Source organism: Nocardiopsis moroccensis (assembly GCF_055763695.1).
Genome location: NZ_CP199747.1, coordinates 1,878,076 through 1,986,516, shown reverse-complemented (window position 1 = coordinate 1,986,516; position 108,441 = coordinate 1,878,076). Strand labels below are relative to the sequence as shown.

The 108,441-nt window shown below is 71.5% G+C and carries 121 protein-coding genes and 1 pseudogene (2 of these 122 cut by a window edge); 86 read left to right on the top strand and 36 right to left on the bottom strand.

Annotated features, from left to right (window positions below; translation table 11 throughout):
- Positions 1-336, bottom strand: partial view of a DUF3140 domain-containing protein gene (locus ACUKCB_RS08935; protein WP_473040053.1) — the 5' portion only. 9 nt of this gene lie to the left of the window's left edge; the window shows 336 of its 345 coding nt (coding positions 1-336); its start codon is at positions 334-336; its stop codon lies beyond the left edge, outside the window.
- A 434-nt stretch (positions 337-770) separates the two neighbouring features.
- Here ACUKCB_RS08935 and ACUKCB_RS08930 point away from each other — a divergent pair, with 434 nt between their 5' ends.
- The 3 genes from ACUKCB_RS08930 (at position 771) to ACUKCB_RS08920 (ending at position 4,184) form a co-directional block, all read left to right on the top strand.
- Positions 771-1,955 (top strand): alcohol dehydrogenase catalytic domain-containing protein, encoded by a 1,185-nt coding sequence (locus ACUKCB_RS08930; protein ID WP_473040052.1) that lies wholly within the window; start codon positions 771-773, stop codon positions 1,953-1,955.
- Positions 1,956-2,004: 49 nt separating this feature from the next.
- Positions 2,005-3,813: a thiamine pyrophosphate-requiring protein gene (locus tag ACUKCB_RS08925; protein ID WP_473040051.1), complete on the top strand. Its 1,809-nt coding sequence runs from the start codon at positions 2,005-2,007 to the stop codon at positions 3,811-3,813.
- Positions 3,814-3,878: 65 nt separating this feature from the next.
- Complete coding sequence (locus tag ACUKCB_RS08920; protein ID WP_473040954.1) at positions 3,879-4,184, top strand: hypothetical protein; 306 nt, start codon at positions 3,879-3,881, stop codon at positions 4,182-4,184.
- 100 nt (positions 4,185-4,284) lie between these two features.
- Here ACUKCB_RS08920 and ACUKCB_RS08915 read toward each other — a convergent pair whose 3' ends face one another.
- Positions 4,285-4,674 (bottom strand): DUF2267 domain-containing protein, encoded by a 390-nt coding sequence (locus ACUKCB_RS08915; RefSeq protein ID WP_473040050.1) that lies wholly within the window; start codon positions 4,672-4,674, stop codon positions 4,285-4,287.
- Positions 4,675-5,224: 550 nt separating this feature from the next.
- On the opposite strand from ACUKCB_RS08915, the gene ctaD reads away from it, so the two are divergent.
- The 4 genes from ctaD (at position 5,225) to ACUKCB_RS08895 (ending at position 9,059) form a co-directional block, all read left to right on the top strand.
- On the top strand, positions 5,225-6,892 hold the full coding sequence (ctaD, locus tag ACUKCB_RS08910; protein ID WP_473040049.1) for an aa3-type cytochrome oxidase subunit I: 1,668 nt from the start codon (positions 5,225-5,227) through the stop codon (positions 6,890-6,892).
- A 50-nt stretch (positions 6,893-6,942) separates the two neighbouring features.
- Positions 6,943-7,305, top strand: coding sequence for a hypothetical protein (locus ACUKCB_RS08905; protein WP_473040048.1), 363 nt, complete (start codon positions 6,943-6,945; stop codon positions 7,303-7,305).
- A gap of 70 nt (positions 7,306-7,375) precedes the next feature.
- On the top strand, positions 7,376-8,191 hold the full coding sequence (locus ACUKCB_RS08900; protein WP_473040047.1) for a YqjF family protein: 816 nt from the start codon (positions 7,376-7,378) through the stop codon (positions 8,189-8,191).
- Between the two features lie 10 nt (positions 8,192-8,201).
- Positions 8,202-9,059, top strand: coding sequence for a Rieske (2Fe-2S) protein (locus tag ACUKCB_RS08895; protein ID WP_473040046.1), 858 nt, complete (start codon positions 8,202-8,204; stop codon positions 9,057-9,059).
- A 55-nt stretch (positions 9,060-9,114) separates the two neighbouring features.
- On the opposite strand, the gene ACUKCB_RS08890 is transcribed toward ACUKCB_RS08895, so the two are convergent.
- Positions 9,115-10,020 carry a sigma-70 family RNA polymerase sigma factor gene (locus ACUKCB_RS08890; RefSeq protein WP_473040045.1) on the bottom strand — a complete coding sequence of 302 codons (906 nt, stop codon included), beginning with the start codon at positions 10,018-10,020 and terminating at the stop codon, positions 9,115-9,117.
- Positions 10,021-10,399: 379 nt separating this feature from the next.
- Entirely contained in the window at positions 10,400-11,413 is a 1,014-nt protein-coding gene (locus tag ACUKCB_RS08885; protein ID WP_473040044.1) for an SDR family oxidoreductase, read from the bottom strand.
- Positions 11,414-11,583: 170 nt separating this feature from the next.
- Between ACUKCB_RS08885 and ACUKCB_RS08880 the strand changes: the two genes are divergently transcribed.
- A complete protein-coding gene (locus ACUKCB_RS08880; RefSeq protein WP_473040043.1) occupies positions 11,584-13,455 on the top strand; it encodes a glycoside hydrolase family 15 protein in 1,872 nt (623 codons plus the stop codon).
- Positions 13,448-13,990 carry a DUF1360 domain-containing protein gene (locus tag ACUKCB_RS08875; RefSeq protein ID WP_473040042.1) on the top strand — a complete coding sequence of 181 codons (543 nt, stop codon included), beginning with the start codon at positions 13,448-13,450 and terminating at the stop codon, positions 13,988-13,990. Before ACUKCB_RS08880 ends, ACUKCB_RS08875 begins: the two co-directional genes overlap by 8 nt.
- A gap of 39 nt (positions 13,991-14,029) precedes the next feature.
- Here ACUKCB_RS08875 and ACUKCB_RS08870 read toward each other — a convergent pair whose 3' ends face one another.
- Positions 14,030-14,995, bottom strand: a complete 966-nt coding sequence (locus ACUKCB_RS08870) for a TIGR03557 family F420-dependent LLM class oxidoreductase (protein WP_473040041.1) — start codon at positions 14,993-14,995, stop codon at positions 14,030-14,032.
- Positions 14,996-15,043: 48 nt separating this feature from the next.
- Positions 15,044-16,204: an SDR family NAD(P)-dependent oxidoreductase gene (locus ACUKCB_RS08865; protein WP_473040040.1), complete on the bottom strand. Its 1,161-nt coding sequence runs from the start codon at positions 16,202-16,204 to the stop codon at positions 15,044-15,046.
- 212 nt (positions 16,205-16,416) lie between these two features.
- Between ACUKCB_RS08865 and ACUKCB_RS08860 the strand changes: the two genes are divergently transcribed.
- The 4 genes from ACUKCB_RS08860 to ACUKCB_RS08845 all read left to right on the top strand — a co-directional run bounded on the left by ACUKCB_RS08860 (position 16,417) and on the right by ACUKCB_RS08845 (position 21,648).
- Positions 16,417-17,730 (top strand): ATP-grasp domain-containing protein, encoded by a 1,314-nt coding sequence (locus tag ACUKCB_RS08860; RefSeq protein WP_473040039.1) that lies wholly within the window; start codon positions 16,417-16,419, stop codon positions 17,728-17,730.
- An 11-nt stretch (positions 17,731-17,741) separates the two neighbouring features.
- Positions 17,742-19,781, top strand: a complete 2,040-nt coding sequence (locus ACUKCB_RS08855; protein ID WP_473040038.1) for a CocE/NonD family hydrolase — start codon at positions 17,742-17,744, stop codon at positions 19,779-19,781.
- A 97-nt stretch (positions 19,782-19,878) separates the two neighbouring features.
- Positions 19,879-21,231 carry a cytochrome P450 gene (locus ACUKCB_RS08850; RefSeq protein ID WP_473040037.1) on the top strand — a complete coding sequence of 451 codons (1,353 nt, stop codon included), beginning with the start codon at positions 19,879-19,881 and terminating at the stop codon, positions 21,229-21,231.
- Positions 21,232-21,243: 12 nt separating this feature from the next.
- Positions 21,244-21,648 (top strand): four-helix bundle copper-binding protein, encoded by a 405-nt coding sequence (locus ACUKCB_RS08845; RefSeq protein ID WP_473040036.1) that lies wholly within the window; start codon positions 21,244-21,246, stop codon positions 21,646-21,648.
- Between the two features lie 40 nt (positions 21,649-21,688).
- Here the strand turns inward: ACUKCB_RS08845 and ACUKCB_RS08840 are convergent, their stop codons facing one another.
- Together ACUKCB_RS08840 and purB are read right to left on the bottom strand one after the other, a co-directional pair.
- The gene (locus ACUKCB_RS08840; RefSeq protein ID WP_473040035.1) at positions 21,689-21,952 is read right to left on the bottom strand and encodes a hypothetical protein; all 264 of its coding nucleotides are present in this window, start codon (positions 21,950-21,952) and stop codon (positions 21,689-21,691) included.
- A 215-nt stretch (positions 21,953-22,167) separates the two neighbouring features.
- Positions 22,168-23,598, bottom strand: coding sequence for an adenylosuccinate lyase (purB, locus tag ACUKCB_RS08835; protein WP_473040034.1), 1,431 nt, complete (start codon positions 23,596-23,598; stop codon positions 22,168-22,170).
- Positions 23,599-23,781: 183 nt separating this feature from the next.
- On the opposite strand from purB, the gene ACUKCB_RS08830 reads away from it, so the two are divergent.
- Both ACUKCB_RS08830 and ACUKCB_RS08825 read left to right on the top strand, forming a co-directional pair.
- Positions 23,782-25,167 carry a sensor histidine kinase gene (locus ACUKCB_RS08830; RefSeq protein ID WP_473040033.1) on the top strand — a complete coding sequence of 462 codons (1,386 nt, stop codon included), beginning with the start codon at positions 23,782-23,784 and terminating at the stop codon, positions 25,165-25,167.
- Positions 25,134-25,823, top strand: a complete 690-nt coding sequence (locus ACUKCB_RS08825) for a response regulator (RefSeq protein WP_191270359.1) — start codon at positions 25,134-25,136, stop codon at positions 25,821-25,823. Before ACUKCB_RS08830 ends, ACUKCB_RS08825 begins: the two co-directional genes overlap by 34 nt.
- A gap of 60 nt (positions 25,824-25,883) precedes the next feature.
- Here ACUKCB_RS08825 and ACUKCB_RS08820 read toward each other — a convergent pair whose 3' ends face one another.
- Positions 25,884-26,594 (bottom strand): nuclear transport factor 2 family protein, encoded by a 711-nt coding sequence (locus ACUKCB_RS08820; protein ID WP_473040032.1) that lies wholly within the window; start codon positions 26,592-26,594, stop codon positions 25,884-25,886.
- Positions 26,595-26,798: 204 nt separating this feature from the next.
- On the opposite strand from ACUKCB_RS08820, the gene ACUKCB_RS08815 reads away from it, so the two are divergent.
- A complete protein-coding gene (locus ACUKCB_RS08815; protein ID WP_473040031.1) occupies positions 26,799-27,782 on the top strand; it encodes an oxygenase MpaB family protein in 984 nt (327 codons plus the stop codon).
- A gap of 49 nt (positions 27,783-27,831) precedes the next feature.
- Positions 27,832-28,266 (top strand): CBS domain-containing protein, encoded by a 435-nt coding sequence (locus tag ACUKCB_RS08810; protein WP_473040030.1) that lies wholly within the window; start codon positions 27,832-27,834, stop codon positions 28,264-28,266.
- Positions 28,267-28,383: 117 nt separating this feature from the next.
- On the opposite strand, the gene ACUKCB_RS08805 is transcribed toward ACUKCB_RS08810, so the two are convergent.
- Positions 28,384-29,481 carry a pyridoxal-phosphate-dependent aminotransferase family protein gene (locus tag ACUKCB_RS08805; RefSeq protein ID WP_473040029.1) on the bottom strand — a complete coding sequence of 366 codons (1,098 nt, stop codon included), beginning with the start codon at positions 29,479-29,481 and terminating at the stop codon, positions 28,384-28,386.
- A 195-nt stretch (positions 29,482-29,676) separates the two neighbouring features.
- On the opposite strand from ACUKCB_RS08805, the gene ACUKCB_RS08800 reads away from it, so the two are divergent.
- Together ACUKCB_RS08800 and ACUKCB_RS08795 are read left to right on the top strand one after the other, a co-directional pair.
- Positions 29,677-30,213: a GNAT family N-acetyltransferase gene (locus ACUKCB_RS08800; protein ID WP_473040028.1), complete on the top strand. Its 537-nt coding sequence runs from the start codon at positions 29,677-29,679 to the stop codon at positions 30,211-30,213.
- Between the two features lie 159 nt (positions 30,214-30,372).
- Positions 30,373-31,866 carry an aminopeptidase P family protein gene (locus ACUKCB_RS08795; RefSeq protein ID WP_473040027.1) on the top strand — a complete coding sequence of 498 codons (1,494 nt, stop codon included), beginning with the start codon at positions 30,373-30,375 and terminating at the stop codon, positions 31,864-31,866.
- A 12-nt stretch (positions 31,867-31,878) separates the two neighbouring features.
- On the opposite strand, the gene ACUKCB_RS08790 is transcribed toward ACUKCB_RS08795, so the two are convergent.
- A complete protein-coding gene (locus tag ACUKCB_RS08790) occupies positions 31,879-32,304 on the bottom strand; it encodes a GNAT family N-acetyltransferase (RefSeq protein WP_473040026.1) in 426 nt (141 codons plus the stop codon).
- A 214-nt stretch (positions 32,305-32,518) separates the two neighbouring features.
- Here ACUKCB_RS08790 and ACUKCB_RS08785 point away from each other — a divergent pair, with 214 nt between their 5' ends.
- Positions 32,519-33,544, top strand: a complete 1,026-nt coding sequence (locus ACUKCB_RS08785; RefSeq protein ID WP_473040025.1) for a hypothetical protein — start codon at positions 32,519-32,521, stop codon at positions 33,542-33,544.
- Positions 33,545-33,730: 186 nt separating this feature from the next.
- On the top strand, positions 33,731-34,195 hold the full coding sequence (locus ACUKCB_RS08780) for a hypothetical protein (RefSeq protein ID WP_473040024.1): 465 nt from the start codon (positions 33,731-33,733) through the stop codon (positions 34,193-34,195).
- Between the two features lie 18 nt (positions 34,196-34,213).
- Here the strand turns inward: ACUKCB_RS08780 and ACUKCB_RS08775 are convergent, their stop codons facing one another.
- Entirely contained in the window at positions 34,214-35,392 is a 1,179-nt protein-coding gene (locus tag ACUKCB_RS08775; protein WP_473040023.1) for a saccharopine dehydrogenase family protein, read from the bottom strand.
- Positions 35,393-35,521: 129 nt separating this feature from the next.
- Here ACUKCB_RS08775 and ACUKCB_RS08770 point away from each other — a divergent pair, with 129 nt between their 5' ends.
- Positions 35,522-36,088 (top strand): TIGR03086 family metal-binding protein, encoded by a 567-nt coding sequence (locus ACUKCB_RS08770; protein ID WP_473040022.1) that lies wholly within the window; start codon positions 35,522-35,524, stop codon positions 36,086-36,088.
- A gap of 43 nt (positions 36,089-36,131) precedes the next feature.
- Here the strand turns inward: ACUKCB_RS08770 and ACUKCB_RS08765 are convergent, their stop codons facing one another.
- A complete protein-coding gene (locus ACUKCB_RS08765) occupies positions 36,132-37,547 on the bottom strand; it encodes an aminotransferase-like domain-containing protein (RefSeq protein WP_473040021.1) in 1,416 nt (471 codons plus the stop codon).
- 37 nt (positions 37,548-37,584) lie between these two features.
- On the opposite strand from ACUKCB_RS08765, the gene ACUKCB_RS08760 reads away from it, so the two are divergent.
- A complete protein-coding gene (locus ACUKCB_RS08760) occupies positions 37,585-38,538 on the top strand; it encodes a DMT family transporter (protein ID WP_473040020.1) in 954 nt (317 codons plus the stop codon).
- Here the strand turns inward: ACUKCB_RS08760 and styA are convergent.
- Entirely contained in the window at positions 38,535-39,785 is a 1,251-nt protein-coding gene (styA, locus tag ACUKCB_RS08755) for a styrene monooxygenase subunit StyA (protein ID WP_473040019.1), read from the bottom strand. The two genes, ACUKCB_RS08760 and styA, sit on opposite strands and share 4 nt — an antisense overlap.
- A gap of 274 nt (positions 39,786-40,059) precedes the next feature.
- On the opposite strand from styA, the gene ACUKCB_RS08750 reads away from it, so the two are divergent.
- From ACUKCB_RS08750 to ACUKCB_RS08740, 3 genes are all read left to right on the top strand, one after another.
- Entirely contained in the window at positions 40,060-41,412 is a 1,353-nt protein-coding gene (locus ACUKCB_RS08750; protein ID WP_473040018.1) for a carboxylesterase family protein, read from the top strand.
- A 231-nt stretch (positions 41,413-41,643) separates the two neighbouring features.
- A complete protein-coding gene (locus ACUKCB_RS08745) occupies positions 41,644-42,063 on the top strand; it encodes a CBS domain-containing protein (RefSeq protein ID WP_473040017.1) in 420 nt (139 codons plus the stop codon).
- A 144-nt stretch (positions 42,064-42,207) separates the two neighbouring features.
- A complete protein-coding gene (locus tag ACUKCB_RS08740; protein WP_473040016.1) occupies positions 42,208-42,624 on the top strand; it encodes a ChaB family protein in 417 nt (138 codons plus the stop codon).
- 117 nt (positions 42,625-42,741) lie between these two features.
- Here the strand turns inward: ACUKCB_RS08740 and ACUKCB_RS08735 are convergent, their stop codons facing one another.
- The 3 genes from ACUKCB_RS08735 to ACUKCB_RS08725 all read right to left on the bottom strand — a co-directional run bounded on the left by ACUKCB_RS08735 (position 42,742) and on the right by ACUKCB_RS08725 (position 45,406).
- Entirely contained in the window at positions 42,742-43,596 is an 855-nt protein-coding gene (locus tag ACUKCB_RS08735) for an SDR family oxidoreductase (protein WP_473040015.1), read from the bottom strand.
- Positions 43,597-43,707: 111 nt separating this feature from the next.
- Positions 43,708-44,028 carry a hypothetical protein gene (locus ACUKCB_RS08730; RefSeq protein WP_473040014.1) on the bottom strand — a complete coding sequence of 107 codons (321 nt, stop codon included), beginning with the start codon at positions 44,026-44,028 and terminating at the stop codon, positions 43,708-43,710.
- Between the two features lie 142 nt (positions 44,029-44,170).
- The gene (locus ACUKCB_RS08725; RefSeq protein WP_473040013.1) at positions 44,171-45,406 is read right to left on the bottom strand and encodes an MFS transporter; all 1,236 of its coding nucleotides are present in this window, start codon (positions 45,404-45,406) and stop codon (positions 44,171-44,173) included.
- A 382-nt stretch (positions 45,407-45,788) separates the two neighbouring features.
- Between ACUKCB_RS08725 and ACUKCB_RS08720 the strand changes: the two genes are divergently transcribed.
- From ACUKCB_RS08720 to ACUKCB_RS08705, 4 genes are read left to right on the top strand one after another with little or no spacing between them, the layout of a single operon-like run.
- The gene (locus ACUKCB_RS08720; RefSeq protein ID WP_473040012.1) at positions 45,789-46,511 is read left to right on the top strand and encodes a class I SAM-dependent methyltransferase; all 723 of its coding nucleotides are present in this window, start codon (positions 45,789-45,791) and stop codon (positions 46,509-46,511) included.
- Positions 46,508-47,284: a Rossmann-like domain-containing protein gene (locus tag ACUKCB_RS08715; protein ID WP_473040011.1), complete on the top strand. Its 777-nt coding sequence runs from the start codon at positions 46,508-46,510 to the stop codon at positions 47,282-47,284. Before ACUKCB_RS08720 ends, ACUKCB_RS08715 begins: the two co-directional genes overlap by 4 nt.
- 11 nt (positions 47,285-47,295) lie before the next feature.
- Positions 47,296-48,363 carry a GHMP family kinase ATP-binding protein gene (locus ACUKCB_RS08710; protein WP_473040010.1) on the top strand — a complete coding sequence of 356 codons (1,068 nt, stop codon included), beginning with the start codon at positions 47,296-47,298 and terminating at the stop codon, positions 48,361-48,363.
- Entirely contained in the window at positions 48,321-49,340 is a 1,020-nt protein-coding gene (locus ACUKCB_RS08705; RefSeq protein ID WP_473040009.1) for a pyridoxal-phosphate dependent enzyme, read from the top strand. The genes ACUKCB_RS08710 and ACUKCB_RS08705 overlap by 43 nt, the downstream gene beginning before the upstream one ends.
- A 57-nt stretch (positions 49,341-49,397) precedes the next feature.
- Here ACUKCB_RS08705 and ACUKCB_RS08700 read toward each other — a convergent pair whose 3' ends face one another.
- From ACUKCB_RS08700 to ACUKCB_RS08670, 7 genes are all read right to left on the bottom strand, one after another.
- Complete coding sequence (locus ACUKCB_RS08700; protein ID WP_473040008.1) at positions 49,398-50,447, bottom strand: ABC transporter substrate-binding protein; 1,050 nt, start codon at positions 50,445-50,447, stop codon at positions 49,398-49,400.
- Entirely contained in the window at positions 50,444-51,229 is a 786-nt protein-coding gene (locus tag ACUKCB_RS08695) for an ABC transporter ATP-binding protein (protein WP_473040007.1), read from the bottom strand. Before ACUKCB_RS08695 ends, ACUKCB_RS08700 begins: the two co-directional genes overlap by 4 nt.
- On the bottom strand, positions 51,229-52,386 hold the full coding sequence (locus ACUKCB_RS08690) for a FecCD family ABC transporter permease (protein WP_473040006.1): 1,158 nt from the start codon (positions 52,384-52,386) through the stop codon (positions 51,229-51,231). The genes ACUKCB_RS08695 and ACUKCB_RS08690 overlap by 1 nt, the downstream gene beginning before the upstream one ends.
- A gap of 256 nt (positions 52,387-52,642) precedes the next feature.
- Entirely contained in the window at positions 52,643-53,824 is a 1,182-nt protein-coding gene (locus ACUKCB_RS08685; RefSeq protein WP_473040005.1) for a GDSL-type esterase/lipase family protein, read from the bottom strand.
- Between the two features lie 88 nt (positions 53,825-53,912).
- Positions 53,913-54,482 (bottom strand): TetR/AcrR family transcriptional regulator, encoded by a 570-nt coding sequence (locus ACUKCB_RS08680; RefSeq protein ID WP_473040004.1) that lies wholly within the window; start codon positions 54,480-54,482, stop codon positions 53,913-53,915.
- Between the two features lie 146 nt (positions 54,483-54,628).
- Entirely contained in the window at positions 54,629-55,630 is a 1,002-nt protein-coding gene (locus tag ACUKCB_RS08675) for an iron-siderophore ABC transporter substrate-binding protein (protein WP_473040003.1), read from the bottom strand.
- Positions 55,631-55,724: 94 nt separating this feature from the next.
- Entirely contained in the window at positions 55,725-56,492 is a 768-nt protein-coding gene (locus ACUKCB_RS08670) for a siderophore-interacting protein (RefSeq protein ID WP_473040953.1), read from the bottom strand.
- A gap of 277 nt (positions 56,493-56,769) precedes the next feature.
- On the opposite strand from ACUKCB_RS08670, the gene ACUKCB_RS08665 reads away from it, so the two are divergent.
- Positions 56,770-58,500 (top strand): ABC transporter ATP-binding protein, encoded by a 1,731-nt coding sequence (locus ACUKCB_RS08665; RefSeq protein WP_473040002.1) that lies wholly within the window; start codon positions 56,770-56,772, stop codon positions 58,498-58,500.
- A complete protein-coding gene (locus ACUKCB_RS08660; RefSeq protein WP_473040001.1) occupies positions 58,497-60,329 on the top strand; it encodes an ABC transporter ATP-binding protein in 1,833 nt (610 codons plus the stop codon). Before ACUKCB_RS08665 ends, ACUKCB_RS08660 begins: the two co-directional genes overlap by 4 nt.
- 94 nt (positions 60,330-60,423) lie before the next feature.
- On the opposite strand, the gene ACUKCB_RS08655 is transcribed toward ACUKCB_RS08660, so the two are convergent.
- From ACUKCB_RS08655 to ACUKCB_RS08640, 4 genes are all read right to left on the bottom strand, one after another.
- On the bottom strand, positions 60,424-60,855 hold the full coding sequence (locus ACUKCB_RS08655; RefSeq protein WP_473040000.1) for a DUF5709 domain-containing protein: 432 nt from the start codon (positions 60,853-60,855) through the stop codon (positions 60,424-60,426).
- Between the two features lie 137 nt (positions 60,856-60,992).
- On the bottom strand, positions 60,993-62,018 hold the full coding sequence (gene pdxA, locus ACUKCB_RS08650; RefSeq protein ID WP_473039999.1) for a 4-hydroxythreonine-4-phosphate dehydrogenase PdxA: 1,026 nt from the start codon (positions 62,016-62,018) through the stop codon (positions 60,993-60,995).
- Positions 62,019-62,110: 92 nt separating this feature from the next.
- Entirely contained in the window at positions 62,111-62,590 is a 480-nt protein-coding gene (locus tag ACUKCB_RS08645) for a hypothetical protein (RefSeq protein ID WP_473039998.1), read from the bottom strand.
- 284 nt (positions 62,591-62,874) lie between these two features.
- Positions 62,875-63,273, bottom strand: coding sequence for a winged helix-turn-helix transcriptional regulator (locus tag ACUKCB_RS08640; protein WP_473039997.1), 399 nt, complete (start codon positions 63,271-63,273; stop codon positions 62,875-62,877).
- 116 nt (positions 63,274-63,389) lie between these two features.
- Here ACUKCB_RS08640 and ACUKCB_RS08635 point away from each other — a divergent pair, with 116 nt between their 5' ends.
- Entirely contained in the window at positions 63,390-64,247 is an 858-nt protein-coding gene (locus ACUKCB_RS08635) for an SDR family oxidoreductase (RefSeq protein ID WP_473039996.1), read from the top strand.
- Between the two features lie 78 nt (positions 64,248-64,325).
- Here the strand turns inward: ACUKCB_RS08635 and ACUKCB_RS08630 are convergent, their stop codons facing one another.
- Positions 64,326-64,847, bottom strand: coding sequence for a hypothetical protein (locus tag ACUKCB_RS08630; protein ID WP_473039995.1), 522 nt, complete (start codon positions 64,845-64,847; stop codon positions 64,326-64,328).
- Positions 64,848-65,139: 292 nt separating this feature from the next.
- Here ACUKCB_RS08630 and ACUKCB_RS08625 point away from each other — a divergent pair, with 292 nt between their 5' ends.
- Complete coding sequence (locus ACUKCB_RS08625) at positions 65,140-65,934, top strand: SAM-dependent methyltransferase (protein WP_473039994.1); 795 nt, start codon at positions 65,140-65,142, stop codon at positions 65,932-65,934.
- Between the two features lie 54 nt (positions 65,935-65,988).
- Here the strand turns inward: ACUKCB_RS08625 and ACUKCB_RS08620 are convergent, their stop codons facing one another.
- Positions 65,989-66,909 carry a ketopantoate reductase family protein gene (locus ACUKCB_RS08620; protein ID WP_473039993.1) on the bottom strand — a complete coding sequence of 307 codons (921 nt, stop codon included), beginning with the start codon at positions 66,907-66,909 and terminating at the stop codon, positions 65,989-65,991.
- Positions 66,910-67,026: 117 nt separating this feature from the next.
- Between ACUKCB_RS08620 and ACUKCB_RS08615 the strand changes: the two genes are divergently transcribed.
- From ACUKCB_RS08615 to ACUKCB_RS08530, 18 genes are all read left to right on the top strand, one after another.
- Positions 67,027-68,280: an RNA-guided endonuclease InsQ/TnpB family protein gene (locus ACUKCB_RS08615; protein WP_473039992.1), complete on the top strand. Its 1,254-nt coding sequence runs from the start codon at positions 67,027-67,029 to the stop codon at positions 68,278-68,280.
- Between the two features lie 426 nt (positions 68,281-68,706).
- Positions 68,707-69,015, top strand: coding sequence for a hypothetical protein (locus tag ACUKCB_RS08610; protein ID WP_473039990.1), 309 nt, complete (start codon positions 68,707-68,709; stop codon positions 69,013-69,015).
- Positions 69,016-69,264: 249 nt separating this feature from the next.
- On the top strand, positions 69,265-70,278 hold the full coding sequence (locus tag ACUKCB_RS08605; protein WP_473039988.1) for a Gfo/Idh/MocA family oxidoreductase: 1,014 nt from the start codon (positions 69,265-69,267) through the stop codon (positions 70,276-70,278).
- Positions 70,262-71,140 (top strand): sugar phosphate isomerase/epimerase family protein, encoded by an 879-nt coding sequence (locus ACUKCB_RS08600; RefSeq protein ID WP_473039986.1) that lies wholly within the window; start codon positions 70,262-70,264, stop codon positions 71,138-71,140. Before ACUKCB_RS08605 ends, ACUKCB_RS08600 begins: the two co-directional genes overlap by 17 nt.
- Positions 71,137-72,417, top strand: coding sequence for a M20/M25/M40 family metallo-hydrolase (locus ACUKCB_RS08595; protein WP_473039984.1), 1,281 nt, complete (start codon positions 71,137-71,139; stop codon positions 72,415-72,417). Before ACUKCB_RS08600 ends, ACUKCB_RS08595 begins: the two co-directional genes overlap by 4 nt.
- Complete coding sequence (locus tag ACUKCB_RS08590) at positions 72,414-73,553, top strand: Ldh family oxidoreductase (protein WP_473039982.1); 1,140 nt, start codon at positions 72,414-72,416, stop codon at positions 73,551-73,553. The genes ACUKCB_RS08595 and ACUKCB_RS08590 overlap by 4 nt, the downstream gene beginning before the upstream one ends.
- Positions 73,550-74,473: a Gfo/Idh/MocA family protein gene (locus ACUKCB_RS08585; RefSeq protein ID WP_473039981.1), complete on the top strand. Its 924-nt coding sequence runs from the start codon at positions 73,550-73,552 to the stop codon at positions 74,471-74,473. The genes ACUKCB_RS08590 and ACUKCB_RS08585 overlap by 4 nt, the downstream gene beginning before the upstream one ends.
- Positions 74,470-74,940 carry a DUF6917 domain-containing protein gene (locus ACUKCB_RS08580; RefSeq protein ID WP_473039979.1) on the top strand — a complete coding sequence of 157 codons (471 nt, stop codon included), beginning with the start codon at positions 74,470-74,472 and terminating at the stop codon, positions 74,938-74,940. Before ACUKCB_RS08585 ends, ACUKCB_RS08580 begins: the two co-directional genes overlap by 4 nt.
- Positions 74,941-75,097: 157 nt before the next feature.
- Entirely contained in the window at positions 75,098-75,625 is a 528-nt protein-coding gene (locus ACUKCB_RS08575; protein ID WP_473039977.1) for an EF-hand domain-containing protein, read from the top strand.
- 41 nt (positions 75,626-75,666) lie between these two features.
- Positions 75,667-76,926: a DegT/DnrJ/EryC1/StrS family aminotransferase gene (locus tag ACUKCB_RS08570; protein ID WP_473039975.1), complete on the top strand. Its 1,260-nt coding sequence runs from the start codon at positions 75,667-75,669 to the stop codon at positions 76,924-76,926.
- Positions 76,923-78,068 (top strand): DegT/DnrJ/EryC1/StrS family aminotransferase, encoded by a 1,146-nt coding sequence (locus tag ACUKCB_RS08565; protein ID WP_473039974.1) that lies wholly within the window; start codon positions 76,923-76,925, stop codon positions 78,066-78,068. The genes ACUKCB_RS08570 and ACUKCB_RS08565 overlap by 4 nt, the downstream gene beginning before the upstream one ends.
- Positions 78,065-79,051 (top strand): UbiA family prenyltransferase, encoded by a 987-nt coding sequence (locus ACUKCB_RS08560; RefSeq protein ID WP_473039973.1) that lies wholly within the window; start codon positions 78,065-78,067, stop codon positions 79,049-79,051. The genes ACUKCB_RS08565 and ACUKCB_RS08560 overlap by 4 nt, the downstream gene beginning before the upstream one ends.
- Positions 79,048-80,397, top strand: a complete 1,350-nt coding sequence (locus ACUKCB_RS08555; protein ID WP_473039972.1) for a protoporphyrinogen/coproporphyrinogen oxidase — start codon at positions 79,048-79,050, stop codon at positions 80,395-80,397. The genes ACUKCB_RS08560 and ACUKCB_RS08555 overlap by 4 nt, the downstream gene beginning before the upstream one ends.
- Positions 80,398-80,704: 307 nt before the next feature.
- Positions 80,705-82,117, top strand: a complete 1,413-nt coding sequence (gene iscB / locus ACUKCB_RS08550; RefSeq protein WP_473039970.1) for an RNA-guided endonuclease IscB — start codon at positions 80,705-80,707, stop codon at positions 82,115-82,117.
- A 29-nt stretch (positions 82,118-82,146) separates the two neighbouring features.
- Positions 82,147-83,754, top strand: coding sequence for a class I adenylate-forming enzyme family protein (locus ACUKCB_RS08545; protein WP_473039969.1), 1,608 nt, complete (start codon positions 82,147-82,149; stop codon positions 83,752-83,754).
- Entirely contained in the window at positions 83,751-85,406 is a 1,656-nt protein-coding gene (locus ACUKCB_RS08540; protein ID WP_473039968.1) for a CoA transferase, read from the top strand. Before ACUKCB_RS08545 ends, ACUKCB_RS08540 begins: the two co-directional genes overlap by 4 nt.
- Positions 85,406-87,019 carry a class I adenylate-forming enzyme family protein gene (locus tag ACUKCB_RS08535; RefSeq protein WP_473039967.1) on the top strand — a complete coding sequence of 538 codons (1,614 nt, stop codon included), beginning with the start codon at positions 85,406-85,408 and terminating at the stop codon, positions 87,017-87,019. The genes ACUKCB_RS08540 and ACUKCB_RS08535 overlap by 1 nt, the downstream gene beginning before the upstream one ends.
- Complete coding sequence (locus ACUKCB_RS08530; RefSeq protein ID WP_473039966.1) at positions 87,019-87,822, top strand: class I SAM-dependent methyltransferase; 804 nt, start codon at positions 87,019-87,021, stop codon at positions 87,820-87,822. Before ACUKCB_RS08535 ends, ACUKCB_RS08530 begins: the two co-directional genes overlap by 1 nt.
- Before the next feature lie 56 nt (positions 87,823-87,878).
- On the opposite strand, the gene ACUKCB_RS08525 is transcribed toward ACUKCB_RS08530, so the two are convergent.
- Complete coding sequence (locus ACUKCB_RS08525) at positions 87,879-88,325, bottom strand: carboxymuconolactone decarboxylase family protein (protein WP_473039965.1); 447 nt, start codon at positions 88,323-88,325, stop codon at positions 87,879-87,881.
- A 276-nt stretch (positions 88,326-88,601) separates the two neighbouring features.
- On the opposite strand from ACUKCB_RS08525, the pseudogene ACUKCB_RS08520 reads away from it, so the two are divergent.
- Positions 88,602-89,528 (top strand): annotated as a pseudogene (locus tag ACUKCB_RS08520) (AMP-binding protein); the annotation flags it as partial.
- 72 nt (positions 89,529-89,600) lie between these two features.
- Here ACUKCB_RS08520 and ACUKCB_RS08515 read toward each other — a convergent pair.
- From ACUKCB_RS08515 to ACUKCB_RS08505, 3 genes are all read right to left on the bottom strand, one after another.
- Entirely contained in the window at positions 89,601-91,049 is a 1,449-nt protein-coding gene (locus ACUKCB_RS08515; RefSeq protein WP_473039964.1) for a tyrosine-type recombinase/integrase, read from the bottom strand.
- A gap of 98 nt (positions 91,050-91,147) precedes the next feature.
- Positions 91,148-91,465 (bottom strand): hypothetical protein, encoded by a 318-nt coding sequence (locus ACUKCB_RS08510; RefSeq protein WP_473039963.1) that lies wholly within the window; start codon positions 91,463-91,465, stop codon positions 91,148-91,150.
- A 255-nt stretch (positions 91,466-91,720) separates the two neighbouring features.
- Positions 91,721-92,218, bottom strand: a complete 498-nt coding sequence (locus ACUKCB_RS08505; protein ID WP_473039962.1) for a hypothetical protein — start codon at positions 92,216-92,218, stop codon at positions 91,721-91,723.
- 213 nt (positions 92,219-92,431) lie between these two features.
- Here ACUKCB_RS08505 and ACUKCB_RS08500 point away from each other — a divergent pair, with 213 nt between their 5' ends.
- From ACUKCB_RS08500 to ACUKCB_RS08415, 18 genes are all read left to right on the top strand, one after another.
- Positions 92,432-92,653, top strand: a complete 222-nt coding sequence (locus ACUKCB_RS08500) for a helix-turn-helix domain-containing protein (RefSeq protein ID WP_473039961.1) — start codon at positions 92,432-92,434, stop codon at positions 92,651-92,653.
- Entirely contained in the window at positions 92,650-92,922 is a 273-nt protein-coding gene (locus ACUKCB_RS08495; RefSeq protein ID WP_473039959.1) for a helix-turn-helix domain-containing protein, read from the top strand. The genes ACUKCB_RS08500 and ACUKCB_RS08495 overlap by 4 nt, the downstream gene beginning before the upstream one ends.
- 113 nt (positions 92,923-93,035) lie before the next feature.
- Positions 93,036-93,359 (top strand): hypothetical protein, encoded by a 324-nt coding sequence (locus tag ACUKCB_RS08490; RefSeq protein ID WP_473039958.1) that lies wholly within the window; start codon positions 93,036-93,038, stop codon positions 93,357-93,359.
- Entirely contained in the window at positions 93,356-93,568 is a 213-nt protein-coding gene (locus ACUKCB_RS08485) for a hypothetical protein (protein WP_473039957.1), read from the top strand. Before ACUKCB_RS08490 ends, ACUKCB_RS08485 begins: the two co-directional genes overlap by 4 nt.
- Positions 93,558-93,788 carry a hypothetical protein gene (locus ACUKCB_RS08480; protein ID WP_473039956.1) on the top strand — a complete coding sequence of 77 codons (231 nt, stop codon included), beginning with the start codon at positions 93,558-93,560 and terminating at the stop codon, positions 93,786-93,788. Before ACUKCB_RS08485 ends, ACUKCB_RS08480 begins: the two co-directional genes overlap by 11 nt.
- Entirely contained in the window at positions 93,781-94,209 is a 429-nt protein-coding gene (locus ACUKCB_RS08475; RefSeq protein WP_473039955.1) for a hypothetical protein, read from the top strand. The genes ACUKCB_RS08480 and ACUKCB_RS08475 overlap by 8 nt, the downstream gene beginning before the upstream one ends.
- Positions 94,206-94,736: a hypothetical protein gene (locus ACUKCB_RS08470; RefSeq protein ID WP_473039954.1), complete on the top strand. Its 531-nt coding sequence runs from the start codon at positions 94,206-94,208 to the stop codon at positions 94,734-94,736. The genes ACUKCB_RS08475 and ACUKCB_RS08470 overlap by 4 nt, the downstream gene beginning before the upstream one ends.
- Positions 94,736-95,626, top strand: a complete 891-nt coding sequence (locus ACUKCB_RS08465) for a PD-(D/E)XK nuclease-like domain-containing protein (protein WP_473039953.1) — start codon at positions 94,736-94,738, stop codon at positions 95,624-95,626. The genes ACUKCB_RS08470 and ACUKCB_RS08465 overlap by 1 nt, the downstream gene beginning before the upstream one ends.
- Positions 95,623-96,396: a hypothetical protein gene (locus tag ACUKCB_RS08460; RefSeq protein ID WP_473039952.1), complete on the top strand. Its 774-nt coding sequence runs from the start codon at positions 95,623-95,625 to the stop codon at positions 96,394-96,396. The genes ACUKCB_RS08465 and ACUKCB_RS08460 overlap by 4 nt, the downstream gene beginning before the upstream one ends.
- Complete coding sequence (locus ACUKCB_RS08455) at positions 96,393-96,698, top strand: hypothetical protein (protein WP_473039951.1); 306 nt, start codon at positions 96,393-96,395, stop codon at positions 96,696-96,698. The genes ACUKCB_RS08460 and ACUKCB_RS08455 overlap by 4 nt, the downstream gene beginning before the upstream one ends.
- Positions 96,698-96,958: a hypothetical protein gene (locus ACUKCB_RS08450; RefSeq protein WP_473039950.1), complete on the top strand. Its 261-nt coding sequence runs from the start codon at positions 96,698-96,700 to the stop codon at positions 96,956-96,958. Before ACUKCB_RS08455 ends, ACUKCB_RS08450 begins: the two co-directional genes overlap by 1 nt.
- Positions 96,951-97,913, top strand: a complete 963-nt coding sequence (locus tag ACUKCB_RS08445) for a hypothetical protein (RefSeq protein ID WP_473039949.1) — start codon at positions 96,951-96,953, stop codon at positions 97,911-97,913. Before ACUKCB_RS08450 ends, ACUKCB_RS08445 begins: the two co-directional genes overlap by 8 nt.
- A 265-nt stretch (positions 97,914-98,178) precedes the next feature.
- Positions 98,179-98,715, top strand: coding sequence for a hypothetical protein (locus tag ACUKCB_RS08440; RefSeq protein ID WP_473039948.1), 537 nt, complete (start codon positions 98,179-98,181; stop codon positions 98,713-98,715).
- Positions 98,712-99,032: a WhiB family transcriptional regulator gene (locus ACUKCB_RS08435; protein ID WP_473039947.1), complete on the top strand. Its 321-nt coding sequence runs from the start codon at positions 98,712-98,714 to the stop codon at positions 99,030-99,032. Before ACUKCB_RS08440 ends, ACUKCB_RS08435 begins: the two co-directional genes overlap by 4 nt.
- Positions 99,032-99,832, top strand: coding sequence for a hypothetical protein (locus ACUKCB_RS08430; RefSeq protein ID WP_473039946.1), 801 nt, complete (start codon positions 99,032-99,034; stop codon positions 99,830-99,832). The genes ACUKCB_RS08435 and ACUKCB_RS08430 overlap by 1 nt, the downstream gene beginning before the upstream one ends.
- Before the next feature lie 64 nt (positions 99,833-99,896).
- Positions 99,897-100,172 (top strand): hypothetical protein, encoded by a 276-nt coding sequence (locus ACUKCB_RS08425; protein ID WP_473039945.1) that lies wholly within the window; start codon positions 99,897-99,899, stop codon positions 100,170-100,172.
- Positions 100,169-100,483: a hypothetical protein gene (locus tag ACUKCB_RS08420; RefSeq protein ID WP_473039944.1), complete on the top strand. Its 315-nt coding sequence runs from the start codon at positions 100,169-100,171 to the stop codon at positions 100,481-100,483. The genes ACUKCB_RS08425 and ACUKCB_RS08420 overlap by 4 nt, the downstream gene beginning before the upstream one ends.
- A complete protein-coding gene (locus ACUKCB_RS08415; protein ID WP_473039943.1) occupies positions 100,483-100,701 on the top strand; it encodes a hypothetical protein in 219 nt (72 codons plus the stop codon). Before ACUKCB_RS08420 ends, ACUKCB_RS08415 begins: the two co-directional genes overlap by 1 nt.
- 52 nt (positions 100,702-100,753) lie before the next feature.
- Here the strand turns inward: ACUKCB_RS08415 and ACUKCB_RS08410 are convergent, their stop codons facing one another.
- A complete protein-coding gene (locus tag ACUKCB_RS08410; RefSeq protein WP_473039942.1) occupies positions 100,754-100,972 on the bottom strand; it encodes a hypothetical protein in 219 nt (72 codons plus the stop codon).
- A 123-nt stretch (positions 100,973-101,095) separates the two neighbouring features.
- On the opposite strand from ACUKCB_RS08410, the gene ACUKCB_RS08405 reads away from it, so the two are divergent.
- The 11 genes from ACUKCB_RS08405 (at position 101,096) to ACUKCB_RS08355 (ending at position 105,904) form a co-directional block, all read left to right on the top strand.
- On the top strand, positions 101,096-101,806 hold the full coding sequence (locus tag ACUKCB_RS08405; RefSeq protein WP_473039941.1) for a hypothetical protein: 711 nt from the start codon (positions 101,096-101,098) through the stop codon (positions 101,804-101,806).
- A 69-nt stretch (positions 101,807-101,875) separates the two neighbouring features.
- Positions 101,876-102,088 carry a hypothetical protein gene (locus tag ACUKCB_RS08400; protein WP_473039940.1) on the top strand — a complete coding sequence of 71 codons (213 nt, stop codon included), beginning with the start codon at positions 101,876-101,878 and terminating at the stop codon, positions 102,086-102,088.
- A 40-nt stretch (positions 102,089-102,128) separates the two neighbouring features.
- Positions 102,129-102,344, top strand: a complete 216-nt coding sequence (locus ACUKCB_RS08395; RefSeq protein WP_473039938.1) for a hypothetical protein — start codon at positions 102,129-102,131, stop codon at positions 102,342-102,344.
- Positions 102,345-102,419: 75 nt separating this feature from the next.
- A complete protein-coding gene (locus tag ACUKCB_RS08390; protein WP_473039937.1) occupies positions 102,420-102,761 on the top strand; it encodes a hypothetical protein in 342 nt (113 codons plus the stop codon).
- A gap of 85 nt (positions 102,762-102,846) precedes the next feature.
- Complete coding sequence (locus ACUKCB_RS08385; RefSeq protein ID WP_473039936.1) at positions 102,847-103,230, top strand: hypothetical protein; 384 nt, start codon at positions 102,847-102,849, stop codon at positions 103,228-103,230.
- Positions 103,227-103,580 (top strand): hypothetical protein, encoded by a 354-nt coding sequence (locus ACUKCB_RS08380; protein ID WP_473039935.1) that lies wholly within the window; start codon positions 103,227-103,229, stop codon positions 103,578-103,580. The genes ACUKCB_RS08385 and ACUKCB_RS08380 overlap by 4 nt, the downstream gene beginning before the upstream one ends.
- 9 nt (positions 103,581-103,589) lie before the next feature.
- The gene (locus ACUKCB_RS08375; protein WP_473039934.1) at positions 103,590-103,769 is read left to right on the top strand and encodes a hypothetical protein; all 180 of its coding nucleotides are present in this window, start codon (positions 103,590-103,592) and stop codon (positions 103,767-103,769) included.
- Positions 103,770-103,840: 71 nt separating this feature from the next.
- Entirely contained in the window at positions 103,841-104,182 is a 342-nt protein-coding gene (locus ACUKCB_RS08370; protein WP_473039933.1) for a hypothetical protein, read from the top strand.
- A gap of 46 nt (positions 104,183-104,228) precedes the next feature.
- Positions 104,229-104,534: a hypothetical protein gene (locus tag ACUKCB_RS08365; RefSeq protein WP_473039932.1), complete on the top strand. Its 306-nt coding sequence runs from the start codon at positions 104,229-104,231 to the stop codon at positions 104,532-104,534.
- Between the two features lie 48 nt (positions 104,535-104,582).
- On the top strand, positions 104,583-105,098 hold the full coding sequence (locus ACUKCB_RS08360; protein WP_473039931.1) for a hypothetical protein: 516 nt from the start codon (positions 104,583-104,585) through the stop codon (positions 105,096-105,098).
- 26 nt (positions 105,099-105,124) lie between these two features.
- Positions 105,125-105,904: a tRNA(His) guanylyltransferase Thg1 family protein gene (locus ACUKCB_RS08355; RefSeq protein WP_473039930.1), complete on the top strand. Its 780-nt coding sequence runs from the start codon at positions 105,125-105,127 to the stop codon at positions 105,902-105,904.
- A gap of 87 nt (positions 105,905-105,991) precedes the next feature.
- Here the strand turns inward: ACUKCB_RS08355 and ACUKCB_RS08350 are convergent, their stop codons facing one another.
- Entirely contained in the window at positions 105,992-106,237 is a 246-nt protein-coding gene (locus tag ACUKCB_RS08350; RefSeq protein WP_473039929.1) for a hypothetical protein, read from the bottom strand.
- Between the two features lie 112 nt (positions 106,238-106,349).
- Between ACUKCB_RS08350 and ACUKCB_RS08345 the strand changes: the two genes are divergently transcribed.
- The 4 genes in view from ACUKCB_RS08345 to ACUKCB_RS08330 are tightly spaced (at most 26 nt apart) and all read left to right on the top strand, a layout consistent with a single transcriptional unit that may run on beyond the window.
- Positions 106,350-106,556, top strand: a complete 207-nt coding sequence (locus tag ACUKCB_RS08345) for a hypothetical protein (RefSeq protein WP_473039928.1) — start codon at positions 106,350-106,352, stop codon at positions 106,554-106,556.
- A gap of 26 nt (positions 106,557-106,582) precedes the next feature.
- Entirely contained in the window at positions 106,583-107,479 is an 897-nt protein-coding gene (locus ACUKCB_RS08340) for a helix-turn-helix domain-containing protein (protein WP_473039927.1), read from the top strand.
- On the top strand, positions 107,476-108,069 hold the full coding sequence (locus ACUKCB_RS08335; RefSeq protein WP_473039926.1) for an ATP-binding protein: 594 nt from the start codon (positions 107,476-107,478) through the stop codon (positions 108,067-108,069). The genes ACUKCB_RS08340 and ACUKCB_RS08335 overlap by 4 nt, the downstream gene beginning before the upstream one ends.
- Positions 108,066-108,441 carry the 5' end (the start) of a replicative DNA helicase gene (locus ACUKCB_RS08330; protein WP_473039925.1) on the top strand. It continues 992 nt past the right edge of the window, so the window shows 376 of its 1,368 coding nt (coding positions 1-376); the start codon lies at positions 108,066-108,068; the stop codon falls past the right edge of the window. The genes ACUKCB_RS08335 and ACUKCB_RS08330 overlap by 4 nt, the downstream gene beginning before the upstream one ends.

The following is a 108,441-nucleotide window of genomic DNA, read 5'->3' as shown; positions in this document are numbered from 1 at the left end:
GGACGGTCCGGAGTCGGGTTTCAGCGGGTCGTGGCCGACACGCATCAGCTTCCTGCGCCAGTCGTCGTCCTGGCGGCGGGGCTGTGCCAGCTCGTCCTGCACGAACCGGGTGACCCGCTCCATCAGCTCGACGTCGGAGGACGTCACGTCCGTTCGGCGCTTGTCCAGGAGCTGGACGACGTGCTCCCCCTCGGCGCTGACATCACCACCGGCGGGAAACGCCTCCTCCCCCGAAGCATCGGTGAGAAGCCAGCGACGCAGCTCCTCACCGGTCATGTTGACCGAGGCGTGGAACTCCTCCCAGAGGCGATCGGCCTCCGGATCACTCACCGCCATCGCGGCGCCCCCTCTCAGGTCGTGGACGCCGGGACGGGCCCGAGGACGGGCGGCCCCGGCGCCGCGGAGCCGACGGTGACGGTGTGCCCTCGCACACCCGTGCACCGCCCTGTCGGGGGAACGGCTACCCCGAGTACCGCGCGTTCATACGTCCGGCCCCGGGGCGGCCGGGCTCGGGGCGACGGCGGGACGGATGAGGTTTTACCGCGACGGAGGCGGGTTAGGGCGGCCCATGAGGACGACGAACACGGAGGAGGCAGTGACCATGGGCGACCTCGCGCAGGCGCTCGGGGAGCGCTCCGCGCCGGCGGACGTGAGCGCGGCGGAGCCCAACCACTGACAGACCATTCCGGAAAGAGGAGGGGCCCCGCCCGGTCTGGGGGGATCCGGGCGGGGCGCCCCTCCGTCGAGCGGCTATGTGACCAGGGGGAACCATGCGCGCCGTGCTGTGGAACGGTACACGAGACGTTCGGACCGAGACCGTCCCCGACCCCGGCATCGAACAGCCCGGTGACGCCCTCATCCGAGTGACCAGTTCCGGCCTGTGCGGTTCCGACCTGCACCTGTACGAGGTCCTCGGGCCGTTCATGACCCCCGGCGACGTCCTCGGGCACGAACCACTCGGCGTGGTCGAGGAGGTGGGCTCGGACGTCGTATCGCTGACCCCCGGCCAGCGGGTGGCCGTCCCCTTCCAGATCTCCTGCGGCCACTGTCCGATGTGTGAGACGGGGCTCCAGACCCAGTGTGACAACACCCGGGTCGAGGAACAGGGGATGGGCGCGAGCATCTACGGTTACAGCTCGCTCTACGGTTCGGTGCCGGGCGCCCAGGCCGAGTACCTACGGGTGCCGCGCGCCGAGAACAACGCCGTCCCCGTCCCCGACCAGGGTCCCGACGACCGTTACCTGTTCCTGTCCGACGTGCTGCCGACGGCCTGGCAGGCCGTGAGGTACGCGGACGTCCCTCGCGGGGGTTCCGTGGCCGTTCTGGGCCTGGGGCCGATCGGGGAGATGTGCTGCCGGGTGGCCCAACACCTGGGGGCGGGGCGCGTGTTCGGCGCGGACCCGGTGCGTGAACGGCGCATCCGCGCCGCCGCCCGGGGGATCGAGGTGTTCGACCCCGCCGAGGACACCGACGAGTTCGTCCGGGAGGTCCGCGACCGTACCGGTGGACGGGGACCGGATGCCGTGATCGACGCCGTGGGCATGGAGGCCCAGGGGCACGGATCGGCCTGGCTCGCCCAGCGCGCGGCCGCCCTGATGCCCCGGGGAGCGGCGGCCAAACTCATGGAGACCACGGGGGTGGACCGCCTGGCCGCGTTCCGGACCGCGATCGACCTGGTGCGTCGCGGCGGAACCGTCTCCCTGATCGGTGTCTACGGCGGTATGGCCGATCCGCTGCCCATGCTCACACTCTTCGACAAACAGATCCAGCTGAGGATGGGGCAGGCCAACGTCCGCCACTGGGTGCCCGAGATCCTCCCGCTCCTGGACGAGGAGGACGTCCTGGGAGTGGAGGACTTCGCAACCGACCACCTGTCCCTGGAGGACGCGCCCGACGCCTACCGGCGCTTCCAGCACAAGGAGGACGGGACCTTCAAGGTGGTCTTCAAACCCTGAACCGACCGGTGTGCGGGACGGAGCCGTACGGCCGCGGAAAGGAGCGGACATGGTGCAGAACGTCGCAGACCACCTGTTGCGTCGACTGTCGCAGTGGGGGGTCACCGAGATCTTCGGTTATCCGGGGGACAGCGTCAACGGGCTGGTCGCGCAGATGGCCGAGGTCGATGACGGGCCGCGGTTCGTGCAGAGCCGCCACGAGGAGATGTCCGCGTTCGAGGCGGTGGGATACGCCAAGTTCGGCGGCGGTCTTGGGGTGTGCATGGCCACCGGCGGGCCGGGTGCGGTCCACCTGCTCAACGGCCTGTACGACGCCAAACTCGACCACGTGCCGGTCCTGGCGCTGGTCGGCCAGGCCAGCCGTAGCGCGATGGGCGGCGCCTACCAGCAGGAGATCGACCTGCACAGCCTGTTCAAGGACGTGTCCTCGGCCTTCCTGGAGACGGTCAACGTCCCCGAACAACTGCCCAACGTCCTGGACCGGGCCGTGCGCACAGCCCTGTCCGAACGGGCTCCGACCACGGTGATCATCCCCGCCGACGTCCAGGAACTCGACTACTCACCGCCCCAGCATGCCTTCAAGCACGTGCCGTCCAGCGCGCCCGACCGCGTGGTCGGCGGTGGCACGGTGCTGCCGCCCGAGTCCGAATTGGACCGTGCCGCCGAGGTGATCGACGCGGGCGAACGAGTGGCCGTCCTGGTCGGCCAGGGCGCCCGGGGCGCGGCCGAGGAGGTACTGGAGCTGGCCGACGCGACCGGCGCCGGAATCGCCAAGGCACTCCTGGGCAAGGACGTGCTGCCCGACGCCCTGCCCCAGGTCACCGGGTCCATCGGCCTGCTGGGAACCAAGCCCTCCTGGGAGCTGATGCGCGACTGCGACACCCTGCTCATCGTGGGCTCCAACCTGCCCTACTCCCAGTTCCTGCCGCCCTTCGGCAGACGCGCCGTGGAGATCGACATCGACCCCCGCTACATCGGCATGCGTTACCCCACCGAGGTCAACCTGGTGGGTGACGCCGCGAGTACGCTGCGCGCGCTCAGCGAACGGTTGAACCCGTCCGCCGAGCGGAGCAAGGGACGTCGGGAGTGGCGGGCCACGGTCGAGGAGAACGTACGGCGCTGGTGGTCGGTCCTGGACGCCCAGGCCGAAGTGGGCGCCGACCCGGTCAACCCGATGCTGGTGATCCGTGAGCTCTCCCCGCGTCTGCCCGATGACGCCGTGGTCACCGCCGACTCCGGTTCGGTCACCAACTGGTACGCGCGCTTCCTGCGCCTGGGGGAGGGGAACAGGGCCTCCCTCTCGGGCACCCTCGCCACCATGGGGTGCGCGGTCCCCTACGCGGTCGGTGCCAAGTTCGCGGTCCCGGACCGGCCGGCGGTCGCCCTCGTCGGGGACGGGGCGATGCAGATGAACGGGCTGATGGAGATGCTCACGGCGCGCCGTTACCAGGACCTGTGGCAGGACCCGCGCCTGGTGGTGTGCGTTCTGCACAACAACGACCTCAACCAGGTCACCTGGGAGTTGCGCGCCATGACGGGATCGCCCAAGACGCCTTACTCCCAGGACCTGCCGGACATGTCCTACGCCGACTTCGCCGAGGCGATCGGGCTCACCGGCATCCGGGTGGACCGCCCGCAGGACGTGGGACCGGCCTGGGACCGGGCCCTGGCGGCGCGGGGTCCCGTGGTGCTGGACGTGCGCTGTGACGGTGACGTTCCGCCGATCCCGCCGCAGGCCGAACGGGAGCAGGTCACCGACACGCTCAGGGCGCTCCTGTCGGACGACCCCGACCGGGTGGGGGTGGCGGCTCGCGGGCTGGCCACCAAGATCCAGGAGTTTCTGCCGCACCGTCGGTAGCCGCGGCCGGCCGTCCCTCCGAGGCGGGCGGTGTGGTCCCGGGTGCCACCGGGCATGCCTGGGACGTGTCCGAGCCCGAGACCACGCCCGACGGCCGTTACCTCCTGATCCGGGGGCGGCGGTGGCGCGCCAGTGATCCCTTGCTGCCGGAGCGGGTGCGTGAGCGCCTGGTCCGGCACCTGATGTCCGCCCGCCGTGCCGTCGCGGCGGCACGGCGGGCGGGGGACCCCGAGTCCGAGCGCGGGGCGAGGCAGCGGGTCGGGTGGGCCAAACAGGGCCTTGGTGAAAGAGGTGTGCCCTGGTGGGAGATGTCCGGCGACGAGCGGCGTCGCCGTTGGGAGCAGGCCCTGCACCGGCTCGACGACCGGTGACGGCTGCCCGGACGGGCTCGTCGGGGCGACGTTGCCGGGCACCGACGGCCGGCGCGGCCCGGGAAGCCTCCTCCCCGGGCCGTGCGAGGGCCGGACGGGTTCAGGACAGTTCGGCCTTGCCGAACATCACGGCGTAGCCGGACGGCAGGTGGCTCAGGAGCTGGTTCAGCTCGCCCCCGGAGACCGCTTCGGCCACGGTCGTCAGGACCGCTCCCGTGTCCTGTTCGGCCGTCAGTGCGCGCCCGCCGAGCAGCGCCGCCACGCGGTTGTGGAACTCCTCGACCCCGAAGGACTCGGCCTCCGGCTGTTTCGCCTCCCGGAATCCCTCCCGCAGCGGTTCCGGCAGCTGTGCGGCCAGCTTCTCCGCGGTCGGGCCCGGCAGCCGGGTCGCCAGGACCGAGAGGACCGCCGACGTCACCTGTTCGGCCTCCTGCTGGTCCCGGTACTCCCCGAGCTCGCGCACCTCGGCCAGGAACTCGTCGTAGCGCATCGCACACCTCGCCTCTCGTCGAAGTTCGAGCTCCTTGTTCGGTACCGGTCACCCTGCCCGGCCACGGAAGGTCCGAATCACCGGATCGGGCGGGGCCGACCGGGGCGGGAGCGGTGGACCGGCGGTCGTGCCCCGGTCGGGGGCGAGTCCCCTTCGGTCGGCACGCGGACCCCGGGGCCTCCCGAGAAAGCAGACAATGGTGACGTGTGAATATTGTGGTGTTTTTTGTGGAAAATGGGCTGTCGTGTAAGAACGGGGCAAGTCTGTTTCGAAGAAGGCGCCCGCCGAGGCCGATGCGCTTCCCGGGTGAAAGCTTTCGGGCTTGCTAGGTTGGCTGATCGGGTGGGAGGATCTGCCACGATTCCCCGTCGAGTACGCGTGCCCTGTCGTTCCGGGGTCGGCGTCGAAGCCAAAATCATCGTAACGGTCGTTTTCGCGCGGGTCGCCCGGGGGCGGAGGGGCGAGGGGTCTCCTTCTCTCGTTCGTGTTTCGCTTCATCCGAAGGATTCCGTTCCGGGCTTTCCTGTGCATGATCCTGATAAGGAACTGTATGTCGGTTGAGACGAGTGTGCGGACCTCGGAACCGGAGGAGGTGAGGGGCAAGGGTTCGATCATTGTGAGTTGGTTGTCCTCGACCGACCACAAGGTCATCGGGTACATGTACCTGATCACCTCCTTCGCCTTCTTCCTCCTGGGCGGCGTGCTGGCGCTCATGATGCGTCTGGAGCTGTTCTCGCCGGGCACGCAGATCATGAACAACGAGCAGTTCAACCAGATGTTCACGATGCACGGCACGATCATGCTGCTGCTGTTCGCGACCCCGCTGTTCGTCGGGTTCTCGAACGTGATCATGCCGCTGCAGATCGGTTCCCCGGACGTGGCCTTCCCCAGGATGAACCTGTTCAGCTACTACCTGTTCCTGTTCGGCGGCCTCATCGCCGTCGGCGGGTTCCTGACCCCGGGCGGCGCGGCCAGCTTCGGCTGGTTCGCCTACAACCCGCTGTCCGACGCGGTCCGCTCGCCGGGCCTGGGCGGCGACCTGTGGATCCTGGGCCTGCTCGTGTCCGGTCTGGGCACCATCCTGGGCGCGGTCAACTTCATCACCACCGGCCTGTGCATGCGCGCGCCCGGTATGACGATGTTCCGGATGCCGATCTTCGTCTGGAACACCCTGCTCACCAGTGTTCTGGTGCTCATCGCGTTCCCGGTGTTGACCGCGGCCCTGATCGCCCTGGGCGCCGATCGCATGGTGGGCACCCAGATCTTCAACGCCGAACACGGCGGCGCCATCCTCTGGCAGCACCTGTTCTGGTTCTTCGGGCACCCGGAGGTCTACATCATCGCGCTGCCGTTCTTCGGTATCGTCACCGAGATCCTCCCGGTGTTCAGCCGCAAGCCGATCTTCGGCTACAAGAGCCTGGTGGCGGCCACCATCGCCATCACCGGCCTGTCCGTGACCGTGTGGGCCCACCACATGTTCCCGACCGGCGCCGTGCTGCTGCCGTTCTTCTCCTTCATGTCCTTTCTCATCGCGGTTCCCACCGGTGTGAAGTTCTTCAACTGGGTCGGGACGATGTGGCGCGGTCAGCTCACCTTCGAGACGCCGATGCTCTTCAGTATCGGATTTCTGGCGACGTTTCTCTTCGGTGGTCTGACCGGTGTGCTGCTGGCCTCTCCGCCCATCGACTTCCACGTCACCGACTCCTACTTCGTGGTGGCGCACTTCCACTACGTGGTCTTCGGCACCGTGGTGTTCGCGATGTTCGCGGGCTTCTACTTCTGGTGGCCCAAGTTCACCGGCAGGATGCTCAACGAGAAGCTGGGCAAGTTCCAGTTCTGGCTGCTGTTCCTGGGCTTCCACGGCACCTTCCTGGTGCAGCACTGGCTGGGTGCGATGGGCTTCCCGCGCCGTTACGCGGACTACCTGCCCGGTGACGGGTTCACCGAGCTGAACCAGATCTCCTCGGTGTCCTCGTTCGTGCTCGCGGCCTCCACGCTCATCTTCTTCTGGAACATCTTCATCACCGCGAAGAGGGCGCCGCTGGTCACCGTGGACGACCCGTGGGGGCACGGCTGCTCCCTGGAGTGGGCGACCTCCTGCCCGCCGCCGCGGCACAACTTCACGTCGCTGCCGCGGATCCGGTCCGAGCGTCCGGCCTTCGACCTCAACCACCCGTACGCGGGGACCCCGTTCCGGACCGATCCGGAACGCAACTGAGCGGGCCAGGGACGAGACGTTGCGCAGCCGAGGAAGAGGAGGCCCCCGCTGTGAGTGTGAGTGACCACCGGCCGGGTCCGGTCCCCCGGAACGGCCGGGCCGCCGCGGTCTTCTCCCTCCTGCTGTCCGCGGCCGGTCTGATGATGATGTGGACCTGGACCGGAGGGACCGTGTTCGCCGTCGTCGCCGGGGTACTGGTCGCGGCCGTCGTACCGTTCTGCCTGGGCGGCCGCCACCAGGCCGCGTTCGAGGTGATCGGCGGGCCCATGGACGGCGCCCGCCTGCCTCCGGACACCGTGGGCAGGGACACGGAGGTCCTGGTCCTGCCCACTCCCGACGGCGGTGGCGCCCGTTACGCGGTCACGGGTTTGCGCAGCCTCGTCTACCGGGGGCAGACCGGAACCGTGGACTGAGGCCGCAGGCCCGGTCGGGCGGGACCGGCACGGGAACGGTGAGCGCGGCACAGGAGTGGAGGGACCGAAGATGGCGGAGAGGGAGCGGGGGCCTGCGGCGGGGCTGCCTCCGGCGCAGGCGCCGCCCCTGCCGGGGCCCGTTGCGCTGAGCCAGGGATGGACGCGGGTCTCGTTCCTGCACTGGTCGGTGGAACCCGGGCGTGTGGCGTCCCTGCTGCCGCCGTTCACCCGTCCGGACGTACTCGACGGAGTGACCTACGTGGGCCTCGTCTCCTTCCACGCCACCTCCACCCGGGCCCTGGGGGTGCTGCCGGTCGGCGGGTTCCGCGAGGTCAACCTGCGTCTGTACTCGATCGACGGATACGGTCGCCAGGGTGTCGTCTTCCTGTCCATGGACGCTGACTCCCCGCACAACATCCTGCTCGGGAGGGCCCTGGCTGGGGTCCCCTACCTGTGGTCCGACATCTCCCTCCGACAGGACGAGGCGGGTCGGTGCGCCGGGGCGGTACGGCGACGCCTGCCCCGGAGCGGGGCCTGGGGCCGCTGGAGCCTCGCCGCGGACGAACACCCCGCTGCCCCCACCCCGACGGAGCGCTTCGTCACCGCGCGCTGGGGGCTGCACACCCGCCACGCGGGCGCCACCCACTGGGTGCGGGTCCGCCACGCACCGTGGGTCCTGCACCGCGCCGAGTCCTTCTCCTACGAGGGCGACCTCCTGCGCAGGGCAGGGATCCCGATCCCGGATACGCCCCCGGTCTCGGCCCTGTGGTCGCCCGGCGTGTCGGCCGAATTCACCCCGTCCACCGTGCCGAGCACCGGGAAAATACCGGTCAAGGCTCGTGCGAGGCGCGTATCCGGGGGAGTACCGCCCGCCGACCGGGGGTAGCCGGGGCCGTATGAGACTCGGTGAACGAATCCGCGAGATCGAACGCGACGACCGACTCGACCCGGCGGTCTCCCGGATGAGCAGGCTCGCCGAACGCCTGCCCGCCGGCGCGGTGCGCGACGTACTGCACGGCGTCCAACTCGGGCATCCGCTCCACCCGATCATGATCCATCTGCCCCTGGGGGCGTGGACCGCCGCGGTCCTGTTGGACCTGTTGCCCGGGGACCACCGCCGCGGCGCCCGCGCATTGGTCAACGTCGGCCTGCTCACCGTCCCGCCCGCCGTGCTCAGCGGGTTGGCGGACTGGTCGCGCCAGCACGAGCGCCAGCAGCGCGTGGGCGTGGTGCACGCTGCCGCCAACGGACTGGGGACGCTGCTGTTCGGCGCCTCCTCCCTGGCGCGTGCGCGCGGGCGGCAGGGGTGGGGCGGGGCCCTGGCCCTGGCCGGCCTCGGCGTCGTCGGCCTCGGCGGAGCGCTGGGCGGGCACCTCGCCTACTACCGGGCGGCCGGTGCCAACAGCGCCGACCACCTCCTGGACCTGCTGCCCGAGGGCTGGCACGACCTGGGGCCGCTGGAGCGGTACCCCGAGGAAGACCCGGTCGGGGACGAGGTGGAGGGCGTTCCGGTCGTGGTGGCCCGTACGCAGGGCTCGGTGTACGCGCTGTTGGGCACGTGCCCCCACATGGGAGCGCCGCTGGCGGAGGGCGAACTGACCGACGGCTGTCTGCGCTGCCCCTGGCACGGGAGCGAGTTCCGGCTCGACGGGGGCACGGTCGTGCACGGTCCCGCGACCGCTGCGCCGCAGGCACTGGAGACGTCGGTCGTGGACGACCGGTTGTGGGTCCGGCTCCCCGTGGCCGCGAGGTAGTCCGACGGGCCTGGTGGTGGAGCGGGTGGGTGCCCGGGCGTCCGTCCGCTCCGCCTCAGGTAGGGCTGGTCCTGGGCCGGGGCACCGGTGCCGGCCGACGGGCCGCCCCCTGGGGGGAGTCTGGAGACTCGTCGTCGGTCAGTTCCCTGTGCAGCTGTTCCAGTGAGGCCGCGAGCAGTCGGGAGACGTGCATCTGGGAGCAGCCCACCTCCTCGGCGATCCGCTCCTGTTTCCACTCGTCGAAGAAGCGCCGTTTCAGGATGAGTCTCTCCCGGGCGGGAAGGCTCCTCAGGACCGACCGCGCGGTCTCCCGTTCGACGACCAGGTCCAGATTGGGGTCCTCCGCTCCCAGGAACCGTTCCCAGGGGGAGGAAGAGCCCTCCCCGCGGGGTTCGGGCGCGTCCAGGGACAGGGTGTCGTAGGCCTCGGACACCAGGAGGATCTCCTCCACCTCCTTGACGCTGACCCCCATCTCCCGGGCGATCTCGGCGTGGGAGGGGGTACGGGCCAGGCGTTGTTCCAGTTCCCGCCTGGCCTGCCTCATCTGGGGTCTGCGCGACTGGGGGGTGCGTGGTGTGTGGACCGCCCACGTGTGGTCCCGGAAGTGGCGTTTGATCTCTCCCGTGACGGTGGGCAGGAGGTAGGAGATGAAGGCCTTGCCCCGGTCGGGCTCGTAGCCGCGGATCGCCTTGGCCAGCCCCAGGTAGGCCGTCTGCCGCAGGTCCTCGCTGTCCTCGCCGCGGCCCCCGTAGCGACGGGCGATGCGGTTCAGCAGCGGCTGGTAGTGCGACATGATCCGTTCGCGTAGTCGCATGGCCAGGGGATCGTCCCAGTTCAGGCCCTGCAAGGCCGAGAGCAACTCCTCGGCGGAGGCCTCCTGGTCCGGTTCTCTCCCGGTGGCGGGAGCCACGGGCGTCTGTGCGGGGCCCGTCGCAGCGGCGGTCGTCATGGATGCGTGCATGTGTGCCTCCTCGTCCTCGGTGTACGGGACTCCGTACGAAAGCGGAGTGGTGTTCCGCTTGCGGACGGCTCTCCGCGTGGACCCTGGTGTGGGGGACGCGGCCCACGGAGAACACATCAGAGGCAGAGGTGCCCTTGACGGCGCGGAGGGAAAACACCGATGTGCGGTCTTGGCCGACTCTTGCTGCCGCGTTGGGCCCACAGGGCCGTTCCGAGACCGTTTCGTGGTCTTTTCCACCGGGACGGGCGGGGGTCGGGTGTCCGAGGGCTGCTTCGTCCGGGCCGTTCGAGGGGCCCGGGGCGCTCCCGGAAGGAAGGCTTCCGACCCCAGCCGGGGCACAGCGCACGGGAGCACGCGGAGCCCGGGGCCCGCGCCCCCGTCACCGGTCCCGGTCGACCGCGTAGCCCACGGCCCCGGCCAGGAAGACGGCGGCGCCCAGCAGGGCCAGGAGGCGGCGCCTGCGGTTCAGCGCGTCCAGGGGGGACACGTCCCGGGCCTCGTCGTCGAACTCCCCGTGCGCCCCGAAGTCCCGGTCGTCGTCCACGGGCTCGAACAGGTTGTCGCGGTCGGGCGCGGGCGCCTCGCGTACCTGTGCCCGCCGCCCCGTCCGCCCGAGCCACAGGTCCAACACCCGCGGCGCGAGCCGTTGCGCCAGGACGGTGCCCACGGTCGACGCGCCCACCCAGTACCGGCGGCGCCGGGGGTGCTCGGCGGCCCACACGATCGCGCGGGCCGCGACCTCCGGCTGGTACACCGGCGGCACCGGCCTGGGCCGGCCCCCCATCCGTGAGCGCACCCACGAGAACTGGGGGGTGTTGACCGCGGGGAGGTGGACCTCCGTCAGCCTGATCCGTGAGCCCTCGTCCACCAGTTCGGCGCGTACGGAGTCGGTGAATCCGCGTACCGCGTGCTTGGCCCCGCAGTACGCGGACTGGAAGGGGATGCCCCGGTAGGCCAGTGCCGAACCGACCTGCACGACCACACCCCGGTCCCGGTGCGCCATCAGCGCCAGCGCGGTGCGCGTCCCGTGCACGTAGCCGTGGTAGCAGACATCGGTGGCCCGGTGGTACTCCTGCGGGGTGACCTCCGCGAAGGGGGCGATGACGGACGCGAAGGCCGAGTTCACCCACACGTCCACGGGACCGAGCTCGCTCTCGACCCGCTGTGCCGCCTCGTGCACCGCCGCGGCATCGGCGACGTCCACCCGCAGCGACAGCGCGGGCACCCCGGCCTCGTGTGCCTCCCGTGCGGCGGCGGCCAGCCCCTCCTCGCCGCGGGCGAGGAGGGCGACCGCGTAACCGCGCCGGGCGAACTCCCGCACGGTCGCCCGGCCCACACCCGCGCTGGCCCCGCTGATGACGACGACCCCCGGTTCCGTGTTCCCGGGCCCCATACCGGCTCCCCTCCCCACCGACGACGGCAGTGCTGGTCTCCCCGCCTGCGCTACCCGGGCGGGGGAACACTTATGTGCCGGTCCGTCGCGGCCGGGGAACCGCTGTTTTGTCGGAGGCTCCCGAGGGCAGTCGAGCACAGAGGAGCACCGCGGCGACGGCGGGAGGGCTGATGGGGCGGACGACACCGATCGGGGAGCACGGTTTCCTCTCGGACTGCCACACCGCCGCGCTCACCGACCCGGACGGCGCGGTCACCTGGCTGTGCGCGCCGAGGTTCGACGGGCCCGCCGTACTCGCGGGGATCCTGGACCCCGAACGCGGCGGTGAGTGGACGCTCCAGGTCCAGGGGGCGCGCCCGGTGGGCCGGACCTACGTGGACGAGAGCCTCGTGCTGCGGACCCTGTGGCGCGGAGAGGACGTGGAGCTCGTCAGCCACGACCTGCTCGCGGCGCGCATGCCGCAGGAGGGCACCGGCCCGTACCGCGAGGGCCTCCTGGTGAGGATCATCGAGTGCCGGAAGGGGAGCGCGTCCGTGTGCTCCCTGCTGCGGGCCCGTCCCGACTTCGGGCGTTCGCGGCCCGCGTGGGCACAGGCGGAGGGGGCCCTGCGGGAGGAGTCGGGGCTCCTGGTGTCGGGGACTCCTGCTCCCGCCCTCGCAGGTGACGGAGACCCCGAGTTCCGTGCGGAGCTCTCCGAGGGCCAGAGCGCCGTGCTCGCCCTGGACTATCTGGGCGGTGAGCGGCGGGTGGGTCCGGGCACGGGGCGCGCACTGCTCCGGCAGACCCTCGACGCCTGGCGGTCCTGGGCGGGCAGGACCCGCTACGAGGGGGCGGGAGCCCCCCACGTCCGGCGCAGCGCGGTCGTCCTGCGCGGCCTCCTGTACCAGGAGAGCGGCGCCCTGATCGCGGCGCCCACGACCTCCCTGCCCGAACACCGCGGGGGGACCAGGAACTGGGACTACCGCTACGTGTGGCACCGTGACGCCGCCCTGGTGGTCCTGGCCTTCCTGCGTCTGGGGCACGAGGAGGAGGCCAGGAGCTACCTGCGTTTCCTGCTGCGGATGTGTGCCAGGGACATCGGTTGGATCCCTCCCGTGCAGGCGGTGGACGAGCAACCGCCCCCGGAGGAGGAGACCCTGGACCACCTGGCCGGGTACGGCGGTGCGCGACCGGTCAGGGTCGGCAACGCCGCGTACTCCCAGCACCAGCTCGACGTGTACGGACACGTCCTCGACGCGGCCCTGTGCTACGAGGAAGCCACCGGCGACCTGCGGGCGAGCGAGCTGGACCAGCTCGACTCCGTGGTCGAGTCGGCGTGCGGACTCTGGCGGGAACCCGACAACGGGCTGTGGGAGGTCCGCTCGACCCGGCGGCACTGGACCCACTCCAAGGTCTACGCCTGGGTGTGCCTCGACCGGGGGATCCGGCTCGCGGAGATCACCGGCCGCGAGGAGAAGGTGCCGCTGCGGGAATGGCGGGCGAACGCCCGGGCGATCCGCGAGTACGTCCTCCAGCACTGCTGTGACCCCGCCACGGGTTCCTTCGTCCAGTCGCGGGGGGCGAGCGCCGTGGACGGGTCGCTGCTGCGGATACCGCTCCTGGGGTTCCTCCGGGGGACCGACCCGCGCGTACTGCGCACCCTGGAACGGGTGGAGGAGGAACTGGGGGAGGGGCCGGGGCTCGTCCACAGGTACGACCCCCGGCGGACCGACGACGGGATCGGTACGCCGGAGGGCGCGTTCCTGCTCTGTTCCTACGACATGGTGTCCGCCCTGGTGCTCGCCGGGCGGTCGGAGGAGGCCCGGCGGAGGTTCGACCGGTTGTGCGCACGCTCCGGAGAACTGGGCCTCCAGGCGGAGGAGATGACCTCGGACGGGGACCAGTTGGGCAACTTTCCCCAGGCGTTCACCCACCTCGCCCTGGTGGAGGCCGCCGTCAACCTCGACGCGGCCGACGACGCCGAGGCACTGCACCGCTGGGCCCGCGACAGGACCGGCGGCGGGAGCGGAGACAGACGAAGAAAGGAGGACGACGATGGCTGACGACAACACCGGCGCGCGGGAAGCCGGGGAAGTCGGGTCGGCTCTGCGGAGGGAGGCCCGGGCCTACCGGGGGAACAGTGACCAGCCGCTCGCCGGGTACACCATGGTCGCCTCGGCCTACGCTGGCCTGGTCGGGGCGGGTGTACTCCTCGCACGCCGTTTCGACACCAGGGGGGCCGCGGCCGCCGTGGGGCCCTGGGACCTGGCGCTGATGGGGCTCACCACGCACAAACTGGGGCGGATGCTGGCCAAGGATCCGGTCACCAGTCCGTTGCGGGCGTTTTTCACCCGTTTCCGGGGTGTGTCGGGGCCCTCCGAACTCGCGGAGGAGCCGCGTGGCGAAGGCGGCCGCAAGGCGGTCGGTGAACTGCTCACCTGCCCCTTCTGCACCGCCCAGTGGGTGGCCACCGGGTACGCCTTCGGGCTGGTGTTCGCTCCCACCCTCACCCGTAGCGCAGGGGCGGTGTTCAGCACCGTGGCGGTGTCGGACTGGCTGCAACTGGCCTATGCGCGTCTGCAGCAGGCACAGCAATGACCGGGAGGGGAGGCGTACGGGGCTCGGGCCCCGTCCCGCTCACTCGAGGGCGCGGAGTCTGGGCAGGACCTCCTCGGCGTAGAAGCCGAAGAACCCTTCCTGGTCGTCCCCGACCTGGCAGACGTACACCTCGTCCGCCCCCGCCTCCAGGTACCTCTCGATCGCGGCCACGTGCCGGTGCGGGTCGGCTCCGCAGGTGACCTTCTCGGCGACCGCCTCCGGGGTGACCAGCTCCGCGGTGAGCTGTTCGAAGTGCCGGGGCGAGGGCAGCATCTGCACCGACTCCCCGGGCAGTGCCTCGGTGGGCCACCGCTCGTACGCGGTGCGCACCGCCTCCCGCTCGCTCTCGGCCCAGCAGACCTTGAGTCCGCCCTGGACGGGCTTGTCCTTCCCACCCCCGGCGCGGAAGTCCGCGATCGTCTCGGGAGCCGGTGCCACCTGGACGAGACCGTCCGCGATACGGGCGGCCAGCGCGGTGGCCCTGTGGCCGAAGGCGGACATGTGGATCCGCGGCGGCTCCTCGGGCAGGGTGTACAGGCGCGCGGTGTCCACGGTGAAGAACTCCCCGTGGTGGCTGAACGTCCCGCCGCCCCAGAGGCCGCGCATCACCTCGACGGCCTCCTCCAGCATCGCGAGCCGCCGGGCCGCGTGCGGCCAGGGGTCGCCGAGGATGTGCTCGTTGAGAGCCTCGCCCGTGCCGACGCCGAGGACGAAGCCACCGTCGGTCATGGTCGCGGCGGTGGCCGCGGCCTGTGCCACGACCGCCGGATGGATCCGGGTGGTGGGGCAGGTCACGGCGGTGGTCACGGGCAGGGAGGTGACCTGGCCGATCGCCCCGACCATCGACCACACGAACGGGCTCTGCCCCTGGGCGCCCAACCACGGATGGTAGTGGTCGGAGATCCAAAGCGCGTCGAAGCCGGCCGCCTCCGCGGCCCGGGCCTGGCGTACCAGCTCTCTCGGCCCGTGCTCCTCACTGGCGAGGAAGTATCCGAAACGTGCCATGACGTCCTCCCTGTCGGAGATGGGTCGCCGGCGGTCCGCGAGCAGCGCTCAGCTCCGCCGTGCTCGCGCACTGCGCGCCTGACGGGTGCGCGAGACCTGGTTGAGGCGGTCGGAGGCCCGCTCGTTCAGGGCCGTGACGACGCCGACCGCGCGCCCCGTCCGGCTCCGGGCCGCCTGTGAACCCGAACGCTCCCCGGGGGCGGACGGCGTGTCCGGCAGCAGCCGCCCGACCAGACGCGAGGTCTCCTGGACGAGCCCGGGAGCGAGGCCGTGGACGGCCAGACCGAGCCGGGCGGCCGGAGTCAGGACGAGGAAGCCCCGGTGGCGCACGACCGCGTCGACGATGCGGCGGGCGGCGCGTTCGGCGCTCACGCTGAGCAGCGGCAGCCCGGCCAGCAGGGCGAACCACGCGTACTCGCGTTCGGGGTCGCCGTCGAACACCGCACCGCGGTGCGAACCGGTGCGCATCAGACCGGGCACCACCGTGGTGACGCGCACCCCCGTACCGGCGCTCTCGGCCGCCATGCCCTCGGACAGGGCCGCCTCCGCGTGTTTGGCCACCGAGTACGGCATCAGGTGCGGTACCGACAGGTAGGCACCGATGGAGGTGATGTTGACGATGGCGCCGCCCCGCCCTCGCATCCGCTCCACGGCAGTGCGGGACAGGTGGAACGGCCCCCGGAACACGGTGTCCACGGCCTGGGCGAAGTGCTCCTCGGCCAGGACCTGCTGCGGACCCACCCGCATGATCCCGGCGTTGTTGACGAGCACGTCCAGGCGGCCGTACCGTTCGTCGACCTCCGCCAGGAGGGCCGTGGTCCGCTCCGGGTCGGTGACGTCGCAGGCCACCCCGTGGGCACGCACACCCCTCCCGGTGAGATCGGCGACCGCCCGGTCCAGGTTCTCCCGGCCGCGGGCACAGATCACCACCGTGGCGCCCCTGGCCCCGAACTCGCGGGCCAGCTGCAGCCCCAGCCCGCGTGAACCACCGGTGACCAGGACGACCTTCCCGTTCATGCGTGGGGCTTTCCCGCGCGCGGACAGGGCCGCCGCCCCCGCGCCGAGGGCGGCCCCCGCCGCGCCCCAGGCGAGGAGTCCGGCGCCCCTGCGGCCGGCGGACGTCGCTCCGGGCCGGGTGGAACCGCGACGGTGCCGTTTCCACGCCCAACGGGCCCCGGCCAGGGTCGGGAACGTCTTCGGGCCGAGCATCGAAGCCCCCGTTCGGTCGGATGCACGGGACGGGGGATGTGCGAGTACGGCTACCCGGTGTTCCCGGCGGGAAAACCGAGGTCGGAGCTGTTCGCCGCCCTCGGCCGAAGCCGCGCGGACGGTACGTATGAGACAGGAGTGCGCCGGGTAGGCGCGTGAGTAGATCCCCCGTCCCTGTCACCCACACTCCTGTGCGAAGGACGGTGTAGGACATGAGAAACGTTTTCGTCATGGGCCTGGACGAGCGCAACCTCGACCTGCTGGAGCGGACCCCGACCGGCCGGGACTGCAGGTTCCACCGGCTGCTGAGCATCGAGGAACTCCAGAGCGGCGAGATCGACATCGAGGAGACCCTCGCCTCGGCCAGAGCCCTGCTCGACGACTTCGATGGCACGGTGGACGCCATCATCGGCTTCCGTGACTTCCCCATCACCCTGCTCTTGCCGATCCTGTGCGCCGAACGCGGGCTGCCCGCTCCGAACCTGGAAGCGGTGGTCAGGTGCGAGCACAAGTACTGGAGCCGACTCCTCCAGCAACAGGTCACCGACGCCCACCCGCCCTTCTCCCTGGTCGACCTGGACTCGCCCGACCCCCGGCGGGACCTCGAACCGGACCTCGGCTACCCCCTGTGGCTCAAACCCATCAAGTCGGCCTCCTCCGAACTGGCCTACCGGGTGGGCAACGATCGGGACTTCGATGACGCGGTCGAGCGCCTGCGCCGCGGCATCGACCGGATCGGACGGCCCTTCGAGAGCATTCTGGAACGGGTGGACCTGCCGGAGCGGGTCGCCGCGGTGGGCCGGCACCACTGCCTGGCCGAGGGCGCCCTGCACGGGTCGCAGACCGCCTCCGAGGGATACGTGTACCAGGGCGACGTCAACGTGTACGCCATCCTGGACTCGGTCGACTTCCCGGGGAACCCGTCCTTCCTGCGCCACCAGTACCCCTCCGGCCTGCCCGAGGGGGTCCAACGGCGGATCACCGACATCTCCGAACGCGTCATCCGACAGCACGGGCTGGACAACTCGACGTTCAGCGTCGAGTTCTTCTACGACCCGCTCGAGGACGAGCTCGCCATCGTGGAGATCAACCCCCGGCACTCGCAGAGCCACACACCCCTCTTCGAGCTGGTGAACGGGGTGGCCAACCACGAGCGTGTGCTCCGTATGGCGCTGGGGCGGGACCCGGCCCTGCCCGCCTCGGCCGAGGGGGAGTACGCGGTGGCGGCGGAGTGGTTCCAGCGCAGGTTCCGGGACGGTGTCGTCACCCGGATCCCCACCCCGGAGGAGGTGGCGGACCTGGAACGCTCCCTGCCCGGGGTGCGCATCCACATCGTTCCACGGGAGGGGCAGCGGCTCTCCGAGATGCTCGCCCAGGACAGCTACAGCTACGAACTGGCCAAGATCGTCATCGGCGGCGCGGACGAACTCGAGATGCATGCCAAGTACGAACGCTGCGTGAAGGGCCTCCGGTTCGAGGTCGAGGACGACCGGAGACGGTCCGAGGACGAGACCGCGCGGAGCTGAGGAGGACCCGCATGCACCTGGTGGACGAACTACCGTACGAGATCCGATCCGAGGAGCACTTCTGGGTGCCGATGTCGGACGGTGTGCGCCTGGCGGGCAGGCTGTGGCGGCCCGGCTCCTCGGACCGTTCCCCCGTACCCGCGGTCCTGGAGTACATTCCGTACCGCAGACGGGACCTGACCGCGGTGCGCGACTCCATGCACCACCCCTACATCGCCGGGCACGGCTACGCCTGCGTGCGCGTCGACCTGCGGGGTACGGGCGACTCCGAGGGCGTGCTCACCGACGAGTACCTGGAACGCGAGCAGCGGGACGCCGAGGAGGTCCTGGCCTGGCTCGCGGAACAACCCTGGTGTGACGGCAGCACGGCGATGATGGGCCTGTCCTGGGGCGGGTTCTCCGCCCTGCAGGTGGCCGCACGCCGACCCGCGAGCCTGCGCACCATCGCCATCACCTCCTTCACCGACGACCGTTACGCCGACGACTTCCACTACATGGGCGGCTGCCTGCTCTCGGACAACCTGGCCGAGGCCGGAACGACGTTCGCCTACAGCACCTGCCCGCCCGACCCCGAGATCGTCGGTCCGGACTGGCGGAGCATGTGGTTGGACCGGTTGGAGGCCAACCGCCCCTGGACCATCGAGTGGCTCCGGCACCAGCGCCGGGACGACTACTGGCGGCACGCCTCCGTCAGCGAGGACTACGCCCGGATCGGGTGCCCGGTCCTGGCCTCCAGCGGCTGGGCGGACGGTTACTCCAACGCCGTGCTCAGGCTGATGGAGCACCTCGACACCCCGGTCAAGGGCCTGGTGGGCCCCTGGTCACACCGGTACCCGCACATGGGCGATCCCGGCCCGGCGATCGGTTACCTCCAGGAAGTGGTCCGCTGGCTCGACCGCTGGACCAAGGGGGAGGACAACGGGGTCGAGAAGGAGACCGGGCTCTGGGTCTGGATGCAGGAGAGCGTCCCGCCCTCCACCTCCTACCGGGAGCGTCCCGGACGCTGGGTGCACGAGCCCCGGTGGCCCTCCGACCGCGTCGAGGACCTCGCCCTGCCGCTGTCCGAGAACCAGCTCCTCTCTCCGGGGGAGCAGGGGACCACCGCGGCGCAGACCATCCGCTCGCCCCTGTCCGTGGGGCAGTTCGCGGGCAAGTGGGCCTCCTACAGCGCACCGCCGGACCTGCCCTACGACCAGCGGGAGGAGGACGGAGGGTCCCTGGTCTTCGACACCGACCCCCTGCGGGAGCGGCTGGAGATCCTGGGGACCACTCGGGTGGTCCTCGAACTCTCCGTCACCGAACCCGTCGCGATGGTCGCCGCGCGGCTGTGCGACGTGGCTCCCGACGGCAGCGCCACCCGGGTGACCTACGGCCTGCTCAACCTGACCCACCGGGACGGCCACGAGGCCCCCCGCATGCTGGTCCCGGGTGAGCCCTACCGGGTGGAGGTCACCATGAACGCTGTCGCGCAGGCCTTCCCGCCCGGGCACCGGGTACGGCTGTCGCTGTCCACCTCCTACTGGCCGCTCGCCTGGCCGCCGCCGCGGCCGGTGCTGATGTCGGTCCACCCCACGCAGAGCGCCCTCGTCCTCCCGGTGCGTCCGGCGCCCGAGGAGGAGAGCTCCCAGTGGGAGGGGTTCGAGTGGGAGGGCTTCGACCCGCCGGAGGCGACCCCCGCCATCGCGACCACCCGCAAACGCACGGGCGAACACAGCTGGTCGGTCCACCGGAACCTGGCGGACAACCGCTTCTCCCTGGAGATCGTCAAGGACGGGGGCATCCTGCACCTCGACGACATCGACCTCGACGTGACCCGCAGGGCCCACGAGGTCTACGACGCGGTGGGGGACGACTTCACCTCGGCGCGCGGCCGATCGGCGTGGACGATGTGCTTCTCCAGAGGGGAGTGGCACACCAGGACCGAGACGCACACGACGCTCGAGTGCACCGAGGACGGGTTCCGGGTCCACGCCACACTCGACGCCTACGAGTCCGGGGAGCGGATCTTCTCCCGGCAGTGGACGGAGACCGTGCCCCGCGACCACGTGTGAACCGCACGCACTCAACCGAGAGCGGTTCGCAACCCCACGAGCCAGCCACGACCACGAGCCCGCACCGCGCGGGCGGACCACCGGAGGCCGGGAGCCCATGCACACCGATCAGCGGCGCAGGACGAGGGGGACGAGTCCGGCGGAGACCGCGGGGCTGCTGTCCTCGGTCCTGCTGCCCACCGTGGCGCGCGGGGCCATCGTGCGCCGTCCCCTGGGGGAGGCCCTGGTGACCGGGGCCGACAGTGACCGCAGAATCGTCTCGACCCTGCGCGCACTGCGTGAACGGCACGGCGACGACCCGTTGCCGCTGAACTACCTGGGGCGCCGCGTCGCCCTGGTGCTGGCGGCGCAGGACGTGCGCCGACTGCTCTGCGACACCCCGGATCCGTTCTCCCCCGGGGGTTCCGAGAAGCGGGGTGCGCTCTCCCACTTCCAGCCGCACGGCGCGCTGGTCTCCGAACACCGTTTCCGCCCCGAGCGGCGGGCGGCCAACGAAGAGGCCCTGGCCCCGGGACGGGCGGTCCACCCGGAGGCGGACGGTATCGCCGAACACGCGGACGAGGAGGCGCGCGCCCTGGCCGGGGCGCTGCGCGACGCCCGCTCCGGGAACGGGGTGCTGGACTGGTCGCGGTTCTCCGAGACCTTCGACGCCCTGGCTCGCAGGGTGGTCTTCGGGGCCTTCGCGGCTCGGGACCACCGCACCACCGAACTTCTGCGCGCACTGCGGGCACGCGCCAACTGGTCGTACCTGCTCCCGGTGGACCGGAGCCTCAGGAGGGAGTTCCTCGACCGGGTGCGCGGGAACATCGACCGCGCCGGGCCCGGGAGTCTGGCCGCTGCGCTGGGGCGGCCCGGCTCCGGGGAGCGGCCCGAGGACCAGGTGGCCCACTGGTTGTTCGCCTTCGACGCGGCCGCCATCGCCGCCTACCGGTCCCTGGCCCTGTTGACCTCCCTCGGACCGGCCGCCGAGGAGGTCCGTGCCGAGGCCCGGTCCCGGAACGGCAACGACCTGCCCCTGCTGCGGGCGACCCTGCGGGAGTCGGTCCGGTTGTGGCCGACCACCCTGGTGGTGATCCGGGAGAGTACCCAAGAGACCGCCTGGCGCGACGGGACCATTCCCGCGGGAACGGCCTTCCTGGTGCTGAGCACCTACTTCCACCGGGACTCCTCCCGGCTCTCCTTCGCCGACGCCTTCGAACCCGACGTCTGGCGGGACGGCCGCGCCGAGGACGAGCCCGGGCTGCTCCCCTTCAGCTACGGTCCGGCCGGGTGCCCGGGGCGCGAGCTGGTCCCGCTGACCGTCTCCCTCTTCCTGCGGTCGCTGCTCGCAGGGGGGACGCCGCGCCGACAGGACGGGGGACCTCCCCTGCGATCCCGGGCCCTTCCCGCCTCGCTGAACCACTTCGACCTGCGTTTCTCGTACAGGGACGCAGTAGCGGAAACGAGATAGGAGGTAGCGGCCATGAGCGTGATCGGACAGATGCTGTACGCCCACCCCGACGACCCGGAGGGGGTGGGGGAGAAGGTGCGCGCCGCGGTGGAGGCGTGCGGGCTCTGCGCGCAGGTCTGCGCGGTGTGCGCGGACGCCTGCATGCGGGAGGAGACGGTGGCCGAACTGATCTCCTGCGCCCGCTCCGACCTGGACTGCGCCGAGCTCTGCGCGGCCACCCAGCAGGTCCTCGTACGCCGGACCGCCGAGGAGGACGGTTTCGTCACCTCGGTCCTGGAGGCGTGCGTCCAGGCCTGCGAGAGGTGCGCCGAGGAGTGCGAGCAGCACGCGGAGCACCACGAGCACTGCCGGGTCTGCGCCCAGACGTGCCGTGACTGTGCGCGGGCGTGCCGGGACCTGGTGCTCGCCCTCGTGTGAGGGGGGAAGGTCGCGCCCGGGTACCCGGGCGCGGTCTCCGTCAGCCCGAGGAGGAGCCGTTGGCGGCCGGGTCGCCGGTCGGCGCGCTGGCCACCAGCTCGCGGGTTCGGCCGGGCTGTTCGGTGCGGGTCTCTCCGCTGTCTGCCGAGCCCCGGGTTTCGCCGGCCGGGCCGGCAGCCGCGGCGCGGTCCTCGCGGCGGCGCATGGCCATGTCGGACAGGGCGGCCAGGCCGAAGGCGATGACCATCGCGGCGGCGACCGCCAGCGCGGTCAGTGCGGTGCCGAACGAGGTCGGGTCGATCATGGGGGCTCCGAGGGTCGTGGGACGCTCCGACACCCACAACCGTAATAGGCGTTAACTTTTAAACCCAGTGTTAGCGCGAGTGAACTGCGTCATACCCGGGGCGGTCCAGTAACGGTGTTCCCGGCGGGCGGGACCGCACACGACGAAGGGCCCCGGCCCCCGCCGAACCGCTCTCGGCGGCGTCGGGGGACCGGGGCCCTGTCACGGGCGGGGGCCTACAGGATCGAGCCCGGAGTGTAGGCGGCGGCCTCGGGGCGGGCGGCGGTGATCCCCTCGATCCGGGACACCACGGCCGCCACCTGGTCGGCAGCTGCGCCGGTGAAGGTGATCCGGTCGGCCAGCAGGGCGTCCAGGGCGGCACGGTCCAGCGGGAAGCGCTCATCGGCGGCGAGCCGGTCGAGCAGCTGGTTGTCCGCGCCCTCCTGGCGCATGGCCAGGGCGGAGGCCACCGCGTGCTCCTTGATGAGCTCGTGCGCGGTCTCCCGGCCCACGCCGGCGCGCACCGCGGCCATCAGCATCTTGGTGGTGGCCAGGAACGGCAGGTAGCGGTCCAGCTCCGCGGAGACCACCGCGGGGAAGGCACCGAACTCGTCCAGCACCGTCAGCATGGTCTCCACCAGGCCGTCGAAGGCGAAGAACGCGTCCGGCAGCGCCACCCGGCGCACCACCGAGCACGAGACGTCGCCCTCGTTCCACTGGTCGCCCGCCAGCTCACCGGTCATCGACGCGTAACCGCGCAGGATCACGGTCAGACCGTTGACCCGCTCGCACGAACGCGTGTTCATCTTGTGCGGCATCGCCGACGAACCCACCTGGCCCTCGGCGAAGCCCTCGGTGACCAGCTCGTGCCCGGCCATCAGGCGGATCGTCCTGGCCAGCGAGGACGGGCCCGCGGCCAACTGCACCAGCGCCGTCAGCACCTCGAAGTCCAGCGAACGCGGGTACACCTGGCCCACACTGGTGAACCGCTGCTCGAAGCCCAGATGGGCGGCGACCTCGTTCTCCAGGGCGTCCAGCGCCGCGCGGTCGCCGCCGAGCAGGTCCAGCATGTCCTGGGCGGTGCCGACCGGGCCCTTGATCCCGCGCAGCGGGTACCGGGCGATCAGCTCCTCCAGGCGGCCGTGGGCCACCAGCACCTCGTCGGCGATCGACGCGAACCGCTTGCCCAGGGTCGTGGCCTGCGCGGCCACGTTGTGCGAGCGGCCGGCCATGACGGTCTCACCGTACTCGGCGGACAGGCGCCCGAGCCGGGCCAGCAGCGCCACCACCCGGTCGCGCACCAGCAGCAGGCTGTCCCGCACCTGGAGCTGCTCGACGTTCTCGGTCAGGTCACGCGAGGTCATGCCCTTGTGGACGTGCTCGTGCCCGGCGAGGGCGTTGAACTCCTCGATCCGTGCCTTCACGTCGTGCCGGGTGACGCGCTCGCGTTCGGCGATGGAGGCCAGGTCGACCTGTTCGAGGACCTTCTCGTAGTCCTCCACCACACCGGCCGGAACGTCCACGCCCAGACGAGCCTGGGCACGCAGCACGGCCAGCCACAGTCGCCGTTCGGCGACCACCTTGTACTCGGGGGACCACAGCCGGGTCAGCTCCGCGGACGCGTAGCGGGCAGCCAGGACATCGGGGATCAGAGGTTTCGCGCTCACGTCGTCCGACCCTATCGCCCTGAACTGGGGCGGGCGTGCGTCGGCCCACCCCCAGCGCTCGCGTCGGACCACCCGTGGCGCCAGGTCGGCACGCCCCCGGTGCCCCGGGTAGGGCCGTCCCTACCGTGAAGTGGCGGGCCCGGCGGATGTCCCGGCCCGGGGCCGGCGCCCTAGCGTTGTGGCATGACCACGCTGAACAGCCGGAGAGGCGGACCGGGGACCCTGCTCCAGGCACTGGCGAGCCCGAGGTACCTGCTCACCGCCTGGCCGTGGCGGTCCCTGGCCTACACCCTGACCACCCTGTTCGTCGGCGGTCTCCTGCTCCTGGTCGCCCTGCCCGTCTACACGCCCTGGACGGTGTTCGTCGCGACACTGGGGGAGCAGGACGCCACTGGCCCGCTGGCGTTCTGGTTCACGTTCGGCGCGCTCATGACGTTCTGCTTCGCCCCGCTGATCGCCATCCCCCTGGGCGCACTGGAACGCCGACGCCTGCATCTGGTCCTGCCCGGGGAGAACGGAAGCGGGCACCGCCTCCCCCCGCCCGGCCTGTGGGGGTGGGTCCGCACCCGCTACACCGAAGCCGCCACCTGGCGCGAGGTCGCCTACGCGACGGTGATGTTCCCCGTCTTCGGCCTCGCCTTCCTCGTGACGGCAACCTTGACGAGCGCCACGGTCCTCCTGGCGATCAGCCCCCTCCTGCTGGCCGACGAGAACGAGTCCCCGGTGGTCGTGGGCTGGGTCGCCCTCACCACCCCCGCCGAGGCCCTGCCCTACATCCTGCTCTCCCCACTCCTGGCGGCACTGCTCCTCTACACCTGCGGACTGATGTCCTACGGCCACGGGGTCATCGCCCGGGCCCTCCTGGTCGGCCCGCCCAAGGAGGAACTGCGGGCCGAACTCGACCAGGTCACCGAGTCCCGCGCCCGGCTGGTCAACGCCTTCGAGTACGAGCGCAGAAGGATCGAACGCGACCTGCACGACGGCGCCCAGCAGCGGCTCGTGGCGCTCAGCATGGACCTGGGCATGGCCCGCGTCGACCTGGAGGAGGACTCACCGGCCGACCGCCGGGTGGCCGCCGCCCAGGCCAAGGCGGACGAGCTCATCGACGAGATCCGCGAACTGGTGCGCGGCATCCACCCGCGTGTGCTCACCGACCGCGGACTCCACGACGCCCTGCAGGAACTGGCCGACCACTGCCCGGTCCCCGTCACCGTGGAGACCGCGATCCCGCACCGCCTGCCCGCGCACGTGGAGGGCACCGCCTACTTCGTGGTCGCCGAGGCGCTGACCAACGTCTACAAGCACGCCGACGCCGACTCCGTCACCGTGCGCGCCCATCTCGCCCCCGCCGACCCCAGGGCCGAGGGCGCCGGCGCGATCCTGTCGGTCGAGGTCACCGACGACGGCAGGGGCGGAGCGGACGCCGTGCACGGCAGCGGGCTGACCGGGCTCGGGGACCGGGTCGCCGTCATGGGCGGCACAATGGGGCTGACGAGCCCCGAGGGCGGGCCGACCCGAATCCGAGTGGAGCTGCCGTGCGGACCGATTCCCCGGAACCCGATGCCGTGACCCCCGTACCGACCGTTCTCGCCGAGGACGGGGTGCTGCTGCGCGAGGGGCTGGTGGGCGTACTGGAACGGTTCGGGTTCCCCGTGGTCGCCGCGGTCGAGGACGGCGACGCCCTGGTGGAGGCGGTCACCGAACACCGTCCCGGACTGGTCGTCACCGACATCCGGATGCCCCCGGACTTCACCGACGAGGGGCTGCGCGCGGCCGTTCGGCTGCGCAAGGAGAATCCCGGGCTGGCGGTGGTGGCGCTCAGCCAGTACGTGGAGCTGAGCTACGCCACCGACCTGCTCGACTCCGGCGACGGCAAGGGCGTGGGATACCTGCTCAAGCAGCGGGTGGGCGACGTCCGCGAGTTCGCCTCGGTGCTGCGCCGGGTCGTGGAGGGCGCCACCTTCGTCGACCCCGAGGTCGTCCGGCAGCTGCTGCGCCGCAGTTCCGACCCGCTCGAACGGCTGACCGCGCGGGAGCGCCAGGTGCTCGAACTGATGGCCGAGGGGCACTCCAACGGGGCCATCGCCCGCAGGCTGGTGGTCAGCGACGCGGCGGTGGGCAAGCACGTGGGCAACATCCTGGCCAAACTCGACCTCGCCCCCGACGACGACGTGCACCGCCGGGTCCAGGCGGTCCTCGCCTACCTGCGCACCCAGAGCGGCTGACCGCCCGGCGGTTCCGCCCCCGCAGCCGCACGCACGGCGCGGAACCGTCGGGCGACCTGATCACTCGCACATGCGCCAGTCGATGAAGACGGCGGTCTCCTCACCCACGACCCATCCGTCGTGCCCGGGCGGAAGGTCGATGACCTCGCCCGCGCCGAACTCCGCCTCCGTGCCGTCGGCCATGCGACAGCCCATGGTCCCCGAGACCAGGTAGCCGCTGTGGTGCATCATGCACAGGTCCGTGCCCTGGGTGGGCTTGACGTGCTCGCTCCAGCGCCATCCGGGCTGGAGCACCATGCGCACGACGTCGCGGCCACCGATGTGCGCGAACTCGATGCGGCCCATCGGGGACTCGTCGACCCGCGCGGGTTCGGAGAAGTCCTCCGAGACCGGCGCGGCCGAGGGCTCCTCGTCCCACGCCTGGACGGTGGACTGGTGGACGATGCGGCCGTCCGCGAGGTCCAGCATGGCCATGCTCAGGACCTTGTTGCCGTCCGGGTAGACGCACCGTTCGGTGTAGGCCGCGTGGTCGCCCTCGATGACGCACTGGAGGACCTCGTGTGTCATCTCCCTGGAGTGGATCTGGCGCATGAGGTCGCCGATGGCGCTCCTGCCGCGCACGACGGTGGGCTGGCTGGGCGGGGTGCGCCGGTCGATCATCTCGAACTCGGCGTCCTCGGCGAACAGCTGGACCAGGGAGCCGGTGTCACCCTCCTCGACGGCCACCCTGAACATGTCGGGATCGAAGTGTGTGCTGCTGGGGGAGGACATGGGCGTTCTCCTTCCGAACGGTCGCCCCCGCCGGTCCCAGGGGCCCACTACCCAGCCTCCTCCTCCGCCCGGGTTCGGTTCGCTCAAGTTCCGGTCAGGAAGCGTTTGCCCCGGGGTGCCGGGAGCCGGAACCGGGCCGGACGTATCTTGGACAGTGCCCCCGCCAGACGGTGCGAGCCCCCGCGCAACCCCTGAGGAGACAGGATGCAGCCGACGGTCGCCGCCCCCGAGAGCGTCACGTGGAGAGTGCACCTGGACCGGTCGATGTGGGTTGCGGGAGTGCGCGCGCTGATGCTCCAGGCGCTCCACCCCGTGGCCATGCAGGGCGTGTGGCAGCTGTCGGACTTCCGTTCCGACCCCACCGGCCGACTGATGCGCACCGCCCACTTCGTGGCGGTCACTACTTATGGCAGCCTGACCGAGGCCCGGACCCTCGGCGAGCACATCCGCCGGGTTCACCGCTCCCTGGGTTTCACCGACCCCGCCACCGGACGGCCGCACCGGGTCGACCAGCACGACCTGCTCGTGTGGGTGCACTGCGCCGAGGTCACGTCCTACCTGGAGACCACCTACCGGGCCGGACTCGAACTCGGTGCCGCGGACCTGGACCGCTACCTCGACGAACAGTCGCGTACCGCCGCCTACGTCGGCCTGGACCCCGACGACGTGCCCCGCAACGTCGCCGACATGCGTCGCTACCTGGCCAAGGTCCGGCCGAACCTGCGCGTCACCCCCGAGGCACGCCAGGCGGTGCGCTTCCTGCTGTGGCCCAAGGTCCCCGAACGGCTCTCCTGGCTGGCCCCGCTCAAACCGCTCTGGTTCCCGGTGGGCGCCCTGTCCTACGCGACCCTGCCCGCCTGGGCGCGCCGGGCCTACGGGACGCTCCCGGAGCTGCCCGGTGCGGACGCTGCGGCCACCGCGGGCCTGCGGGCGCTGCGTTCGGGGCTGAACCGGGTGCCCGAGCGTTACTACAACCTCATCTTCGACGAGGCCACGGTACGCAGTGCCGAGGAGGCCAAACAGCGGTTGCTGGCGGCCGGGTACGAGATGGAGAACGGCTTCCGGGCCCTGCGTTCCCGCACCCGTTTCCGGGCGCCCGCGTCCGCGGGCACCGCTGCTCCCGAGTCCGTCCCGGGATTCTCCCCCTCACCTGCGGACGAAGGGTGTCGTCCCAGCCCGGCTGGGTAGCGTGAAGAGAGAAATGTCCGATATGTCCATTTCGGCAAAGGGGAGAGCGATGACCACCGCAATGGAGATCATGCACTCGGAAGCCAAGTGCGTCAGTGAGACGGACACCCTCCTGGACGTGGCCAAGGTCATGCAGGACCTCGGCATCGGAGCCGTGCCGATCTGCGGAAGCGACGACAGGCTCAAGGGCATCATCACCGACCGCGACATCGTGCTGAAGTGCGTCGCCCAGGAGAAGGACCCGGCCACCTGCACCGCCGCCGAGCTCACGCAGGGCAAACCCTTCTACGCGGAGGCGGACGACGAGATCGGCCGGGTCCTGGACATGATGGCCAGCCACCACATCCAGCGGGTGCCCGTGGTCCGCGACCGTCGTCTGGTCGGGATGATCAGCGAGGCGGACATCGCGCAGAACCTGCCCGACTCGATGGTGGGTCACTTCCTGGAGTCGATCAAGCAGGGCCAGAGCGACCAGGTCACCTGAGCCCGGCCGCACCCGGACCCGGACGGGTCCCGCGACGGCCGCGGTCCCGGTCCCGGGTCCCCGTGTCTCGGCGTCCTCACCGGCCCCGCCCGTGCACGACGAACGGCGGGGCCCGCGTCAGCGGCCCAGGACGCGGCGCAGCGCGCTCAGGACCAGCTCCGCCCGGTCCAGGCGGGCGTTGTGGCCCATCAGGCCGATCCGCCAGACCGAGGCCGCGTAGGGGCCGACCCCGGCGCCGATCTCCAGGCCGTAGTCGCGCAGCAGCCGCTCACGCACCTTGCCCGAGTCCACGCCCTCCGGTACGCGCACCGACGTCAGCTGCGACAGGCGGTGCCCCTCCTCGGCGAACAGCTCCAGCCCCATCTCCTGGAGCCCCTCGCGCAGCCGGGCCCCGGCCGCCTCGTGCCGTGCCGCGACGGCCTCCGCGCCCTCCTCCTCGATACGGCCCAGCGCCGCGTCCAGGGAGGCGACCATCGAGGTCGGAGCGGTGTGGTGGTAGGCGCGTCCGCCCGGGCCGCCGCGCACGTAGGCGCCCAGCAGACCGAGGTCGACGTACCACACGGGCGGGGCCTGCACCCGGCGCTCCCAGGCGCGTTCGGAGAAGGTGAAGGGAGCCAGCCCCGGAGCCACCCCCAGGCACTTCTGGGTGCCGGAGTAGGCGATGTCCACCCGCCACTCGTCCAGGGCCATGGGCATACCGCCCAGGGAGGTGACGCAGTCGGCGATCAGCAGGGTGTCCTCGGAGCGCTCACGCAGGGCACGTCCCAGGGCGCCGATGTCGCTGACCGCACCGGTGGAGGTCTCCGCGTGCACGGCCGCCACCAGACTGGGGGCGGGGTGGGCGTCCAGGACGCGCTGGACGTCCACGGGCCGGCCCCACTCGTGGTCCACCCGGACCACCTCGGCGCCGTAGCGCCCGGCCACCTCGCACATCCGCTCGCCGAACAGCCCGTTGACCGCGACGACCACCGTGTCGCCGCGCCGCACGGTGTTGGCGAAGGCGGTCTCCATACCCAGGGACCCGGTCCCGGACAGCGGCAGGGTGAGCGGGTTCTCGGTGCCCCACAGGGAACGGAGGCGCCCGCAGGTGCGTTCCAGCAGGGTGATGAACTCGGGGTCCAGGTGACCCAGCAGGGGAGCGGCCAGGCCCAGGGTCGCCTCCGGGTACGGATTGCTCGGGCCCGGTCCCAGCAGGATGCGTTCGGTGACTGACATGGTCGAACACTAGCCGGGGCCTGGCGCCGAAGGCGAAACCGGGGTGGCGTGTGCGCGGGAGGCCCGGGGGCGGAACCGGTCCGGCCGCTTCCGTGGCGGGCCGTGCCGGGCCGTAGTATTCCGGCGGACGCGAGACACCCCGGACTCCCCGGGCCGAGGGACCGGGGCGGGGTGCGCAGGAGGGGAGGGACGCCGATGACCGAGACGAACACCGAAGCGGCCGCCGGGGCGGACACCGGCGGTGTGCGGATCCTGCGGGTGGAGCACGACGACCCCAGGGTGGACGGACTGCTCGCCGGGCTCCTGGAGGAGTACACCGAGCGCTACGGGGCCGAGGGCGCCGCGAACGAGCTCAGCCGCTACCCGGTCACCGAGTTCGTCGCCCCGCACGGCTGCCTGGTCCTGGCCGAACTCGACGGCGGGATCGTCGCCGGCGGAGCCCTGCGCCCCTACCGCAGGGACCGGGCGAGCGAGGCGGACACCGTCGAGTTCAAGCGGATCTGGACCTGCTCCCGGCACCGGCGCCGGGGCCTGGGGCGCCTGATCATGGCCGCTCTGGAGGACGCCGCGCGAGATCTCGGCTACACCCGTGTCATGCTCTTCACCGGCCCCTCGCAGCCCGAGGCCGTGGCCCTGTACGAGCGGTTGGGCTACCGGTGGGTGGACCCGGCCACCATCGACGACCTGCCCTACCCGAAGGCGATCCCCTTCGCGCACGAGCTGCTGCCCTGACCGCGCCGGAACCGGACCGGACCCGCCCGCGTTATGGGCAGCGCTATGTCCCGCGGGCGGACAGGGGTGCGAACGCGCCCGTACGATGAGGAGACACCGGCCGCCACCAGCGGTCACCGGTTCTTCACACCCTTCCGACGAACTCTGGAGAGTCACGACGTGAGCGAGCAGCAGCGCCCCGAGGCCGAGACGAACGCCCCCGTGTTCAGTCCACGTAAGAACGGCCAGGCGCAGTCGGTCTCCGACGAGCTCGCCGCGTGGATGACCACCGGTTGGGCCGACACCGAGCTGCGCGACCTGGAGCCCGTCGAGCAGGCCGGGCACACCGCCCGCCGTCGCGCCGCGCTCAGCGCGGCCTTCCCCGGCGACCGCCTCGTGATCCCCTCCGGTCAGCTCCTGACCCGGTCCAACGACACCGAGTACCCCTTCCGGGCCGCCACCGACTACGCCTACCTCACCGGGGACACCACCGACGGCAACTGCCTGGTGCTCACCCCCCGGGCCGACGGCGGCCACGACGCGGTCCTCTACCTCAAGCCGCGCTCCGACCGCGACAACGGCGAGTTCTGGCTCGGCGGCTACGGCGAACTGTGGACCGGCCGCCGCAACAGCCTCGGTGAGGCCGCCGACCTGCTGGGCCTGCCCACCGCCGACGTGCGCACCCTGCCCGGGGCCCTGCGCGGCGACGCCTCGGTCACCACCCGCATCGTGCGCGGCCACGACGCCGAACTCGACGCCCTGGTCGACGGGCTGCGCGCCGACACCGACGAGGGTGCCCGCGCCAAGTCCGCCCAGCTGGACGAGGACCTGGGGGTGACCCTGGCCGACCACCGCCTGGTCAAGGACGAGTGGGAGATCGCGCAGCTCCAGTTGGCCGTCGACGCCACCGTGCGCGGCTTCGGCGACGTGGCCAGGGCGCTGCCGCAGGCCAAGGACACCTCCGAGCGCTACGTGGAGGGCACCTTCTTCCTGCGTGCCCGGGTGGAGGGCAACGACGTCGGTTACGGCACCATCGCCGCTTCCGGCCCCAACGCCACCACCCTGCACTGGACCCGCAACGACGGCCCGGTCCGCGAGGGCGACCTGCTCCTGCTGGACGCCGGGGTGGAGACCACCACCCTCTACACCGCCGACGTCACCCGCACCATGCCGGTCTCGGGCACCTTCACCGACCTGCAGCGCAAGGTCTACGACCTGGTGTACGAGGCCCAGGAGGCCGGGATCGCCGCCGTGGCGCCGGGACAGCCCTTCACCGCCTTCCACCAGGCCTCCCAGCGAGTCCTCGCCGAGGGCCTGGTCGAGTGGGGCCTGCTGGAGGGGCCGGTCGACCGCGTCCTGGAGTTGGGCCTGCAGCGCCGCTACACCCTGCACGGCACCGGCCACATGCTCGGCCTGGACGTGCACGACTGCGCTGTCTCCCGTCAGGAGGTCCACCTGTACGGCGACCTGAAGCCGGGCATGGTGCTCACCGTCGAACCGGGCCTGTACTTCCAGCCGGACGACCTCACCGTCCCCGAGGAGCTGCGCGGCATCGGTGTGCGCATCGAGGACGACGTCCTGGTCACCGAGGAGGGCCGCACCGTCATGTCGGCCGGCCTGCCGCGTTCCTCGGCCGAGGTCGAGGCCTGGCTCGCCGAGCGGCTTCCGCGCTGACCGGGCCCGGGGTCAGTCGAACCCGACGAAGGAGCGCAGCGGCGGCGTGTGGTCGTGGACCTCGGTGAACCCCAGGTCCTCGTAGAACGCCCGCTGCCGCTCCTCGTCGTCGGTCAGCAGGACCCGCTGCCGGACCCCGGGGTAGCCCGCGAGGAGCTCCGTCAGGAGGAGCCGTCCCACGCCCCGGCGCTGTTCGCCGGGGTGCGCCAGCACGTCCTGGAGGTGGACGACGGTGGCGCCGTCGGAGACCGACCGGGCCAGGCCCACCAGCCGCCCGCCCCGGCGGGCGGCCACCACCCGGTGGGAGCCGGCGAGGGCGCGGACGAGCACCTCGGGTGAGTCCGTGTACGCCGTCCAGCCCACCGCCGAGTAGAGGGCCAGCACCTCGGCGCGGTCCGGTTCCTCCGCCGTACACACCGCGACCCGGAGCTCCGACACGTCCCGCCTCCGATTCGGTCGTCCGCTGGTCCGCGGCACGCCTTCCGTGGGAGTGTGGCATGCCCGTCCCGTGCGGACGTCCACCGGGACGGTGGTGCCGGTATCGGTGCTGTTCGCCGGGCGTCCTTCCGGATACGGGGGCGGCCCGTTCCGGTACCCGCTACGGTTTTTCGTGTCGGGCACTACGCAGGGAAGAACCGGGGGAGGTCCGCACGTGCGCGCGGAACGACTGTGGCGCAGGGGGTTGAGGTTCCCGCGTCTGTTCCTGGCGGACCGGACGGTCCTCGTGCACGGGGACGTCGACCCGAGCCCGGATCCCAGGAAGTCACGGTACGAGGCCCGTGCCTTCGACACCCGCTCGCTGCGCCCGTTGGGTACGGCCTTCGAGGTGCAGGGGCCGGTCAACCTGGCCCGGGCCCCCGAGGGCGAGGTGTGGCCGGACACCGTGCTGGTCCAGGCCTCACGCCGCTCGGTGAGCGTGCGCGATCCGCGTACCGGCAGCCCCCTGTTGGAGACCGACCTGGCCGAGCCGGGGGAGCGCTGGCCCGACGACGTGGCACTGTGCGTTCTCAACGAGGCGAAGGAGGCGGTCGTCCTCCTGTTCGGTGAGTCCGGCGACCCCGGAGGGGACGGCGGCGGGGGCACCCGCTGGTGGGCGGTGGACCCGCGCACCGGCGCGACGGTGCCCGACCTCACCGACTCCAGACCGGGCCACGAGGCCCGGGGCGAACGCATGTCCTTCGCCGGTGACTTCCTGGTGGCGCCCGGCCAGGACCCCGGCTTCGACCCGGTGCTCCTCGCCGACTACGAACACCCTCGCGAGCGGGTGTACCGGCTGGAGGACGGAGAATACCTCGGCGAGGTGGAGAGCCACGCCGACTCCGAGACGGTCGCCGCCCTGGTCGGCGGCCGACCCCTGCTCGCGGTGGCCGGGCGCGTGCACTCGCTGCCGGACCTGGAACTGGTCGCCGAACTCGGCGGGCCCCGCACCCTGGTGTCCCTGGTCGAGTGGGACGGCGAGGCCGTCGCCGTCTACCAGGAGGAGGACGCCCGCCCGGAGGGGCTGGGCTCCTGGTACCTGGAGCGGTTGCGGATCCGCTACCTGGACCGACCGGGGCAGCCGGTCGTGGAGCTCCCCGGCACCTGGCCGGGCGAGCTGGAGGACCTGGTCGCGGCCCCGGACCGGGTGGTGGTCCTGGCCACCACGGAGGGCGTGTACGCGCTGCACGCGCCCGACTGAGCGGGAGGGACGCGGTCGGCCGCGCACCTTCCGGTGACCGCGCCCCCGGCGCCTCCGGGGCGCTGTCCTCGGAGTGTTCGGGCACATCTGCCCCGCCGGGTGCGGGCGGGGCACCGTGTGTCGCGGGGCGCGGTGTGATCGGGTGGCGGTGTGCGACATGTTCCGAGCCGACCCCTGGGGGACCAGATGAGAGTTCCGACCGCCTCGACCATGGCCCGGGCGATCCTGCTCGGTCTCGCCGCCGGATCCCGGAGCACCCTCGGCGCGGCCGCGCCCCTGTGGGCCGGGGCCCGGGCCCGGGGGAGCGTGTCCGGCCGGGGCTCCGTGGCCCTGGCGGTCATCGGTGAGCTGGTGGTCGACAAACTCCCCTGGGCGCCGAGCCGCCTGGAGGGACCGGGCACGGCGGTCCGGGTACTGGCGGGTGGTCTCGGCGGCGCGCTCCTGGCCCGCGGGCTGGGCCAGCCGGTCCTGGCCACCGCCGGGATCGCCGCGGCCGCCGCGCCCCTGGGTGCCGCCGCCGGGCTCCGCTGGCGCTCCTGGTGGGGCACCGGCCGCGGGGCCTGGGCGGGCGCGGCCCTGGAGGACGCCGCGGCGGTCGGCCTCGCCCGTGCCGCCTGTTCGGGGTGGCCACGGGCCCGGGGCCGGTGCTGAGAACGCTGCGGCCCCGGGTCAGTCCTCGAACGTGCGCAGGACCTCGAACTCCACGCCGGCCCGGGGCAGGCGGCGGATGAGCGACTCACCCATGGCCGTGGCAGGGGTCACCTGACCGGAGGTCGGCGGCAGCTCGTCCTGCCACAGGCACAGCGCCGACTCCGCGAGCATCCCCGAGGTCGCCGCGTACCCCGGTTCGCCGCCGGAGACCAGGGTGTGCACCCGTCGCCCGCCGCCCGAACCCGCGAAGTGCACGGTGAACCAACCGTTGGCGAGCTCCTCCTCGGTGGCGCCCGCACCTGACGGGCGCAGGGCCCCGAGGCGTTCGCGCAACGGCGGCACCTGGGCCGCGGCCATCACACCGGCGGCACCGCCGACCGCGCCCGCCGCGCTGGCCAGCCGCCGGAAGGCCGCGTAGTGACCGTAGGAGAAGTCCGGGCCGTACCGCTCCGACGCGGCCGCGGACCTGACCACCACCTGCGGGTCCAGGGTGGGCAGCGGGACCGTCCATCCCCGGGCCAGGCGGGTGCGCGGCCGGCCGCGCTGGTCGATCCGGACCCTGCGCCCCTCGGGCCGCCCCTCCAGCGCGCGCCGCTCCCGGGCCGCCGCCAGCATGCCCGCGGGATCGGCGAAGGCGCCCAGCGCCGAGTGCAGGGTGCCGCCGGAGACCGTGCCCCGGGCCCGGACGAAACCCTCCACGTGCAGGGGCACGCCTTCGGGCAGCTGTCCGACGGTGAACAGCACCCCCAGGTCGTGGGGGACCGAGTCGAAGCCGCAGGCGTGTACGAGCCGGGCCCCGGTGCGCTCGGCGGTGGCGTGGTGGCGGACGTACATCCGGTCCACGAACGCGGGCTCCCCGCACAGGTCCATGTAGTCGGTCCCCTCCGCCGCGCACGCGGCGACCAGCGGTTCGCCGTACTCGCTGTAGGGCCCCACCGTGGTGACCACCACCCGGGCCGAGGCGGCCAGGTTCCGGATCGAGGCGGCATCGCCGGCGTCGGCGAGCAGCAGGTCGGGCAGGGGCCGGTCCGGGTCGATCTCGGCCAGTTCCGCGCGCAGCGCCTCCAGCTTGTCCCGGTCACGTCCCGCCACGGCCCACCGCAGCTCACGCGGGGCGTTCGTGGCCAGGTACTCGGCGGTCAGCGCCCCGGTGTACCCGGTCGCGCCGAACAGGACGATGTCATGACCGCGTTCCAAGATGGTCCAGCCTCCCAAGGTTGTTCCGTAAGCCGCTGCTCAGTCTCGCACGGACCGCCGAACCTGTTTGACCCCCCGGGGAGACCGGGTAGACAGGCCCGGAACCGACGTCCGCTTCCGGGGGAGAACATGACTGAGCTGGTCGATCTGCACGGTACCGCGATGGCGGAGTTCGACCGCCGGGTGGCAGCGGTGGCCCTGACCGACTGGGCGCTCGACACCCCCTGCGCCGACTGGGACGTGCACGATCTGGTCAACCACCTGACCGCCGAGCAGCTGTGGGTGCCGAACCTGCTCGCCGGGGCACGTGTCGAGGAGATCGGGGACCGCTTCGACGGCGACAACCTGGGAGAGGAACCGGCCGCCGCCTGGGCGGTCGCCGCCCGCGAGTCCCGCGCGGCCTGGCTGGCCCCCTCCGCCCTGGACCGGACGGTCCACCTGTCCTTCGGGGACGTCCCCGGCCGCGAGTACCTCTGGCAGATGACCTTCGACCTGGGGGTGCACGCCTGGGACCTGGCCAGGGCGATCGGTGCGGACGAGGAACTCGACGCGACCCTGGTCGGGGAGCTGTACACCTGGGCCGGGCAACACGAACGGGAGCTGTCGGGCAGCGGCCTGTTCGCCGATCCGGTTCCGGTGGGCGAGGACGCCGACACCCAGACCAGGCTGCTCGCCCTCACCGGCCGGAAGACCTGAGACCGGCGGGGCTCACTCTCCGCAGACGTGAGCTCGGCCCGGCTCAGTTCCCGCAGGCGTGCTCCAGGGCCCGGCCGATCACCCGTGCCCCCTCCGGGAAGGCGCCCGGGCCCGGGCCCGAGTAGTTGAGTCGCAGGTGGGGGCCGGTGGGTTCGGCGGGGAACCACTCGTCGCCGGGGGCGACGAGGACCCCCGCGGCCTCGCAGTCCCGGACCAGCCGGGGCAGGTCGGTGGTGTCCGGCAGCCTCACCCACAGGTTCAGCCCTCCCCGGGGCACCGACTCCAGGTACGCGGTGGGGGCGTGCTCCCGGACCGCCCCGGCGAGCAGGTCCCTGCGGGCGGCCAACTGGTGGCGCAGCCCCCGCAGGTGGGTGCGCCAGGCGGGCTGGGTGACGACGTCGAGCGCCACGGTCTGCAGCATTGCGCTGACGTACATGGACTCGGCCTGGGTGTCGGCGAGGATGCGCTCGCGGGCGGGGCCGCGGGCGACGATCCCGGCGACGCGCACGGCCGGGGAGACGCTCTTGGTCAGCGAGCGCAGGTACACGACGTGCCCTCCGTCGTCCCGCGCGGCCAGGGGTGCCGGATCCGCGGTGATCCCGAAGTCGTGTGCCCAGTCGTCCTCGACCAGGAACGCCCCGTGCCCGCGTACGATCTCCAACACCTGGTCGGCCAGCTCGGCGGACCACCGGGCTCCCGTGGGATTGGCGAAGTTCGGCTGGGCGTACAGGGCCCGCGCCCCGGTGCGCTCGAAGGCGCGGTCCAGTTCCGCCGGGTCCGGCCCGTCGGCGCCGCTGGGTACCGGCACGACCGCCACGCCGGCCTGGGCCGCGGCGCGGATCGCCCCCCAGTAGGTGGGTGACTCCACCAGGAGGGGGCGGCCCGCCCCGACCAGGGCGCGGAAGGCGCCGCTGAGTCCGCTCTGGCTTCCCGGCAGGATGATCGTGTCGCTCGGAGCGGGCGGCGCCACCCCGACGGGGGCCGCCGCGCCGAGTTCGGTCGCGAACCAGGCCTGGAGCTCCGGCAGGCCCGCGGCCGGGGGCCTGCTGACGGTGGCGTCGCCGCGGGCGGCCCGGGTGAACGCGGTGCGCACCAGACGTTCGGGGAGCAGTTCCCGGTCCGGGTAGCCCGAGTGCAGGGCGATCATGTCGTTGGGCGGGCTGCGCAGCGCCGTGGACAGGCCCCGGCCACGGTTCCGGGGCGTGCCGAGCGCGGCGGTCTGCCACCCGTAGTCGTTGGGGCGGGCGACGCGGACCGCGCGCACGAAGGTGCCCACGCCGGGGCGGCTCTCCACCGCCCCCTGCGCGGCCAGTGTCCGTAGCGCCTTCTGTACCGTGACCGGGCCGGCCCCGTACCTGGCCACCAGTTCCCGTGTCGACGGCAGTCGCGCCCCCGGCGGAGCCGTGGCGATCCACGCGCGGAGTCCCTCGACGATTCGCGTACTGCTATCGTTGGACATGAAGAATGATAGTAGCGCTACTCTCCAGAAAGCTCCAGTGCTATCCCGGCGGGTCGGGCTCTGGTGGGGTCTGCTCGGGGTCGCGGCGTTCTCCTTCACCGTCCCCCTCACCCGCGTCGCCGTTGCGAGCGGCACCATGTCTGCGCTGTTCATCGGATCCGCCCGGGCGATCGTGGCCGCCACGCTCGCCGCGGCCGCGCTGGCCCTGACCCGGCAGCGACTGCCCCGGGGCACCCAGTGGGCCCGTCTGGCCCTGGTCGCCGGCGGGGTGGTGATCGGCTTCCCGCTACTGACCTCGTTCGCACTCACCACCGCGTCGGCCGGCCACGGCGCCGTCGTGATCGCGATCCTGCCCGCGGCCACCGCGGTGATGGTGGTGCTCCGCGGGCACGAACGGCCCCCGTCCTCGTTCTGGGCCATGGCCGCGGTGGGCGCTGTCGCCGCGGTCGTCTTCGCGGCGCTGCAGGGCGGCGGGTTCGGCGGGTTGCACTGGTCCGACCTGCTGTTGTTCGGCGCCGTCGTCGCGGCCGCGATCGGCTACGCGGAGGGTGGCCTGCTCGCCAGGGAGCTCGGCGCCTGGCAGACCGTGTCCTGGGCGCTGGTGCTCTCCGCGCCGCTGACGGCCGCCCTCACCGGGCTCGCGGTGGCCCAGCAGCCACCGAGCGGCACACCGGTCGAGTGGGCGGCGTTCGCCTACCTGGCGGCGGTCAGTATGTTCCTCGGCTTCTTCGCCTGGTACCGGGGGCTGGCGATCGGCCCGATGGCCCAGGTCAGCCAGGTCCAGCTCACCCAACCGGTGATGAGCCTGAGCTGGGCCGCACTGCTTCTCGGCGAACAGCTCACCTGGCCCACGGTCCTGGGCGGCCTCGCGGTGGTCCTGTGCGCCACGGCCGCCGTCCGCGCCAGGCTCGGGCGGACGGCGGCCGCGCGCGGAAAACGGGGGGAGCCGCGGGAACGGCCACCGAACCCCCTCCGGGCCGACCGCGGTTAGTCGGTCCCCGCCCCGTCCCCGGAGTGGCGGGCCAGCCACGCCCTCGTCCGCTCCGGGGTGGCGAGGGCGTCCCAGAGACGCTCGGGATGGTTGAAGTCGTCCGTGAACTCGTCGGCCGGCGACCCGCCCCTGCCCAGGGCGCCCAGGAACTCCTGGAACTGCGGCGTGGGCGCGGTCAGGTTCTCCAGCATGAAGTTGCTCCACCGGCTGGCCGAGAGCACCCGGTCACCGCGCCGCCGGTCGACGTGCTCGACGAACCTCGCGTCGTACACCTCCCGCGCCACGATCTCCTCGCCCAGGATCCATGCGGCGTAGGACGCCATGTTGGCGCCCTGGCCCACGATCGGGTCCACCGTGGAGTGGGCGTCGCCGAGCGCGATCGCCACGGTGCCGTCGTCGAGGATGGTGTGCGACCGGCGCACCACCGGGGTCACCCCGCCCTGGATGATGTCCTTCGGGCCGTTGGCCAGGTCGAACTCGCTCACGTCGATGCGCTCGAAGCATCCCGGGTAGTGCTCCCGGTACAGGTCGAGCAGGAGCCGGACGTAGGCCCCGGGGTCGTCCGCGTAGGGGGTGGTGGCCAGCGCCTCCAACGGCGAACCGAAGTGGTTCTCGATCACCATCGCGGTGGCCAGGCCGCCCTCGGTCCAGGTGGGGATCTCGATCATCTCGCCCGCGCCGGGGGAGATGTGGAAGGTCACCGCACGGGTGGGCTGCTGGGCGACCCCGGTGAAGATCCCGGCGCACAGGGCCCGTCGCGGGGCGGTGAACGGGGACAGTTCCGGGTCCCGCGCGAACATCTCGGCGAAGGGTCCCCGGCCCGTGCACACGACCAGCAGGTCGAAGCGGGCGGCCAGGGCGGGCAGGTCGTCGGGGGACAGGCGCCCGAACTCGAACTCCCCGCCGCGCTCGGCGAAGTCCTCCATCAGCCGGGGCAGGTAGATCCGGTAGTCCACCGAGCGGCTGGGGGCGTGCAGGTCGCCCTCGAACCGCAGGGGTTCGGGGCCGACCCGGTACTGGTGCTGGGTGTAGCCGTACTCCTCGGCCGGCCAGTGGTCCACGTCCAGCGCGCGTTCGCGCTCGACGGTGACGGCATGGTGGGACACGGTGTTCAGGATGCGCGTCCCGCGCTGCTCCTGTGGTGTCCGGTCGGTGAAGATCGTGGCTTCGACCCCGTGGTGGCGCAGGTACAGACCCAGGTGGAGGCCCGCGGTCCCGGCTCCGATGATGCCGATCCTCTTGCTCACGCTGCTCCTGTGGCTCGTGTGTTTGCGGGGGGGCGGCAAACAGGCCGTGCGGCCCCGCTCCCCCGGGGGTAGGAGGTACGCACGCCCGTACACGCACAGGAGTGATCCTAGGGCGCGCGGTGCTCCCGTGTCCGGTCCCCCGGGACGGACACGGGGCCGGACGTTCCGACCTGCCGGGCCCTCGCGCGTCCGGTCGACTAACCTCGTTCCGGGGCCCGCACCCGGTCCCGGAAAGCCCCGCGCACGTCCCGAGCCGGCGAGGAACGGAAGAACCATGACCGAACCGAACGCCGTCTCCCGAGACGGGCACCACCGTGTCGACGCCCCCGCAGGACCCGTCATCGGGAAGGTCCGGGACGGGGTCGTCCGCGCCCTGGGGATCCCCTACGCACGGGCCGAACGGTTCGCGCCGCCCCGGCCGGAACCGGAGTTCGCCGAACCCTTCCACGCCACCCGGCCCGGGCCCGCCGCTCCCCAACTGTCCTCCCAGGTGGTGGCGGGGGCCATCGAGGGCATCTCGGTGGGTCGCCACGACGAACACTGCCAGCGGCTCTCGGTCACCTTCCCCGCCGACCGGGACCCGGACGAACGCCTCCCCGTCATGGTGTGGATCCACGGCGGCTCCTATGTCACGGGCGCGGGCGACCTGGAGATCTTCGACCCCACGAGACTCGTCGCCGAGCAGCGCGTCATCGTCGTCGCCCTCACCTACCGCCTCGGGGTGCTCGGCTACCTCCGCATCGGTGACACCGCGCCCGCCAACCTCGGCCTGCTCGACCAGATCGAGGCGCTGCGCTGGGTGCGCGCCAACATCGCGGCGTTCGGCGGGGACCCCGACCTGGTCACCCTCTTCGGCCAGTCCGCGGGCGGCGACGCCGTCGCCCACCTGATGATCAGCCGGGGCGCCGAGGGCCTCTTCCGGCGTGCCATCGTCCAGAGCGCGCCGCTGGGCCTCCTCTCCGGCCGAGCCCGCATGTCCGAGGCGATGTCCGAGGCCGTGGGCGCCCCCGCGCCCGGGACCCCGGTCGCCGCCCTGGTCGCCCTGGAGACGGAGGCGGTCCGGGCCGCCAGACGTTTCGGTCTGCGCAGCGCCATGCCGTTCGGCACCCAGTACGGGCACGCGCCGCTGCCCCCGGAGTCCCTCCGGGACCGGGCCTGGCGCGCGGCGGCGCCCGGGATCGATGTACTCATCGGCGCGACCAGCGAGGAGACCGGGCTCTTCGCCGAGTTCCTCCCCCCGGTCCGAAGGCTGAGCGGACTGCCCCTCGTGGGCGCGGCCCTGCGGCGCCTCCTGGTCCGGGCCACCACGGACCTCATCTACACGGTCCCGGCCAGGCGGTTCGCCCGCCGGCACCGCCGCGCCGGAGGCAGGGCCGTCCGCTACACGCTCACCTGGCGTCCGCGGGGCAGCCCCTTCGGCGCCGCGCACATCGTCGACGTCCCTCTTCTGCTCGGGACCCGCAGGTCCTGGGAGAACGCCAGGCTGGTCGGCCGGACCGGCTGGGCGGAGCTCGACCGGCGCGGCCGGGCGGTGCGCAGGCTGTGGGCCGACTTCGCCCGCACCGGCACGGTGCCCGCGGAGGCGGCCGCGGCCGCCTCCGGCAGCCTGACCGTGCACCGTTCCTAGCCCGACCGTGCAGCCTTCCCCCGACGGGATCCGGGAGTGAGCCCCGGCCCCGTTTTTCGCGGTGATCTTGCTACCAGGGGCAACTTCGGCGCCGAAATCGCCCCTGGTAGCAAGATCACCGCGGTTCTGATCTGCGCGGAATCCGGCGGGAACATGCCCCGGTGATGTTTCGGTCCGCTCTTCTCCGGTCAGGGCCCTGAACAGGACCAACAAACGTGAAGGGAGTCAGTCATGGTGGACAGTGTTGCCGAAGTGATGAGCCCGATCGTGCGTAGCGTCACCCCCGACACGCACCTGCGCGAGGTCGCCCAGATCATGCGCGACGAGAACGTGGGCGACGTCGTGGTCACCGAGTCAGGACACCTGCACGGCATCGTCACCGACCGCGACATCGTGGTGCGCTGTCTGGCCGACGGAGGCGACCCGGACAGGGTCCGCGCCCAGGACGTGTGCAGTAGCGAGCTCGTGACGGTACCGCGCCAGAGCAGTGTCGGGGACGCCGTCCACGCCATGCGCTCGGCCGCCGTGCGCCGTCTGCCCGTCGTCGAGGGGGACGAGGTCGTGGGCGTGGTCACCATGGGCGACCTGGCCCGAACGGTGGACTCCGACTCGGCGCTCGCCGACGTGAGCGCGGCCGAGCCCAACACCTGACCGGCGCCCCGGGCCGGGGCGCCCGCCCGGTACGGGGGCCGGGCGGGCGGGGCCTCGGCCCGTAGCGGGCCCCTCACCCGAGGGGCCCGCGGACCAACTCGTCGAGGGCCGCGCTCCGCGGCCCGTGGTTTGGAGGTGAGGGCGGTGCCCGGAACGGACGAACTCCCGGACACCCTGCGCCGGTCGCCGGAGAAGGCGCAGCGCACCTGGATCGAGGCGCACGACAGCGCCGTCCAGGAGTACGGGGAGGGCGAGCGCGCCCACCGGGTCGCCTTCGCGGCGGTCAAGCGCAAGTTCGAGAAGGTCGGCGACCGCTGGGAGCCGAAGGAGTCCAAGGGCCCTTCGGACGAGCAGGCCAAGAACCCGCGGGCCGGTCGTCGGCCCGGCCGCGACAAGCCCACGGCCGGGGGCGTCGACGCCAAGGCCACCAAGGAACACCTCTACCAGCGGGCCCGTCAGCTGGACATCGCCGGGCGTTCCCGGATGCGCAAGGACGAGTTGGTGGAAGCGCTGCGCAAGGAGAGCAACCGCAGGACCTCCGGGTCCGGTCGCTCCCGCTGAGCCCCGCCGAATCCGGCTGAACAACGCGGTCCGGGGCCGGGAGGCCCCGGTGCCACGGGCCCCGCGCAGCGGCGGCCCGACCGGGAGGGCGGCTCGTGCCGCCCTCCCGTCGCGGGTTCAGCTGCCCTGGATCTCGCCTCCGGTCGGGGTGAGGGTCTCGCCCGTGTAGTAGGACGAGAGCCGGTCACTGGCGAAGAACACGTAGGAGGGCGCGATCTCGTCCGGGTCGGCGGCCCGGCCCATGGGGGCCTGCTTGCCGAAGCCCTCGCTGCCGCTTTCCCCGAGCGTGGACGGGATGAGCGGTGTCCACACCGGTCCCGGGGCCACGCAGTTCACCCTGATGCCCTGGTCCCTCAGCACCTGGGACAGGGACAGGGACAGGTTCATCACGGCCGACTTGCTGGCGGCGTAGTCGATCAGCGAGTCGTTTCCGCGCAGGCCGTTGATCGATCCGGTGATGATGATCGAACCCCCTTCGGACATGTGCGGGAGCGCCTCGCGCACCGTCCAGAACACCCCCATGACGTTGACGTCGAAGGTGCGGCGCAGCTGCTCGGTGGTCAGGTCCGTGAAGTTGTCCACCGGGTGCTGGGTGGCGGCGTGCTCCACCAGGATGTCGATCCCGCCGAGCTCCTCCACGGCCCGTCGCACCAGGTGCGAGCAGTGGGACTCGTCGGCCAGGTCGCCGCGGACCCCCACGGCCCGGCGGCCCTGCTCCTGGACCAGGCCGACGGTGCGCTGGGCCTCGGCGTCCTCGCTGAGGTAGCCGAAGACGACGTCGGCGCCCTCCTTGGCGAAGGCCACCGCCACGGCTCGGCCGATCCCGGAGTCGCCCCCGGTGATCAGGGCGCGTTTGCCCCTGAGCAGCCCCCGGCCCTCGTAGTCGCGCATCTCGTCGCGGGGCTGGGGGTCCATGGGTTCGGTCCGGCCCGGGTGCGGTTGGCTCTGGGCCGGCGGTTGCGTGTTGTCCATGCTCGTCCTCCCTTTCCGTTGGCCGCCCTGCCCGACCGGTCCGGTCGGCACACGCGGCTCACGGTCCGATGCCGAAGCTTTGCCCGACTGCCGATTCGGCTGCCGGGCCGGTCAACGGGGCTCGGCCGGGCCTTCGTGGCCCGGCTCCGTGCTCGTCGGATGCCAGCCGGTGAAGTGCCACACCTGGGGTTCCTCCAGGCTGAGGGGGCGGTACTGGGCCACGGGCGGCGAGGGTCTGAGGTCTCCCGGCTCGGGCAGGTCGGCGCCCAGTTCGTGGAAGGGCACCCGGAGGATCTCCCAGCGCGTGTACACGTCCTCCATGACCAGGCCCGCGTAGGCGCGCGGGCCTCCCACCAGGCTCACCGGCATGTACGCGTCATCGTCCTGGACCGCGCCGTCGGCGATCTGGTCCGTGCTTTCAGTGATGCTCATATGCCCATCCTGCGGTGGATCGTGCCGAGCCGGGGAGTCGGCCCGCCGGGGGAGGGCCGATCCGTCCGACAGTTCCGGGCTCCCCGCACGGTTCGGGGGGCTCCCGGGGACGGATCAGCGGGTTCCGGGCCCGGGCGGGGCCTCAGCCCCGCAGGTGTTCGGGCGTGGCCCGGCGGGTGCGGAAGTCGCGGGCGCCGGGTGCCAGGGCGGCCAGGGCCGGGGCCAGGACGCACAGGGCGGCGCAGGCCAGCAGCACGTTCTGGGCGCCGAAGGCCTGGGCGGCCGGGGCGATCAGGGCCAGGCCCACCGGGGCGAAACCGTAGGCGAACAGGAAGTCCAGGGAGGACACCCGGGCCAGTTTGTCCGGGGCGACCTCGCGCTGTGCGGCGGTGAACCACGGGACGTTGAACAGTTCCACGCCCAGGCCCACGAGCGCGTAGGCGGCGAACACCCAGACGGCACCCACGGGGAACACCAGGCTCAGCGGGGCGAGGGCGTACAGTCCCAGGCCGAACAGGGCCCACCAGCCCTGGGCCCGTGGTTTCCACCGGGCGACCAGCAGGGCGCCGGCCAGCGCGCCGCCGGTGTAGGCGGTCAGGGCCCCGGCCAGCACGGCCTCGGTGCCGTAGTGGTCGCGGCTGGTGAGGGGGAGCAGGACGTTGGTGGCGGAGTAGCCCAGGGCGATGACCACGGTCAGGGCGCCCAGTCCGGCGAGGAACCAGGCGTGGCGTCGGGCCTCGGTGAGGCCCTCCGCGAACTCGACGTGGAAGGGCGAGCGGGCGGGGCGTTCGGCGGGGGCGGACCCGCCGCCCCGGGGCAGGAGCGCCGCGGCCAGCCACAGGGCGGCCGTGACCAGGAGCAGGGCCCCGGGGCCGGTGACCGTGGCCAGCAGTGCGGTCAGCCCGGGGGCGAGGAAGGTGACCCCGCGCACGGAGAAGGTCAGGGCGGCGTTGGCCTGCTGCCGGTCCTCGGGGGCGACGACCTCGGCGGTCAGTGCCTGGAAGGCGGGCCGACAGGCCCCCTGGCCCACGCCCACCACGGCGGCGGCCACCGCCATCAGCGCGGTGGAGGTGCCCAGGCCCGCGGCGAGGACGGGGCTGGCGGCGGCCGCGGCGAGGCCGGACCACAGGACGACCGAGCGGCGCGAGTGGCGGTCGGCGAGCAGCCCGCCCAGGGGGACCGCGACCAGGAAACCGGCGGTGCGGGTGGCCAGGACCAGGCCGAGCCCCACCGCGCTCAGCGAACCGTGCAGGACCGCGAGGCCCAGGATGAACGGCATCGCCCAGGTGGCCAGGCCCGAGGCGGTGGTTCCGCACCACAGGCGGACGAAGTCCGGTCGCAGGAGCGGGTTGCGGCGGCGCTTCAGCGGATCGGTCATGTTCGGCGTCGTCGTTGACACGGAGAGTACTCATCTCGGTTCGGTGTGTGTGCGTGCACCACTATAGTGAAAACGGTTATCAATTGCGCCTTGGCTGGGCGGCTCGCTCTCCCGGTTGCGGGGTTTGTCCGGCGGGGCGATGGATGTCCCGCCCGCGGGGGTTGGCGCCCGCGGGGAGGGGGCAACGAGATTCCGTGGGGCGCGTGGATTCCGGTGGACGGAGTGTGACAACGATTATCGTTTTCGCTATGGTCGGCGAAGGTACCGCTCCCCGGTGGACCCCCGCCACCGGACTCCGACCCCCACGCCCGCCCGACCCCGAGGGCCGCCCCGGAACCGGACCGGCCACCACACGCAACCCCCTCCCCCCGAAAGGACCCGAGTGGACCCCTCCCAGATCGCCCAGCTGCCCCCTCCGCTGCCGCCCGAGCAGATCATCGGCCTCAACCAGCCCAGGGCCGACCTCCACACCCTCCGCGGCTACACCTGGAACGGGTGGGAGTTCGACGTTCCCCCAGGGGTCTTCCTACCCGGAGCGACCAGCCGCATGATCCACCAGCGCATCCTCGACGACGACATCGACGTGCGCGGACGCGTCTACGCCGCGATGGGGGCCGGGCTCGGTGTCGAGGCCGTCGTCGCCGGGCTGCGCGGCGCCGAACGCGTCCTCGCCGTGGACGTCCACCCCGCCAGCGTCGCGGCGGCCGAGCACAACTACCACCGGCTCGTCGGGCCCGGCGGCGGGAGCGAGTTCGTCCCGCTGGTCTCCGACCTCTTCGCGGACCTGCCCGAGGGCACGAGGCTCGACACCGTCACGTTCAACCCCCCGGCGGTGAGCCGGCCCGTCAGTGACGACCCCGACATCGTCCGCAACGTCTGCGCGGGCCGCCCCGTCACCGACGCCTTCTTCACCCAGCTCGCCGAACGCGACCTCCTGGCCCCCGGCGCAGAGGTCTACTTCATCGCCTCCAACACCGCCGACCTGCGCCAGATCATCGGACACGCCGCCGACTGCGGCTTCACCGCGCACGTCCACCACCTGCACGACTGGGACGACGGCGTCCTGACCTACCTGTTCCGCCTCACCAGGGAGACCGGCCAGTGAGAGACCTCGAAGAGCTGCACCGGTCCGTGCTCGCCACCCCCGACCTCCCCGTCGCCACCAGCGTGTTCTGGGTTCACCACGGCACCCGCCTCGCCGGAGGCGAGGTCACCTATCTCAACCAGTACGTCCTGGTGCGGATCGGTCGGGCCTTCGGAGCCTGCGCGTTCGAGGCGGGCGAGGTGGACCCCGGCGTGTGCGCCGAACTGTCCGGCAGTCCCCTGGCCGACCTCCTACGGGGCCCCGCCCCGGTCCGGCTGGCCGCACTGGACGCCTACCTGGGCCAGGCCGAACCGCACTCCGAGGACGCCCGCGCCGAACGCCTCACCCTGCCGTACGGCACCCCCGAGGAACGGGCCCTCGCCCGCGACCGGGCCATCGCCGGGCTCCTCCCCGACCCCGACGGCCGGCGAATCGCACTGATCGGCGTGGTCAACCCGCTCGTCGCGGCCATCCGCGAACGGGGCGGCGAATGCCTGCCCTGTGACCTGAACCTGCGCCGCACCCAGTGGGGCGACCCCGTCAGCACCGACATGGACGAGGTCCTGGCCGAGGCCGACGCCGTCGTCGCCACCGGAATGACCCTGGGCAACGGCACCTTCGACCGCATCCTGGAGCGCTGCCGGGAGCGCGCGGTGCCGCTGGTCGTCTACGCCCAGAGCGGCAGCGCGGTGGCCCGGGCCTTCCTGGGCTCCGGCGTCACCGCTCTGTCCGCCGAGCCCTTCCCGTTCTCGCAGTTCAGCGCGGAACCGACACATCTCTACCGTTACCGATAAGGAACCCACGAGTGACCCTTGGAACTGGACAGGCGACCTGCCACCACGGCGAGATCCTCCAGGGCGTGTTCCTGGACGGGCGGGGACGCCCCACCCGTGGCCTGGTCACCCTGCCGATGGCCGATCCCCGCACCCGTGCGGTGTTCACCCCGTTCTCGGCCCGGGCGCCCCGCCGCGTCGTCGTCGACCCGCCGGACCGGGCCAAGGCGGCCCGCGCCGCCGAGCTCGCCGTCGCCGAGTGCGCGCGCACGGGCGGGGTGCGGCCGGTCGGCGGCTACCTCCGGGTCCGCGGCGGTGCCGTGCCGGGGCTCGGTATGGGGTCCTCCACGAGTGACGTCACGGCGGCCGTGCGCGCGGTCTCGGCGGGGCTCGGGGTGGAGCTCCCACCCGCTGCCGTCGCCCGGGTGGCGGTCGCCGCGGAGGGTGCCAGCGATCCGGTCATGTTCGGTGACCGGCCGCTGCTCTTCGCCCAGCGCGAGGGCCGGGTCCTGGAGGAGCTGGGGCCGGATCTGCCGGAGATGGCAGTCGTGGGCTGCCTGACCGGATGTGGCCAACCGGTCGACACCCTCTCCCTGGCGGGTACCGCACGGCGGGGGGACATCGCCGTCTACGAGAGGTTGCGTGCCGTGCTGCGTACCGCGATCACCGACCGCGACGTGGCCGGGGTCGGGCACGTGTGCACCGAGAGCGCCGTCCTCAACCAGCGTGTACTGCCCAAGGAGGAACTCGGTGCGCTCCGGGAGGTCGCCCGGGGCTGCGGGGCGGCGGGCATCCAGGTGGCGCACAGCGGCAACGTGGCCGGGGTCCTCTTCGACGCGGCCGACCCCGAACTCGGGGCCCGCCTCGAATCGGCGGTCGACCGGCTCGGCCGGCGGGGGCTCGCCCCGCACCGCGTCTTCTCCACCCCCACCCGGGTCACCGTCGCCCCGGGGCCACCGAACCCGAGCAACTCCAAGCCGAACACCGCCGCGCCCAACACCCCCGCCCGCGGCGGGTACTCGCAGGTCCCATCCACCCAGAGCACCGGGGAGCGATCTTGGACGAACACGTCTCCGAAGCCATCGCCAGACCTGATCTGATCGACCTCGGCGCGGGCCTGCTGTGCCTGCGCTTCGAGTCCATGAAGGTGGCCTCGGCCCTGGCGGCCGTACGGCACCTGCTCGACACCGGGGCGGTCCGCCCCGGTGACACCCTGATGGACAGCTCCAGCGGCATCTACGCCTACGGGCTGGCGCTGGCCGCTCACCGGTACGGGTTGCGCTGCCACATCATCGGATCCACGACCATCGATCACACCCTGCGCCTGCAGCTCGCGGTCCTGGGCGCCACCCTGGAGCAGATGCCGCCCTCGGACGACCTGGGGCTGGACCAGAACCGCCGGGTCCGTCGGGTCAAGCAGGTCTTACGCGAGCACCCGGACTACCACTGGATGCGCCAGTACCACGACACCGTGCACGGTCTCGGCTATCGCGCCGTGGCCGACCGGATCCGCGAGGAGACCGGTGCCGGGCCGCTGACACTGGTGGGCGGGGTGGGTTCGGGTGCCTCCACCGGGGCGCTCGCCCGCTACCTGCGCCAGAGCTCCCCGGACACCCCGTTGGTGGGTGTCCAACCGTTCGGCAGCGTCACCTTCGGCAGCGACCACGTCACCGACCCGCAGATCCTCATCGCGGGCATCGGCAGCTCCATCCCGTTCGGCAACGTCGACCACACCCTCTACGACACCGTCCACTGGACCGGCTTCGACGCCGCCCTCGCCGGAAGCGTGGACCTGCTCCGCCGCCACGCGGTCTTCGCCGGGCTCTCCACCGGTGCCGCCTACCTGGTGGCGCGCTGGGAGGCGGCGGCCGACCCCGGCAGGCAGGTGGTGTTCGTGGCCGCCGACACCGGCCACCGCTACGTCGATTCGGTCTTCGCCCGCCACGGGCAGGCCCCCGAGGTCGCCGACCTCTCCCCCCGGGAGGTCGGCGACCTCAAGGAGCTGGCCCCGCCCTGGTGCCGGATGGAGTGGGGCCGGCAGCCGGCCCCCGACCAGGCGGTCCACCTGGCCGATTGAGGCGCCCGCGCGCCCGAGGGCCCGGGAGGGGCGCACCGCCCCTGCCGGGCCCGCACCCTAGCGGTCCAGTTCCCGCAGGTACTCGGCGAACTTCTCCAGGCCGTCGATGTTGCGCGGCCCGGAGATGCCCTCGTTGTAGTCCAGGACGAAGAAGTTCTCCTCCACCACCGCGGGCACCTCCGCCATGGCGGGGGAGGAGGTGAGGAAGTCGATCTTCTCCTGTGCGGGCTGGTCGCCGTAGTCCAGGATGATGATGACCTCGGGCTCGGCCTCGACCACGGGCTCCCAGCCCACCTGGGTCCAGCGCTCCTCCAGCTCGCCGAAGACGTTCTCGCCCCCGGCGTACCTGATGATGTCGTTCGGCGGCACCTGGTTGCCCGCGGTGAAGGGCTGGTCGGTACCGGAGTCGTACAGGAAGACCGGGACGGGGTCGCCTTCGGGCGCCTGCTCCTCCACCGCCGCCACCCGCTCCTCGAACCCGGACACCAGCTCCTCGGCGCGCTCCTGCACACCGAAGATCCGCCCGAGCCGGTCCAGGTCGGCGTACAGGCCCTCGAACGGTGTCACCCGCTCGGGGTGGCCCGGGTAGTTGTAGCAGGACTCGGTGTGCATGAAGCTCTGGATGCCGATTCCGTCCAGGATCTGCGGCGTGATGCCCCGCTGGTCGCTGAACCCCGAGTTCCAGCCCGCGACCACCAGGTCGGCCTCGGCGTCCACCACCAGCTCCCGGTTGAGCAGGTCGTCACCGAGGAACTCCACCGCCTCGTAGTCCCGGGCCCACGGCGACTCCGAGACCGGCGGGTTGGCCGGGGGCATCACGTAGCCGTGTACGTGGTCGACCAGTCCCAGGGAGAACAGCTTGTCGGCGCTGCCGCCCTCGTAGGCGACCACTCGTCGGGGGGTCGTGTACTCGACCTCCTCACCGCACCGCTGGACGGTGACCGGGCCCGTGCCCGCCTCGGTGACCTCCTCCACCTCGGCACCGCACCCGGCGAGCAGGACCGAGGCGGCGGCCAGGGGGAGCAGGGCCCGGGGGCGCACGAGGGGGACGGAGCGGGACGAGGGGCGGTTCGGCGGGAGAGAACCCGCCGGTGTTCGGATGGTCATCGCAGGCCCTTCTTCGGGGGTGGGAGTTCGTACAGCAGCTGGGGGTCGCCGGTGAGGGGATGGGGCACCACGGAGGCCTCCACCCCGAAGACGTCCCGCAGCAGGGCGGGGGTGAGGACCTCCTTCGGCGTTCCGGCGGTCGCCAGGGCGCCCTCGGAGAGCACCCCGATCAGGTCGCAGGCCGAGGCGGCCAGGTTGAGGTCGTGCAGGACCACGAGCACGGTCACGCCCGCGGCGCGCAGCAGGGAGAGCAGTTCGAGCTGGTGACGCACGTCCAGGTGGTTGGTCGGCTCGTCCAGCACCAGGACCTCGGGTTCCTGGACCAGGGCCCGGGCCACCAGGACCCGCTGGCGTTCGCCGCCGGACAGTTCGAGCACACCGCGCCCGGCCAGGTGGGCCACGTCCAGCAGCTCCATCGAACGGCGGCACAGGTCGCGTTCGCGTGCGCTCAGCGGCTGGTTCCCGCGCAGGTGGGGTGTGCGGCCCAACGCGACCAGCTCCTCGACGGTGAAGTCGAGGTCGCTCCCACCCTCCTGCGTGAGTGCGGCGATCCGCTGGGCACTCTTGCGCAGGCTCGTCGCGGTCAGGTCCTGCCCGCCGAGCAGTACCCGGCCCGCGCTGGGGCCCAGCGCCCGGTACACGCAGCGCAGTGCGGTGGACTTTCCCGAGCCGTTCGGGCCGACCAGCCCGACCACCTGCCCGTCGGGGACGTCCAGGGTCAGTTCCCGCACGATCCGTGCTCCGCCCAGGTCCACGGAGAGGTCGTCGAGTAGCAGTTCCATCAGCGGCTCCCGAACAGGTAGCCGCGGCGGCGCATCAGGATGATGAACACCGGTACGCCGACCAGCGCGGTGATGACGCCGAGGGGGAGTTCGCGGGGAGCCACGGCCACCCGGGAGACCAGGTCGACCCAGACCATGAGCACCGCTCCCGCCAGTGGTGCGACGGTGAGGACCCTGCGGTGGTCCGCGCCCACCAGGATGCGCACGATGTGCGGGACCACGAGGCCGACGAAACCGATCGCCCCGCTGACCGCCACCATCGCCCCGGTCATCACGGCGGTGAGGACGAACATCCGACGGCGCAGGCGGTCGGCGTCCACGCCCAGACTGGCGGCGGTCTCGTCGCCCAGTGCCAGCACGTCCAGGGAACGGGCCTGGGCCCGGAGCAGGAGGACCCCCAGGAGTACGGCGGCCGCGACCACCGGGAGGGAGCCCCAGACGGCGGCGCCGAAACTGCCCATGGTCCAGAACAGGACGGTGCTGGTGGCCTCGTTGCTGGGGGCCAGGTAGACGATCACGCTCATGATCGCCTGGAACCCGAAGGACAGCGCCACCCCGGTCAGGACCAGCCGCAGAGGAGTGGTGCCCGTGCGCGAGTAGGAGATGGCGTAGACGAGCAGGGTCGCGGCCAGGGCCCCGGCGAAGGCACCGGCGGAGACCGCGTAGATGCCCAGGGCCGAGAACGCCCCGAGGACGCCGACCAGGACCGCGCCCACGGAGGCTCCGGAGGAGACGCCGAGGATGTAGGGGTCCGCGAGCGCGTTGCGCACCATCGCCTGGATGGCCACACCCACCACCCCCAGACCGGCGCCGACGACCGCGGCGAGCAGCACCCGGGGGGTTCGGATCTGCCAGATGACCTGGTAGCGCATGAGTTCGTCGGCCTGGATCAGGCCGCCGGTCAGCGCGGCCCACAGGTAACGGACGGTCTCACGCGGGGGGACGACCGCCGAGCCCAGGCCGATCGCCAGGACCACGGACACGGCCAGGGCGAGGACGAGGACAGCGGCTGTGGTGGCCGTTCCGGTGGGGGTGGCCAGCCAGCGGGGCTTGGGAGCGGGGGCGGGGGACGCGGCGGGGGTGTCGCTCCGGCCGGGGGACGCCGGGCCGGGCGGGGTGTCGGCGGCCTCGCCGGGGGGAGCGGGGGCTTTGCGCATCGGACCTCCCTTCCTGTCTGGTTATGAAAACGGTTTTCATTCTAAGCTCAGAGTTGACCGCTTGTGTCCATAACCGGAAGACGAGGCAGGGGAGAAGGCGCGGTCGGGGCAGGGGAGTAGCGGGAACGCCGAAGCGCCCGTCGGCGGTCCGCCGCCGACCGGTTCGGGTGAATCGGGGCGCGGGCCACCGGCGGGCGCCTGGGCCCCGGTGGGTCGGATGTGTGCCGGACGGGTGCGGGTCTGCCGGTTGCCTGCCTCAGGCGGACCCGATGGAGAACAGGCCCCGCCCGCCGAAGGCGAGCTCCGCGAAGCGTTCGCCGATACGGCGGTGCGCGGCGGTGTCCGGGTGCAGCTCGTCGGGCAGCGGCAGCTCGGCGTAATCCGCCTCGCCGTAGAGGTCGCGGCCGTCCAGGTAACCCAGGTTCGGGTCCTCGGCGGCCCGCTCGCGCACGATGCGGGCGAGCTCCTCCCGGATGGCGGTGAGCGTCAGCTTCCCCGCGGAGCGCTCCTTCGGGTCACCGGTGGCCCGGAACCGCTTCTCCCCGGCGCGTAGGGCGTCCGTGTCGAAGGCGCACGGCCCCGGGGTGTCCTCGTGGATGGGGCACAGGATCGGCGAGACCACCAGGAGCGGAGTGGTGGGGTGTCCCTCCCTGAGGGTGTCCAGAAAGCCGTGCACCGCGGGCGTGAGGGCCCGCATCCGCATCAGGTCCGCATTGACCAGGTTGATGCCGATCTTGACGCTGATCAGGTCGGCCTCGGTGTCCCGCATGGCGCGGGCGGTGAACGGGTCCAGCAGGGCGCTGCCGCCCAGGCCGAGGTTGACCAGCTCCGCGTCGGCGCGGGCGGCGGCGACCGCGGGCCAGGTCCCGGTCGGACCGGAGGCGTCGGAGCCGTGGCTGATCGAACTCCCGTGGTGCAGCCACACCCGGCGGCCCCGGTCTGGTACCGGCTCCACGGGGGCGTCGGTGCGCAGGGCGGCGAGCTCGGTGGTCTCGTCGTGCGGGAGCCAGATCTCGACGTCCTTGACCCCCTCGGGCAGGTCGGTGAACCGGGCGGTGCCGACCGGGCCCGGTCGGTGCTCGAAGCCTCCGGTGGCCGCGTCGATCGTCAGGGTGTCACCGCCGGCCACGGTGGCCCGTGCGGTGGGGCGGCCGTCGACGAGTAGTTCGTACACGCCGTCCGGGCGGGGCGGCAGGCCCGGGTAGATCCTCTTGGTGGGCACCGTGTCGAGTTCGATGACGGTGGCTCCGGTGCGCAGGCACAGCCGGACGCCGGAGGGCTGGGCCTCGGCCATGGCCAGTTGCGGGTCGGTGTTCTGGGCGCGGGCCCGGGCGGGCAGCCGGTGCGGCAGTACGCCGCGCCCGGTGTCCTCCAGGTCGAGGGCTCCGCGCAGGAACTCCGCGGTGACGGGTGTCGTGGTCAGGTGCGGGGTGTGCATGGTGTCGGCCTTGCTGTTCGGGGTGTTCGGGTGTGCCCGCTGCGGGGCGTGGAACCGGACGCGCCCGCTGCGGGACGCGGATGCGCGGTCAGCGCGCAGGCCAGTTCCTCAGCAGCGCGTCGAGGGCGTCCAGGGTTCGCGACCAGGTCTCCTGGGTGTCCGGTGCGCTGTGGCTGAACCCGCCGCCCATCTCCAGGGAGACGTAGCCGTGGAAGACGCTGCCCAGCAGGCGGACAGCGTGGGTCTGGTCCGGTTCGGACAGGTCGTAGCCGCGCAGGAGCGCCCTGGTCATCTGGGCGTGCCGGACCCCGGCGCCGGCAGCCGCCGTCTGGGGGTCGAGCCTGAGCTGGGCGGCGGCGTAGCGGCCGGGGTGCTCGTGCGCGTAGTCCCGATAGACGTCGGCGAGGGCGGTCAGGGCTTCCTTGCCGGAGCGGCCGGCCAGGGCCTCGGCGGCCCGGTCGGCGAGTTCCTCCAGGGCGAGCAGGGCGATCCTGGTCCGCAGGTCCTGGGAGTTGCGTACGTGCGAGTACAGGCTCGCGACCCTGACGTCGAACCGTCTGGCCAGCGCCGAGACGGTCACCTGGTCGAAGCCGACCTCGTCGGCGAGCTCGGCTCCCGCCTGCGTGAGTCGTTGCGCCGTGAGTCCTGCACGTGTCATGAATGCCCCCTACTTGCCTAAGGCCTTATTGTATTTGCCTAATACCTTTAGGCAAATATTCGATCCTCAGAGGAAGCGGGCGCGGACACGAAGGCACCCGTGACGCGGGGCGTCACGGGTGCCGAAGAGCGTTCCTGCGGAGGCGGTCAGTCCTCCAGGGTCTCCTGGATGAGCGGCACGATGCCGTCCAGGGCGTGGTTCACGCCCAGGGTGGAACCGCTGGAGAAGGCGTTGACCAGCTCAGGGTCGTCCAGGACGATCAGGCGTCCGTCCTGGGCGGAGGGGATCCCCTGCAGGACCGGGTCCTCGTTCAGGAACTCCACGGCCTCGGGGCCGCCGATCGGGAAGACGACGGTCAGGTCGGCGTCCAGCTCCTCCACGAGCTCGGAGCTCAGGTCGGCGTAGAAGGCGCCGTCGGCCATCTCCACGAGTTCGGGCTTGTACTCGAAACCGAGTTCGGTGAGCACGTCCACCCGGGTGTCACCGGGGACGTAGGCCCCGTACTGCCCGTCGAAGTAGGCGCCCACCGCGATGGTGAGGTCCGCGAAATCGGGGTTGTCCGCCCGCAGCTGCGCGAAGCGGTCCTCGAGCTCGGTGACCAGTTCCTCGCCGCGCTCCTGCTCGCCGAGGACCTCGGCGACCTGGCGGGTCTGCTGCTGCCAGGTGGTGCCGTAGGTGACCTCGACCCCGGGCGGTGGGCCGACCACCGGGGCGACGGGGGAGAGGAGGTCGTGCCGTTCCTGGGAGTTGTCGGAGCGCGTGTCGAGGATGACGTCGGGCTCCAGGGAGGCGATCGCCTCCAGGTTGGGCTCCATGGTGCCGAGCTGCTCGGGCTCTGAGTCGAACAGGTCGGAGGCCCAGGGGCCCACACCGGTGCCACCGTAGCCCTGCCAGTCGGCGACGCCCACCGGCTGCACGCCCAGGGCGAGGGCGGTCTCGGCGTCGGACCAGCCGAGCGCGACCACGTTCTCGGGGCGGTCCTCGATCTCCACGTCGCCGAAGAGGGTCGCGACGGTGACGGGGTAGCCCTCGGCCGTCTCGCCCGTGGGCTCCGTCGAGGTGTCGGATCCGCCGCAGGCGGTGAGCAGGACGATGGCCAGGGCGCCGGCGGTGATCAGGCCGGGACGGGTGGGCGGACCGGGGTTCATGGGACCTCGCTGTCGAAGATGAGCTTAGCCTTGCCTAAGCTTAATTTGACCAGGTTAGCGCTTCCTGTGCACGGTGTGGTCACAGGGTCCGGGGTCAGTCGACCCCGGCGACGCCGGCGCGCCAGTAGCCCACGAACGTGATGTCGTCCTTGGCGACCTCGTGCTCGCGCACCAGGGCGCGGCGCAGCCCCGTGGGCAGCCCGTTCTCTCCGGCCACCCAGCAGTACGGGCGCCCCTTCGGCAGGGGGCCGGACCGGACCGTCTCCAGGGCCAGTCGCCCCGGGACGGCGTGCTCGTCCTCGCGCGGCAGCCAGTGCACCTCCACGCCGGGCGGCGCCTCCACCGGGCGGACGTCACGGGGCGAGGGGACCTCCAGATAGACCTGGGCGCGCAGGTCCCGGGGGGCCTGTTCGACGATGGACAGCAGGGCGGGCACGGCGCTCTCGTCGCCGACCAGCAGGTGCCAGTCCGCCTCGGGCGGGGGCAGGTAGTAGATCCCCTCGGGGAACAGTCCCACCTCGTCGCCGACCGTGGCCGAGGCGGCCCAGGTCGAGGCCGGGCCCCCGTCGGCGTGCGCCACGAACTCCACGTCCAGTTCCAGGGCCTCGGGGTCGAACCGGCGCATCGTGTAGTTGCGCACGTAGGGACGCACCTCGTCGGGCATCTCGCGGTACTCGGGGTACCAGCCGTCCGCGTCGGAGTCCGGCAGGGTCAGCCGGTCCTGGCCGGGGCGCCGGAGGAAGACGCGCACGCACTGGTCCAGTCCCAGGAACTCGAACCGGGCCAGGTCCGGGCCGCCGAAGGTCACGGTGACGAAGTGGTCGGTGGTCCGTTCGGTCCGCACGACCCGGGCACGGATCATTTGGCGGTGGCTCGGGTGCTGGATGCGCAACGAGGGGTCCTTCGGCGGCGAGTGCGTGGGTGGGGCGTGAGGTTAGCCTAACCAATATCATGACTCCTGGGAAAACGCCCTTCCTGGGACGGAACGGTCATCCTGTGGTCGGAGGGCGCGCCCGTAATGGCTAGGATTGCCCGGTTGGACGGCTGACACGAGGGGACGGGAAACGGATGATCATGCCTGAGGGGCCGCCCCCGCGCCCCCGCGGACGGGGCGGACGGGCCCCGAACGGAGACGTACCGTGACCCAAGCCCCCACCGCCCCCGAACCCGTCCCCGCCACCGCCGGGGAGCTGCGTTCGCGCACACTGCGCCGCCACCGCGGCCGCGTCACCCTCGGGGTCCTCCTCCTCTCCCTCCACCAGGTCTGCGAGACGCTCGTCCCGGTCGCCATCGGCCTCACCATCGACCTCGCCGTCTCCACCGGGGACGTCACCGCCCTGGCGTGGTGCGTGGGCGGGCTCGCCCTGCTCTTCGCCGTCCTGGCCAGTGCCTACCGCTTCGGCGCCCGCTTCACCCTCGGCGCCCTGGAACGCGAGGCCCACCTGCTGCGCCTGGAGTCCGCCCGCCGGGTCCTGCACCCCCGGGGTGAACGCAGCGGCCTGCGTTCCGGCGAGGTCCTGGCCGTGGCCACCTCCGACGCCGAACAGGCCGCCACCTACGTGCGCGCCTGGGCCGTGGGCATCGCCCAGGCCACCGGGATCGTCGTCACCACCGTCGTCCTGCTCACCATCAACGTCCCCCTCGGCCTCGGCGTGCTCCTCGGCGTCCCGCTCATGCTCCTGCTGCTGCGCGTCCCCGCCGCCCGCATCACCCGCCGCACCGAGGCCAAACAGGCCACCGCCGCCCGGGCCACCGCCATGGCCACCGACCTCGTCGGCGGCCTGCGCGTACTCATGGGCATCGGAGCCCGGCACAACGCGGCCCTGCGCTACCGCGAGGTCAGCGACCGCGCCCTGACCGCCTCCGTCGGCGCCGCCGCCACCAACGGCCTCTACAAGGGCCTGGTCACCGCCACCGGTGCCCTCTTCCTGGCCTGCGTCGCCGGAACCGCCGGGTGGATGGCCCTCCGGGGGCACCTCACCATCGGCGAACTCGTCATCGTGGTCGGTCTCGCCCAGTTCCTCGCCGAACCCGTCCAGATGCTCGGCATGGTCGGGCAGATGTTCGCGATCGCGCGCGCCTCGGCCCAGCGCCTGGTCCGCCTCCTCAACGCGCCCGACGCCGTCACTCCCGGCGACCGGACCCTCCCGGAGGCGCCGCACGCCGTGGAGCTCCGGGGGGTCAGCCACCGCACGCTCGACGGCGTCGATCTGACGGTCGACCCGGGGGAGCTCGTCGGGGTGCTCACCACCGACCCCCGGGACGCCGAGTCCCTGGTCGAGGTCCTCGCCGGACGGGCCGAAGGGGCCGGAGGCAGCACCCGGATCGGCGGGGTACCCGTGAGCGAACTCGGCCTCACCTCGCTGCGCGCGACGGTGCTGGTCGAGGAACACGACAGCGTCCTGTTCGAGGGCACCCTGCGCTCCAACCTGGTCACCACCGACGGACGCCGCCGCGACGACACCGCCCTGCTGGCCGCCCTGGCCGCGGCCGCCGCGCAGGACCTGGTCACGGGGCACCCCCGAGGGCTCGACCGGCCCGTCACCGACCACGCCGCCAACCTCTCCGGCGGCCAGCGCCAGCGCGTCGCCCTGGCCCGCGCCCTGGTCGCCGACCCACCGGTACTGGTCCTGCACGACCCCACCACCGCGGTCGACGCCGTCACCGAGGCGGACATCGCCCGGGGCACGGCCGAGCTGCGCGCCGGACGCATGCCCCTTGGCGCCACCCTCGTCATCGCGGGCAGCCCCGCGCTGCTCGCCCGCGCCGACCGCGTGGTGGTCCTGCGGGAGGGCAGGGTGCACGCCCTGGGCACCCACGCACAGCTGGCCGAGGACGACCCCCACTACCGCGAGGCGGTGCTGCGTTGAGCACGGAACCCACCACCGAGGCCGGGCCCCGGGAAACGGAAACCGCCGCCGGGGCCGGTCCCCGGGAACACGAGGGGGCCGACAGCGGGCCGGAACTGCTGCCCACCGCAACCGCCAAACGCACCGGGGCCGTACTCCTCGACGGGGTCCGCGCCGCCCCCCGGGCCACCGCCCTGGCCGTCGTGACCGTCCTCGCGGGCAGCGCGGCCGGGCTCGTGGCGCCCTGGGTCCTCGGTTCGATGGTCGACGACATCTCCGCCGGGGCCGGACCGGACGCGATCCTGCGGTCGGCCGCACTCATCGCCGCGTCCGCCCTGGTCGGCGGAATCCTGGTGGGGATCGGTGCCTGGCAGGTCAGCCGGGTCGGCGAGACCATCCTCGCCCGGTTGCGCGAACGCGTGATGGAGCGTGTCCTGCACATGCCCGCCGCACGGTTGGAGAGGGTACGGATCGGCGACCTGCTCTCCCGGGTCGGCGACGACGTCGCCGTGGTCACCACCGCCATCGCCCGCAACGGCCCCGAGGTCGTCACCGCCCTGGCCGTGGTCGTGCTCACCGCCGGGGGGATGACCGCCCTCGACTGGCGTCTGGGTCTGGCCGGCCTGGCCGCCGTGCCCTTCTACGTCTGGGCGGTGCGCTGGTACATGCCCAGGTCGGGCCCCTACTACGCCCGGGAGCGCATCGCCATGGGCGAGCGCTCGCACGCCCTCATGGGCGCACTGCGCGGCCGCGGCACCGTGCGCGCCTACCGGCTGGAGGAGGAGCACGAACAGCGCATCGCCGACCGCTCCCGCACCGCGATGCAGCTGACCCTGGACGTGTTCCGGTTGTTCACCCGGCTTGGCGCGCGGATGAACGGCTCCGAGTTCGTGGGGCTGGGCGCCGTGCTGGTGGTGGGCTTCTGGCTGGTTCGAGGAGACCTCGCCACCGTCGGCATGGTCACCGCCGCCGCCCTGTACTTCCACCGCCTCTTCGGGCCGCTGGGCTTCCTCGTGATGAACTTCAACGACGTCCAGCAGGCCGGCGCGAGCCTGGCCCGCCTGGCCGGGGTCGTGGACCTGCCCACCGCCCGGGACCCGGGCACCGAGGAGGGACCCGCCGGGTCCTCCCTGCACGTGGAGGGGGTCAGCCACACCTACGCTCCCGGCGCCCCCAGGGCCTTGGACCGGGTGGACCTCAGAGTCGCCCCCGGCGAACGGGTCGCCCTCGTCGGTGCCAGCGGAGCGGGCAAGACCACCCTGGCCGCCGTCGTCAGCGGCCTGCGCACCCCCACCTCGGGAACGGTGTACCTCGGCGGGATCCCCCTGGACGAACTCGGCGAACAGCGCGTACGCGAACACGTCTTCCTGGTCAGCCAGGAGACCCACGTGTTCGCCGGGACCCTCCTGGACGACCTGCGCCTGGCCCGCGCCGGGGCCACCGCCGCGGAGGCGGAGGAGGCACTGGACACCGTCGACGCCCTCGACTGGGTGCGCGCCCTCCCCGAGGGCACGGCCACCGTCGTGGGCGAGGGCGGCCACGCGCTCACCGCCGAACAGGCCCAGCACCTGGCCCTGGCCCGACTCGTCCTCGCCGACCCGGACCTGGCGGTGCTCGACGAGGCCACCGCCGAGGCCGGGAGCTCCGGAGCACGCCGACTGGAGAGGGCTGCGGTCGCCGCCACCAAGGGCCGCACCACCCTGGTGGTCGCGCACCGCCTCACCCAGGCACAGACCGCCGACCGCGTGGTCGTCATGGACCAGGGACGGATCGTCGAGGAGGGCACCCACGAGCGCCTCGTCGCCGACGGGGGGCGCTACGCCCGCCTCTGGCGCAGCTGGCAGGGCTGACCGCCCGCGCACCGGCCCGGAGGGGCCCGGACGGAGAGGGCACCGCCAGGACGCGGTTGCGGCGGCCGAGGGCGCCCGTCCCGAGTCGCGGCCCCTACGGCAGTTCGGACTCGTCCTCCTGGCGCACGGCCTGTTCCTCGGCGCTGTAGGCGCCCCGGTCGTGTCCGACCTCGCCGGCCACCTCCGTCTTCTCCGTGTCCCCACGGACCCCCTCGTCGGGTTCGGTCAGCCGCACCCCCTCCGTTTGCTCCTCGGGCGGGGAAACGGTGTCCGGGCGGGCCGGGGCGGTGCTGCCGCCCGCCTCCGGAGCGTCCGGCTCCTCTCTGGCGAGCGCCTCGTCCAACGTGTCACCGGTGGGCTCCACCGGGCTGTCGGCGGTCTCGCCCATCACGGCCGGGCCCTCGCGGTCGGTCGGTAGCGCCTGCTCCTCGGTGGAGTCCTCCTGGGCGGGCAGCCCGGCCTCCTCCCAGTCGGAGGCCTCGTCGTTGATCGGGTCCTGGGGTGCTTCCGGCGTGTTCTCGCTCATGTGCTCCCCCTAGCCACTCCGGCGCGGGCCCAATCCCCGTTCCGCGTCAGGAAGCCCCACGTGCTCCCCGCGCGGCGGACGGCCGGGACGCCCGCCGCGCGCGGTCATCCGGACGGCGCGCCCCGGGCGACGGTGGCTCAGCCGCCGTACTCGGCGCGGATGCGGTCGGCGAACCGGGCGAAGTCGGCCCCGTGCAGGAACGCCGACCTCATGGTCCCCGGGTCCGCGACCCCCTGGCCCGCGATGTCGAAGGCGGTCCCGTGGTCCACCGAGGTGCGCAGGATCGGCAGCCCCACGGTCACCGAGACCGTCCCGTCGAAGTCGACGGTCTTGGCCGCGATGTGCCCCTGGTCGTGGTACTGGGACAGCACCCCGTCGAAGCGCCCCGCCAGAAGCTGGTGGAAGACCGAGTCGGCGGGGACCGGGCCGTGGACGTCCGCGCCCCGCTCGCGCACGGCCCGCACGGCGGGGGCGATGTGCTCGATCTCCTCGTCGCCGAAGGCCCCGTTCTCCCCGCCGTGCGGGTTGACGGCGGCCACGGCCAGCCGGGGCTCGTCGTCGCCGAACACCCGGAGCGCGGTCAGCGCCTCGTCGATACAGCGGACCTGCTGCTCCTGGTTGATCCGGTCCAGGGCCCGGCGCAGGGACACGTGCCGGGTGGCGAAGAAGATCTTCTTCCCGCGCACCACGAACATGGTGTTCTGCCGGGTGGCGCCGGTCAGCGCGCCGAGCATCTCGGTGTGTCCGAGGTGCTCGCTGCCCGCCGCCCAGACGGCCTCCTTGTTGATGGGGCCGGTGACGATCCCGGCGACCTCCTTGGCCATCGCGGAGGCGGTGGCGACCTCGACGGCGCGTACCGCCGTGGCGCCCGCCCGGGCGTTCACCTCGCCCCAGGGCAGCTTCGTGCCGCCGAGGAACTCGATGTCGAGGCAGTCGATCACCCCCTCCCGTTCGGGCGGCAGGGTGTCCCAGGTCGAGAAGGAACGGATCTCCGCGTCGATCCCGCACAGGCGTACCGCCCTGACCAGCACGGACGGGTCGGCCACCACCACGCCGCGCGCGGCGGCCCCCGTCCCGACCTCCGCGAGCGCGCGCACGGTGATCTCCGGGCCGATGCCGACCGGATCGCCGACGGTCACGGCCAGGATCGGTCGTTCTGTCATCTTCTGATTCCTTCCTGTCCGGGACGGGGGCGGCACGGTGGCGCTCCCCGGGTACGAGTATCCCCACGGACGGGGTCGACAGCACTGACCGTTCAGGTGTGGCCCGGCTCGAACGAGTCCTCGTTGAGGACGACGACCGCGCCGTCCGGTACACACGCCTCGGGCAGGTCGGCCCCCCACTCCGGTTCGGCGTCCCGGTGGCCGCCTCCGGCGGTGAAGCGGTCCCCGACCACGATCGGCCCCATCGCGGGCTCCTCGACCCCGCCCCGCCCGTCGTCCAGGGGGGCGACGTTGGCCGGCCAGAGCGGAGCCGCTGATCCCACGACCTCCCCGGAAGCATCGTCCCGGAAGAGGACGACGAGGCAGCGCTCCTCGGGCAGGTAGGCGAGTTCCCCGTGGACCTGGGCCTCCATCGCGGTCGAGAAGTCGTGCACGAGGACGCGCGGATCGTCCCCGAGGGTGGTCACCTCGTCCCGCCCCGGTCCGGGGGACGCCTGTTCCGGCCCCGGGGACGTGCACGAGGTCAGCAGTACGACGGCCAGGAGGATCGTGAGGGAGCGCGCTGTCGGCACGGTGGGTGCACCTTCCAGGAGACGGAGGGGTTGCGGATCGGACGCCCCCGGGGCGCGCACGGTTCCCCGTGCCGCTTTCCCGGCCGGGCCCCGAACCGACCGCGGCCCGGGCGCATCCTCCCCGATGGGCCCACGGGCGGGGCCGCCCGTCGAGGAGGACGTATGGACACGGGCTGCTCGGTCGCCCTCGCCCTGGCGGTTCCGGGGGCGGTCGCGGTCCTGCGCACGGTGGCCGCGGCCCTGGTCGAGGCGGCCCCGGCCGTTCACCGGGACCCCATTCGTCATCAACCCGGAAAAGTAGCGGTCCTCCCCTGGGAGACGTGCGCCTGCACCCAGTCCAACAGGGGCAGCAGAAGCGCGGTGACCTCCGCGCCGTCTCCGGTCAGGCTGTACTCGACGTAGGGCGGCACCACCGGTTTGGCGTCACGCGCCACGAGGCCGTCCGTCTCCAGGGTGCGCAGGGTCTGGGCGAGCATCTTCTCGCTGATGCCGTCGATCCCGTGCCGCAGGTCGCTCCAGCGCCGCGGCCCCTCCGACAGGCCGACCAACACCAGCACCCCCCACTTGCTGGTGATGTCGCCGAGCAGGGCCCGCGACGGGCAGCCCGCGGGCAGGACGCGCCCGCCGATGCGGGGAAGCTCCGTCCGGGGCTCCTTCTTGCGAGTGTCCTGAGTGGTGTCCATCCACATAACTTACCAAAAGGTGCGTACCCCACTCATGGAATGTGTGAAAGAGGCGGCTCGTTGGCAACTACGAACTGTCGGGAGGGCTTTCCGACAGGTGATCGAAGGGAGACCCCATGTCCGTCGTCGTCACCGGTGCCACCGGCCAACTGGGCCGCCTCGTCGTCGAGTCCCTGTTGGAGAGGGGGCACCCCGCCGAGGACATCACCGCCACCGGCCGTGACACCGCCAGGATCGCCGACCTGGCCGACCGGGGCGTCACCGTCCGCCGAGCCGCCTTCGAGGACCCGGAGTCGCTTCGGGAGGCCTTCCGGGGAGCCGACACCGTCCTCCTGGTCTCCGGTACCGAACTCGGTCGACGGGTGGAACAGCACGGCAACGCCATCGAGGCGGCCAGGGAGGTCGGGGTCGGGCACCTCGTCTACACCAGCGCGCCCAGGGCCGACGAGACCACGCTGGTCCTGGCACCCGAGCACAGGGCCACCGAGGAACTCCTCGCCGCCTCCGGGCTGACCCACACGGTTCTGCGCAACGGCTGGTACAACGAACTCTCCCAGCAGGCACTGGAGCAGGCCCGGGAACACGGGGCCTTCGCGGGCAGTGCGGGTCGGGGGCGCACCGCCAGCGCGGCCCGCCGGGACCTGGCCGAGGCCGCTGCCGTGGTGTTGGCCGACCCCGCACCGCACGCCGGGGCCGTCCACGAGCTCAGCGGCGACACCGCCTGGACCAACGAGGAGCTCGCCCGGGACATCGGTGAGCTGCTGGGGCGCGAGGTCCGCTACCGGGACCTGAGCCCCGAGGAGCACCGCACCGTGCTGGCCGGGGCGGGCCTGGACGAGGCCACCGTCGAGTTCGTGGTCACGCTGGACCGCAACGTCCGCGACGGAGAACTGGCGGCCACCCCGGGAACCCTGTCCAAGCTGATCGGACGCCCCACCACCCCGGTGGCCGAGACCCTGCGCGGACTCCTCTGAGGGTTTCGCCCGGGGTGCCGCGCAGACTTGAGCGGCACCCCGGGCGGCGGGAACCGCCGACGCCCGTCCAGGGGCGGATCAGCACTCGGGCGGAAACTCGTCGGCACCCACCAGGGCGCCGTCACCGGGGTCCTCCGTGCCCACGTACACGCCGTCGTCGGCGGCCAGGAGCTCGGTGTTGAAACTCAACGTGGCGATGTCGTGCTCGGCTTCGTCCTCGAGCGCGTCGGCTGAGGTCACGCCCAGCGTGTACTCGGTGGCCGCCGACTCCGGGACGACCCGGTAGGCGGGCGCCCCCTCGCTGTCGGTGATCTCCCAGTCCTCCCCGGGGGCGGACAGGTCCACCTCGACCTCGTCGCCGGGAAAGTTCCGGGTGGCGTGCAGCTGCCATCCGTGCTCCTGCGAGTCCAGGTCGATCCGCGCGGGAGGGCTGTCCCCGCACCAGGAGATCATGACGACGGGGAACTGGTGCCGGGCGGAGAAGTGCCCGGTGGCGACGGCGCCCACGGCGCCCCCGTCGGACATGCACGAGGTCAGGAGCAGACACGCCGGGGGCAGGGCTACCAACTGTCTGAGGGTGGCTCTGTCGAGGACTGGCATGCCGTGATTGTGCCAACCGGGTTCACGCGTCGTGCGCCCGCCGGGACGGCTCCGGAGGGTGCTGGGAACGAAGAACACAGGTCACACCGGGCCTGGCGGAAATCCGCCGCGGAGTGTCGCTTCGGCGTGTCCCCGCGGGCGGTCCGGGCCGCCGGGCACCGGGTGCCCGCCCCGGCTCGCCCGCCGGAGGAGATCCGGCTGCATCCCCTGTGCCGCGGGGGATCCGGTGTTACCCGATGACCGTAGGATCGTGGCACTGATACGGCTATACGCGGTGATGAGGTAACAAACGATGAGCGATCAGGCACCTGCGATCGACACGACGATTCCGCACTCGGCACGGGTGTGGAACTACTGGCTGGGCGGTAAGGACAACTACCCGGTGGACCGGGAGGCGGGGGAGCAGTTCCTGAAGGTCTTCCCCGGGATCGCGCAGCTGGCGCGTTCCTCGCGAGCCTTCCAGGAGCGCGCCGTCAGACACCTGGCGGGCGAGGCGGGCGTGCGGCAGTTCCTCGACGTGGGCACCGGCCTGCCCACGCACAACAACACCCACGAGATCGCGCAGTCGGTGGCCCCCGAGGCGCGGATCGTCTACGTGGACAACGACCCCCTCGTGCTGACCCACGCGCGTGCCCTGCTGACCAGTTCGCCGGAGGGACGCACCCAGTACGTCCACGCGGACCTGTACGAGCCCGAGCTGATCCTGGAGAAGGCCGCCGAACTGCTGGACCTGGACCAGCCGGTCGGTCTGATGTTGATGGGTGTCCTGGGGCACGTGCAGAAGTACGAGGAGGCCGTCTCGATCGTGCGGCGCCTGCTCGCGGGCCTGCCCTCCGGCAGCTACCTGACCGTCAGCGAGGGCAGCAACGTGCACAGCGAGGAGAACGTCGAGGCCCAGGGCGAGTACAACGAGAGCGGTGCGGTGCCCTACATCCCGCGTACCCCCGAGCAGATCGGCGGCTACCTGGAGGGGTTGGAGCTGGTGGAGCCGGGGCTGGTCTCGGTCACCCAGTGGCGTCCCGTGCTGAGGGGTGATGGCCCTCCCGCCGAGGTGGACCAGTACGGCGGGGTCGGCCGCAAGCCCTGACGGGCGGACCCGCCCCCGGGACGGCGCCGCCGCCGTCGTCCCGGCGGGGCCCGGTCAGCCCCGGGCGGCCGAGTACACGCTCAGGTGCGTGTGGGCGAGGGAGAACAGCGGGGTGGGGACCCCGAGCGCGCGGCCTCTGGCGACCAGGTCGCCGACGATGTGGTCGCCCTCCACCGGGTTGTCGTGGGTGAGGTCCCAGTACATGGACGTGGAGGTGTCGCGTTCGGTGTCGGAGATGACGTCGTTCGCGAACTCCAGGATCCGGTCGCCGGGCGGGTGGCCGGCGGCGGTGGCCACGGCGACGGCCTCGGCGAGCATCCCGGCGCTGAACTCGGCTCCGCCCGGGGCCCGGTTGACCCGGCCGACGGGGGCGCGCATCAGACAGGTGACGGCGCCCAGGCTGGCCAGGAAGATCCACTTGTCCCACATCTGCTGACGGATCTCCTTGGTGGGGCGGGCGGTGAACCCGGCCCCCTCCAGGGCGGTGTGCACCCGGTCCAGGCCGATCACGGGGGAGTCGGAGAGCGGCCCGTAGACGAGTTCGCCCATCCTGCCGACCTCGACGATGCCGCCCCGCTCGTCCAGGCGGGTCATCACCATGCACACCCCGCCGTAGACGCGGTCCGGGCCGAAGCGCCCGGTGAGCACGTCCAGGTGGCGCATGCCGTTGAGGAGGGGCAGCACGACGGTGTCCGGGCCGACCGCCGCGGCGAGGTCGTCGACGGCGCCGTCCAGGCCGTAGGACTTGACCGAGACGATGACCAGGTCGTAGTCGGGGGTGAGCCGCTCGGCGGTGACCGCGCGGACGGGGACGTTCTCGGTTCGCCCGTCCAGGGTGTGGATGTCCAGGCCGTGCCCGTTCAGGAGTTCGGCGCGTGCCGGGCGGACCAGGAAGTCGACCTCGCGTCCGGCACGGACGAGTTTCGCTCCGAAGTAGCCGCCGACCGCACCCGCACCCACGACAAGGATCCTCATGTCACCTGACCTCCCGGAGGATGCCCCGCCGTTCACGGCGGGGAGGAATCCGGGACAGCAGACCTCCGCCGCACCGACTCGCATTACTCATGCCTCTCCCTGGTGTAAATCTGCTGTATGCGGACGGCGTACAAATGCCGGGCCTACCCGGACCCCGAACAAGCGGCCCAACTGGGCCGCACGTTCGGATGCGTGCGCCTGGTGTGGAACAAGACTCTCGCCGAGCGGCACGCCGCCTACCACCAGCGCGGCGAGAAGACCTCCTACAAGGCCACCGACGCCGCCCTGACCGGGTGGAAGAAGACCGAGGACCTGGCGTTCCTGTCCCAGGTCTCCTCCGTGCCGTTGCAGCAGACCCTGCGCCACCAGCACACGGCGTTCGCCAACTTCTTCGCCAAACGCGCCCGCTACCCGAGGTTCAAGTCCCGCAACGGCCGCCAGACGGCGCACTACACCCGGTCGGCGTTTCGCATCAACAACGGCAATCTGTTCCTGGCCAAGCAGACCTGCCCGCTGAAGGTGGCGTGGTCCTGGCCTGAGACGAACCTTGCGAGCCTGAACCCGACCACGGTGATCCTTTCCCGTGAGCCGGACGGCCGCTTCTACGTGACCTTCGCCGTGCAGACGACTGATCCCGAGCCCACGCCGCAGACCGGTGGTGAGGTCGGTATCGACCTGGGGGCGAAGGACTTCGCCACGTTGTCCACGGGCGAGAAGATCGCCAACCCCCGCCACCTGGAACGTAAAGCTGCGAATCTGGCCCGGTACCAACGCCGGATGGCCCGCACACAGCGCGGCTCCAACAACCGCAGGAAGGCGAAGAAGAAGGTCGCGGTGGCGCACCGCAAGATCCGCCACGCTAGGCAGGACTTCCTGCACAAGGTCTCCACGCGGATCGTGCGCAATTATGACGTGATAGCGCTCGAGGACCTCAACGTACGGGGCATGACCGCTTCCGCACGCGGCACCATCGAGCAACCCGGCAAGCAGATTCGCCAGAAGGCCGGGCTCAACCGGTCGGTGCTCGACGCCGGACTCGGGGATTTCCGCCGACAGGTGGAGTACAAGGCCGCACGGTACGGCCGCGCCCTGGTCGTGATCGACCGTTGGTTCCCCTCGTCCAAGACGTGCTCGCACTGCGGGCACCTGCTGAAGAAGCTTTCCCTGGGCACCCGGTTCTGGAGGTGTCCCATCTGCCGCACCCGACACGATCGGGACGTCAACGCGGCGAAGAACATCCTTGCGGCTGGTCGAGCCGTGGTCCGCGAACACGCGGGCGATGCCTGTGGAGCTGGTGTCAGTCGGCAAGGGTCCTCCCTTCCGCAGTCGGCGACGAAGCAGGAAACCGGACCCGTGAGGGTCGAGCCCTAGGCTCATGCGCGCGCAAGCGCGTATCGGAATCTCCGGCCTTCAGGCCGGGGAGGAAGTCAATCCCGGTTCGACGGCCCCTGTGGAACAGGCAAAACGTATGACGAGGGGATGCCCTGCCGCAAGGGCGGTCCGTCGGCCTGTGGACGACGGCGGTCCCCGTCCGGAGAGGTCCGAAGCGGGACGGGGCGACCACCTTTCTCCGAACGTACTCCCGACATGAGGCGAAATTTGGTTTTATGACCATTTTCGGGTGCTGTGCTGTTCGGGTTTTGTCTCGGGTGTTCGGTTGTCCGAAAAAGGGGTGCTCGGCCAGGGGGTTGCGGTGTGCAACGGCTTCGGAGACCATCTTCCTGATGCTCCTCCGTGTTGTTTGTTTCGGAGGGGTTATTCCTGTGGAATGTGCACAAGAAAAAGGGAGGATGTGGGATGAGGGCTCTTTCTGCTGCTGTCGTCCTGGCTCTGGGGAGTCTGCTCGCGGGGGCGGCGCCCGCTCACGCGGCGACCGGTGAGGTCGTGGTCTTCACGACCGAGTTCGAAGACCTCGTTCACTACCAGGACCCCGAGTCGGGCAGCTGTGTGCGGCTCCCCGCTACCGCACACGTGCTGGTCAACCTGACCGACTCGGACGTTCGCCTGCACCCCGGACCCGGGTGCCTGACGCCGGGTGTGCTCGTGGAGCCGGACCGGGGGTGGCACGCTCCGCCCAGCGGTCTGTTCAGCTTCTCGGTGGCCTGACCCGGGGCCGACGAAGGGGACAAAGGGCATCTGTTTCGGATTCCCTGTTTTTCTCGCCCTTTCGTGCGTTTGGGGAATGCCCGATGGTGTGGTTTGGGGTATCCGGTCTGGCTGTGTTTTTGACACGGTTTTCGCGTGGGGTTCATGATGTGTTCCTGCTTCGATGGCCCCGTGCCCCTGGAAAACGGCCCCGAGCCCCTGGAAAGGGCGCGGGGCGGGGACAGCGAACCGGAAAGGTGCACGCCCCTCATGCTGCACACCCTCATCGTCGGCCTGGGCAGATCGGGACTGGGACTGCATGCGCCGTCGCTCGCCAAGGCGCGGGCGGCGGCCCCCGCCCGCTTCGCTCCGGGGCCGGTTCTGGGGTACGACCCCCACCGCGGCCGGGCCGAGGGGGTCCTCACGGTCCCCTCCCTGGAGGAGGCCGCCCGGCGCCGTCCGCCGTCCGAGACGGTCGTCCACCTGTGTACGCCGCCGCACCTACGGGCGCGGATACTGCAGGACCTGGCCCTCCTGGGCTACCGCATGGTCATCGTGGAGAAGCCCCTGGCCCTGGACCTGGCGGAACTGGCCGAGATCGCCCGGCTGCGCCGCCGCTGGGGGATGGACCTGACCGTCTCCACTCCGTGGTCGGCCAGCGCGCTGAGCCGACGGCTGCTCGCGGTACGCCGCGGTGGAGCCTTCGGACGCCTGCGCGCCCTCACGGTGCTCCAGCACAAACCCCGCTTCACCCGCACCCTGGAGTTTCCGGGGCACCCCAGCGCCTTCGACGTCGAGGTCCCCCACGCCCTGGCCCTGGCGGTCGCACTCGCGGGCGGGGCCGACGTCGCCTCGGCCGAACTGTCCGACATGGCCGTCGCCGGAGCCCGGCTGCCCGGCCTGGGCGGGGCACGCCTGGACCTGGTTCACCACACCGGGGTGCTCACCCGGATCGAGTCCGACCTGACCGCGCCGCTGCGTGAGAGGCGCATCGTGCTGGAGTTCGACGAGGCGGTGCTGACCGGCCACTTCCCGTGCAGCGAGGCCGACCACACAGCACAGCTCTCCGTGGCCGTCCCAGGACACGAACCGGCCCGGTCGGTCTTTCCCGACGACGCGCTCACCGAGCTCCTGGGCTCCTGCTACGCACGCTACTCCAGCTCCCCCCGTCCACCGGGCGACCTGTCGGTGCACGTGGAAGCGGTCCGGCTGCTGGTCGAGGCCAAGAACCTGTGCTCACCGCACACCGCCGACCAGGAGGTGAACAGTGCTGTCGGAGCCTGAGCCGTTCCGCCTGGCAGGAATCGGGGACGAGGCCGCACCGGGGCTGCCGGAGCAGCTCACGGCCGTGACGGAGCTCGGTTGGAACCTGCTGGAGCTGCGCACCCTGGAAGGTGTGCCCGTCGCCGCCCTGACGGAGGCCGAGTTCGCGCGGGCGGCGGAGCAGATCCGCGCGCACGGTGTGGAGGTGGTCGCCGTCGCGGCCAAGATCGGGGACTGGTCGCGCCCCGCGACCGGGGACTTCGCGGTGGACCTGGCCGAACTCGACGTGCTGGCCCGGCGCTGCGCCGTACTGGGGACGCGCATGGTGCGGATCATGTCCTACCCCTCCGGAGGGCTGGCCGAGCCCGAGTGGGGGCGGCTGGTCCGCTCCCGGATGCGTGAACTGGTCCGGCGCGCCGAGGACTCGGGTCTGGTCCTGGTGCACGAGAACTGCGCCGGGTGGGCCGGAGAGGACGCCGACCGGGTCCTGGACCTGATCGCGCGGATCGACAGCCCCGCGCTCCGGGTGCTGTTCGACACCGGCAACGGGGTCGCCCACGGCTACGACGCCGTGGCCATGCTCCGCCCGCTCGCGGAGTACGTGGCCCACGTCCACGTCAAGGACGCGGTCGGCCTCCCCGGCGGCGACACCGCCTACGTGCGGCCCGGCGAGGGCGAGTCCGGGGTGGAGGAGTGCCTGCGGGTCCTGGTCGACCACGGGTACCGGGGGGCCCTGTCCATCGAACCCCACCTGGCTCTGCGCCCCCACCTGAGGGCGGACGGCGCCGACCCCGGACGCGGCGACCGGGTCGCGTTCGTGGAGTACGGGCGGGTGCTGGAGGAGATGGTGCTCCGGATCCACGACATGGAAGAGACCCGATGACGTTGACCGAGCCGGACCGCGCCCTGCTGCTGCGGTTGTTGGAAACGCCCACCGCGGGTCCCTTGGAGGTCGGTGACGCCGGCCCCGCTCCCCGCCTGTGGGAGGCCCAGCACGACTACGCCCGCGCCGCCGGACGGATCGGATTCAGGGTGGTGCACCACGCCCCGGCCGAACCGGCCGACCTGGCCGGGGACGGGGTGCCCGCCACGGTGCGCGCGGCCGCCGCGGACCCCGCCTTTCTGGCCGACCAGCCCAGCCTGGTCCTGCGCCTGGGGCCCGAGGAGGTGCCGCGCGAACGCACCGTGATGTTCAACGTCCACCTCGACACGGTCGCGGGGGGACCATCGGTCGCCTTCGACGGGGAGGTCTTCCACGGCCGGGGAGCCATCGACGCCAAGGGGCCCGCGGTGGCGCTGCTGGCCGGGGTGCGCGCCGCACGGGAGCGTTCGGCGGCTCTGGGCCGCGACAGCGCGGTGATCGTCCAGGCGGTGGCCGGGGAGGAGGGTGGCGCCATGGGTGTGCTGGGCACCCGCCCCCTGGTCGAACGCGGCCACGTGGGCCGGCTCAACGTGTTCTGCGAACCCACGTCCGGGAGGTTCCTCACCCGGTCCACGGCCTCGATGACCGCCCGGGTGTCGGTGCACGGCGACGACGCCGTCGACGACCGGCCGCACACCGGGCACAACGCCTCGGTCCTGCTGGGGTTCCTCGCCCAGCGGATGGGCCGCTCCCTGGACGGGCGAGCCCGCGAGGGGGCGGTGTGCGTGGCCGGACTGCACACCGGCACCCTGCACAACCGGGTGTACGGCACCGGAGGACTGCTGCTCAACCTCTCCTACGGCGACGCCGGGGCGGGCAGGACCCTGGAGGAGGCCGTGACCACGGCCTTCGACACCGCCGTGGCGGAGTTCTCCCACTCCTTCGCCGACACCGCCCTGTTCGCCCGGACCGCCAGGGACGCACGGCGGCTCACCCGGCTGGACTGGCCCAAACGCGGGCTGCCGGTACTGGACGACCGCGACGGATGGGGACACGACCTGCTGCGCGGGGCCGGGGTTGCGCCCTGGCCCGAGGACGAGCCCGCCTTCACCTGTGACGCCATCTGGATGGCGGACGTCCCCGACGCCTGCACGGTCGTGTTGGGCCCCGGGGACCTGGCCGCCAACGGAGCCCACGGCGACGCGGAGTTCGCCCGCCTGTCGGACCTGGACGGGTTCGCCGCCACGGTGGCCCGCCTCCTGACCTCCTTCACCGACGAGACGATTGGACGACTGTGACGACCCTCTCCCCGGAGTCCCCGGGAGCCTCCCCGCCAGGAGCGACCGTCCTGACCGACCACGGAGCCCTGCTGTCCTTCCTCACGGAGGTGTTCACGGGCCGGGGCGTGCCTCCGGGCCGTGCGGCCGAGGCGGCGCGGGCCCTGTGCCACGGCGATCTGACCGGGATGGACTCCCACGGCGTCGCCAACCTGGCCCGGCTCTACCTGCCCCTGCTCGACGAGGGGCGGGCCGACCCCCGGGCCGAGCCCCGGATCCTGGCCGACCTGGGCGCGGCCGTGCTGCTCGACGCCGAACGGTCCCTCGGGCTGTGGTCGGCCCCGGAGGCGATGGACCTGGCCGTGCGGCGGGCCGAGAGCCACGGGGTCGGGCTGGTGTCGGTGCGCGGAGCCACCCACCTGGGGTGCGCCGGACACCCGGCGCTGCGCGCGGCCGAACGCGGGCTGGTCGGCGTGGTGGCGAGCAACTGCGGGGGCCAGCGCATCGCCCGGCCCCCGGGCGGCGCGGTGACCATGTTGGGCACCAACCCGCTGGCCGTGGCCGCCCCGGCGGGCGCGCACCCCCCGTTCCTGTTGGACATGAGTACCACGGCCGCGCCCACCGGCCGGGTGCGTCAGGCGGCGCGGGAGGGTCGGTCGTTGCCCGAGGGACTGCTGTGCGACGACTCCGGTGCCCCGGTCACCGACCCGGCGGAGTTCGACGCCGGCCGGGCCCACCTGAGGTGGTTGGGCGGCGAGGTGGGCCGTTTCAAGGGCTTCGGCCTGGGACTGATGGTGGAGGTGCTGTCCGCCGTGGTGTCCGGTTCGGGGCGCGGCCCCCACGCCGACGCCCTGGCCGGTGACGGAGGGCCCGGCGGTCGGGACGACGACATCGGGTTCCTGCTGTTGGCCATCGCCCCCGACGCGTTGCGCGAAGGGGCCCGAGCCGACGCCGAGGACCTGTTCGGGGCGGTCACGGCGTGCCCTCCCCTCGACCGGGGCCGACCGGTGCGCTACCCGGGCTGGCACGAACACCACAGGATGCGGGAGCGGACCGCCCACGGGGTGCCGCTGGCCGCGGACCTGTACGCGGAACTGGTGGAGGTGGCCGCGCGGGAGGGTGTCCCCGCACCGCCGGTCTCGGGGGAGGTGCGATGAGCGGGCCCCTGCGAGTGGGAGTGGTCGGGCTGGGGGTGATCGCCCGCTTCCACCTGGCGGCGCTGGCCGACTCCCCGGACTGGGACCTGGTGGCGGTGTGCGACCTGGACCCGGCCAGGGCCCTCGAACCGCGGCCGGGCGTGACCGGGTACACCGACCACACCCGGATGCTGGCCGAGGCCGGCCTGGACGCGGTCGTGGTCACCGCACCCAACGACACGCACGCCCGCATCTGCGCCGACGCCCTCACCGCCGGGGTGGCGGTGTGCGTGGAGAAGCCCCTGGCACTGGACCTGGCGGAGGGAGAGGCGCTGGCCGCCCTGGCCCGGGACCGGGGGGTGCCGTTGACCACGGCCTTCCACCGCCGCCACAACTCCGAGTTCGCCGCCCTGCGGGAGCGGATCGGTGGGCGGACGGTGACGGAGGTGACCGTGCGCTATCTGGAACGGATCGAGGAGCACGCGGGGTCCGACACCTGGTACCTGGACCCGGCACGCTGCGGAGGCGGGTGTGTGGCCGACAACGGGCCCAACGCCTTCAACCTGGTGGAGGCGCTGCTGGGCCGGGCCGAGGTGACCGGTGCCCGGGTCGGCTACGACGAGGCCGGGGTGGACCGGTGGGCCGACGTGACGATGGTTTCCGGGCGGGCCCGGGCCCGGGTGCTCCTGGACTGGTCCCATCCCGGTGAGCGCAAGGACGTCGAGGTGCGCACGGCTGACGGCCGGGTGTGGACGGCTGACCTGCTGTCCGGGCGCCCCGCCTTCAAGGAGTCGCTGTGGCACGAGTACGAGGGCATCGCCGCCGAGTTCGCCCGGCGGGTGCGCCGGGTCGGTGCGGCGGGCGAGGACGGTGTGTCGGAGCTGCGCCTGGTCGGTGAGGTCTACCGGACGGCGCTACAGCAGGAGGGGGCGGGGCGGTGAACCCGTACGAGGACGGGCCCAAACGAGAGGTGTCCGCTGACCTGGTCAAGGTGCTGGTGCACCGCAGGGATGAGCGGGGGATGCGACTGGAGCCGTTCGCGAGCCGGTGCGTGCGCGCGGGTGAGGTCCATGAGCTGGTGGCGACCGACCACACCGGGACCGCCGCCGGTTCCAGGATCGACCGGGTGGGGTTCCTGGGTTTCGCCGAGGTCACCCGTGCGGGGGTCGTGGACCGGGGCGACGAGGTGTGGATCGGCTCCCGCCGGGTGGGTGTGGTCCTGGGGTTCGACGCGTGCCACACGCCCAACCACTACAACGTGTTGGTGCACGCCGATCCGGTGCCGACCGGGAGCGATCTGGAGCTGTCCCCGGGAGAGCCGGTCGTGTTCCGCCAGGGTGTACCGCTGGACACGGCGGGCCACCCTTTCGTGCAATCCCCCGTGAATTCCCACAAATGTCCGATATAAAAATTCGGTAGGCATGGAATTCTCTTTGCTCTGGCTTTTGCAGCGTTACTCAATGGGGTAACCTATTGGCGAAGCCGAGGTGATCACCCGGCCCTCCGGGGCTTCTTTACCCGATGTTTTATTTCCGTTTTCCGTGATTTTTTGTGGAGGATATCCTATGACGACTGCCACCAAGTCCAACGAGCGCCTCGAAGAGCGTTTCCGTCTGTGGGACAACGACGGCAACGGCGTGATCGAGCGCTCGGACTTCGAGACCGAGGCCGACGACATCATCAACCGCTTCGGTGTCCAGGACAGCCCCAAGGGCGCGGCGCTCCGGACTGCCTACCTGGGCATGTTCGACCTTCTGGCGAACGCGGCCAACACCGACCGCATGAGCAAGGAGCAGTTCACCGAGGTCGCCATGCAGGAGATCGTCAGCAAGGGTGACGCCGGCTTCGCCCGGGTCGTCCAGCCGACGATCCAGGCCATCGTCGACGTCCTGGACGTCGACGGCGACGGGGAGATCAGCCGGACCGAGATGGAGAAGTGGTTCTCTTCCATCGGTCTGAGCGGTGCCCAGGCCGACAGCGCCTTCACCGACATCGACACCGACGGCAGCGGCAACCTGTCCACCGCCGAACTGGTGGCCGCCGTGCGCGACTACCACCTCGGCAAGAACGACATCCCCCTGCTCGGCGTCTGACCTCCCCCGGAGCCAGAGTCCCGGTTCGGCCACGAACCCTCGTGGCCGAACCCCTGCCCCCCGAACCCCCAACCATTCTCCGCGAAGCGGGAAAAGTGAATTCAGTTCTTTCCTCCCAGGATTTTGAAGAGCATAGTACACGCGGGCCGGGAGTCCCTTTCTTCGACCAGTCGAAGACCTTCCGAAGACTGTGGGAAGGGATCAGGGAGAACTGCGTCCGGGTCATGGACGACGGTAAGTTCTCCCACGGCGCCACGGTCGCCGAACTCGAACGCGCGCTGGAACACCGAACCGGGGCCCGACACGTCGTCGGCGTCAACTCCGGGACCGACGCCCTCGTTCTGCTGCTGCGCGCCGCAGGGCTGTGCCCCGGGGACGAGGTGATCGTCCCCGCCTACACCTTCGTCGCCACCGCCACCGCCGTCGTACACGCCGGCGGCGTCCCTGTCTTCGCCGACATCGAGGAGCGCGGGTACGGCATCGACCCCGCCTCGGCGGCGCGGGTCCTCACCGAGCGCACCCGCATGATCATGCCGGTCCACCTCTTCGACCGGCTCGCCGACATGGAGGGCGTGAACCGGCTCGCCCGCGCGCACGGGCTGACCGTGCTGGAGGACAGCGCGGAGGCCATCGGCATGCGTTCGGGCGGAACCCACGCCGGGCTGCTCAGCACCGGAGGCGTGCTCTCCTTCTTCCCGGCCAAGACGCTGGGGGCCGTCGGTGACGCCGGGGCGATCCTCACCGACGACGACACCGTCGCCGAGACCGCGCGGATGCTGCGCCACCACGGACGCTCCGGGCGCACCCTGGCCGCCTTCCCCGGCATCTCCAACCCCACGGCCGTCACCGGGTGCAACAGCAAGATGGACGACATCCAGGCCGCGGTGCTGCTGGCCAAGCTCACCCGGCTGGACGCCGACATCGAACGCCGGGCCGCCCTGTCGCGCCGCTACGACGAACGGCTGCGCGACCTGCCCGGGGTACGCGCGGTGCCGGGCGGTACCGCGCCCCGCCCCGGAGAGGACCGGGTGGTCTACGTCCACCTCGTCGAGGTGGACGACCGCGACGGCCTGGTGGCCCACCTGACCGCGGCGGGCATCGGCACCGAGGTCTACTACCCGCGCCCGCTGCACCTGCAGCCGTGCTTCGCCCACCTGGGCCACCGGCCGGGCGACCTGCCCCGGGCCGAGGCGGTGTGCCGCTCGGCCGTGGCACTGCCGCTCTACCCCGACCTGGAACCGGAACAGGTCGACCGGGTCTGCGACGAGATCGAACGCTTCCTCACCGGGGGGACCAGGTGACCGTGACCACGGAACGGGCCATCCCGTTCTTCCCGCCCGACCTGTTCGACGGCGACCGCGAGGTCCTGCTGGGCGCCCTGTACGAGGTCGGCACCGACCCCGAACAGAAGTTCATCCTGGGACGCCGCACGGCCCGGTTCGAGGAGGCGATACGCACCCGGCTGGGCGCGGGCGAGGCGGTGGCCTGCTCCAGCGGGACCTCCGCGCTCACCCTGGTTCTGGCGGCCCTGGACCTGGGCCCCGGCCAGGAGGTGATCGTCCCCGCCTTCGGGTGCGCGCCCCTGGCGAGCACCGTCCTGTCCCTGGGCGCCACCCCGGTGTTCGCCGACATCGTCCCGCAGACGATGACCATGGACCCCGAGCACGCCCGGACGCTGGTCAGCGACCGGACCCGGGTGCTGATGCCCGCCCACATGTTCTCCGTCATGGCCGACATGCCGCGCCTGCGCGCCCTGGCCGACCAGGCCGGGGTACGGCTTGTCGAGGACGCGGCGCTGGCCCAGGGAGGCGTGCTCCGGGGCCGCCCCGCCGGGCTGTGGGGCGACGCCGGCGTGTACTCCTTCGTCCAGGTCAAGACCTTCGGTATGCCCGGAGAGGGCGGCGTGGTCCTGTCCGACGACACCGGGATCGCCGACCGGGTGCGGATGCTGCGCAACCACGGCCAGGACGGACGCAACAGGTTCCTCCACCACCGCGTCGGCCACAACAGCCGCTTCGATGAGGTGATGGCCGCCTTCCAACTGCACCGCCTGGCCGGACTGGAGGAGCGCCTCGCCCGCCGCACCGCGATCTGCTCCTACTACTCCGAGCAGTTCCGTGACCTGGCCGGCGCGGGGATCGTCGCACCACCCGTGGGCGGGGACGGCCGCTTCCCCTACGTGTACACGCTCCTGTGCGAGGACCGCGACGGGCTGCGCGACCACTTGGCGGCGGAGGGGATCGACACCCACGTCTACTACCCCAGGATCCTGCCCGAACAGCCCGCCTTCGCCCCGCACGCCCGGCCCGACGGCCACTGGCCCCGGGCACGGGACGCGGCGCGCCGCAACATCTCCCTGCCCCTGTACCCGCACCTGACCGACGCCCACGTCGAGCACGTGGCCGCCGCGGTCCGCGCGTTCGCCTTCGGGAGGCAATCATGACCGACCACATGACCGCACCCCCGGCAGCACCGAGCCCGCCGGCGGCCGCACCGCGCCCCACCCTCGGCGCCTACGCCCGGCTGGCCAAGCTCGACATCGTCGACTACTACATCGGTCTGCCGCTGGTCTTCGCCATGACCCTGCCCCTGCTGGGGCTGCGCGTCCAGAACCTCGGCTTCCTCCTGCTGGTCCTGGTCGCCGAGATCGCCGTGGTGGCCGCGATGGTCGCCTTCGACGACGTCACCGGGTACCGGGACGGCTCCGACGCCGCGAACTACGGCTCCGACGCGGCCCGACGCAGGCTCGCCCGCAAACCCCTGGTCGCGGGCACCCTCACCGAGCCCCAGGCGCTCAACTTCGGGCGTGCGGCGACCGCCGCGAGTGTGCTGCTGTGGGCCCTGGTGGTGGCGCTGGCCCCGCACCGGCCGCTGTGGGCCGTGGCCGGCGCGGCGCTGTGCCTGGTCGCGTCCGTCCAGTACTCCTGGGGGCTGAAGATCAGCTACCGGGGGTTCCAGGAACTCTTCCTCATCGGGTTGGGGGTCGGCTGGGTCCTGGTCCCCTACGGGCTGCTCGTCGGGCAGGTCGACGGGTTCGTCGTCGTCCAGGCGCTGATCTTCGGGGGCGGCCCGATGATCTTCGGCCTGTACTCCAACACCAACGACGCCGACGGGGACCGGGCCGCCGGACGGATCACCGTTGCCGCGCAGGTCTCGTCCCGCACCAACACGGCCTTCATCGTCGCGCTCACCGCGGCGGAGACCCTGCTGGTCACCGGTTCGCACCTGGTCGGTGTCGCCCCATGGTGGTTCCCGGTCGTCCTGCTGCCCGTCATCGCCCTGCGCGCGGCCCAACTGTTCATCGGGTTCGTCCGCGGCGACATCCTGCGCGCCCGCCGCATGGCCATCCACACCCACCGGGTCACGGTGGTGCTGCTCATCGGCGCCAACCTGCTCGTCCCGTTCCTGCCCGGGATGTCGGTGTGAGCGCCCCCGTCGACGTGGCGGTGGTCGGCGCCGGACCCGCCGGGCTCGCCACCGCGCACCTGCTGGCCGCCGCCGGGCACACCGTGCGGGTCCTGGAGGCCGCCGACGCCGTGGGCGGGCGGATGCGCACACTGCGCACGGACGGCCACCTCGTCGACACCGGAGCGGAGATGCTCCCGTCCGCGGACGCCTACCCGGCCACCTGGCGGCTCATCCGCGCCGTGGGCCTGGACGCCGACCCGCGGGCGGTCCCCCTGGTACGCGAGGCCCTGTCGGTGTGGTGGCAGGGGCGGTCCCGCCCGCACGCCGGCCGCCCCCTGGGCCTGCTCACCGGCATGGGCCTGCCCCTGCGCGCCCGCCTGGACCTGGCACGCCTGCAACTGCGGCTGGGCAGGGCCGGGCTGGACCCCGATCGGCCCGAGCGGGCCGCGCTCCCCGAACGGACCGTCGCCGACCTCCTGCAGCACCACCACCCGCACCTGCGCGAACGCCTGCTGGGCCCGCTGGCCTCCGGGTTCTTCGGGTGGCCGGTGGAACGCGCCGCCGCCGCGCCCTTCGCCGCCCACCTCGTCGCCTCCGGCAGCACCGCGACCTGGCGCACCTACCGGGACGGGATGGACACCCTCACCCGGGTGCTGGCGGCCCGGCTCGACGTGCGCACCGACCACCCGGTCACCGGGGTGGACCCCGGCCCCGGCGGGGTGCGCCTGGACTCGCCCAGGGGGGCACTCACCGCCCGGGCGGCCGTCCTGGCCGTACCCGCCCCCGTCGCCGCTCGCCTTCACCCCGGGGCGCCCCCGGCCGAACGCGAGTACCTGACCTCCTGCGGGTACGCGCCGATGCTCCGGCTGTCCCTGATGCTGGACGCACCGCTGTCCCCGCGCGGAGCACGCCGGGGCTTCGCCCACCTGGTGCCCGAGGATCCGCTGCTCGCGGTGGTCACCGTCGACCACGCCAAACACCCCGGCCGGGCGCCCCGGGGGCGGGGGCTGGTCTCCCTGATCGCCACCCCCTCGGGAGCGGAGGAACTGCTCGACGCCCCCGACGACGTGGTGGTCCGGCGCCTGGTGCAAAGGGCCGAACGCGTCCTGCCCGGGGTGGGTGCGCGCGTGCGCGGGGCGATCACCCACCGGTTCCGGCACGGTCTGCCCCTGCCCGAACCCCGGACGCTGGCCGCCCGCTCCGCGTTCGCCGCCCGCACCCCGGCCGCCGTCGACTACGCCGGGGACTGGATCTCACTGCGCCCGTGCAGCGAGGGGGCGGTCACCTCGGCGTTCACGGCCGCCGAACGCGTGTCGGCCTTCCTCGCCGCGAACCGCGAACCGACCCCGATCGAGGCTTGGTAAAGGGATCCCGGGCCTGAAGGCCCGGGCTTTCAACCCCTGTGGTTGGGGGCCGCCTTTACCAGCACCAGCCATCATCAAGGAGGTGACCTCGATGGCTACGTTCCGCGCAGGAGGGCAGACCCACCCTGGCGTGCTTCCTCATCCCGCCCGTCGCCCGCCACCACCCTCAACGGACGCCTCCGGCGCGGTCCTTCTGGCTCTGGAATCGGAGTCAGCAGCGCCCACCGCGAACGGCGGGACCCCGCCCCGGATCGGGCACGAAACGGGACTCCGACACCGCCACCAGGCGGTACCCGGCGCGGACCATGTGCGAGGGGAGACCACCAGCACCTCACCTGATGCCGGTGGCCTCACCCCCAACCCTGTTGGGGAGCAGGGCCGTGAGGCCCACACCAAAAAGAGCGACCCCTACGTCTTCGTCCTGGACAAGAACCACATCCCCCTGCAACCTTGTCCCCCGGCCCGGGCCCGCAAGCTCCTTGCTAAGGGGCGTGCCGTGGTGGCCCGGCACACCCCCTTCACCATCCGCCTCAAGCACCGCGCCGCCGCAGAGTCCGAGGTGGACGGTGTTCAGGTCGGGATCGACCCCGGAAGCAAACACACCGGTATCGCCCTGTTCACCCAGCAGGCGGGTGAGCGCCGGGGCCGGTACAGCATCCAGCTCGACCACCGGGGCTCCCGGATCCGCAAGAAGATGCAACAGCGCTCCGCCTACCGGCGGCGGCGCCGGAGCGCGAACCTGCGCCACCGCGCCCCACGCTTTGCCAACCGCACCCGCCCCCGGGGGTGGTTGGCCCCCTCGCTACGCCACCGGGTGGAGACCACCCTTTCGTGGATGGAGCGGCTCGCCCGGTGGGCACCGGTGAAGGGGGTCCATGTGGAACGGGTCGCCTTCGACACCCACGCCCTGTCCGCCGGGAAACCCTTGGAGGGCGCGGAGTACCAGCAGGGCACCCTGGCCGGGTTCGAGGTGCGCGAGTACCTGCTGGCCAAGTTCGACCGGGCCTGCGTGTACTGCGGAGCCACCAACACACCCCTCAACCTCGACCATGTCCACCCTCGCTCGCGGGGCGGGTCGGACCGGGTGTCCAACCTGGTGCTGGCGTGCGTGCCCTGCAACCAGACCAAAGCAGACCGGCCCGTCGAAGAGTTCGTGACCAGAAAACACACCCTGGCCCGGGTCCTGGCCAGGGCAAAAGCCCCGCTACGGGACGCGGCCGCTGTGCAGTCCACCCGGTGGGCGCTCTGGCACGCGTTGGACCAGCGCCTACCCACCCGTGTGGGATCAGGGGGCCGTACCAAGTTCAACCGCACCCACAACCACCTGCCCAAGACCCACACCCTGGACGCCCTGGCCGTGGGCAAGGTCGAGGCCGTCACGCAGACCGTGGCCCGGGTACTGGTCGCCGGGTGTGCGGGGCGGGGCTCCTACGCACGCACCCGCCCCGACAAGCACGGGTTCCCTCGGCTGCGTCTGCCCCGCACCAAAGGGTTCTACGGGTTCTCCACCGGGGACCTGGTCCGCGCTGTGGTGCCCAAGGGCACGAAGAAGGGGACTCACACCGGGTGGGTCGCGGTGCGTGCCACCGGGAGGTTCAACATCACCACTGCCCAGGGCACCGTCCAGGGCGTCAACCACAAGTATGTGCGTCTGCTCCAGCGGGCGGACGGCTACGCCTACACCTGGAAGAAGGAGGAGGGCGTTTCCTCTCGGCCTTGAAGGACCGGGTTTCCACGTCCAAAAAATCGATGACACTGCTGAGCAAACCCATTCACCTGGGCACCCTCTTCGACGACCTGACCGCGCGCGGGTCCACCACCGCCGTGCGGTTGAGCCGTCCCCTGGACATCGCCCCGGAGGCGGGTGCCGAACTCGACGTGCCCGGAGCCGCGGCCCTGGTGCGCCGGGCCGCCGGATGGTTCGCCGAGGCCGGTGTGCGTTCGGGGGACCGGGTCGCCATCGCCAAACGCAACCACTGGGACTACGTGCTGCTCTCGTGCGCCGCCGCGCGTCTGGGCGCCGTCCCCGCCTCGCTGTCGGCGCACCTGGCCCCGGGCACCCTGGAGGTCCTGCTGCGCCGGTTGGACCCGGCGCTGCTGGTCACCGACACCGACCTGCTCCGGGGCGCGCGGGACGCGGGCCACGACCCCTCGGCGCACGCCCGGCGCACCCTGGTCGTGGCCGGGACCGCCGAGGGCGCGCTCTGCCTCGGCGACGTGCGCGGCGCCGCCGCGCCACCGCCGCGCCGCCCGCACCTGGACGCTCCGCTGGCGATCATGCACACCTCCGGGACCACCGGGGTGCCGAAGCTGGCCGTGCACTCCACCCGCACCATCATGCGCCGGCTGGCGGGGTTCGAATCGCACCGGTGGCCGGTGCTGGGCAGCCGCCGCGACGACACCGTCACCTCCTCGTTCTCCTACGCGCACGGCCGTGCCCTGGCCTGGACCGCGGGGGTGCTGTGGCTGTTCCCCGAAGCGATCTCGGTGATCACCTCGGCGGACTGGTCGGAGGCCGGGCCCGCCCTGCGCCGGCACCGACCCACCACCCTGGAGGCCCAACCCGCTACCCTGGTGCGCTGGCAGCGGCGTCTCGACGAGGCGGGGGAGGGCCTGCGGCGGGTGCGGTTGTTCGTCAGCACCTTCGACGCGATGCACCCCTCCACCGTCCGTGCCTTCCTCGACGCCAGCGAACGCCGCGCCCCGGTGTGGATGCAGGGGTGGGGGCAGAGCGAGACGGGGCCGCTGACCTTCCGTTTCTTCACCCGCCGCTCGCTGGCCCAACGGCAGGGGGTCGAACCCACCACCCGCGACCTGGGGCGCCCGATCCCGGGCCGGGCCCGGCTGCGCGCCGTCGACCCCGGGACCCTGCGCCCCGTCCCGGTGGGCACGCCCGGTCTGCTGTTCTGCCGCACCGACGCCCTGTGTCTGGGCTACGTCGGCGAGGAGGGCCGCTGGCGTGACAAGCTCGTCGGCCAGTGGTGGAGCACCGGCGACATCGGCTCCGTCGACCGCACCGGCAGGGTCCGGCTGGTGGACCGGGAGGTGGACGCCCTGGCCGAGGGCGGCTGCCTGGAGATCGAGGACGTCGTCGACGAACGGCTCCCGCAGGTGCTGGAGTGTGTCGTGCTGGGGGTCGCGGACGGCCCGCCGGTCCCGGTGGTGGCCGTCGAGGACGGGGCCCTGGAACCCGGTGTGTGGAAGGAGGCCGTGTCCGACCTGCCGACGATGGCCGACCCGGTGGTCCTCACCTGGGACGAGCTGCCGCGCACCGGAACCGGGAAGGTCCGACGCAACGCGCTGCGCGAACACCTCGGGCTGCCCGCAGACACCCGCGGGAGGGGGCGGTGGACATGACCGCGACGGTGGTCGCCGCCGCCCCGTTGGCGGGGACCGCGGTGCGGGCCGTGGGCGACACGGTGCCGGTACGGGTCGCGGCGTCCCGGTTGCGGGCGCTGGGCTGCGCGGTCGAGCGGGTGGGCGGCAGACCGCCCGCGGCCGCGTCCGCCGGACGGATCGACCTGGTCACCGGGCCCGCGGGAACAGCCTCTCCGGCCGGGTGCGACCTCGCCTGGTCGCTGCCCTCCCTGCCCCTGGCCGACGAACGCGACGTCCAGGCGGCGTGCGGCCTCGCGTACCTGCACGGACGGGCCCGGGGTGGTCCCCGGTTCCTGCCGGTCGACTACGCGTCGCTGTGCGCGGGGGCACTGGCGGCCCAGGCGGTGGCGGTCGCGGCACTCACCCTGCTGCGCGGAGGACCGGCGCTGCGGGCGTCGGTGTCGGTGGCCGGGGCCGCGCTGCTCGCGGTGGCCCCCTATACCGCCGAGGCCACCGCGACCCGAGGGACGCCGCCGTCCCCGGGGCCGGGGGAGCCGCCGCCGTTCCGGTCCGCCGACGGTGTCCGCTTCGAGATCGAGACCCTCGACCCCGAGGCGTGGCTGCGGTTCTGGGAGGCGCTGGGCGCGCCCACGGCCGCGATCGCCGCCGGATGGGCGCCGTTCCAACGCCGGTTCGCCACCGCGGTGTGCCCGCTGCCTGCGGCACTGTTCGTGGCCCTGGCGTCCGTGCCTTTCACGGCCGTGCGCGACCTCGCCCGGGAACACGGTGTGGGCGCGGTCCCCCTGCGCCCGCTGGCCGAGGTCACCGATGGGACCGCGGAGCCTCCGCGGCGCCTCCGCGGCCTCGACGCGCCGCCGGGACCGGACCTGCCGCCGTGGTCGGCCACGGGCCCCGGGCCCCTGGCCGGACTGCGGGTGGTGGAGGCCACCAACCGGGTCCAGGGACCCCTGGCCGGACTGCTGCTGACCCTGCTGGGCGCCGACACGGTGCGCGTCGAACCGCCGGGCGGCGATCCCATGCGCGGCGTCCCGCCCCTGGCCGGCGGTCTCTCGGCCCGCTTCGCCGCGTTCAACCGGGGCAAGGAGGCGGTCGAGCACGACCTCAGGACCGTCGGGGGCCGCCGTGCGGCGGCCGACCTGGCCTCCGACGGCCACGTCCTGCTCTACAACTGGCCGCCCGGCCGGGCCGAACGGTTCGGCCTGGGCGTGGACGACCTCACCGACCGCGCCCCGGGCCTGGTGCACGTCCACGCCGACGGGTGGGCCGGTGCGGAGCCCTCTCCCGGGGTTCCCGCCACCGACTTCCTGGTCCAGGCCGACGGGGGGATCGCCGACCTGCTGTTCGACGGTGTCACGGACCCGGCGCCCTCCCTGGTCACCCTCACCGACGTCCTCGGCGGGCTCCTCGCCGCCGAGGCGGCCCTGGCCGGTCTGCTGCTGCGCTCCCGTACGGGCGCCGGCGCGAGCGGCCGGACCGCGCTGGCCGACGCAGCCCGCCTGCTGCGTCAGGTCGGGCGCGGCACAGCACACCGGCCCCGGGCCGGCACGGCGCCGGTCGCGGACCCGGCGTCGGTGGCCCGGACCTTCCCGGAGGCCTTCACCAGGGTCCACGGGGCGGACCTGCCCCGGGCGCCGTGGACGTTCGTCCCCCTGACCGAGGAGGGCCGCTGATGACCTGGACCTCCTCCGCTGGGCTGTCCCTGACCGACCTGGTCCCCGCCGACCTGCGCTCCCGCTGGGTCCGGGAGGGGTTGTGCCCGGGCCTGGACCTGTACTCCCTCTTCCTGGAGCGGGTACGCGAGGACCCCGGGCACGAAGCGGTCGTGGACGGGCGCGGCAGCCTGGACCGCACCGCTCTGGCCGCGCGGGTCCGACGGGCCGCCGCCGCACTGGCCGCCCACGGGTGCGGTGAACGCGACGTCATCGGGGTGCTGCTGCCCGACGGCCGGGATGCGGTCGCCGTCGAACTCGCCGTCGCCGCCCTGGGCGCGGTCGCCCTGCCCGTCCCACACGGGCGCCCTCGCGCCGACGTGCGCTCCCTGCTGGGGCGCTCACGCGCCGCGCTGGTGGTCACCGACCCCTCCCGCGCGGACGACGTCGAGGGCACCCCGGCCCTGGTCGTGGACACCGTGTCCCTGGACCCCGGCGGCCTGTTCGCGCACACGGGCGTGCCCGAACCCGTGCGCCCCGACCCGGAGTCGCCCGCCCGCTTCCTCGTCTCCTCCGGTTCGGAGGGGCAGCCGACGATGGTCGCCTACTCCCACAACGCGATGGCCGGGGGACGGGGCAACTACGTGGGGGCGCTGCTCGCGGGCCCCGGTCCCGCACGCGCCCTCGTGCTGGTCCCGCTCGCCTCGTCCTTCGGCTCGCTGGGCATCGTGGCGCTGGTCCGGCACGGGGCGACCCTGATCGTCCCGGGGCGGTTCGACCCCGTGGCCGCCCTGCGCGCCGTCGAACGCCACCGTCCCACCCACCTGGTCGGCGTGCCCACCATGCTGCGCCGCGTCGCCCTGGCGCGGGAGGGGGCCGACGTCTCGTCGCTGCGGATGCTCGTGGCCAGCGGGGCGCCCCTGCACCGGGAGGTCCGCGACCTGTGCGCGCGGCGTTTCGACCGACCGGTGGTCAACGTCTACGGCTCCACCGACGGGGTCAACTGCCACACCGGGCATGATCCCGGCGCCTGGGAGCCGGGCATGGCCGGCCGTCCGGACCCGGCCGTCACCGACATCCGGGTGTGCGATCCGCTGGGGCGGCCCCTGCCGGACGGGGAGGTCGGGGAGATCCGGGCGCGGGGCCCGATGACGCCCCTGTGCCATGTGGCCGACCCCGGCCTGGATACGGCGCGGCGCGACTCCGGCGGGTGGGTGCGCACCGGCGACGCCGGCCGCCTGGACGCCGACGGCGTGCTGTGGGTCGTGGACCGGATGAGGCGCACGGTGGTCCGGGGCGGGGTCAACCTCTTCCCGGCCGAGGTGGAACGCGCCCTGAACGCCCACCCGGCGCTGGGCGAGGCCCAGTGCGTGCCCGTGCCCGACCCGGACCTGGGGGAGCGCATGTGCGCCTGTGTGTGCCCGCTGCCGGGGGTGGACCCGCCCTCGCCCCGGGAGCTGATCTCGCATCTGCGTGAGGGGCACGGCGTGGACACGCGCGCCCTGCCCGAACACGTGGTGTTCCTGCCCGCGCTGCCGCTCGGCCCCACCGGGAAGGTGTGCACCACCACCCTGTCCCGGATGGCGGCCGAGGCGGTCGGCGACCGACCGAACGCACTCCCAGGAGGCTCCTGATGACGGACACCGCCACCGCGGATCCCGGCTACGTCTTCGACAACCACAACGAGAACGCCCGGGACCAGCACCGGTTCCTGGCCGCCGCATACGACCCGCTGACCACCCGCAGACTGGACGGGGCCGGAGTCGGGCCGGGATGGCGCTGCCTGGAGGTGGGCGCGGGCGGCGGAGGTGTCGCCCACTGGCTGGCCCGCCGGGTCGCCCCCGGCGGCTCCGTGGTCGCCACCGACGTCAAGCCCGACCACATCGCCCCTGCCGAGGGGTTGCAGGTGTGGCGGCACGACGTCACCAGCGACCCCCTGCCGGAGGCGGAGTTCGATCTGGTGCACTCCCGTCTGGTACTGCTGCACCTGCCCGAGCGGATCGAGGTCCTGAACCGGTTGGTGCGCGCCCTCAAACCGGGCGGGGTGCTGCAGTTGGACGAGTTCGACATCACCTACGGCCCGTCGCTGCTCATGCCGGACCCGGGGGCCCAGGAGCTGTACGAGGAGTTCCTGGCGGCCAAGATCCGGGTGATGTCCCGTGCGGGGGCCGACCCGGCGTGGGGGCGCCACGCGGCCGGGGCGATGCGCCGCGCGGGCCTGGTGGACGTCGACCCGCAGCCGCACGTGGAGCTCTGGGACGCCGGTTCCCCGGGGGTCCACCTCATCGCGCACCACACCCGCCACCTGCGGGACGCGTTCGTGCGGGAGGGGATGACCGACGAGCGACTGGCCCGGGTACGTGATCTGCTGGCCGACCCCTCGTTCCGGGCCTGCTCCTGCGTGGTCTACTCGGTCCAGGGACGCCGCCCCGAGTGAACCCCGCCCCCGGCGAGGCCTGTAGTGAGTCCCCGCCGGGGGAGGGGCCGGCGAGGTCAGCGCACCGGCGGGGCCATGCCGGTACCGACCCCCAGCCGGTTGTAGAGGTTGATGAGGGAGACGGCGGTGATGAGCGCGGCCGTCTCCCGTTCGGACAGGTGCGCGGCGGCCGCGGAGTAGACGTCGTCGGGCAGTCCGGCCTCACCGACCCGGGTCAGGGCGTCCACGAGCGCCAGTGCGGCGCGTTCGGCCTCGGTGAAGTGCGACCCGGCCTCGCGCCAGGCCGACACGAGGGCGATGCGCTGCGGTGACATCCCGTCCGTGAGGGCCTGGTGGGTGTGCAGGTCCACGCAGAAGGCGCAGCCGTTGAGGACGGAGGCGCGGATCTTGACCAGGGTGTGCAGGTCCCCGTCGAGGGCGGTGTCCACCACGGCGCTGAGCCGGGCCAGTTCGGTGTACGCCTCGGGCAGATGCTGTGCGATCTGTACGCGGGCCGTGCCCATGGTTCGTCCTCGGTGTCGTACGCGTCCGGACACGGGGTGCCCGCTGAACACCGGAAAAATACCAAGGGTCACCGGGCCGGTGCTGTGGGTTTCCGAATGGTCGTCCTGGCGGTGATGGGTCCCGATTTGGCCTGGGGGTGAGCCCCTTTCGCCCGTGGGAACACGTACGGACCGGCAAAGGGGGCGGTGGCCTCTTGCCGGTGCGGCGGCGGCCCCAGCAGGATGGGGGTGTCCGCGCCCCGGGTCGGGGCGTACCGGAGAGCAGGGAGCGACACCTTGGGTCCCATCACGTCCAGTACCGTCGACGACGTCCTTCGGCGCAGCGCGGCCAGGGCCCCCGGGAGCACCGCGCTGGTCTTCGCGGACCGGGAGTGGACCTACGCCGGTCTGGACGACGCCGTCACCCGGGCCGCCGCCCGGCTGCTCGGGCTGGGCGCGGTCAAGGGCGACCGGGTCGCCGCCTACGGGCGCAACTCCGACGCCTACCTCATCGGCTACCTGGCCTGCGCCAGGGCCGGGTTGGTGCACGTGCCGGTCAACTTCGCCCTCCAGGGCGGGGAACTGGCCTACCTCCTGGAACAGTCCGGCAGCACCGTGGTGCTGGCCGACCCCGCACTGCGCTCGGCGGTGGACGCCCTGCGCGCCGAGACCGGGGTGGAGCAGGTCCTGGAGTTGCGTGACGGCCCGGGGTCGCTGTTGGCCGAGGCATCGGAGGGGCCGGTGCCCGAGCTGGCCGTGGAGGTGGCCGACACCGACCTGGTCCAGTTGCTCTACACCTCGGGCACGACCTCCCGGCCCAAGGGCGCGATGATGACCCATCGGGCCCTGGTGCACGAGTACCTGTCCTGCCTGGTGGGGCTGGACCTGGACCCCGGCGACAATCCGCTGCACGCGATGCCGCTCTACCACAGTGCCCAGATGCACGTCTTCCTCATGCCGTGGCTGGCGGTGGGCGCCCGCAACACCCTGGTGGAGGCACCGGACCCCGCCGACCTGCTGCGTCGGATCGAGGCCGAGGGGCACGGGGCGTTCTTCGCCGCGCCGACCCTGTGGGTGGCCCTGGCCAACCACCCCGAGTTCGCCGACCGCGACCTGTCGAGCCTGCGCAAGGCCTACTACGGGGCCTCGGTCATGCCCGGACCGGTCCTGACAAAGCTCCGGGAAGCCCTCCCCGAACTGGGGTTCTACAACTGCTTCGGGCAGTTACAGAAACTTGCCCTAGACGACCCATCAACCCAACCAGCGATCAAGCAAAACCCCAGTAAAACCGGGGCTTCACGCCACTCTACCCCGACCCGCCGCCTGGAGTCGAGGCTTCGCATCTGGAGCGGATCTGGAGCCGACCCCTTCCCGCCGCCCCAGCAAACCCCGAAGAACAGACACCGACGACTCCACCCCCATCTGTCGACGCTGCTCAAGAGCCCCCTCCCACACCCCTGACAGCCCCACCTTCAAGTGGTCCCGCATCACCTCTGTCGGATGTGAATAACGCCCCGAAACCGTGTGATCCCGATGCCCCATCCGCTCATCCATGAGCGGCTTCGGTGTCCCCAACTCCTCCATAAGGGTCTTGTGGGAGTGCCTCAGCCCATGCGGAGTCAGATCCGGGGCCAGGGGAGCCCAGCACGCCACAGCCGCCTCAGCGCGCTCCTCGCCCACGCGGGCACTGTCCCAGTCAAATGGGCCTGGAGTGCCGCCGTCTTCCCGGAGTGACTGATACACAGGCCGCTCACCGCCCATCCCCGGGTAGAACCGCCCCCACGCAGCCGGATACAGCAGCCGGTATCGAAACGCGGTCTGGTCCCAGTGGTGCCACACGTCCCCAGCGAACAGATGAACCCCAGGCTTGTGCCGGTTCTCCTCAGGCACCTCATCACCGCAGGGACACCACTGGGCCTCATCGGGCACATCGTGATGGGCGACCTGGCGGGCCTGCAGGCGCCACAGCTCCAGGAGGAAATCTGGGATGTCGATCGTGCGTCGGGAGTCGAACTTCGGACCCTTGGAGTAGAACACCTTGGTCCTGCGGCCACGGGACAGCTGCTTCTGGAGCCGGTATTTACCACTGACGGAACCCAGCTCAACGGCCATCGCCTCCGAGATGCGCATCCCGGTGTAGTACATCGATGTGAGGAGGATGAACTCGTCGTCGCGGCCCGTGAGTACGGCCGCCCGTTCAGCGAGGAGCAGCGCAGTCAGGGGGTTCACGATCACTGCGGGCCGGGTCGATGTCTCACGGCGGGCGGCGAATTTCCCCCGGTTGCGGCGCGACACAGCAGGGTTGCGGTGCATGAGGCCAGCATCGACAGCATCAGCGCACAGGGTCCCGAGGAGGCTGACGATTCCGGTGGCGGTCCGGTAGGTGTACCCAGCATCATGGAGACTCTTGGACCAGGCTTTGATCTTCGCGTCTGAGGTGGCTAGCTCTCTCATCCGCACCTCACCCCACCTGGGGAGGATGTGGTTGATGAGGGAGCTCTTGTAGCCCAGCAGGGTGTTCAGCTCCAGGTCGAGGCCTGCGTACCACTCTTCCACCCAGTCGCGCACGAGCATCTGCGAGGCGTCCTCGCGGGCACTACCGCGGCGGGAGGCCTCAACCTCTTGTTCTTTGGCGTAGTCGAGAGCCTTCTTCTTGGTGGGAAAGCCGGATTGCTTCTCGGGTTTCCCTGCGGCGTTTTTCCAGCATGCGCGCCAGGACTTCACCAGCTTCTCGGCGTAGGCCATCGATCTCCTCCGGGGGTCAGGGTTCCAGTGTGCCCTGCGGGGGCGACGTTGGGGAGGGATAGCGAAGCCCCGACCACACCGGTCGGGGCTGGGTGTTGCTATGCCCTGTGGCGGGCGAGTTGTGGCGGGATGATCCCTGGTGCGACGGTGAGGTTAGCGAGGGGGCCGAGGGCTGCGATGGGGTCGGCGCGGACCTGGTCGATGGGGGTGGTGATTCCCCATACGGCGCAGACCGCGGCGAGGAGGTCGTTTTCGAGTACGGCGAGGAGGTCGGTTGCGGTCTCGTGTGTGCTGGTGCCGATGCCGAGGGTGAGGACTACTTCGTCGAGGGTGTCGAGGCGGGTGGCTGCGGTGCCGTGGGGTAGGTGGGCGAGCTGGGCGGCTAGTGGGATCCCGTCTGGGCCTGGTGTTCTCACGTAGACCTCGCTGTCTGCGGGCCCCGGGGGAAGGATCGGAGCGTGTTCAGTTTGTGGGATGTGACTGTACGTGGTGTTTTACCTGTCCGTAAAGGTGGACACACCGGACGGGAAGGTAAATTTTCAACCACTCAGCCAGTAGAAACGGGCGTTTCCGGCGTTTTGGGCATGAGAAAAGACGACCCGAAGGCCGTCACGGAAAGTAAGAGTCCGGGTTCTGGTTACTCCGTGGGACGCCCCCGGACGCCCCACGGTTCACATCTGTGTGACCTCCACGGCGACCCGAACACGCCGCACTGCCTCCTCTAGGGAGAGACCGTCGGGCATCGGGATCCGGTACACCAAAGGCGGTGTGGCCGAGTGAACGGTGTACACGTACAGGATGCGGCCCTCATCTGAGGGCCACCCGGACAGCTCCTCGTCCTCGCGCAGAGGGGTGACCCCGCGTAGATGAATCCGGGGCTCACCTGTCTCCGCGAGTGCGGGCCCGGGCCGGCGGGGGAGCCGGGCGATATCTCGTGGGGCGATACGAGGTTCGCCGCCAGCGAGGACGGCATCCACGGATCCGGCAGCCCACCCTATGGCTGACTCGATGCGCAGCAGGGTTTTGCGGCTGACCTTCTTGCCGGTGCGTGCCTTGGAGAGGGTTTCGGTGCTGACTCCGATGGCGTCGGCTGCGGTGTTGTAGTCGGGCCACAGGTCAGCGATGCGGGCGTCGATGGCGTCGCCGAGGTGTTTGGGGTTGGGGCTCATGAGGTTCACGGTACAAAGTTCTCCAATCTAATCCCAGCGAATCCAAGCACCCTTTGCTGAGGCTTGCCTATCCCCAAAAGGTCACAGATTGCTATCGGGTTGAACCCGCGTGTGAACCTGCGAGCACATCTGCACGTGCACGATCCCAAAATTTCCCAAAGTTACCTGCCGGTACTACTCCAAAGTTCTCCAACTTTGGATTACCTTGGGGTCATGCGCAACCTCGAAGTCGACGGAGCCAAGCTCCGCACCGCACGTGAGGCCGCCGGGATGACCGTCGCTGACCTCGCAAAAAAGGCGCACTGCACGGCCTGGAACATCTACCGCGTCGAGCAGGGCAACGGCCAACCCTCCGCGAAGGTCTACGGGCTCATCAAGCGGGCCCTCAAGGCCACAGACGCAGATCTGCTCGTCAACGAGGAGACCGCCGCATGAACGAACCGCTGATGCACACGCTCCCCGAAGCGGCCGCGAAGCTCCAGCTCAACGAGCGCTACCTCCAGCGCCGGTGCCAGAAGAACGAACTCCCCCACATCTGGGTGGCTCGTCAGTACCGGTTCACCGACGGGCATCTCGAAGAGATCATCCGTCAGCTCGAAGCGGAGACACCGCGCAAGTCGATGGTGAGGCCGGGGTTGGGCGAAGTCACACCGCTCAAACCGCGCACCCCGCGGGGTCCGAACCGGCGCCGCAAGAGCGCCTGACCCCCGCACATGAAAAGAGCCCCCGCCCGGATTGCGCCCGGACGAGGGCGATGGCACCACCACACGAAAGAGAGAGTGCCGTGAAGAACGATACCCCGATTCCCGAGATGCCGATGTCAATGCTCCGCATCCTCGACGTCGCCCACCAGCTCACCGCTGAACTCGGCGGATGGCAGTTCCACCCCGGCCTGTCCATGACCCCCCACAACGACATCTGTGGCCACCCGGACCTGTCCGTGAGCCTGTCGCACAAGGCCTCCCCAGAGGAGGTGAGTGCACTCCTGGATGACGCGTCGCTCGTGCTGGGTGTGGATGTGAACGTCAACCGCCACGAGGAGGGGGACATCGGGTCCTTGCGCGTCAAGAACTGGCGCGGCACCGGCGTGACGGTGTACGTGTCCGGGCGGGTCACGGCCCCGAAGGCGGTGGCGTTGTGACTGCCCCGTTGACGGAGGCCGAGCAGGCCTACCACCGCACCCTCCAGGTGCCGCCCCAGAAGCGGCTGTGGCGGATCACCCCCAACAACCACTTCTGGGTGGCGTGCTGCGACACCACGAGCGCGATCCGGTACGACGACCCGGCTGAGGCCACGGACGCCGCCCTATACCACCTCAAGCACTGCCCGGAGGCCAGACATGGCCGGTGACGCTCTCATCCTGTACGGCGTGTTCGGCGCGACCGTGTTCACCCTGCTGGTCGGCGGGGTTGGCGGCTACTGGATCCGTGCTGGTGAGGACCAGTGGCGTCGGGCCCGTGACCGTCACCTGATTGAGGGGCTCCGAGCCAAGCTCGCCCCCACCGCACCGCCGGTTCGTAAGCCTCGCCGTGGTCGTCACGCCGCCCCGAAGGAGACCCCCAATGAGTGAGCACACCACCCACATGACCCCGGCGATGCTCCGCTCCGAACTGGCCGGCCTGCCCCGCCTGGCCGCTGAGGGCAGTGAGCTGCTGGGCCTGTACGAGGACGTGTACGCCGACGAGATCTCGGAGGAGATCACCGCCCTGTTGGGTCGGATCGGGGCGCGCGCTCACGTGCTCCGCAAGCAGCACGTGGCGGCGCACCGGCGGGATGCGGCGTTCGCGGATGCGGTGAACGCGGACCTGGCCGGACTGGAGGTGGCCGGTGGTGACCTGTTGGAACCGGAGCCGTTCGGGTGGGCGCCCGAGGCGCACGACCTGGTGTTCCCGGTTGCTGGCCCGCAGGAGGACCGCGAGGACCGGACTGCGCGGGAGCACGACGAGACCACGCAGGACTGGAACCGCGCCGCAGAGGAGGGCGAGAAGTGACCTCCTCGAAGATCCACGCGCTGTGTCCCTACTGCGGGTCCACGATCCAGGTCCGCGCCGACGACACGATCCGCCACCACCGTGGCCCCAACCCCGCGTTCCCGAACGCGAACCACTGCAAGCGCGGAATCGGCACGGTCACCACTGAGTGGCCGGAGCACATCGACAGCAAGGGCCGCACTGTCCGCACACACCCGGGCGAGTTCAAGCCGGGGCGGCTGGTGACCTCCCGGGAGATGTGGGACTTCATCCACGACACGGACTTCGCCGCTGCGTGGACCCCCGATCAGGTTCGGATGCTCGACCAGTTCGAGATCCGCGTGAAGGGTGCCAGCGCCGACGAGGCGAGGGCCTCCGACGGTCAGGTGGTGGTCGACAGGTTTGACCTGGCGATGCTGCTGCACGCCTCACGCACGAACCCCGACCTGGTGCCCGCCGTGAGGCGCATCGAGTCCGCTCTCGACCGCGCCCGCGAGACCGATGCCCAAGATTCCGTGACTGACGAAGGCCCGGAGGTGCCGTTCTGATGACCGCCACCGAAGAGCGCACCATCCAGGCCATCACCCAACCCGGCGTCTATGACGGCATCCCCGAGGCGCTTTATCACCGCGATCCTGTGCCCGGCGGAAGCCTCTCATCCTCCGGGGCCCGCAAGCTCCTCGCACCCAGCTGCCCGGCCCTGTTTCGCTACGAGCAGGACCACAAGCAGCCCCACAAGAAGACGTTCGACCTGGGCACCGCCGCGCACAAGCTCGTACTCGGCGAAGGCCCCGAGCTCATCGTCATAGACGCCGCCCGGTGGGACACCGACAAGATCAAGGCCGAAGTCGCCGCGATCCGCGAAGCAGGAAACGTCCCGCTCAAGCGGCACGAGTACGAACTCGTTCAGAACATGGCCGCTGAGCTCAAGCGGCACCCGATCGCCGGAGCCCTGTTCCAGCCCGGCGCTGGAAAGCCAGAGCAGTCCCTGTTCTGGAAGGACCCCGCCACCGGGGTGATCTGCCGGGCACGGCTGGACTGGCTGCCCACCCAGGCCAAGGGCAAGCGGCTGATCATCGGCGACTACAAGACCACGAAGTCCGCCGCACCCGCTGACATCGCGAAGTCCGTGGCCGACTACGGCTACCACCAGCAGGACGACTTCTACCGGCGCGGCGCCCGCGAGCTGGGCATCGGCGACAAGAACACCAGCTTCGTGTTCGTGTTCCAGGCCAAGACCCCGCCCTACCTGGTGACCGTGGTCGAGCTCGACCACGAGGCCCGCCGGATCGGCAAGGAACGCAACGACTACGCGCTGAAGACCTACGCGCGCTGCATGGAGTCCGGCGTATGGCCGGGCTTCTCCGACGACATCACGATGCTCTCCCTGCCCGTGTGGGCGGAGCGTCAGCACGACGACCAGGAGTTCATGGCATGAGCGAGATCGCGAACCGAGACGACAACAGCGCAGAGCTGGCCGCAGTCGAGCAGGCTGCACAGAACGACGAGCTCGTGCAGTGGGCGTTCCGCGCCGACCGGGCCTACCAGATCGCGCAGAAGCTCCAGAACACCAGCTTCATCCCGGCGTCGATGCGTGGCAAGCCCGGAGACATTACCGCCGCGATCCTCGCCGCGCAGGAAATGGGCATCCCGCCCATGGCCGGGCTGCGCAGCTTCGACGTTATCCACGGCACCCCCGGCATGAGGGCGCACGCTATGCGGGCGCTCGTGCAGTCCAAGGGCCACAAGGTCAAGCTCATCGAGTCCACCCCTGAGAAGTGCGTGTACCGCGGCAAGCGCAAGGGCGAGAGCGAAGAGGAGTGGCAGGAAGTCACCTGGACGATCGAGCGGGCTCGTGATCTCGGGCTGGTTGGCAAGGGCGAGTGGAAGAAGCAGCCGCAGACAATGCTGGTGGCCCGCGCGACGGGTGAGATATGCCGCCTGATCGCCGCGGACGTCCTGCACGCGATGCCCTACGCCAGTGAGGAGCTGGATGGGTTCGGGCAGGCGGACGGTGCGGCGCAGGTTCCTCGGGTGACGGTGCGGGAGCTGAACCCGGACGCAGCGCCGCAGCGGGAGGAGCCCGAGTCGGGTGAGCCGCGGACGGAGTTGCCGAAGGACGACCCGTGGTACGTGCCGAAGGACGAGACGCCCTCGGATGAGGAGCAGGACGCCACCTTCGAGGAGTACGTGGGGTCCCAGTCATGAGCTGGTTCCGTCGCCTGTTCGCCGCCCCCTCCGAAGAGGGGGCGGCCCCCACCCCCGAGCTGCGGCCCGCCCCGTACTCCTCTGCGTGGCACCAGCGCCGCGCCCACCGCGCCGGAACCGCCGCGCACATGGGCTACGGCAGGTTCCTGCGCGGCTGCACCGCCGCGACCGCGGAGGAGATCGCGGTTGTCGCTGACACCGCCTCGCAGGAGTGGGCGGCGTTCGCTGCGGCTCTGCGCGCTGAGGACGTGGACGTGACCGTCCCCCACGACCTGTCCGGGCTCGAAGAAGGGGGCATGTGATGGCCACCCCGATCGGTTCTGTGTGGCCGTTCCTGAGCGGTCGGCAAAGGGCCGCTGAGATCGCCCGGCGCGGCACCACCACCAAGTCCGCGCCGACGCCGGTGCCGCCGCGTCCTTCGGATCTGCAGACCGCTGCGGCGGAGGAGGCCAGGCACGCCGATGAGTGGGCGGACGGCATGACCCCTGATGAGTACTTGCTGGCTTTGGTGGGTCGGGGCCAGGAGCGGATGAACCCCCCGAAGGAGACCCCCGATGAGTGATCTCGAAACGACCCGCCGCGAGTTGGATGACGCGAACTCGACCATCCGGCAGTTGCTCCAGCAGCGGTCTGATCTGCGCAAGGAGCGTGACGCCGCTGAGGAGAAGGGCGCCCGGTCCATGCGCGAGCGGGCCGCCCTCGCTGTCGAAGAGGCCGTTACGGGGACCTACGAGGCCCTGGACGCCGCCGAGGCGATCCGCGCCCTGCCGCTGCTCCCCGACGGCGACGACACCGAGGCCCAGGACGGCGAAGTTCCCGCAGGTCACCACGTGAATCCTGCCGCCAGGAAGAACGAGGACAAGACCACGGTCCACGTGGCCACACCCGAGGACATCACCCCGTGCGGGGAAGGCCACCACGACGTCACCGTCGCAGCGCTGGTCACCGAAGCGAACTGCCTGGAGTGCCTGCGCACCCTCGCACAGCTGAACGGGGCCGCGCGCCCGGTCACCGACTACGAGGACCACACCCCCGCCGCCTACCAGCGTGGCTACGACGCCGGGTGGGGTGACGGCGGGCGTGCCATGCGCAAGGCTGCCGCGAGGGTCGCGTACAAGACAGTCGGGCCGGACGCGGAGACCCGCATCAACAACACGTGCCTGCCGGTCAGGCCCGACGAGTGGCAGGACACGGCCCCGGCCCGCTCCGACTACGACGCCGGGTTCTCCGATGGGCTCCGCATGGGTGACGCCCGCACCACCGACGTCGAGTCCCGGCTGGCCGCACTGGAATCCCTCACCTCCTCGCAGGCCGACGCGCTCGCAGACCAGTCCCGGCTGATCGACAACCTGCGCACCGACATGCGAGGAGCCCAAGCCGCCCTGCGCGGGCTCGGGCAGCGCGGCGACGAGATCCAGATGAACGTGTCCGCGCTCGGCGGTGACCACGACGACCTCAAGGCTGCAGTCAAGGCGCTCCGGAAGGGACGCCCGGGCCGTCTCGGAGGCGACGGGTGAGCGCCCGCGCCCTGTGTCCCGAGTGCGGGCGCACGCTGACCGTCCGCTCTGACGACCGGCTCCCACGCCACTGGTGGTCGGCCCGCGAAGAACGCGCCAGCGCCGACCAGTGCGAAGGATCGCAGATGGGCACCCGGTTCTGGCCAACACGGGAGACCGGCGGAGAACCCATCCGCTTCCAGCGCACACCCCGCCACTGACCACACCCCCGTGGGGCGCCCGGAGCGGGGGCCCGGGCGCCCCACCCACACTCCTGGAGAAGCACATGGACACCACACCGAAGGTCATAGGCCTCGACCTTTCGCTGTCAAGCACCGGAATCGCCTCCTCTGCCGGATGGGTCAACTGCGTCGCCACCAAACCCGACCAGTTCCCCACCACGTTCGCCCGACTCCGCCACATCCGCGCCGAAGTCATCCTCCACGTGCGGGGCGCCCACCTCGTCGTTGTGGAGCAGCTCGCCATCGGGTCCCAGACCGGGCAGCACCTCACCCGAGCCGGGATGTGGCACCTGGTCATGGAAGCCATCGACGCCGCTGACATCCCGTGGACGTCGGCCACCACACAGCAGCTGAAAAAGTACGCGACCGGGAAGGGCAACGCGTCCAAGGACGCCACGTTGTTGGCGGTGGCCCGCCGGTTCCCGGCCTGGGACATCACCGGGAACGACGAGGCGGACAGTCTTGTGCTCGCGGCGATGGGTTCGGACCACCTCGGGCACCCGCTCGCGGACATGCCGCAGACCAACCGGGAAGCGCTCGACAAGGTTCGGTGGCCCGACCTGCTGGAGGTGGCCCGGTGAAGCGGTACGCCATCAAGTTCGGGGCTGGCTACACACCCACCGCCCCACACGACTGGCAGCGAGACGCCGTGTGCGCTGGTGAGGACCTGGAGCTGTTCTACGGGCCCGACGGTGAACGCAGCGCCGAACGCGAGACCCGGGAAGCCGAAGCTCTCGACCTCTGCTGGGGGTGTCCGGTGCGCACACCCTGCCTGGATGACGCGCTCATCCCTGCGAACACCGGGCAGCACGGCGTGCGGGGCGGCATGACCGCTGAGGAACGGATCGTGGAGCGCCGCACCAGGATGCGGCACACCGCCGCAGGGAGGGTCGCGTGATGGCCATCGCCCCCACCACCTGCTACAACCGGGGCTGCGAGCACCCCGAACACCGACTCGCACGCAACGACTACGTCAACCACCGGCGCCGCGAAATCGCCTACGGCCGCTGGCAGCCCTACGTCGACGCCGAGCCGGTCCGCGCCCACGCCCTCTGGTTGATGAGCCAAGGCGTACCCCTCAGCAAGATCAAGTCCGCCTACTCCGAAGCTCAGGTCCTCGTCTACGGGCGGCCGAGCCGAGGCATCAAGCCGAGCCGCCGTGTTCGCGCTGAGACCGCTGAAGCGATCCTCGCGATCCGCCCCACCCTCCAATGGCTCGGGCCGCGTACCGAGGTGGACCCCGCGCCCGCCCGTCGCCGTCTCGAAGCGCTGTACGCGCTCGGATGGGGGTGGGCTGCCATCTCCCGCCACATGGGGGCGGCCGAAGTGCAGGTCCGCTATTCCTTGTCAGCGCGGGTGGTGACGGCTCAGTGGACACGTCGGGTGATGGCGGTCTACGACGCCCTGTCGATGAAACGCCCTGAGGGGCAGTACGCCGACCGGACCCGCGCCTTGGCAGAGGACAAGGGGTTCTTGCCGCCTTTGGCGTGGGACGACGACCTGATTGATCTCCCGGACGCCGACCTCGAAGTAGAGCTGGCCCGCCGGGTCGAGCAGATGGACCTGACGGAGCTTCACCGCTGCTACCGCGCCCACCACGAGTGGGGCGACCGGTCTCCGTTGATCGTCGCCGGGGCGAAGGCGTTCCCGGGGCGCCGGCGTGAAGCCCGACGTGAGCGCGACCGCGCCGCCGCCTGATCCGCCCGCCGTGTCTGCCTGGACCACCACGGGCACGGCGGGCCCAACCCCCCAAGGAGGAGACATGAACTTCACCGACGACAGCCCGACGCTCTACCCGGTACCGACCCCGCCCGCTTCCACCGTCACTCGCCAGCAGCGCTGGGTGATCCCTGGGTTCGGGGCGCGCGGCGTCACCATGTGGACGCTCCAACAGGTCCTGACGGAAGCCCAGGACGCCTACCAGCGCGACCAGCAGGAAGTGGGCGCTCCTGCCGCCGCTGACGCGATCACCGCCCGCATGGAGGGCGACTCGCTGGTGGTCAGCTTCGAGTCCCGGAGTGGGGTGAGCGCGTCATGAACACTCAGCTCACGATCGGTGAAGCGCTCGCCGCCGACGGCATGGCACGCGCCACCGCCGCGTCCACACCGACCGCCGTCGACGAGGTCAACCGCATCATCCGCGAGCTCGCCCGCGCAGGACAGCCCTTCTCCGCGAACGACGTCCGCCCACGCCTGCCCGAGGGCATCCGTCCCGCCGCTGTCGGGGCCTGCTTTCGGAGGGCGGCCCGGTTTGGTCTGATCCGCCCGGTCGGCTACGTGGCGTCCACGGATGTTCGCACCCACGGGCATCCGGTGCGGGTGTGGCAGGGCACTAGGGGGGCCGTGTGATGGTGCTGCAACTGCCCGAACCCGATGCCGCAGAGCAGGCGTTCCCGTTCGATCCGACGACCGCTGACCGGGCTGCTGTGGACGCTGAGCGGGCTCGTGAGCGCCGTATCCGCGAGGACCAGCGGGACCGCACCCTGGCCGCGTTGGCCGCGTACTTCGACCCTGAGGACTGGCCTGCCGCGTTGGTGGCCCGGGTGGACGTGGAGCCGAGGTGGTAGGGCACAGCGAGAAGCCCGCACCGGACGTGGTGCGGGCTGGAAGGGGCGAGGGCTATCGGCCTTCGCCTCGGGGTGGCCTGGGGGCTTCGCCGTGTGCCCTGGAGTTCCTGAGCTTGGCGATGTACTCCCGTGACCAGTCCACGGACCGGGCGATGCGCGCGTTCTTCTCACCTGCGTCGATGTGCTTGCCGATGGTCTCCATGAGCTTGTCGCGGGCGGCGTCGTACTCGTCTCGTAGCTGCCGGAGTTCGGGGATCTCGTCTCGTGCCATGAGTGCCATGTTGTCACGACCTTCCTTGCGAACTGAATGCGGAACTAAGTTGACACTCCCATGCAAGGGGAGTAGCGTCAACTCTAGACGGAACAAAGTTGACAAGCAATCACCGGGGGATGGATGACCAACCAGATCGACACCCAGAGCAGCAGCCCGTTCGACGCGATCAAGGAGATCGACGAAGACGGCACCGAGATCTGGAGGGCCCGCCGCCTACAGGACGTCATGACCTATCCGCGATGGGCCGACTTCCTCCCGGTCATCGAGCGGGCGATGGAAGCCGCCAAGAACACCGGGCACGACGTCTCGGACGTTTTCAGGGAGTCGCCTGAAAACCCCTCCCCCCAGGGAGGACGCCCCCGCAAGGACTACAGGCTCACTCGCTTCGGGGCCTACCTAGTCGCGATGAACGGCAACCCGAACAAGGCCGAGGTGGCCGCCGCTCAGGCGTACTTCGCCGTCCGCACCCGAGAAGCCGAACTTGCCCAGGCCCAGCCGAAAGGCGACGAACTCGACGCCATCGAGTCGCTGGTTGCCGCGATCCGTGTTGACCGCCAGAGGCTCACCGTCGTCGAAGGCCGCCAGGACATCACGGAAGCCCGACTGGACTCCATCGAAGGCAACCACGACTGGTTCGCCGCCGTGGCCTACGCCAAGCTCCACAACCTCCGCAGCGAGGTGAGCTACCTGAAGAGGGTCGGCTCCCGAGCGGCGAAGATCCTTCGCTCGCAGGGCCAGGAGCCCGGCAGGGCTCAGCATCCCGTCTGGGGAAAGGTCAACCTCTATCCGGTCGACGTGCTCGCCCAGGCGTTCGCTGAGACCCAGTCCTAGCCAACGACTCGGGCCGCCCTCATCCGAAGTGAGGGCGGCCCACCACCACCGTAACCCAAGGAGAACCACATGGGCCGCCTGCTCGCCACCGCCCGGATGACCGCCCGCCACAACCTCACCTGGTCCATCGAAAGCGGATGGGAGCCCGCTGACTGGTCCGACGTCCACCAGCTCCCGGAGCGCATCGCTGACCAGCTCATGGGGGAACTGCGGGCCCGCATCGCTCCCGACGCCACGGCCGACGAGATCCGCGACATCATCGCCCGCTTCGACACCCGCTGACCCCACTGCCAAGGGCAACGCCCCAACGAACGGAGAACCCATGAGCAACGACCACATCCGCCCCGGCCGCAAGTTCGCGCACTGCCACCCCTACGACTCAACGGTCCTGATCGTCCGCGAGTACGACGGCGGCGACCGGGTGGTCGTGACCGACACCAACGGCAAGAACCTGCGCGGTGTCCTCGCGAAGAACCTCCACCCCGCCGCGACCACGAAGACCGGACGCAAGCGGCGCAGCGGCTACGCGCCCGCCTGACCCAACGCAAGGCGGGGCGTCCTCACTCGACCTGAGGACGCCCCGCACCACCCAGCAAACCACAGGAGGAACCCCATGGCCGCTCACGCCGAACTCGCCGCCGGTCTCCGCAACCTCATCGACACCCGCGCCGAAGACCCCAGCAACCTGCCCTGGTGCTCCCTGTGCCGGGTGGACATCAGCCTCGACACCGGCCAGTGCGAATGCGAACACCTCGGCTACGGCATGGAGATCGTCACCGCGGCCGAGGTCACCGCACCTCCCCGGGCCGCACACCACATCCCGCGCCTCATCGGTGCGGGCCTGCGCCACAACATCCCGCTCGGCAACACCCGCTACTGCCCCGGCTGCGAAACCCCCGTGCACCCCGTGACCCTGGCGTGCGCCTGCTTCACCCCGACCCGGAAGGACACCTGATGCACCCCTGGTGTGACGGATGCAAGGACTACCCCGACAGCAACGGCATCTGCTTCTGCCACGACGTACACGAGGAGATCGCCCGATGAGTGACTACGACACCCCCTACGACCTCGCCGCCGACCAGTACGCCAACGGCGACTACGACGAGCAGGAACCCACCACCGCACCCCGCGAAATCCAGGTCACCCGCTACGTGTGCCCCCACTGCTCCCGAGGCCACTCCAAACGCGACGCCGCCACCGACCACATCACCCGCTGCTGGAAGAACCCCGCACTCCAGGGGTGCAAGTCCTGCGTGCACTTCGAACGGGGCCGTGCCGAGCGGTGCGACTGCGGACACCCGCACTGCGACGACTACGACTCGCAGCCTGACATCTGCCTGGTGGGTGTCGCCCTGGCCGACGGGAAGCCGGTCACTGGCTGCCCCGAGTGGAAGCCCGCCAACGACATCGAGGAGACCGCATGAGCTTCACCGACACCTACCCGCAGCCCACCCACGAGACGGCGACCGCACGACAGGTCGCCGGCTACCTCGCCACCGAAGCCCTGTGGCTGCTCGGGCGGGCCGAGCGACGCCGCGAACTCCACGGCCCCGCCGACACCGCCGCCGTCAACCTGTTCGCTCTCGCCGACGCCAAGGCCGAAACGGCCTACGCCCTGCACGCCGCCCATGAGGGGGCTGACGTCGAACACATCGCCCACATGCTCCTGCTCGGGGCGGAAGCCGGTGGGGCTACTCAGCACCGCGCCAAGCAGATCGCTCGCCGTGGCGGCTACGACCCCGACAAGGCCCGCACCGCGGGCTACGAGTCCTGAGGAGGCGACATGACCGAGAACTTGCTGGCCGCCTTCGCCAAGCTCCGCGCGGAGAACACCGAGCTCCGCACCCGACTCGCCGCGGTAGCGCGTATCCCCGCTCACCACGACGAGCACGGCCGCGAGGTGCTGTTGGCCGCTGACGTCCTGACCGCGATCGAGCCTCTGCCTCCGGCCGACGAGCTGTAACAGCGGGCGGGCCCCGGATGGAGAAAGCACCCGGGGCCCGCACCCACCGTACCGAACCACCAGGAGACACCGTGAACACCCAGAACGCCATGACCGCCAACCTCGAAGCCATCCGCGAACGCCTCGCCGTCGTCGCTCACCTCGGAACCGACTGGACCTACATCGACGACCCCAAGAACCACAACTGGCTGGTCGCCTACGACATGGACACCCCCGGCGCTGGGCTGGCCGCGACCGTCCCGGACTACGGGGAGCACATCGCGGACCTGCTCGCGAACGCCCCGAAGGACCTGACGGACCTGCTGGCTGTGATCGACCACCTCACCCTCAAGCACGCGGAGGTTCAGGCCTTGTCGATGCGGCGCGGCGAGGAGATCGCACGTCTGCGCGGCGAGCTCAAGGCCAAGGCCTAACCCCCGCGGCCGTGACCCCGCCGCACCCAACCCCGAAGGAGACACCGTGAGCACCGACATCCACCGCGACCCCAACCGGTTCACCCACGGCAGCGACTACGACCACGGCGAGCCCCGCACCTGGGAAATCACCTGGACCAGCGGACACACCGAGAAGGTCACCGGCCACCAGGTCACCCACAGCGGCACTCGGGCCGTCAGTCCGCTCTTCGGGGCGTCCGGCTCGGAGGTGCCGAAGCTGCTCGTCCACGGAGTCGTTGACGGCCACTGGGGACTGAGGCTGTCCGCCCGAGAGGACGACATCCGCACCATCCGCGACGTCACCGACGGCGAGCCGACACCCGAGACCTGACCCCTTCAGCCCGACCGGACCGAGCCGGGGACCGCGTGCAAACCGCGGATGGGCGCCAACACCAACCACACCGACCACCAGGAGCCAGACGTGACCGACCACCGCTACCCCGCCGCCACCCGCGACGACTTCATCCGCATGCTCGACGCCTCACACGAAGAGGTCGACGCCGCTACCGACGCGATCATCAAGGCCGTCGAGGACGCCGCCAGCGGGAGCGGAAGCGTCGCGATCGCGACGCTGGCCCGGTACGTGCTCGACAACGGGCACGTCCGCGAAGCCACCGACACCACCCTGGGGCAGCTGGCCAACCTCGCGGACCCCGACCCCAACAACCCCGTCGGGTTCGAGCAGGCCCTCAACACGTGGGAGGCCGCGTGGGGGGACCACGCCGACAACTACACCGGGATGCCCACCAAGCAGGACGACGCGACCGCGGCGAAGGCCATCCGCGAACTCATCGCTGCCGGCCACGAGCAGCTCCACATCCTCCAGGCCGCGCGTGCTGCGGGGGCGACGTTCAGTGCTGACGTCGGCCACTACCTCACGCCCGCCAACGCCTGACCGCACACGACCCCGAAGGAGAACCCGTGGACAACACGTCACTCGGAGACCGAATGAAGGCCTACGAGGAAGCCACCCGCCACACCCTCACCCCCCGAACCCACACCATCGTCCGAGTTGACGGGCGAGCGTTCCACACCTTCCTCCGCCACGCCGACCGACCCTTCGACGAAGCAGTCATGGCCTCCATGGACGCCACCGCCGCCGCCCTGTGCTCGGAGATCTCAGGGGCCGTGTTCGCCTACACCCAGTCCGATGAGGTCAGCGTTCTGGTCACCGACTACGGGAACCAACACACACAGCCGTGGTTCGGCGGAGTCGTGCAGAAGGTCGCCTCCGTCGCCGCATCGGTTGCCACGGTCGCGTTCAACAGCGAGTACAGCGTCCACTACGACGGCGCTACCGCGACCTTCGACGCCCGCGCCTTCACCATCCCCGACCCGGTCGAGGTCGCCAACTACTTCCTGTGGCGCCAACGCGACGCCGTCCGCAACGCCATCTCCATGGCTGCGCAGTCCGAGTTCTCCCACCGCGAACTCCACGGCGTCAACACCGACCAGATGCAGGAACTCCTGTGGTCGAAGCGCGGCATCAACTTCAACGACTACCCGGCCGGAGCCAAGCGGGGCCGCGTGTGCGTGCGCATCACCCGCGAGGAGGACGTCACGTTCACCGACAAGCGCACCGGACAGGAGCAGACGACTCGGGCTGTGCGGTCCCGATGGGAGTCGCAGCCTTCCGAGCACTTCACGGCGAACGCAGGTGGGTGGCTGGCCGAAGCCATCCCCACGCGAACCACGGCCTGACCCCCGGGGGCGCCTTGACCCGCGCCCCACCCCGGGCATGACGAAGGGCCGCCGAAGCGGCCCAGAAAGGAGAGAGGTGTCAGGAGGTCAGTTGTCCAGGTCAGCGTCAGACACCAGCCCCGCCTTCACTGCCTCGTGCCACGCGTTCTCCAGTCGGCGCACCTGCTCGCGGGTGATGTCGAGTTCCTTCGCGATGTCGGTCTGCTTCACGCCGCGGGAGCGCAGGCGGGCGATGACACGGCCCAGCTCCAGGCGCTCCCGGCGGACTTTCTCTTCGGCCTGCTCGATGCGGGCGTTGGCTTCGCGGATCTCGGTGAGGTCGGTGTCTGTCATGGCGACAGTTTCGCATAGCAACATGTGGCCAAGTCTAAGGTGGCGACATAAGAGTTGGCAACGTATAGAGTGGCCACATAGAATGTTGCATAGCGCCCTTGAAGGAGGAGCCGTGACCGTCCGAACGCACGCACCCCCGAAGACCGACCTCGACCAGTACCGGGACGCCTGCGACCACTGCATGCCAACCGAGACCGACCGCGCCAACTACACCGCCCTGCCCACGCGGATCCGCCACACCCCCAGCGGCATCGTCGCCCGCTACCGCCACACCTGCGGCCACACGTGGACCGTCGGCTGGTTCCACAACCGCACCTGACCAACACCACCAACGGGGGGCCGCACATGGGTTACGAGCTCTACCGGCACGTACTACAAAACGCGCCGACCGAACTCGACGCCGCCGCGCGCCTGGTTCTCGCTGTCATCGCCGATGACGCCAATGAGAGGACCCGCAAGAGCTATCTCGGGATGGACCTGCTCTCCCACAGGACTGGGTTACTCCCGGACTCGGTCGGCAAGGCCCTGCGGCGCCTCGCCAAAGCCGGAATCGAGATCCGCACGCCGATCGGCGTCGACGGGAAAGGGCGACCGGTATTCGCGGCGAAGGGGAACCGGACGACGTATCTCATCCCGGTGTTCCCGGAGAGGGCGTTCATGGCACCAAAGCCCGGACGAGAGGCAGACCTTTCACGGGCTCAAAGCCCGGACGGCGAGCAGGCCAAAGGCGACTCAAAGCCCGGACGAGAGTCCGCAAAGCCCGGACGAGAGTCCGCAAAGCCCGGACGAGAGGCAGACCCTCCTCCTCAGTCTCCTCAGTCTCCTCATTCTTTTGGCGCCGACAGCGACAACCTCTTCCCCGATCTCGACGACGCCCCCGCCGACAAAGAAGAGAAGCCGAAGGAACCCAAGAAGCCCAACAAGGCGACCAAGAGGACTCACGCCCCCGAGCACTTCCCCATTACCGACCGAATGCGCGCATGGGCGAAGGAGAACGTGCCCACCATCGACATCGACTTCGAGACCGCACAGTTCCTCGACCACCACGGATCCAAGGGCAACACGTTCCTGGACTGGAACCGCGCCTGGCACACGTGGATGCGCAACGCCCGCAAGTTCGAGGAGCGCCGCAACCAGAACCGCCGCAGCAACCTCCGCGTCGTCGGCGGCTCCCGTGACGAGATCGGCGACGCCGACTACTGGAACAGCCTCACCGAAGAAGAACTGAGGAACATCCTGTGACCAACACCTTCGACCCCAACGACTTCGCCGCCCACCTCGCCGAAGCCCAACAGTCCGTCCTGCGCGAACAGGCCGAACACCGCACCAACACCTTCCTCGCCCGCCGGCCCGCCAAGTTCTCCCCCGACGGAGAACTCCACCCCAAGGTCCTCAACTGGTGCCGTGACTTCTACCGCGGCACCGCCACCGGCGGCCTCGTCCTCGTCGGCGGTGTCGGCGCCGGGAAAACCTGGACCCTGTGGAAGGCCGGGGAAACCCTCACCCGCAACGGGTGGCGGGGCCGGTTCGAGATCGTGGACGCCTACGACATCAAAACGGCCATGCGTGACCGCGACAAGGACGCCGAACAGGTGTGGCTGGACGCCGACTTCCTCGGCATCGACGACATCGGCGCTGTCGGCATGCAGGGCTGGGACTCCGACAACCTGCACAAGCTCATCAACGAACGCTGGAAGCACGACCGGATCACCGGGCTGACCACGAACTCTCCGAAGTTGAAGGAGCTGCTGGAGGAGAGGGCCGCGTCCCGCCTGTCCGATGGGGCGACGTTCGTGGCCATGGGCGAGACCGACCGTCGGAGGGCCGCATGACGATGATCGAAGAAGCCCCCGCGACGGATGTGCGCAAGCCCCCGTTCGATGAGCTCGCGGAGCAGCAGGCCCTCGGGGGGATGCTGATCTCCCGGGCCGCGGTCCGCCAGGTGGTGGGGATTATTCGCCCCGGTGACTGGTACCGGCCCGCACACCAGATGATCTACGACGCGATCGTGGACCTGGACTCGCGCAACGACCCGGTCGACGCCATGTCGGTCGACGCCGAACTGCAGCGGCGCGGGGAGGCAGGCAGGTACGGGGGAGCCCCCTACTTGATCGAGCTGACGGAGAAGATCCCGACCGCGGCGAACGCCGGGTACGCCGCGAAGCGGGTGTCGGACGTGGCGGTGCTGCGCAAGCTCGTTGAGG

Excerpts from the sequence above, each read along its gene's own strand:
- ACUKCB_RS08930 (WP_473040052.1), top strand. The coding sequence starts at position 771 with ATGCGCGCCGTGCTGTGGAACGGTACACGAGACGTTCGGACCGAGACC.
- ACUKCB_RS08925 (WP_473040051.1), top strand. The coding sequence starts at position 2,005 with ATGGTGCAGAACGTCGCAGACCACCTGTTGCGTCGACTGTCGCAGTGG.
- ACUKCB_RS08915 (WP_473040050.1), bottom strand. The coding sequence starts at position 4,674 with ATGCGCTACGACGAGTTCCTGGCCGAGGTGCGCGAGCTCGGGGAGTAC.
- ctaD (WP_473040049.1), top strand. The coding sequence starts at position 5,225 with ATGTCGGTTGAGACGAGTGTGCGGACCTCGGAACCGGAGGAGGTGAGG.
- ACUKCB_RS08900 (WP_473040047.1), top strand. The coding sequence starts at position 7,376 with ATGGCGGAGAGGGAGCGGGGGCCTGCGGCGGGGCTGCCTCCGGCGCAG.
- ACUKCB_RS08895 (WP_473040046.1), top strand. The coding sequence starts at position 8,202 with ATGAGACTCGGTGAACGAATCCGCGAGATCGAACGCGACGACCGACTC.
- ACUKCB_RS08890 (WP_473040045.1), bottom strand. The coding sequence starts at position 10,020 with ATGCACGCATCCATGACGACCGCCGCTGCGACGGGCCCCGCACAGACG.
- ACUKCB_RS08885 (WP_473040044.1), bottom strand. The coding sequence starts at position 11,413 with ATGGGGCCCGGGAACACGGAACCGGGGGTCGTCGTCATCAGCGGGGCC.
- ACUKCB_RS08880 (WP_473040043.1), top strand. The coding sequence starts at position 11,584 with ATGGGGCGGACGACACCGATCGGGGAGCACGGTTTCCTCTCGGACTGC.
- ACUKCB_RS08875 (WP_473040042.1), top strand. The coding sequence starts at position 13,448 with ATGGCTGACGACAACACCGGCGCGCGGGAAGCCGGGGAAGTCGGGTCG.
- ACUKCB_RS08870 (WP_473040041.1), bottom strand. The coding sequence starts at position 14,995 with ATGGCACGTTTCGGATACTTCCTCGCCAGTGAGGAGCACGGGCCGAGA.
- ACUKCB_RS08865 (WP_473040040.1), bottom strand. The coding sequence starts at position 16,204 with ATGCTCGGCCCGAAGACGTTCCCGACCCTGGCCGGGGCCCGTTGGGCG.
- ACUKCB_RS08860 (WP_473040039.1), top strand. The coding sequence starts at position 16,417 with ATGAGAAACGTTTTCGTCATGGGCCTGGACGAGCGCAACCTCGACCTG.
- ACUKCB_RS08855 (WP_473040038.1), top strand. The coding sequence starts at position 17,742 with ATGCACCTGGTGGACGAACTACCGTACGAGATCCGATCCGAGGAGCAC.
- ACUKCB_RS08850 (WP_473040037.1), top strand. The coding sequence starts at position 19,879 with ATGCACACCGATCAGCGGCGCAGGACGAGGGGGACGAGTCCGGCGGAG.
- ACUKCB_RS08845 (WP_473040036.1), top strand. The coding sequence starts at position 21,244 with ATGAGCGTGATCGGACAGATGCTGTACGCCCACCCCGACGACCCGGAG.
- ACUKCB_RS08840 (WP_473040035.1), bottom strand. The coding sequence starts at position 21,952 with ATGATCGACCCGACCTCGTTCGGCACCGCACTGACCGCGCTGGCGGTC.
- ACUKCB_RS08830 (WP_473040033.1), top strand. The coding sequence starts at position 23,782 with ATGACCACGCTGAACAGCCGGAGAGGCGGACCGGGGACCCTGCTCCAG.
- ACUKCB_RS08820 (WP_473040032.1), bottom strand. The coding sequence starts at position 26,594 with ATGTCCTCCCCCAGCAGCACACACTTCGATCCCGACATGTTCAGGGTG.
- ACUKCB_RS08815 (WP_473040031.1), top strand. The coding sequence starts at position 26,799 with ATGCAGCCGACGGTCGCCGCCCCCGAGAGCGTCACGTGGAGAGTGCAC.
- ACUKCB_RS08810 (WP_473040030.1), top strand. The coding sequence starts at position 27,832 with ATGACCACCGCAATGGAGATCATGCACTCGGAAGCCAAGTGCGTCAGT.
- ACUKCB_RS08805 (WP_473040029.1), bottom strand. The coding sequence starts at position 29,481 with ATGTCAGTCACCGAACGCATCCTGCTGGGACCGGGCCCGAGCAATCCG.
- ACUKCB_RS08800 (WP_473040028.1), top strand. The coding sequence starts at position 29,677 with ATGACCGAGACGAACACCGAAGCGGCCGCCGGGGCGGACACCGGCGGT.
- ACUKCB_RS08780 (WP_473040024.1), top strand. The coding sequence starts at position 33,731 with ATGAGAGTTCCGACCGCCTCGACCATGGCCCGGGCGATCCTGCTCGGT.
- ACUKCB_RS08770 (WP_473040022.1), top strand. The coding sequence starts at position 35,522 with ATGACTGAGCTGGTCGATCTGCACGGTACCGCGATGGCGGAGTTCGAC.
- ACUKCB_RS08765 (WP_473040021.1), bottom strand. The coding sequence starts at position 37,547 with ATGTCCAACGATAGCAGTACGCGAATCGTCGAGGGACTCCGCGCGTGG.
- ACUKCB_RS08750 (WP_473040018.1), top strand. The coding sequence starts at position 40,060 with ATGACCGAACCGAACGCCGTCTCCCGAGACGGGCACCACCGTGTCGAC.
- ACUKCB_RS08745 (WP_473040017.1), top strand. The coding sequence starts at position 41,644 with ATGGTGGACAGTGTTGCCGAAGTGATGAGCCCGATCGTGCGTAGCGTC.
- ACUKCB_RS08735 (WP_473040015.1), bottom strand. The coding sequence starts at position 43,596 with ATGGACAACACGCAACCGCCGGCCCAGAGCCAACCGCACCCGGGCCGG.
- ACUKCB_RS08730 (WP_473040014.1), bottom strand. The coding sequence starts at position 44,028 with ATGAGCATCACTGAAAGCACGGACCAGATCGCCGACGGCGCGGTCCAG.
- ACUKCB_RS08725 (WP_473040013.1), bottom strand. The coding sequence starts at position 45,406 with ATGACCGATCCGCTGAAGCGCCGCCGCAACCCGCTCCTGCGACCGGAC.
- ACUKCB_RS08700 (WP_473040008.1), bottom strand. The coding sequence starts at position 50,447 with ATGACCATCCGAACACCGGCGGGTTCTCTCCCGCCGAACCGCCCCTCG.
- ACUKCB_RS08695 (WP_473040007.1), bottom strand. The coding sequence starts at position 51,229 with ATGGAACTGCTACTCGACGACCTCTCCGTGGACCTGGGCGGAGCACGG.
- ACUKCB_RS08690 (WP_473040006.1), bottom strand. The coding sequence starts at position 52,386 with ATGCGCAAAGCCCCCGCTCCCCCCGGCGAGGCCGCCGACACCCCGCCC.
- ACUKCB_RS08685 (WP_473040005.1), bottom strand. The coding sequence starts at position 53,824 with ATGCACACCCCGCACCTGACCACGACACCCGTCACCGCGGAGTTCCTG.
- ACUKCB_RS08680 (WP_473040004.1), bottom strand. The coding sequence starts at position 54,482 with ATGACACGTGCAGGACTCACGGCGCAACGACTCACGCAGGCGGGAGCC.
- ACUKCB_RS08675 (WP_473040003.1), bottom strand. The coding sequence starts at position 55,630 with ATGAACCCCGGTCCGCCCACCCGTCCCGGCCTGATCACCGCCGGCGCC.
- ACUKCB_RS08670 (WP_473040953.1), bottom strand. The coding sequence starts at position 56,492 with ATGATCCGTGCCCGGGTCGTGCGGACCGAACGGACCACCGACCACTTC.
- ACUKCB_RS08655 (WP_473040000.1), bottom strand. The coding sequence starts at position 60,855 with ATGAGCGAGAACACGCCGGAAGCACCCCAGGACCCGATCAACGACGAG.
- pdxA (WP_473039999.1), bottom strand. The coding sequence starts at position 62,018 with ATGACAGAACGACCGATCCTGGCCGTGACCGTCGGCGATCCGGTCGGC.
- ACUKCB_RS08640 (WP_473039997.1), bottom strand. The coding sequence starts at position 63,273 with ATGGACACCACTCAGGACACTCGCAAGAAGGAGCCCCGGACGGAGCTT.
- ACUKCB_RS08635 (WP_473039996.1), top strand. The coding sequence starts at position 63,390 with ATGTCCGTCGTCGTCACCGGTGCCACCGGCCAACTGGGCCGCCTCGTC.
- ACUKCB_RS08630 (WP_473039995.1), bottom strand. The coding sequence starts at position 64,847 with ATGCCAGTCCTCGACAGAGCCACCCTCAGACAGTTGGTAGCCCTGCCC.
- ACUKCB_RS08625 (WP_473039994.1), top strand. The coding sequence starts at position 65,140 with ATGAGCGATCAGGCACCTGCGATCGACACGACGATTCCGCACTCGGCA.
- ACUKCB_RS08620 (WP_473039993.1), bottom strand. The coding sequence starts at position 66,909 with ATGAGGATCCTTGTCGTGGGTGCGGGTGCGGTCGGCGGCTACTTCGGA.
- ACUKCB_RS08615 (WP_473039992.1), top strand. The coding sequence starts at position 67,027 with ATGCGGACGGCGTACAAATGCCGGGCCTACCCGGACCCCGAACAAGCG.
- ACUKCB_RS08610 (WP_473039990.1), top strand. The coding sequence starts at position 68,707 with ATGAGGGCTCTTTCTGCTGCTGTCGTCCTGGCTCTGGGGAGTCTGCTC.
- ACUKCB_RS08605 (WP_473039988.1), top strand. The coding sequence starts at position 69,265 with ATGCTGCACACCCTCATCGTCGGCCTGGGCAGATCGGGACTGGGACTG.
- ACUKCB_RS08595 (WP_473039984.1), top strand. The coding sequence starts at position 71,137 with ATGACGTTGACCGAGCCGGACCGCGCCCTGCTGCTGCGGTTGTTGGAA.
- ACUKCB_RS08585 (WP_473039981.1), top strand. The coding sequence starts at position 73,550 with ATGAGCGGGCCCCTGCGAGTGGGAGTGGTCGGGCTGGGGGTGATCGCC.
- ACUKCB_RS08575 (WP_473039977.1), top strand. The coding sequence starts at position 75,098 with ATGACGACTGCCACCAAGTCCAACGAGCGCCTCGAAGAGCGTTTCCGT.
- ACUKCB_RS08560 (WP_473039973.1), top strand. The coding sequence starts at position 78,065 with ATGACCGACCACATGACCGCACCCCCGGCAGCACCGAGCCCGCCGGCG.
- ACUKCB_RS08545 (WP_473039969.1), top strand. The coding sequence starts at position 82,147 with ATGACACTGCTGAGCAAACCCATTCACCTGGGCACCCTCTTCGACGAC.
- ACUKCB_RS08540 (WP_473039968.1), top strand. The coding sequence starts at position 83,751 with ATGACCGCGACGGTGGTCGCCGCCGCCCCGTTGGCGGGGACCGCGGTG.
- ACUKCB_RS08535 (WP_473039967.1), top strand. The coding sequence starts at position 85,406 with ATGACCTGGACCTCCTCCGCTGGGCTGTCCCTGACCGACCTGGTCCCC.
- ACUKCB_RS08530 (WP_473039966.1), top strand. The coding sequence starts at position 87,019 with ATGACGGACACCGCCACCGCGGATCCCGGCTACGTCTTCGACAACCAC.
- ACUKCB_RS08525 (WP_473039965.1), bottom strand. The coding sequence starts at position 88,325 with ATGGGCACGGCCCGCGTACAGATCGCACAGCATCTGCCCGAGGCGTAC.
- ACUKCB_RS08515 (WP_473039964.1), bottom strand. The coding sequence starts at position 91,049 with ATGGCCTACGCCGAGAAGCTGGTGAAGTCCTGGCGCGCATGCTGGAAA.
- ACUKCB_RS08505 (WP_473039962.1), bottom strand. The coding sequence starts at position 92,218 with ATGAGCCCCAACCCCAAACACCTCGGCGACGCCATCGACGCCCGCATC.
- ACUKCB_RS08500 (WP_473039961.1), top strand. The coding sequence starts at position 92,432 with ATGCGCAACCTCGAAGTCGACGGAGCCAAGCTCCGCACCGCACGTGAG.
- ACUKCB_RS08495 (WP_473039959.1), top strand. The coding sequence starts at position 92,650 with ATGAACGAACCGCTGATGCACACGCTCCCCGAAGCGGCCGCGAAGCTC.
- ACUKCB_RS08490 (WP_473039958.1), top strand. The coding sequence starts at position 93,036 with ATGTCAATGCTCCGCATCCTCGACGTCGCCCACCAGCTCACCGCTGAA.
- ACUKCB_RS08480 (WP_473039956.1), top strand. The coding sequence starts at position 93,558 with ATGGCCGGTGACGCTCTCATCCTGTACGGCGTGTTCGGCGCGACCGTG.
- ACUKCB_RS08475 (WP_473039955.1), top strand. The coding sequence starts at position 93,781 with ATGAGTGAGCACACCACCCACATGACCCCGGCGATGCTCCGCTCCGAA.
- ACUKCB_RS08465 (WP_473039953.1), top strand. The coding sequence starts at position 94,736 with ATGACCGCCACCGAAGAGCGCACCATCCAGGCCATCACCCAACCCGGC.
- ACUKCB_RS08460 (WP_473039952.1), top strand. The coding sequence starts at position 95,623 with ATGAGCGAGATCGCGAACCGAGACGACAACAGCGCAGAGCTGGCCGCA.
- ACUKCB_RS08455 (WP_473039951.1), top strand. The coding sequence starts at position 96,393 with ATGAGCTGGTTCCGTCGCCTGTTCGCCGCCCCCTCCGAAGAGGGGGCG.
- ACUKCB_RS08450 (WP_473039950.1), top strand. The coding sequence starts at position 96,698 with ATGGCCACCCCGATCGGTTCTGTGTGGCCGTTCCTGAGCGGTCGGCAA.
- ACUKCB_RS08445 (WP_473039949.1), top strand. The coding sequence starts at position 96,951 with ATGAGTGATCTCGAAACGACCCGCCGCGAGTTGGATGACGCGAACTCG.
- ACUKCB_RS08440 (WP_473039948.1), top strand. The coding sequence starts at position 98,179 with ATGGACACCACACCGAAGGTCATAGGCCTCGACCTTTCGCTGTCAAGC.
- ACUKCB_RS08430 (WP_473039946.1), top strand. The coding sequence starts at position 99,032 with ATGGCCATCGCCCCCACCACCTGCTACAACCGGGGCTGCGAGCACCCC.
- ACUKCB_RS08425 (WP_473039945.1), top strand. The coding sequence starts at position 99,897 with ATGAACTTCACCGACGACAGCCCGACGCTCTACCCGGTACCGACCCCG.
- ACUKCB_RS08420 (WP_473039944.1), top strand. The coding sequence starts at position 100,169 with ATGAACACTCAGCTCACGATCGGTGAAGCGCTCGCCGCCGACGGCATG.
- ACUKCB_RS08415 (WP_473039943.1), top strand. The coding sequence starts at position 100,483 with ATGGTGCTGCAACTGCCCGAACCCGATGCCGCAGAGCAGGCGTTCCCG.
- ACUKCB_RS08410 (WP_473039942.1), bottom strand. The coding sequence starts at position 100,972 with ATGGCACGAGACGAGATCCCCGAACTCCGGCAGCTACGAGACGAGTAC.
- ACUKCB_RS08405 (WP_473039941.1), top strand. The coding sequence starts at position 101,096 with ATGACCAACCAGATCGACACCCAGAGCAGCAGCCCGTTCGACGCGATC.
- ACUKCB_RS08400 (WP_473039940.1), top strand. The coding sequence starts at position 101,876 with ATGGGCCGCCTGCTCGCCACCGCCCGGATGACCGCCCGCCACAACCTC.
- ACUKCB_RS08395 (WP_473039938.1), top strand. The coding sequence starts at position 102,129 with ATGAGCAACGACCACATCCGCCCCGGCCGCAAGTTCGCGCACTGCCAC.
- ACUKCB_RS08390 (WP_473039937.1), top strand. The coding sequence starts at position 102,420 with ATGGCCGCTCACGCCGAACTCGCCGCCGGTCTCCGCAACCTCATCGAC.
- ACUKCB_RS08385 (WP_473039936.1), top strand. The coding sequence starts at position 102,847 with ATGAGTGACTACGACACCCCCTACGACCTCGCCGCCGACCAGTACGCC.
- ACUKCB_RS08380 (WP_473039935.1), top strand. The coding sequence starts at position 103,227 with ATGAGCTTCACCGACACCTACCCGCAGCCCACCCACGAGACGGCGACC.
- ACUKCB_RS08375 (WP_473039934.1), top strand. The coding sequence starts at position 103,590 with ATGACCGAGAACTTGCTGGCCGCCTTCGCCAAGCTCCGCGCGGAGAAC.
- ACUKCB_RS08360 (WP_473039931.1), top strand. The coding sequence starts at position 104,583 with ATGGGCGCCAACACCAACCACACCGACCACCAGGAGCCAGACGTGACC.
- ACUKCB_RS08350 (WP_473039929.1), bottom strand. The coding sequence starts at position 106,237 with ATGACAGACACCGACCTCACCGAGATCCGCGAAGCCAACGCCCGCATC.
- ACUKCB_RS08340 (WP_473039927.1), top strand. The coding sequence starts at position 106,583 with ATGGGTTACGAGCTCTACCGGCACGTACTACAAAACGCGCCGACCGAA.